The 114,411-nt window shown below is 61.7% G+C and carries 105 protein-coding genes (2 of these 105 cut by a window edge); 49 read left to right on the top strand and 56 right to left on the bottom strand.

Translation table 11 applies throughout. From position 1 onward, the window contains the following. The 5 genes from CAF80_RS25350 to CAF80_RS25330 all read right to left on the bottom strand — a co-directional run. Window positions 1–620: the 5' portion of a lysylphosphatidylglycerol synthase domain-containing protein gene (locus CAF80_RS25350; protein ID WP_074691660.1), read on the bottom strand. The gene continues 367 nt to the left of window position 1, outside the view; only the first 620 of its 987 coding nucleotides appear in the window; its start codon is at window positions 618–620; its stop codon lies beyond the left edge, outside the window. Continuing rightward, window positions 617–1,903 (bottom strand): cardiolipin synthase ClsB, encoded by a 1,287-nt coding sequence (clsB, locus tag CAF80_RS25345; RefSeq protein WP_085668106.1) that lies wholly within the window; start codon window positions 1,901–1,903, stop codon window positions 617–619. Before clsB ends, CAF80_RS25350 begins: the two co-directional genes overlap by 4 nt. Continuing rightward, window positions 1,900–2,697, bottom strand: coding sequence for an endonuclease/exonuclease/phosphatase family protein (locus tag CAF80_RS25340; RefSeq protein ID WP_085668105.1), 798 nt, complete (start codon window positions 2,695–2,697; stop codon window positions 1,900–1,902). The genes clsB and CAF80_RS25340 overlap by 4 nt, the downstream gene beginning before the upstream one ends. Beyond that, entirely contained in the window at window positions 2,694–3,620 is a 927-nt protein-coding gene (locus tag CAF80_RS25335) for a DUF72 domain-containing protein (RefSeq protein ID WP_085668104.1), read from the bottom strand. The genes CAF80_RS25340 and CAF80_RS25335 overlap by 4 nt, the downstream gene beginning before the upstream one ends. A gap of 101 nt (window positions 3,621–3,721) precedes the next feature. After that, window positions 3,722–4,933, bottom strand: a complete 1,212-nt coding sequence (locus CAF80_RS25330; RefSeq protein WP_085668103.1) for an MFS transporter — start codon at window positions 4,931–4,933, stop codon at window positions 3,722–3,724. Between the two features lie 337 nt (window positions 4,934–5,270). Here CAF80_RS25330 and CAF80_RS25325 point away from each other — a divergent pair, with 337 nt between their 5' ends. After that, window positions 5,271–7,376: a mechanosensitive ion channel family protein gene (locus tag CAF80_RS25325; protein ID WP_085668102.1), complete on the top strand. Its 2,106-nt coding sequence runs from the start codon at window positions 5,271–5,273 to the stop codon at window positions 7,374–7,376. Here the strand turns inward: CAF80_RS25325 and CAF80_RS25320 are convergent. Then, the gene (locus CAF80_RS25320; protein WP_085668101.1) at window positions 7,370–11,665 is read right to left on the bottom strand and encodes a DEAD/DEAH box helicase; all 4,296 of its coding nucleotides are present in this window, start codon (window positions 11,663–11,665) and stop codon (window positions 7,370–7,372) included. The two genes, CAF80_RS25325 and CAF80_RS25320, sit on opposite strands and share 7 nt — an antisense overlap. A gap of 178 nt (window positions 11,666–11,843) precedes the next feature. Here CAF80_RS25320 and CAF80_RS25315 point away from each other — a divergent pair, with 178 nt between their 5' ends. After that, window positions 11,844–12,728, top strand: a complete 885-nt coding sequence (locus tag CAF80_RS25315) for a sugar nucleotide-binding protein (protein WP_074691645.1) — start codon at window positions 11,844–11,846, stop codon at window positions 12,726–12,728. After that, on the top strand, window positions 12,721–13,650 hold the full coding sequence (locus CAF80_RS25310; protein WP_074691642.1) for an NAD-dependent epimerase/dehydratase family protein: 930 nt from the start codon (window positions 12,721–12,723) through the stop codon (window positions 13,648–13,650). Before CAF80_RS25315 ends, CAF80_RS25310 begins: the two co-directional genes overlap by 8 nt. Before the next feature lie 177 nt (window positions 13,651–13,827). Here the strand turns inward: CAF80_RS25310 and CAF80_RS25305 are convergent, their stop codons facing one another. From CAF80_RS25305 to CAF80_RS25285, 5 genes are all read right to left on the bottom strand, one after another. After that, entirely contained in the window at window positions 13,828–14,526 is a 699-nt protein-coding gene (locus CAF80_RS25305) for an OmpW family protein (RefSeq protein ID WP_039771940.1), read from the bottom strand. Between the two features lie 155 nt (window positions 14,527–14,681). Then, a complete protein-coding gene (locus tag CAF80_RS25300) occupies window positions 14,682–15,200 on the bottom strand; it encodes a DUF3299 domain-containing protein (RefSeq protein ID WP_039772003.1) in 519 nt (172 codons plus the stop codon). 11 nt (window positions 15,201–15,211) lie between these two features. After that, a complete protein-coding gene (locus tag CAF80_RS25295; RefSeq protein WP_039771938.1) occupies window positions 15,212–16,477 on the bottom strand; it encodes an ABC transporter permease in 1,266 nt (421 codons plus the stop codon). Between the two features lies 1 nt (window position 16,478). After that, entirely contained in the window at window positions 16,479–17,189 is a 711-nt protein-coding gene (locus CAF80_RS25290; RefSeq protein ID WP_085668100.1) for an ABC transporter ATP-binding protein, read from the bottom strand. Window positions 17,190–17,203: 14 nt separating this feature from the next. Further along, window positions 17,204–17,797: a DUF2796 domain-containing protein gene (locus CAF80_RS25285; protein ID WP_039771934.1), complete on the bottom strand. Its 594-nt coding sequence runs from the start codon at window positions 17,795–17,797 to the stop codon at window positions 17,204–17,206. Between the two features lie 134 nt (window positions 17,798–17,931). Between CAF80_RS25285 and CAF80_RS25280 the strand changes: the two genes are divergently transcribed. Continuing rightward, complete coding sequence (locus CAF80_RS25280) at window positions 17,932–18,291, top strand: hypothetical protein (protein WP_085668099.1); 360 nt, start codon at window positions 17,932–17,934, stop codon at window positions 18,289–18,291. Window positions 18,292–18,296: 5 nt separating this feature from the next. Here CAF80_RS25280 and trxA read toward each other — a convergent pair whose 3' ends face one another. Genes trxA through CAF80_RS25265 form a run of 3 tightly spaced genes read right to left on the bottom strand, consistent with a single transcriptional unit; the run spans window position 18,297 to window position 20,326 of the window. Continuing rightward, complete coding sequence (gene trxA / locus CAF80_RS25275) at window positions 18,297–19,169, bottom strand: thioredoxin (protein ID WP_039771930.1); 873 nt, start codon at window positions 19,167–19,169, stop codon at window positions 18,297–18,299. A gap of 39 nt (window positions 19,170–19,208) precedes the next feature. Next, complete coding sequence (locus tag CAF80_RS25270) at window positions 19,209–19,865, bottom strand: methyltransferase (protein ID WP_085668098.1); 657 nt, start codon at window positions 19,863–19,865, stop codon at window positions 19,209–19,211. Beyond that, complete coding sequence (locus tag CAF80_RS25265) at window positions 19,862–20,326, bottom strand: YbaY family lipoprotein (protein ID WP_011336139.1); 465 nt, start codon at window positions 20,324–20,326, stop codon at window positions 19,862–19,864. Before CAF80_RS25265 ends, CAF80_RS25270 begins: the two co-directional genes overlap by 4 nt. Window positions 20,327–20,454: 128 nt before the next feature. Here CAF80_RS25265 and nrdR point away from each other — a divergent pair, with 128 nt between their 5' ends. The 12 genes from nrdR to CAF80_RS25205 all read left to right on the top strand — a co-directional run bounded on the left by nrdR (window position 20,455) and on the right by CAF80_RS25205 (window position 29,142). Next, window positions 20,455–20,919, top strand: coding sequence for a transcriptional regulator NrdR (nrdR, locus tag CAF80_RS25260; RefSeq protein WP_003228656.1), 465 nt, complete (start codon window positions 20,455–20,457; stop codon window positions 20,917–20,919). After that, window positions 20,916–22,046 carry a bifunctional diaminohydroxyphosphoribosylaminopyrimidine deaminase/5-amino-6-(5-phosphoribosylamino)uracil reductase RibD gene (gene ribD, locus CAF80_RS25255; RefSeq protein ID WP_085668097.1) on the top strand — a complete coding sequence of 377 codons (1,131 nt, stop codon included), beginning with the start codon at window positions 20,916–20,918 and terminating at the stop codon, window positions 22,044–22,046. Before nrdR ends, ribD begins: the two co-directional genes overlap by 4 nt. Window positions 22,047–22,093: 47 nt before the next feature. Beyond that, the gene (locus CAF80_RS25250) at window positions 22,094–22,756 is read left to right on the top strand and encodes a riboflavin synthase (protein ID WP_039771924.1); all 663 of its coding nucleotides are present in this window, start codon (window positions 22,094–22,096) and stop codon (window positions 22,754–22,756) included. A gap of 16 nt (window positions 22,757–22,772) precedes the next feature. Next, window positions 22,773–23,864, top strand: a complete 1,092-nt coding sequence (ribBA, locus tag CAF80_RS25245; RefSeq protein WP_039771922.1) for a bifunctional 3,4-dihydroxy-2-butanone-4-phosphate synthase/GTP cyclohydrolase II — start codon at window positions 22,773–22,775, stop codon at window positions 23,862–23,864. Between the two features lie 91 nt (window positions 23,865–23,955). Beyond that, window positions 23,956–24,432, top strand: a complete 477-nt coding sequence (gene ribE / locus CAF80_RS25240) for a 6,7-dimethyl-8-ribityllumazine synthase (protein WP_003228649.1) — start codon at window positions 23,956–23,958, stop codon at window positions 24,430–24,432. Beyond that, entirely contained in the window at window positions 24,429–24,929 is a 501-nt protein-coding gene (nusB, locus tag CAF80_RS25235; protein WP_024014489.1) for a transcription antitermination factor NusB, read from the top strand. The genes ribE and nusB overlap by 4 nt, the downstream gene beginning before the upstream one ends. A gap of 27 nt (window positions 24,930–24,956) precedes the next feature. Next, window positions 24,957–25,922, top strand: a complete 966-nt coding sequence (gene thiL, locus CAF80_RS25230; RefSeq protein WP_039771919.1) for a thiamine-phosphate kinase — start codon at window positions 24,957–24,959, stop codon at window positions 25,920–25,922. Then, the gene (locus CAF80_RS25225) at window positions 25,919–26,422 is read left to right on the top strand and encodes a phosphatidylglycerophosphatase A (RefSeq protein WP_011336134.1); all 504 of its coding nucleotides are present in this window, start codon (window positions 25,919–25,921) and stop codon (window positions 26,420–26,422) included. Before thiL ends, CAF80_RS25225 begins: the two co-directional genes overlap by 4 nt. Before the next feature lie 28 nt (window positions 26,423–26,450). Continuing rightward, window positions 26,451–27,176 (top strand): ABC transporter substrate-binding protein, encoded by a 726-nt coding sequence (locus CAF80_RS25220; protein ID WP_085668096.1) that lies wholly within the window; start codon window positions 26,451–26,453, stop codon window positions 27,174–27,176. 132 nt (window positions 27,177–27,308) lie between these two features. Next, complete coding sequence (gene ribA / locus CAF80_RS25215; RefSeq protein WP_007955551.1) at window positions 27,309–27,926, top strand: GTP cyclohydrolase II; 618 nt, start codon at window positions 27,309–27,311, stop codon at window positions 27,924–27,926. After that, window positions 27,923–28,342: an MFS transporter gene (locus tag CAF80_RS25210; protein ID WP_085668095.1), complete on the top strand. Its 420-nt coding sequence runs from the start codon at window positions 27,923–27,925 to the stop codon at window positions 28,340–28,342. The genes ribA and CAF80_RS25210 overlap by 4 nt, the downstream gene beginning before the upstream one ends. After that, window positions 28,342–29,142 (top strand): cobalamin-binding protein, encoded by an 801-nt coding sequence (locus tag CAF80_RS25205; protein WP_074691627.1) that lies wholly within the window; start codon window positions 28,342–28,344, stop codon window positions 29,140–29,142. Before CAF80_RS25210 ends, CAF80_RS25205 begins: the two co-directional genes overlap by 1 nt. Here the strand turns inward: CAF80_RS25205 and CAF80_RS25200 are convergent. The 5 genes from CAF80_RS25200 to CAF80_RS25180 form a co-directional block, all read right to left on the bottom strand. Beyond that, a complete protein-coding gene (locus tag CAF80_RS25200; protein ID WP_085668094.1) occupies window positions 29,139–31,022 on the bottom strand; it encodes a TonB-dependent receptor domain-containing protein in 1,884 nt (627 codons plus the stop codon). The two genes, CAF80_RS25205 and CAF80_RS25200, sit on opposite strands and share 4 nt — an antisense overlap. A gap of 139 nt (window positions 31,023–31,161) precedes the next feature. Further along, on the bottom strand, window positions 31,162–33,060 hold the full coding sequence (dxs, locus tag CAF80_RS25195) for a 1-deoxy-D-xylulose-5-phosphate synthase (protein ID WP_085668093.1): 1,899 nt from the start codon (window positions 33,058–33,060) through the stop codon (window positions 31,162–31,164). A gap of 91 nt (window positions 33,061–33,151) precedes the next feature. Then, a complete protein-coding gene (gene ispA / locus CAF80_RS25190) occupies window positions 33,152–34,039 on the bottom strand; it encodes a (2E,6E)-farnesyl diphosphate synthase (RefSeq protein WP_007955546.1) in 888 nt (295 codons plus the stop codon). Further along, window positions 34,036–34,278 (bottom strand): exodeoxyribonuclease VII small subunit, encoded by a 243-nt coding sequence (locus CAF80_RS25185; protein ID WP_007894317.1) that lies wholly within the window; start codon window positions 34,276–34,278, stop codon window positions 34,036–34,038. Before CAF80_RS25185 ends, ispA begins: the two co-directional genes overlap by 4 nt. 88 nt (window positions 34,279–34,366) lie before the next feature. Next, entirely contained in the window at window positions 34,367–35,512 is a 1,146-nt protein-coding gene (locus tag CAF80_RS25180) for a Fic family protein (protein ID WP_085668092.1), read from the bottom strand. A 277-nt stretch (window positions 35,513–35,789) separates the two neighbouring features. Here CAF80_RS25180 and CAF80_RS25175 point away from each other — a divergent pair, with 277 nt between their 5' ends. The 6 genes from CAF80_RS25175 to CAF80_RS25150 are packed head-to-tail and all read left to right on the top strand — an operon-like array spanning window position 35,790 to window position 45,963. After that, the gene (locus CAF80_RS25175) at window positions 35,790–36,581 is read left to right on the top strand and encodes a YfaP family protein (protein WP_085668091.1); all 792 of its coding nucleotides are present in this window, start codon (window positions 35,790–35,792) and stop codon (window positions 36,579–36,581) included. A gap of 35 nt (window positions 36,582–36,616) precedes the next feature. Next, on the top strand, window positions 36,617–38,329 hold the full coding sequence (locus CAF80_RS25170) for a DUF2138 domain-containing protein (RefSeq protein ID WP_085668090.1): 1,713 nt from the start codon (window positions 36,617–36,619) through the stop codon (window positions 38,327–38,329). Then, window positions 38,299–38,964, top strand: a complete 666-nt coding sequence (locus tag CAF80_RS25165; protein ID WP_039771902.1) for a DUF1175 domain-containing protein — start codon at window positions 38,299–38,301, stop codon at window positions 38,962–38,964. The genes CAF80_RS25170 and CAF80_RS25165 overlap by 31 nt, the downstream gene beginning before the upstream one ends. Next, a complete protein-coding gene (locus CAF80_RS25160) occupies window positions 38,961–43,526 on the top strand; it encodes an alpha-2-macroglobulin (protein ID WP_085668089.1) in 4,566 nt (1,521 codons plus the stop codon). The genes CAF80_RS25165 and CAF80_RS25160 overlap by 4 nt, the downstream gene beginning before the upstream one ends. Window position 43,527: 1 nt before the next feature. Continuing rightward, window positions 43,528–45,147: a DUF2300 domain-containing protein gene (locus tag CAF80_RS25155; protein ID WP_085668088.1), complete on the top strand. Its 1,620-nt coding sequence runs from the start codon at window positions 43,528–43,530 to the stop codon at window positions 45,145–45,147. Between the two features lie 3 nt (window positions 45,148–45,150). Continuing rightward, on the top strand, window positions 45,151–45,963 hold the full coding sequence (locus CAF80_RS25150; RefSeq protein ID WP_039771899.1) for a YfaP family protein: 813 nt from the start codon (window positions 45,151–45,153) through the stop codon (window positions 45,961–45,963). A 23-nt stretch (window positions 45,964–45,986) separates the two neighbouring features. Here the strand turns inward: CAF80_RS25150 and CAF80_RS25145 are convergent, their stop codons facing one another. From CAF80_RS25145 to CAF80_RS25070, 16 genes are all read right to left on the bottom strand, one after another. Continuing rightward, window positions 45,987–46,421, bottom strand: coding sequence for a hypothetical protein (locus CAF80_RS25145; RefSeq protein WP_039772002.1), 435 nt, complete (start codon window positions 46,419–46,421; stop codon window positions 45,987–45,989). Between the two features lie 15 nt (window positions 46,422–46,436). Further along, window positions 46,437–46,994, bottom strand: coding sequence for a hypothetical protein (locus CAF80_RS25140; protein ID WP_039771897.1), 558 nt, complete (start codon window positions 46,992–46,994; stop codon window positions 46,437–46,439). A 187-nt stretch (window positions 46,995–47,181) separates the two neighbouring features. Then, window positions 47,182–48,267 carry a macro domain-containing protein gene (locus CAF80_RS25135; protein WP_039771896.1) on the bottom strand — a complete coding sequence of 362 codons (1,086 nt, stop codon included), beginning with the start codon at window positions 48,265–48,267 and terminating at the stop codon, window positions 47,182–47,184. Beyond that, entirely contained in the window at window positions 48,264–48,908 is a 645-nt protein-coding gene (locus CAF80_RS25130; RefSeq protein ID WP_074691609.1) for a DUF4433 domain-containing protein, read from the bottom strand. Before CAF80_RS25130 ends, CAF80_RS25135 begins: the two co-directional genes overlap by 4 nt. Next, window positions 48,905–49,486, bottom strand: a complete 582-nt coding sequence (locus tag CAF80_RS25125; RefSeq protein ID WP_074691607.1) for a DarT ssDNA thymidine ADP-ribosyltransferase family protein — start codon at window positions 49,484–49,486, stop codon at window positions 48,905–48,907. Before CAF80_RS25125 ends, CAF80_RS25130 begins: the two co-directional genes overlap by 4 nt. A gap of 185 nt (window positions 49,487–49,671) precedes the next feature. Beyond that, window positions 49,672–50,592, bottom strand: coding sequence for a restriction endonuclease (locus CAF80_RS25120; protein WP_074691605.1), 921 nt, complete (start codon window positions 50,590–50,592; stop codon window positions 49,672–49,674). A gap of 130 nt (window positions 50,593–50,722) precedes the next feature. Then, window positions 50,723–51,154, bottom strand: a complete 432-nt coding sequence (locus CAF80_RS25115) for a hypothetical protein (RefSeq protein WP_080770657.1) — start codon at window positions 51,152–51,154, stop codon at window positions 50,723–50,725. A 453-nt stretch (window positions 51,155–51,607) separates the two neighbouring features. After that, window positions 51,608–52,348, bottom strand: coding sequence for a helix-turn-helix transcriptional regulator (locus tag CAF80_RS25110; RefSeq protein WP_039771890.1), 741 nt, complete (start codon window positions 52,346–52,348; stop codon window positions 51,608–51,610). A gap of 221 nt (window positions 52,349–52,569) precedes the next feature. Beyond that, entirely contained in the window at window positions 52,570–53,097 is a 528-nt protein-coding gene (ppa, locus tag CAF80_RS25105) for an inorganic diphosphatase (RefSeq protein WP_007990564.1), read from the bottom strand. A 114-nt stretch (window positions 53,098–53,211) separates the two neighbouring features. Continuing rightward, a complete protein-coding gene (locus CAF80_RS25100) occupies window positions 53,212–54,024 on the bottom strand; it encodes a zinc-dependent peptidase (protein ID WP_085668087.1) in 813 nt (270 codons plus the stop codon). Between the two features lie 4 nt (window positions 54,025–54,028). Continuing rightward, a complete protein-coding gene (locus CAF80_RS25095) occupies window positions 54,029–54,679 on the bottom strand; it encodes a DedA family protein (protein WP_039771888.1) in 651 nt (216 codons plus the stop codon). Window positions 54,680–54,906: 227 nt separating this feature from the next. After that, window positions 54,907–55,368, bottom strand: coding sequence for an N-acetyltransferase (locus tag CAF80_RS25090; RefSeq protein ID WP_074691599.1), 462 nt, complete (start codon window positions 55,366–55,368; stop codon window positions 54,907–54,909). A 116-nt stretch (window positions 55,369–55,484) separates the two neighbouring features. Continuing rightward, a complete protein-coding gene (gene eutC, locus CAF80_RS25085) occupies window positions 55,485–56,318 on the bottom strand; it encodes an ethanolamine ammonia-lyase subunit EutC (RefSeq protein WP_371916418.1) in 834 nt (277 codons plus the stop codon). Continuing rightward, window positions 56,315–57,709: an ethanolamine ammonia-lyase subunit EutB gene (locus CAF80_RS25080; protein ID WP_085668085.1), complete on the bottom strand. Its 1,395-nt coding sequence runs from the start codon at window positions 57,707–57,709 to the stop codon at window positions 56,315–56,317. The genes eutC and CAF80_RS25080 overlap by 4 nt, the downstream gene beginning before the upstream one ends. An 81-nt stretch (window positions 57,710–57,790) precedes the next feature. Then, window positions 57,791–59,161 (bottom strand): ethanolamine permease, encoded by a 1,371-nt coding sequence (gene eat / locus CAF80_RS25075; RefSeq protein WP_039771884.1) that lies wholly within the window; start codon window positions 59,159–59,161, stop codon window positions 57,791–57,793. Window positions 59,162–59,395: 234 nt separating this feature from the next. Beyond that, window positions 59,396–60,916: an aldehyde dehydrogenase family protein gene (locus tag CAF80_RS25070; RefSeq protein ID WP_039771883.1), complete on the bottom strand. Its 1,521-nt coding sequence runs from the start codon at window positions 60,914–60,916 to the stop codon at window positions 59,396–59,398. A 301-nt stretch (window positions 60,917–61,217) separates the two neighbouring features. Between CAF80_RS25070 and CAF80_RS25065 the strand changes: the two genes are divergently transcribed. From CAF80_RS25065 to CAF80_RS25050, 4 genes are all read left to right on the top strand, one after another. After that, entirely contained in the window at window positions 61,218–63,134 is a 1,917-nt protein-coding gene (locus tag CAF80_RS25065) for a sigma-54-dependent Fis family transcriptional regulator (protein WP_085668084.1), read from the top strand. 194 nt (window positions 63,135–63,328) lie between these two features. Continuing rightward, window positions 63,329–64,678 carry a UDP-N-acetylmuramate:L-alanyl-gamma-D-glutamyl-meso-diaminopimelate ligase gene (mpl, locus tag CAF80_RS25060; protein ID WP_007958628.1) on the top strand — a complete coding sequence of 450 codons (1,350 nt, stop codon included), beginning with the start codon at window positions 63,329–63,331 and terminating at the stop codon, window positions 64,676–64,678. Continuing rightward, window positions 64,675–65,322, top strand: a complete 648-nt coding sequence (gene ubiX / locus CAF80_RS25055) for a flavin prenyltransferase UbiX (protein ID WP_039771880.1) — start codon at window positions 64,675–64,677, stop codon at window positions 65,320–65,322. Before mpl ends, ubiX begins: the two co-directional genes overlap by 4 nt. Further along, window positions 65,315–65,599 (top strand): YceK/YidQ family lipoprotein, encoded by a 285-nt coding sequence (locus tag CAF80_RS25050; protein WP_074691595.1) that lies wholly within the window; start codon window positions 65,315–65,317, stop codon window positions 65,597–65,599. The genes ubiX and CAF80_RS25050 overlap by 8 nt, the downstream gene beginning before the upstream one ends. 34 nt (window positions 65,600–65,633) lie before the next feature. Here the strand turns inward: CAF80_RS25050 and CAF80_RS25045 are convergent, their stop codons facing one another. From CAF80_RS25045 to CAF80_RS25035, 3 genes are all read right to left on the bottom strand, one after another. Beyond that, window positions 65,634–66,275 (bottom strand): oxidoreductase, encoded by a 642-nt coding sequence (locus CAF80_RS25045; RefSeq protein ID WP_007958634.1) that lies wholly within the window; start codon window positions 66,273–66,275, stop codon window positions 65,634–65,636. Between the two features lie 27 nt (window positions 66,276–66,302). Further along, window positions 66,303–68,030 (bottom strand): C13 family peptidase, encoded by a 1,728-nt coding sequence (locus CAF80_RS25040; protein ID WP_039771876.1) that lies wholly within the window; start codon window positions 68,028–68,030, stop codon window positions 66,303–66,305. 110 nt (window positions 68,031–68,140) lie between these two features. Further along, window positions 68,141–68,596: a MaoC family dehydratase gene (locus tag CAF80_RS25035; protein ID WP_085668083.1), complete on the bottom strand. Its 456-nt coding sequence runs from the start codon at window positions 68,594–68,596 to the stop codon at window positions 68,141–68,143. Between the two features lie 193 nt (window positions 68,597–68,789). On the opposite strand from CAF80_RS25035, the gene CAF80_RS25030 reads away from it, so the two are divergent. From CAF80_RS25030 to CAF80_RS25020, 3 genes are read left to right on the top strand one after another with little or no spacing between them, the layout of a single operon-like run. Further along, window positions 68,790–69,152 carry a CidA/LrgA family protein gene (locus tag CAF80_RS25030; protein ID WP_039771873.1) on the top strand — a complete coding sequence of 121 codons (363 nt, stop codon included), beginning with the start codon at window positions 68,790–68,792 and terminating at the stop codon, window positions 69,150–69,152. Continuing rightward, window positions 69,152–69,868 (top strand): LrgB family protein, encoded by a 717-nt coding sequence (locus CAF80_RS25025; RefSeq protein WP_007958637.1) that lies wholly within the window; start codon window positions 69,152–69,154, stop codon window positions 69,866–69,868. The genes CAF80_RS25030 and CAF80_RS25025 overlap by 1 nt, the downstream gene beginning before the upstream one ends. A 10-nt stretch (window positions 69,869–69,878) precedes the next feature. Further along, on the top strand, window positions 69,879–70,469 hold the full coding sequence (locus tag CAF80_RS25020) for an LON peptidase substrate-binding domain-containing protein (RefSeq protein WP_039771871.1): 591 nt from the start codon (window positions 69,879–69,881) through the stop codon (window positions 70,467–70,469). 19 nt (window positions 70,470–70,488) lie between these two features. Here CAF80_RS25020 and CAF80_RS28955 read toward each other — a convergent pair whose 3' ends face one another. From CAF80_RS28955 to CAF80_RS25000, 4 genes are all read right to left on the bottom strand, one after another. Further along, the gene (locus CAF80_RS28955; protein WP_176240931.1) at window positions 70,489–72,252 is read right to left on the bottom strand and encodes a hypothetical protein; all 1,764 of its coding nucleotides are present in this window, start codon (window positions 72,250–72,252) and stop codon (window positions 70,489–70,491) included. Window positions 72,253–72,543: 291 nt separating this feature from the next. Continuing rightward, window positions 72,544–76,017 carry a calcium-binding protein gene (locus CAF80_RS25010; protein ID WP_176240930.1) on the bottom strand — a complete coding sequence of 1,158 codons (3,474 nt, stop codon included), beginning with the start codon at window positions 76,015–76,017 and terminating at the stop codon, window positions 72,544–72,546. A gap of 248 nt (window positions 76,018–76,265) precedes the next feature. After that, window positions 76,266–77,582: a bifunctional DedA family/phosphatase PAP2 family protein gene (locus CAF80_RS25005; protein WP_074691589.1), complete on the bottom strand. Its 1,317-nt coding sequence runs from the start codon at window positions 77,580–77,582 to the stop codon at window positions 76,266–76,268. A 54-nt stretch (window positions 77,583–77,636) separates the two neighbouring features. Beyond that, the gene (locus tag CAF80_RS25000) at window positions 77,637–78,332 is read right to left on the bottom strand and encodes a DNA-3-methyladenine glycosylase (protein ID WP_085668082.1); all 696 of its coding nucleotides are present in this window, start codon (window positions 78,330–78,332) and stop codon (window positions 77,637–77,639) included. Between the two features lie 177 nt (window positions 78,333–78,509). Between CAF80_RS25000 and CAF80_RS24995 the strand changes: the two genes are divergently transcribed. From CAF80_RS24995 to CAF80_RS24935, 13 genes are all read left to right on the top strand, one after another. Further along, window positions 78,510–79,781, top strand: coding sequence for a glutamate-5-semialdehyde dehydrogenase (locus tag CAF80_RS24995; protein WP_085668081.1), 1,272 nt, complete (start codon window positions 78,510–78,512; stop codon window positions 79,779–79,781). Beyond that, window positions 79,750–80,472 (top strand): nicotinate-nucleotide adenylyltransferase, encoded by a 723-nt coding sequence (nadD, locus tag CAF80_RS24990; protein WP_039771865.1) that lies wholly within the window; start codon window positions 79,750–79,752, stop codon window positions 80,470–80,472. Before CAF80_RS24995 ends, nadD begins: the two co-directional genes overlap by 32 nt. Window positions 80,473–80,544: 72 nt before the next feature. Beyond that, the gene (gene rsfS / locus CAF80_RS24985) at window positions 80,545–81,039 is read left to right on the top strand and encodes a ribosome silencing factor (RefSeq protein WP_064382180.1); all 495 of its coding nucleotides are present in this window, start codon (window positions 80,545–80,547) and stop codon (window positions 81,037–81,039) included. A gap of 9 nt (window positions 81,040–81,048) precedes the next feature. Continuing rightward, complete coding sequence (gene rlmH / locus CAF80_RS24980) at window positions 81,049–81,516, top strand: 23S rRNA (pseudouridine(1915)-N(3))-methyltransferase RlmH (RefSeq protein ID WP_009051038.1); 468 nt, start codon at window positions 81,049–81,051, stop codon at window positions 81,514–81,516. A 9-nt stretch (window positions 81,517–81,525) separates the two neighbouring features. Next, window positions 81,526–83,421, top strand: a complete 1,896-nt coding sequence (gene mrdA / locus CAF80_RS24975) for a penicillin-binding protein 2 (protein WP_074691583.1) — start codon at window positions 81,526–81,528, stop codon at window positions 83,419–83,421. 31 nt (window positions 83,422–83,452) lie between these two features. Beyond that, window positions 83,453–84,556 carry a rod shape-determining protein RodA gene (gene rodA, locus CAF80_RS24970; RefSeq protein WP_050761190.1) on the top strand — a complete coding sequence of 368 codons (1,104 nt, stop codon included), beginning with the start codon at window positions 83,453–83,455 and terminating at the stop codon, window positions 84,554–84,556. A 17-nt stretch (window positions 84,557–84,573) separates the two neighbouring features. Continuing rightward, on the top strand, window positions 84,574–85,584 hold the full coding sequence (gene mltB, locus CAF80_RS24965; RefSeq protein ID WP_007958658.1) for a lytic murein transglycosylase B: 1,011 nt from the start codon (window positions 84,574–84,576) through the stop codon (window positions 85,582–85,584). Then, window positions 85,584–86,591: a septal ring lytic transglycosylase RlpA family protein gene (locus CAF80_RS24960; protein ID WP_085668080.1), complete on the top strand. Its 1,008-nt coding sequence runs from the start codon at window positions 85,584–85,586 to the stop codon at window positions 86,589–86,591. The genes mltB and CAF80_RS24960 overlap by 1 nt, the downstream gene beginning before the upstream one ends. Before the next feature lie 325 nt (window positions 86,592–86,916). Further along, window positions 86,917–88,074, top strand: coding sequence for a D-alanyl-D-alanine carboxypeptidase family protein (locus tag CAF80_RS24955; RefSeq protein WP_011336095.1), 1,158 nt, complete (start codon window positions 86,917–86,919; stop codon window positions 88,072–88,074). Between the two features lie 84 nt (window positions 88,075–88,158). Next, window positions 88,159–88,434, top strand: a complete 276-nt coding sequence (locus CAF80_RS24950) for a DUF493 domain-containing protein (RefSeq protein WP_011336094.1) — start codon at window positions 88,159–88,161, stop codon at window positions 88,432–88,434. Further along, the gene (gene lipB / locus CAF80_RS24945) at window positions 88,434–89,081 is read left to right on the top strand and encodes a lipoyl(octanoyl) transferase LipB (RefSeq protein WP_039771855.1); all 648 of its coding nucleotides are present in this window, start codon (window positions 88,434–88,436) and stop codon (window positions 89,079–89,081) included. Before CAF80_RS24950 ends, lipB begins: the two co-directional genes overlap by 1 nt. Window positions 89,082–89,106: 25 nt before the next feature. Continuing rightward, a complete protein-coding gene (gene lipA / locus CAF80_RS24940; RefSeq protein ID WP_162130488.1) occupies window positions 89,107–90,105 on the top strand; it encodes a lipoyl synthase in 999 nt (332 codons plus the stop codon). Window positions 90,106–90,279: 174 nt separating this feature from the next. Then, window positions 90,280–91,227, top strand: a complete 948-nt coding sequence (locus CAF80_RS24935) for an LD-carboxypeptidase (RefSeq protein WP_074691579.1) — start codon at window positions 90,280–90,282, stop codon at window positions 91,225–91,227. Between the two features lie 51 nt (window positions 91,228–91,278). Here the strand turns inward: CAF80_RS24935 and CAF80_RS24930 are convergent, their stop codons facing one another. The 5 genes from CAF80_RS24930 to leuS all read right to left on the bottom strand — a co-directional run bounded on the left by CAF80_RS24930 (window position 91,279) and on the right by leuS (window position 97,346). Continuing rightward, window positions 91,279–92,601 carry a lytic murein transglycosylase gene (locus tag CAF80_RS24930; protein WP_085668079.1) on the bottom strand — a complete coding sequence of 441 codons (1,323 nt, stop codon included), beginning with the start codon at window positions 92,599–92,601 and terminating at the stop codon, window positions 91,279–91,281. A 61-nt stretch (window positions 92,602–92,662) separates the two neighbouring features. Then, window positions 92,663–92,827, bottom strand: a complete 165-nt coding sequence (arfA, locus tag CAF80_RS24925) for an alternative ribosome rescue factor ArfA (RefSeq protein ID WP_007958672.1) — start codon at window positions 92,825–92,827, stop codon at window positions 92,663–92,665. Window positions 92,828–92,969: 142 nt separating this feature from the next. Further along, a complete protein-coding gene (gene holA / locus CAF80_RS24920) occupies window positions 92,970–94,007 on the bottom strand; it encodes a DNA polymerase III subunit delta (protein ID WP_039771848.1) in 1,038 nt (345 codons plus the stop codon). A 39-nt stretch (window positions 94,008–94,046) separates the two neighbouring features. Next, window positions 94,047–94,652 (bottom strand): LPS assembly lipoprotein LptE, encoded by a 606-nt coding sequence (gene lptE, locus CAF80_RS24915; protein WP_039771846.1) that lies wholly within the window; start codon window positions 94,650–94,652, stop codon window positions 94,047–94,049. An 87-nt stretch (window positions 94,653–94,739) separates the two neighbouring features. Continuing rightward, a complete protein-coding gene (leuS, locus tag CAF80_RS24910) occupies window positions 94,740–97,346 on the bottom strand; it encodes a leucine--tRNA ligase (protein WP_085668078.1) in 2,607 nt (868 codons plus the stop codon). A 254-nt stretch (window positions 97,347–97,600) separates the two neighbouring features. On the opposite strand from leuS, the gene CAF80_RS24905 reads away from it, so the two are divergent. Both CAF80_RS24905 and CAF80_RS24900 read left to right on the top strand, forming a co-directional pair. Continuing rightward, window positions 97,601–97,924 carry a hypothetical protein gene (locus tag CAF80_RS24905; RefSeq protein WP_039771843.1) on the top strand — a complete coding sequence of 108 codons (324 nt, stop codon included), beginning with the start codon at window positions 97,601–97,603 and terminating at the stop codon, window positions 97,922–97,924. Between the two features lie 105 nt (window positions 97,925–98,029). Next, a complete protein-coding gene (locus tag CAF80_RS24900; protein WP_085668077.1) occupies window positions 98,030–98,809 on the top strand; it encodes a YdcF family protein in 780 nt (259 codons plus the stop codon). 35 nt (window positions 98,810–98,844) lie between these two features. Here the strand turns inward: CAF80_RS24900 and lnt are convergent, their stop codons facing one another. From lnt to miaB, 5 genes are all read right to left on the bottom strand, one after another. Further along, complete coding sequence (gene lnt, locus CAF80_RS24895) at window positions 98,845–100,368, bottom strand: apolipoprotein N-acyltransferase (protein WP_085668076.1); 1,524 nt, start codon at window positions 100,366–100,368, stop codon at window positions 98,845–98,847. Between the two features lie 17 nt (window positions 100,369–100,385). Next, complete coding sequence (locus CAF80_RS24890) at window positions 100,386–101,225, bottom strand: HlyC/CorC family transporter (RefSeq protein ID WP_007909641.1); 840 nt, start codon at window positions 101,223–101,225, stop codon at window positions 100,386–100,388. 5 nt (window positions 101,226–101,230) lie between these two features. Further along, window positions 101,231–101,725 carry an rRNA maturation RNase YbeY gene (ybeY, locus tag CAF80_RS24885; protein WP_007958682.1) on the bottom strand — a complete coding sequence of 165 codons (495 nt, stop codon included), beginning with the start codon at window positions 101,723–101,725 and terminating at the stop codon, window positions 101,231–101,233. Continuing rightward, complete coding sequence (locus CAF80_RS24880; protein ID WP_011336084.1) at window positions 101,718–102,722, bottom strand: PhoH family protein; 1,005 nt, start codon at window positions 102,720–102,722, stop codon at window positions 101,718–101,720. The genes ybeY and CAF80_RS24880 overlap by 8 nt, the downstream gene beginning before the upstream one ends. 123 nt (window positions 102,723–102,845) lie before the next feature. Beyond that, window positions 102,846–104,174: a tRNA (N6-isopentenyl adenosine(37)-C2)-methylthiotransferase MiaB gene (gene miaB, locus CAF80_RS24875; RefSeq protein WP_064382169.1), complete on the bottom strand. Its 1,329-nt coding sequence runs from the start codon at window positions 104,172–104,174 to the stop codon at window positions 102,846–102,848. Between the two features lie 132 nt (window positions 104,175–104,306). On the opposite strand from miaB, the gene CAF80_RS24870 reads away from it, so the two are divergent. After that, window positions 104,307–104,636, top strand: coding sequence for a DUF1820 family protein (locus CAF80_RS24870; RefSeq protein ID WP_007958692.1), 330 nt, complete (start codon window positions 104,307–104,309; stop codon window positions 104,634–104,636). Between the two features lie 98 nt (window positions 104,637–104,734). Here CAF80_RS24870 and CAF80_RS24865 read toward each other — a convergent pair whose 3' ends face one another. The 4 genes from CAF80_RS24865 to CAF80_RS24850 form a co-directional block, all read right to left on the bottom strand. After that, window positions 104,735–105,289 carry a tetratricopeptide repeat protein gene (locus CAF80_RS24865; protein ID WP_003228518.1) on the bottom strand — a complete coding sequence of 185 codons (555 nt, stop codon included), beginning with the start codon at window positions 105,287–105,289 and terminating at the stop codon, window positions 104,735–104,737. 226 nt (window positions 105,290–105,515) lie between these two features. Further along, entirely contained in the window at window positions 105,516–106,799 is a 1,284-nt protein-coding gene (gene hemL / locus CAF80_RS24860; RefSeq protein ID WP_064599654.1) for a glutamate-1-semialdehyde 2,1-aminomutase, read from the bottom strand. A gap of 10 nt (window positions 106,800–106,809) precedes the next feature. Then, window positions 106,810–107,433, bottom strand: coding sequence for a thiamine phosphate synthase (gene thiE / locus CAF80_RS24855; protein WP_074691565.1), 624 nt, complete (start codon window positions 107,431–107,433; stop codon window positions 106,810–106,812). 24 nt (window positions 107,434–107,457) lie between these two features. Beyond that, a complete protein-coding gene (locus CAF80_RS24850; protein WP_039771996.1) occupies window positions 107,458–108,255 on the bottom strand; it encodes a hydroxymethylpyrimidine/phosphomethylpyrimidine kinase in 798 nt (265 codons plus the stop codon). 304 nt (window positions 108,256–108,559) lie between these two features. Here CAF80_RS24850 and CAF80_RS24845 point away from each other — a divergent pair, with 304 nt between their 5' ends. From CAF80_RS24845 to CAF80_RS24830, 4 genes are all read left to right on the top strand, one after another. Further along, entirely contained in the window at window positions 108,560–110,908 is a 2,349-nt protein-coding gene (locus CAF80_RS24845) for a hybrid sensor histidine kinase/response regulator (protein ID WP_074691563.1), read from the top strand. A gap of 95 nt (window positions 110,909–111,003) precedes the next feature. Next, window positions 111,004–112,653, top strand: a complete 1,650-nt coding sequence (locus CAF80_RS24840) for an acyl-CoA dehydrogenase family protein (RefSeq protein WP_039771830.1) — start codon at window positions 111,004–111,006, stop codon at window positions 112,651–112,653. Between the two features lie 59 nt (window positions 112,654–112,712). Further along, window positions 112,713–114,212, top strand: a complete 1,500-nt coding sequence (gene amn, locus CAF80_RS24835; protein WP_011336076.1) for an AMP nucleosidase — start codon at window positions 112,713–112,715, stop codon at window positions 114,210–114,212. A gap of 72 nt (window positions 114,213–114,284) precedes the next feature. Then, window positions 114,285–114,411: the start of a pseudouridine synthase gene (locus CAF80_RS24830; RefSeq protein WP_039771829.1), read on the top strand. Its footprint extends 509 nt past the window's final position; 127 of the gene's 636 nt are visible here — the first part of the coding sequence; it begins with the start codon at window positions 114,285–114,287; its stop codon lies off the right edge, out of view.

Raw genomic sequence — 114,411 nt, 5'->3', positions numbered from 1 at the left:
ACCCCGCGAATCGACCACTCGCGACGCCGGGAAAACTGGCAGGCGACCAGATAACCGACACTGACCAACAGCAGCAACACGCCAATGCCCTGCAACGCGCCGCTGCTGACTTTCCAGCCCGGTGGCATGCGCACCAGCCCGCTGGCGAACACCACGCCGGCGATGGTCATGTAGCCGAACCAGTTGGTCGCCAGGCTCAGGCCGAGGATCTTGGCGATGTTGCTTTTGCTCACCCCGAGCCGCGAGTACAACCGATAACGCATGGCGATCCCGCCGACCCATGCACTGAGGTTGAGGTTGAATGCATAGCTGATGACGCCCACCGGCAGGATCTGTTTCCACGTCAGGTCCTGACGAATGTAAGTGCGGCCGATCAGGTCGAAACTGGCGTACACCAGAAAGCTCAGCAAGGTCAGGCTGGAGGCGATGATCAGCGTGCGCACCTTGAAGTCGGCGAGGGTTTGCAGCACTTCGGCCCATTCGATGCGACTGGCGAACATCGTCAGCAAAACGATCAGCGCCAGAAAGAACAACAGGGTCAGCGGACGTTTCCAGCGACTCCAGCGGGACTTGCTCGCCGGTGCCGGATGCACGGCTGCGTGGGCTTCGGAATGGCTCATGAAGGATCGCTCCCGGCGGCATGGGAAAAGGGTTTGAGTCGTGGCTTGTGCGCCGGCAGCCAACCGGCCATGGCCGGAAAATGCCGCAGGAAGTGAAACACCAGAAAGCCCACGGTCATGTGCCAGATCCGTCCGCGTGGCGATTTCGTGGCGTCCATCGCCTTGCAGTGGTTGTGGCTGAGGTCTTCGAGGCGTTCGAACAGGTGGCTATTGAAGGCGCGGTCGCGGATCAGCACGTTGGCTTCCAGGTTCAGCGACAGGCTCAGCGGATCGAGATTGCTCGAGCCGACGGTGCTCCATTCCTCGTCCACCAGCGCCACTTTACCGTGCAACGGCCGCTCGCAATATTCGTGAATCTGCACCCCGGCCTTGAGCAGGTAGTCGTAGGTCATGCGCGCGGCGAGTTTGGCCACCAGCATGTCCGGCTGCCCCTGCAGAATCAGCCGCACCTCGACCCCGCGCCGGGCAGCGTTACGGATTTCGCGCAGCAGGCGATAGCCGGGAAAGAAGTAGGCGTTGGCAATCACCACCCGCCGTTGGGCGCGGCGCAGTACCTGCAAATAGACATCTTCGATATCGGTGGGGTGGCGATCGTTGTCGCGGAACACCAGACGTACCTGACCGTCGTGATCGTCAAACGCCATCTCGGCGCGACGCTGCCGGCGCCGTTGCCACCAGAACCTCGCCCGTCCCGGACGGCCGCTTTGCAGCAGGGCGAAATGATGGATGTCGGCCACCGCGGGGCCCTGAATTTCCACCGAGTAATCCTGCTTCGCTTCGGGACCGAAATCGGCCAGATGATCGCCGGAAAAATTGATCCCGCCGATGAACGCAACCAGCCCGTCGACCACCACAATCTTGCGATGCAAACGGCGGAACCAGTTGGTGCGAATACCCAGATGCTTGGGGGCCGGATCGAAGATTTGCAAATGCACGCCGGCTTCACTCAGCGCGGCGAGATAGCCGGTGCTCAATTCGCCGCAACCGAAGCCGTCGAGGCTGACGGTGGTGCGCACGCCACGCCGGGCGGCATCAATCAGAATCTCCTGCAATTCCTTGCCGACCTTGTCTTCGAAGACGATGAAGGTCTCCAGCAGGATTTCGCTTTTCGCCGCGCGCATCGCTTCGAACACCCGGGGGAAATACTCTTCGCCGTTTTCCAGCAGCTCGATCCGGTTGTTGCCCTGCCAGCGATACTCGACATCGACGGTGCCGGGCTCGCGCACGGGTGGGGTGATGCTGACCGGTTCTACGGCGGACTTCTCCAGCGGTGCACTGCTCATAGTTCAATCTCCACCGATAGCGGTGCATGGTCGGAAAGGTGTGACCAGGGACGGTTCGCCAGCACTTTGGGCTGGCTGGCTTTGAGGTTGCGCACGTAGATCCGGTCCAGGCGCAGCAACGGCATGCGGGCCGGAAAACTGCGCGCCGGTTTGCCGTGATGCGCCGCAAACACTTCACGCAGGCCACAGGGTTCAAGCAAGGCATCGGCGCGCTGGCGCCAGTCGTTGAAATCGCCGGCGACGATCACCGGCGCATCCTCGGGCAGTTCGGCCAGGCGCTTTTTCAGCAGAGCCAACTGAGCGTTGCGATGGCTTTCGCGCAGGCCCAGGTGGACGCAGATCGCATGCACTTCACGGTCGTCTCCCGGCAGGCGCAGCACGCAATGCAGCAGCCCGCGGTTTTCGTGGCCGCTGATCGACACGTCGAGGTTGTCATGGCGCACGATCTGGAATTTCGACAGCACCGCATTGCCATGATCGCCCTCCGGGTACACGGCGTTGCGGCCGTAGGCGAACTGCGGCCAGAGACTGTCGGCGAGAAATTCGTACTGCGGCATCGTCGGCCAATTGTTGTAGCGCTTGGGATGATGTTCGTGGGTGCCGTGAACTTCCTGAAGAAACACCACGTCGGCGGACACGCTGCGCACCGCTTCGCGCAATTCCGGCAGGATGAAGCGCCGGTTCAGGGCGGTGAAACCCTTGTGGGTGTTCACCGTCAGCACAGTGAAACGGCGCTCGGTGGTGATGACCGTGGACTGCTCGTCGGTGAAGCCGAGCGGCTCGGGAATGCTCATGCGAGTACCCCTTCGGCGGCCGGTTCGCCGGGCACGGTTTCGAGTGTTTTATCCAGATCGAATCGCTGCAACAGGCTGCGGGCATCGAACGGCGCGCGGACCTTGATGTCGTTGTCGAAGTAGCAGAACACCTCGCGGGATTTACGGGCCCGAGGCTTCAGGCGCGGGGCGATCAAATGGGCGTCGCCCGGTTGCCGGCCATGGTGCCAGTCATCAATCCGTTCGGCCCAGCGTTGCAGCGCAGCTGAGGTGTAGCCGCTGGCGTAAAGTTCTTCGGCACCGTGCAGGCGCAGGTAGACGAAATCGCTGGTGAGGTCTTCGCGGTACGGCCATTTCCCGGCGGTGTCGGCGATCACCAGCGCAGTGTTGTAGCGCTTGAGCAGGCGCACGAAGTCGGGATCGATGAAACTGTCGTTGCGGATTTCCACGGCATGGCGCAGCGTTTTTTTGCCGTAGGCCTTCAGGCTCGCGTGGCCGTGCAGGTGTGAGTCGTGCTGACGGGCGAGGGCGGCAGCGGCCTGGGTGTCGTGGGGCAACTGGTCGAGAAAGGCTTCGAAACGCTCGGGGTCGAAAGTGAAGTTGGGCGGGAATTGCCAAAGGACCGGCCCGAGTTTTTCCTTCAGTTCCAGCACCCCGGAGGCGAAGAAATTGGCCAGGGGTTTTTCGATATCGCGCAGACGGCGGATGTGGGTGATGAAACGGGGTGCCTTGATGCTGAACACGAAATCGTCCGGCGTTTCGGCGTACCACTGGGCGTAGCGTTCCGGCCGTTGCAGGGCATAGAACGATCCGTTGATTTCGATGCTGTTGACCGCCCGTGAGGCGAACTGCAATTCGCGTTTCTGCGCCAGCCCCTTCGGGTAAAAGTCCCCGCGCCACGGGGCGTAACGCCAGCCTGAAATACCGATGTGAATCGTAGCCATGCCGCCTCCCGTCGAAAGTCCCCATACGGCCTCTGTCTGTGGATGACTGCGGGCGGTCGCGGAAAGTTTCGACGGGATTACGGACGGTCGGGCTGGCTTGATCAGTGCCCGGTGACGATCCGGGCCGAGCCTTCGGCGGGTTCGGCGTATACCGGGCCCAGGCGATCGAGGCGACCGCTCCAGGCCGTCAGGGCCAGTGCCACCAGCACCACCAGGCCGCCGATCCACGCGGTGTGAATCAGGCCGATGTGCTCGACGATCAGACCACCACCCCACGCGCCACCGGCAATACCGAGGTTGAATGCGGCAATGTTCAGCCCCGAGGCCACGTCCACGGCGTGCGGTGTGTGATGTTCAGCCTGACGCACCACATACACCTGCAAGCCCGGCACGTTGCCGAAGGCGACCGCGCCCCAGACCAGCACGGTGGCCAGTGCCAGCCACGGGTTGGCGGCGGTGAAAGTGAGTACGAACAGCACGGCGGCGAGCAGGGCGAAGATGATTTTCAGCGCGCTGATCGGCCCGCGTTTGTCGGCCAGTTTGCCGCCCCAGAGGTTGCCGACCGCCACCGACACGCCGTACACCAGCAACACCAGGCTGACGGTGCCGGCGCTGAAACCGGAGATGTCCTGGAGGATCGGCGCCAGGAACGTGAAGGCGATGAACGAGCCGCCGTAGCCAATGGCGGTCATGGCGTACACCAGCAACAGGCGTGGTTGCCTGAGCACCTGCAATTGCTGCAACAGCGACGCCGGTTTGCTGTGGGCAATGTTGTTCGGCACATACAGCAGGCTGCCGATAAACGCGATCACGCCCAGTGCTGACACGGCGAGGAAGGTTTCACGCCAGCCGAAATGCTGACCGATGAACGTGCCCAGCGGCACGCCGGTGACCAGCGCCACGGTCAGGCCGGTGAACATGATCGCAATCGCACTGGCGGCTTTCTCCTTGGGCACCAGGCTGGTGGCGATGGTCGAGCCGATCGAAAAGAACACGCCATGGGCCAGACCCGTGACGATCCGCGCCAATACCAGCGATTCATAACTCGGCGCCAGCCAGGCCAGCAGGTTGCCGAGGGTGAACAGCACCATCAGCGACAGCAGCAACAGTTTGCGCGGGACCTTGCCGGTGAGGGCGGTCAGCACCGGCGCACCGATGGCTACGCCGAGGGCATACAGACTGACCAGCAGACCGGCGGACGGCAGGCTGACGCCGAGATCGGCGCCGATGGTGGGAAGCAGGCCAACGATGACGAACTCGGTCGTCCCGATGGCGAAAGCGCTGAGGGTCAGCGCGAGCAGGGCAATGGGCATGACGGCACTCCGGTTGAGGATTGAATGGAGCGCAGTGTCAGGGTTTGGTGGGGGTGGAAAAATACAGGGATGGGCATTTGATATTTGCGTGCGACGCAAATATCAGCCCCTAAGGTGATCGCAAGGTGATCGTTCCCACGCTCTGCGTGGGAATGCCTCCGTGGACGCTCTGCGTCCGCTCTTCGAGACGCGGAGCGTCTCTGGCTGCATTCCCACGCGGAGCGTGGGAACGATCAACGAGGGGAGTGGAGCTTGGGAACGATCAACCGCAAAAACCGAACTTGCCGGGCCAAAACCGATCAGTTCCTTACAGGTTCAACCAAGGGAGCTCTGCGTTTTGACCAGGTTCAGGATCGCGATTCTATTGGGGGCATTGCTGTTGTTCGGCGGCCATGCAGTGCAAGCCGCCAGCCTGCCGGGCGTTGCGGCGGCCAGTGAAGAGCCGGCCAAACCGGAGCCCATCGTGCAGGGCGGACTGCTCGGCGCCATCAGTTCCGGCATCGACGACGTGCAGGACAAGCTCGACCTCAACGAACATCTGGTCGACGCCTGGCGCCTGCGCGCCGATCGGGCGGCGGATGAAGTCGACAGGCTGGTCAATCAACCTTCGAACCGCTCAGGCTGGAGCGTGGCGGGGGATTTCATGATGCTGTCCGGCGTGTGGCTGGGCACGTTTGCCGTGTTGACGGTGCTCGGCAGCGTGCTGGGCAAGCGTCTGCGGGAAGGGCGCTGGCTGCGCACCCGCCAGCGCAGTCAGGACCTGCTCGGTTACCTGTTGCCCTACACGCTGCCCGCGCTGATCTGCCTGCCGCTGACCCTGTACGTCAGCCATTTTCTGTCGGCCTCGGTGGGGCGAGCGCTGGCGCTGTGTTTTGCCTACGCCACCAGCAGCGGGATATTTTCCACGTCGATGCTGTTGTGCGTGGTGGTGATGTTCAATGTCGGCCACAAGCGCCGCGCCGTGCAGATCATCCGCGACTACTGCCCGAAACCGCTGTTCCTGATCGGCTTTCTCGCCGCGTTGAGTGACGCCCTGACCAGCCCGCAGATCGCCCGGCAACTGGGCGGCAACATCACCAGCAGCATCGCGGTGTTCACCGGTCTGCTGGCGTCGATCATCTTCGGTCTGCTGGTGATTCGCCTGCGTCGGCCGGTGGCGCACCTGATCCGCAATCGCCCGCTGGCACAGCGCCTGAAACAGCCGTCGCTGCAGGAGTCCCTGAGGATTTTTTCCGGGCTCTGGTACTGGCCGATCGTGCTGATGGTGCTGGTCTCGGCGGTTAATCTGATCGGCATTGGCGAGGACAATCAAAAGGCCTTGCGCTGCGCATTGCTCACCACGGTGCTGTTGATCGGTACGGTGTTTCTCAGCACCGTGCTGCAACACCTGTTCAAATCGCGCAGGGCCGAGGCGATCCAGCGCAGCAGTGCCTACAAGGAACGCTTTCTCAGCCTGTTGCACGCCTTGCTGCGGATCGTCATTGCGATTGTGTTCATCGATATTCTCGGGCGGATCTGGGGTGTGTCGCTGCTCGATTTTGCGCAAAGCAGCACGGTCGGTCGGGCGATCAGCAATGCCCTGAGCAGCATCGGTCTGATCTTCCTCGTGACGTGGCTGTTGTGGGTGGTGCTCGACACGGCGATTCAGGAAGCGTTGAAGCCACCGGTCAGCAAACGCTCGGCGCGCCAGCCCAGCACCCGGGTGAAAACCATCCTGCCGCTGCTGCGCAATGCGATCAAAATCATCCTGGTGGTGATCTGCGCGATCACCACCATGGCCAATCTCGGGATCAACGTCGCACCGCTGCTGGCCGGTGCCGGGGTGGTCGGCCTGGCCATCGGTTTCGGCTCGCAGCAACTGGTGCAGGACGTGATCACCGGGCTGTTCATCATCATCGAAGACACCCTGTCGATCGGCGACTGGGTGGTGCTCGATTCCGGGCATGCCGGCACGGTCGAAGGCCTGACCATTCGCACCCTGCGCCTGCGCGACGGCAAGGGCTTCGTGCACTCGGTGCCGTTCGGCCAGATCAAGGCTGTGACCAATCAATCGCGACAGTTTGCGTTCGCGTTTTTCTCGGTGCAGTTCACCTATGACACTGATGTCGACAAGGCCATCGAGCTGATTCGCGAGGCAGGGGATTCGATCCGCGAAGACCCGTTCCTCAAGTACAACCTGCAAGGGCCGCTGGATGTGTTCGGGGTGGACAAGATGGACCTGAACGGCGTGGTGCTGACCGCGCAGTTCCGCACGGTGTCTGGCGGGCAGTACGCGGTGAGTCGCGCGTTCAACCAGCGCCTGAAAAAGCTTGTGGATAACAGCCCGTGGGTGCATTTCGCGCAGACTTATCCACAGCAGGTTCTGTTGCCCAAGCGACAGGACGACGAGGTGGCGCCGGCGCATTCGTCAGTGGTGTTGCCGGAGCAGGCGCGCACTCAGTGACGGGTCAGCTTGTTGCGGATTTCGCTCATGGCGGCGGAGTCCAGTTCCACCCAGAATTGCGGCTTGCCCGCGACCTCGGCAGCGACCGGCAATCCGTCGCGATACACCAACCGATTGCTCGCCAGTGCCGGCACTTTCGCCCCCGGCAACAAGGTGCCGGCGAGGTTCAGCGGATCGACGCCGCACACCGCGATCAGGCTGCCGTCATGGGGGCGACGGCGGACTTCGCGCAGCAACGGAATCGCCTCGGGCAGGGCGAATTGCTCGCCGGCCAGACCGCTGACAAAGCGCCCGCCACGAATCTCGCCCCGCGCTTCCAGTCGATGGAACGTGCGCAGGAGTTCGCGCCAGCTCGGCAGCCAATCGGCCTCGCGTTCCAGCAGGCGCCAGAACACCACGCCATAGCGGCGTAACAGGGTCATGGCGATGTGTTCGAGGGTTTCGGGCGACGCCGTTTGACGGTTTTCCACCACCGGCCCGCGACGCAAAAGCGCCCAGCGCCCGGCATCGTCCATGCCACCGACAAACGCCCCGCGCCCGCGTCGACTGCTGCGCTGCTGGCGCTTGCTCGCCGGGGTGATCAGCGCCCGCAATCCGGCAAAGCTGTCGGCATTCACCAGCCCGGCGCCGACTAGTTCCTGCAAGGCGATTTCCAGCTCGGTGCGCAGCAGGTGTGCTTCATGAATCAGCTCATCGAAAAACAACGCGCCGTGCTGGCTCAGTGCGTCGAACACCTTGCGGGTTTTGGGCGACAGTTCACTGATTAGCGTCTGCTCGGCCAGCGCACTCCACAAGCCGACCTGACTGCGCGGCAGCAACACGATGGGGGTGCTGCGCAATGCCGTGCCACTGCTGTTTTGCCGGGCGCTGAGGCGCGTCCATACCACCTTGCCGCTGCGGCACAGATCATCCAGCCAGCTCGGTGAATAATCCTTGAGCCGCGCCGGAAGAATGTCGCTGTCCCAGGCCGAAGCGGCGGCCGGGTAGCCTTCGAACTGGCCGACAATCACCGGCAATACGGCGTTGCCCTGACCACGGGTGGACGGGGACACATGCTGCCAGTCGAACAGAAACCGCATGAAATCCTGCAACGCCACCGGCTCGATTTCCCGGCGCAGACGCTTGACGGTGTAGCGGTGAATTCGCGCCAGCAGATGCCGTTCGCACCATTCTTCAACGGTCGATCCCGGCGTGAAGCGGCCGCGCAGTACATAACCTTCGCGCTCCAGATGAGCGAGGGCTTGATGAACAGCGGCCGGCATCAGGGCCAGCGGTTCGGCAATCGCCGCCAGCGGTAGCGGACCGAATGCGCCGAGCCGCGCGCGGATCACTTCGATCAGTGCCTCATCGGCGGTCCATGCTTCGTCGAAACCGGGCAACGCGGCCAGTTCAGAATGCGCCTTTGGATAAAGCGCTTGCAGACAGGTCAGGCGTTCTCTCGCCAGCCACAGTGAGTGCTCGGGACCGATCTGCAATCGGCAGGCTCGTCCGGTTTCTGCCAGGGTATTCAGCCAATCGCGCCACTGCGGATTGGCCTCGACTTCGCGGTCGCTGATGCAGGCCAGGCTCATCAATGCTTCGTGCATTTCATCGGCGCTGTTCGGCGTCGGCCAGGCCTCTTCGCGCACGGCGTTGATCGCGTCGGCGTCCAGCGCGCCGAGGTCATCGGTGGATTGGGGATCGCTCCAGCGGCGGTTGAGCACGGCCTGGGTGCGACGCTCCTCCAACGGCGCATCGTCGAGAAAGGTGTAGGGCCGGGCGCTGAGGATTTCCGCCGCCAGCGGCGAGGGCGCCGGCAGGTCGCGGGCGATCAGCCGCACTTCGCCGCGCTCCATGCGCCGCAGGAGTTCGAGCCAGCCTTCGCTGTCCATCGCCTCGTGCAGGCAGTCGTCGAGGGTCTGTTCCACCAGCGGATGCTCGGGAATTTCCCGTTCACCGGCGAGGTTTTCCAGGCAGGCGATCTGATCGGGAAACACGCTGGCGATCAGGTCTTCGCTTTTCATCCGCTGCAATTGCGGTGCGACCTTGCGTCCGCTCGTGTAACGCGGCAGGGCCAGCGCCACCCCGGCATTCCAGCGCCAGCGCACACCGAACAGCGGCGCATCCAGCACCGCTTGAATCAGGATGTGCTCGGCGCTGTTGCTGTGCAGGTAACGCCAGACCTCGTCGAGTTCGAAACTGTGGCTGGTGGACAGCGACAGGACGATCGCGTCTTCGCTGGCGGCGGCCTGCAATTCGAAGTTGAAGGTGCGGCAGAAGCGCTTGCGCAGGGCCAGGCCCCAGGCGCGGTTGATACGACTGCCGAACGGCGAATGAATGATCAGCTGGGTGCCGCCGGACTCGTCGAAAAACCGCTCCATCAGCAGCGTGTCCCGCGACGGCAACGCACCGAGGGCGAGGCGGGCGCGGGCCAGGTAATCCACCAGTTGTTCGGCGCTGGCCAGGTTCAGGCCGAGGGTGTCGGTCAGCCAGTCGAGGGCCGGTTGCAGGTTGCCGGGGCTGGCGCTGAGCAGTTGATCCAGCTGCGCGTGCAGGCGCGCCACGGCCGCCGACAGTTCATCGCTGCGTCCCGGCGCCTCACCGAGCCAGAACGGAATGGTCGGCGGCAGGCCCTGGGCGTCTTCGACCCGCACCTTGCCGGAGTCCACCCGCAGGATCCGATAAGAGGCGTTGCCGAGCTGGAACACGTCGCCGGCAATGCTTTCCACGGCGAAGTCTTCGTTGACGCTGCCGATGTTCAGCCCTTGGGGTTCGAGCAAGACGCTGTAGTCGGCATTGTCGGGGATGGTGCCGCCGCTGGTGACTGCGGTCAGCCGTGCGCCGCGTCGTCCGCGCAGGGTTCGGCTCACGGCGTCGCGGTGCAGGTAGGCGCTGCGGATGCCCTGACGGCCGTTGTAGCCTTCGGCGAGCATGCCCAGCAGCGCCTGATAATGTTTTTCGTCGAGGCGGGCGTAGGGCTCGGCCCGGCGGAACAGCGCGAGCAAATCGTCTTCGGCCCATTCCTGGCAACTGACCTCGGCGATGATCTGCTGCGCCAGCACATCCAGCGGCGCCTTGGGGATGTGCAGCGTATCGAGTTCGCCCCGGCGCACGCAGTCGAGCAGGGCGGCGCACTCGATCAAATCGTCGCGGGTGGTGGCGAACAGGCGGCCCTTGGGCGTGCCGCCGACCTGGTGCCCGGAGCGGCCGACTCTTTGCAGAAAACCGGCAATCGAGCGCGGTGAAGCGATCTGACAGACGAGGTCGACTTCGCCGATATCGATGCCCAGCTCCAGCGAGGCGGTGGCGATCAGCACTTGCAGCTCGCCACGCTTGAGCCGTTGTTCGGCGTCGAGGCGAAACTCCTTGGCCAGACTGCCGTGGTGCGCGGCCACGGCGTCTTTTCCGAGGCGTTCGCTGAGGTGTCGACTCAGGCGCTCGGCCAGACGTCGGGTGTTGACGAAAATCAGCGTGGTGCGGTGTTCACGGGCCAGTGCCGCGAGGCGGTCGTAGACCAGTTGCCAGACGTCATTGGCCATCACCGCCGACAACGGCACCGGCGGTACTTCAATGCCCAGATCCCGTGGGCGCGCGTGGCCGATGTCGATGATTTCGCACGGGCGCCCATGGCCGACCAGAAACCGCGCGACGGCATCGATCGGTTTTTGCGTGGCCGACAGACCGATGCGGGTCAGTGGTTCGGCGCACAGCGCCTGCAAGCGTTCGAGACTCAAGGCCAGGTGACTGCCGCGTTTGCCGGCGGCGATGGCGTGGATTTCATCGACGATCACCGTGCGCGTGGTGCCGAGCATTTTGCGCCCGGACTCGGAGCCGAGCAGCACGTAGAGCGATTCCGGGGTGGTCACCAGAATGTGCGGCGCGCTCTTGCGCATGGCGGCGCGGTCTTTCTGCGGGGTGTCGCCGGTGCGCACGGCGGTGGTGATTTCCAGCGCCGGCAGGTCCATCTGGCGTAACTGCTCGGTAATCCCGGCCAGCGGGTTCTGCAGATTGATGCGTATGTCGTTGGACAGTGCCTTGAGCGGCGAAATGTAGACCACCAGCGTCTCGTCCGGCAGACCGTCCGGGGTTTCCAGGCCACGGTGGACCAGTTCGTCGAGCACGGCAAGGAACGCGGTGAGGGTCTTGCCGGAACCGGTGGGCGCGGCGATCAGCGTCGAACGGCGCTGGCGGATCAACGGCCATGCGCGGGCCTGGGCGGCGGTTACCGTCGGGAAGGTGCTGCTGAACCAGGCGCTGACGGCGGGGTGAAAGCCTGCCAGCGCCGCGTCCGTGGGAAGGGGCAGATTCATGGCTCCAGTTATGCGGGTGGGTGGGCGAAGTTGCAAGTACCGCTCGGGATCTACACTTTACGGGTGACGGTTGCGCACTAAACCCGCAAAATGCAACGATTCCGGCAATTATCGACGACGGTGTCACAAGCATCGTCGCCAAAGCCATCGTTCCAATCAGACTGGGCCTGCTGACTCTATGCGAATGCGCCTTATGTTACTGGGCGGCGGAAATGCCCTTGGGCAGGCGCTGATTCGCCTCGGTGCGGAGGAAGACATCGGTTTCCTCGCCCCCCGCCCGCCCGAAGACGGCTGGGATGCCGCGAGCCTGACCCAATTGCTCGACGACACCCGTCCCGATGCATTGATCAACCTTGCCTACTATTTCGACTGGTTCCAGGCCGAGGTCGTCAGTGAAAGCCGTCTGGCCGGGCAGGAACGCGCCATCGAACGCCTGGCCGAACTGTGCCAGCACCACAACATCGTGCTGGTGCAGCCGTCCAGTTATCGGGTGTTCGACGGTTCCCGCGCCACTGCCTACAGCGAAAAGGACGAACCGGTGCCATTGGGCCTGCGCGGTCAGGCGTTGTGGCGGATCGAACAGAGCGTTCGCGCCACTTGCCCGCAACATGTGCTGCTGCGCTTTGGCTGGTTGCTCGACGACAGCCCGGAGGGGATCCTCGGGCGCTTCCTGGCCCGTGCCGAACAGCCGGAAGAACTGCTGCTGGCCGATGACCGCCGTGGCAATCCGACGCCGGTCGACGATGCGGCACGGGTGATCATTTCGGTGCTCAAACAACTCGATTGCGCCGCGCCGCTGTGGGGCACGTACCACTACGCCGGCCACGAGGCGACCACGCCGCTGGCACTGGGTCAGGCGATTCTCTCCGAAGCGCGCAGCCTGCACCCGTTGGCCATCGAAGCGCCGACCGCCCAGGCCCACGCCGCGCGGCCGGATGCCGCCGAAGAACCGCAACACGCGGTACTCGCCTGCAAGAAAATTCTGCACACCTTCGGGATCAAGCCGCGCGCCTGGCGTGCCGCACTCCCGGGCTTACTGGATAGGTTTTATCGTCATGGCTGAAGGCCCTGTTCTCATCACCGGCGGTGCCGGTTTCATCGGCTCGCACCTGACTGACGCGCTGCTTGCCAAGGGCCATTCGGTGCGGATCCTCGATGACCTGTCGACCGGCAAGCGCAGCAATCTGCCGCTGGATAATCCCAGGGTCGAACTGATCGTCGGCGATGTGGCCGATGCCGCATTGGTCGCACAGGCAATGCAGGGTTGCAGCGCGGTCGCACACCTCGCCGCCGTCGCTTCGGTGCAGGCATCGGTGGACGATCCGGTGAAAACCCACCAGAGCAATTTCATCGGCACGCTGAACGTCTGCGAAGCCATGCGCGAGGCCGGCGTCAAACGCGTGCTTTATGCTTCCAGCGCGGCCGTCTACGGCAACAATGGCGAAGGCGAGTCGATTGACGAAGACACGCCCAAGGCACCGTTGACGCCTTACGCGTCGGACAAACTGGCCGGCGAGCAGTACTTCGATTTCTACCGCCGCCAGCACGGTCTGGAGCCGGCGATCTTCCGTTTCTTCAACATCTTCGGCCCGCGCCAGGATCCGTCCTCGCCGTACTCCGGGGTGATCAGCATCTTCAGCGAACGCGCGCAGAAAGGCCTGCCGATCACCGTGTTCGGCGATGGCGAGCAGACCCGGGATTTCATGTACGTCGAAGACCTGGTCGATGTGCTGGTGCAGGCGATCGAGACGCCGCAAGTGGACGTCGGTGCGGTGAACGTCGGCTGGAATCAGGCGACCAACCTCAAGCAGATGCTGGCCGCGCTCGAAGCGGTGGTCGGCGAGTTGCCGCCCGTCAGCTATGGCCCGGCGCGCTCCGGTGACATCCGCCACTCGCGGGCGAACAACAGCCGGCTGCTGGAACGATTCAAGTGCCCGACGCCAACGCCGATGAGCGTCGGCCTGGCCCGTCTGCTCGGCCGCTGAGCTTCTTGCAGACATGAAAAAGGCGCCTTTTGACAGGCGCCTTTTTCACGGCCGGAATTCGGCTTTCAAACCGGTTTCCTGTAGCGAGGGAGCTTGCTCCCCGGTCGATGGCGTAACATCGCCGTCAGTTCTGAGCTGCCCGCCACCAAGCCTCATTCACCACCACGTGAACGTTCTTTAGAACTTGTAGCCTAGACCAACCATGTAGATGAAGGGATCAACGTCCACATTCACCCGTGCACGGGTGCCCGGGGCCACGGCGTTGTTCTCGACGGTGGCGCGGGTATCGATGTCGATGTAGCGCACCTGGGCGTTGAGCATGATGTTGTCAGTCAGCATGTAGTCGGCGCCGACCTGCCAGGCCAGGCCCCAGGAGTTTTTCGCCTTGAAGTTGCTGAAGCCGTTGGACTGGGCTTCGCTGCCGACGTGCTCGTCGTAGATCCAGGTGTAGTTGATGCCGCCGCCGATGTACGGCTGGAAGGCCGACTTCGCGTCCAGCGGGTAGTAGACGACGCTCAGGGTCGGCGGCAGGTGTTTGAGGGTGCCGAGTTTGCCGTTGGCGGCTGGCAGGGCAGTGCCCTTGAGCTTCACGTCATGTTCGAACGGCGAGGCGGCCAACAGCTCGATACCGATGTTGTTGGTCAGCATGTAGGCGAAGTTCAGGCCCAGTTGGGTGTCGCTGCTCATGGTCGCCTTGCCGCCCAGGTTGGTGCCGCTCAGCGGACCCTGATCGACCTTGACGCTGGAGCTGTCGGCCTTCGGGTTGACGGTGATCGCACCGGCACGAACGATGATGTCGCCGGCTTCGTGGGCGTGGGCGAGCGGGGCTGCGAGCGCGAGGGCAAACAGCGAGGCGCTGAGCAAGGACTTGTTCATGGAAGCTCCCAAAGGACGTTAAAAATGTTTGATGTCCTATGGTACGAATCCGTCTGATACGGTCTTTTGACTCAGCTCAATGAAACAGTGATACCCCGGGTTTTTGTGGAACTTTCATGGCCCCATCGCTGACAAGCAATAAAGAACCAGCAGATTTACTCCGGCAGTTCGTACACATAAATCTTGTCAGCTTCCATCTGATACCCGGCATCGGCCAGTTCGCTGGTGGACTGCTTGACCTGCAACGGCCCTTCCACCCAGTACGGCTGATACAGCTCGTCGAGCTTCACGCCGAGTTCGCTTTTCACGTGCACGATCTGGTTCGACGGCGGGGGCGGCACGTGGATGCAGGCGCCGAAATACGGCACCAGCAGGAAATCCGTGGTGCGACCTTCTTCGCTCACTTCCAGCGGCACGATGTAGCCCGGCAGGCGGATGTTCTGGCCATCGAGGCTTTGCACCACGGGGGCGTTGGGCATGTCCTGTTTGGCCGCTGGCGCGGACTCCGCCGACAGCGCGTCGCCCATCTTCGACAGGTCGTGCAGCGGCGTCATGTTCGGCACTTCGGGCGCGGCGTCCGGCGGGATCATTTCCGACCAGGTCAGGTCTTTTGGCGCCGCCGCCCACACGGGCAGGGCGACCAGCAACAACAGCGCAAGCACGGCGCGGGGCATGGTGAACATCCTCATAAACGGATCGACAGGCCGTCGGCCAGAGATTGGCGATACGCGCGCCAGGCCGGCACGCTGCCCATCAGCAGCGCGGCCGCCAGAATGCCACCGAGCAGCGTCCATTCATACTCGCTTGGCCAGGCCAGCGGCAGATACAGACCGTAATTGGCCTGCACATAACCCTGTGCCGCAGCGATGCCGATATACAGCAACGCCAGCCCGGCGATCACCCCGGTCAGCGCCAGAGCGAACGCTTCCAGCACCAGCAGGCTCGCGATGTGCCACGGCCGCGCGCCCACTGAACGCAGGATCGCCATCTCGCGGCGGCGTTCGTTGAGGCTGGTGAGAATTGCCGTGAGCATGCCGATCAACCCGGTCAGCACCACAAACAGCGAGACCACGAACAGCGCTTTTTCAGCGGTGCTCATCAGGCTCCACAACTCCTGCAAGGCCACGCCCGGCAGGATCGCAAGCATCGGTTCGCCACGGAATTCGTTGATCTCCCGTTGCAGGGCGAAGGTCGAAATCTTGCTGTTGAGGCCGAGCATGAACGCGGTGATCGCTTGCGGCGTCAGGTCCATGTTGCGTGCCTGATCGGCGCTGATTCGCCCGTTGCCACGGGCCGGCACGCCGTTGTGCCAGTCAATGTGGATCGCCTCCATGCCGCCGAGGCTGATGTGCAGCGTGCGGTCCACCGGGGTGCCGGTGCGCTTGAGAATGCCGACCACGGTGAACGGCTTGTCATCATGCTTGACCAGACTGATCGCCGCCACGCCGTGGGCCAGCACCAGTTTGTCGCCGAGCTTGTAATGCAGCGCTTCGGCCACTTCGGCACCGAGCACCACTTCGAACGGATCGGTGGCGAAGGCGCGGCCATCCGCCAGTTGCAGATGTTGCTGACGCCCGTACTGGTAATGCTCGAAATACGCTTCGGTGGTGCCCATCACCCGGTAGCCGCGATGGGAATCGCCGAGGGACATCGGAATCGCCCACTTCACCTTCGGGTTGCTGGCGAAGTGTTCGAAGCTGTCCCAGCGGATGTTGTTGGTGGCGTTGCCGATGCGGAACACCGAATACAGCAACAGGTTCACCGAACCGGAACGGGCGCCGACGATCAGGTCAGTGCCGCTGATGGTGCTGGCGAAACTGGCCTTGGCTTCAGTGCGCACCCGTTCCACGGCCAGCAGCAGGCAGACGGAAAGGGCAATGGCGAAAGCAGTGAGCAGGGCGGTGAAACGCCGGTTGGCGAGGCTGGCCATGGCCAGACGGAACAGATACATCTCAGACCTCGGCAGACGTGGCGGCGCGATTGAGTTCGGCCAGGGACAGGTGACGGTCGAACAGCGGCGCGAGGCTCTGGTCGTGGCTGACGAACAACAGGCTCGAGCCAGCTTCGCGGCATTCGGCGAACAGCAGACGAATGAAGTTTTCCCGGGCGTCGTAATCCAGTGCCGAGGTCGGTTCGTCGGCGATCACCAGTTCCGGTTGCCCGATCAAGGCGCGGGCAGCGGCGACCCGTTGCTGCTGACCGATCGACAGCGAATCGGCGCGGCGACTAAGGAGGCTTTCGTCCTTCAAACCCAGGTGGGCGAGCAGGGTGGCAGCAGCCTGATCGACGCTGCCGTGGCGTTGCTTGGCACGCTCGGCACGCAGCTTCGAAAAGTGGCACGGCAGCTCGACGTTCTCGCGCACCGAGAGAAAGGGCAACAGGTTGAACTGCTGGAAAATGTAGCCGGTGTGGTCGACCCGAAAGCGATCACGGGCGCCGGCACCCAGTTCGGTCAGCTCCTGGCCGAGCAGGCGAATGCTGCCGCGACCGGGTTTCTGCACCCCGCCGAGCAGGCCGAGCAGGGTGGTCTTGCCGCTGCCGCTGGGTCCCTTGAGGAACAGGGTTTCGCCGGCCTCCAGACGAAACGCCGGGATGTCCAGCAGCGGCGGGTGACCGGGCCAGTTGAAGCTCAGGTCGGACAGTTCGATGAGTGCTTGGGTCATGGCGCCGTTTCGTGTCAGAACTTCAGGGCGGCGGCCTTGGCCGTCACTTCCGTGCCTTGCTGGCCGCTCGGGCCGATCAGTTGTACCTGAATTTTCTGGGTGGCCGGGAAGGTATTGAACAGGTTCGCCAGATCCAGGGTTTTCAACGCGCCCGGCGCCGCGCAGCTGAACTGGTAGTGGGCGTGGATTTCGCTGTGGTCGTGATGATGCTCGTGACCGTCCTTGCCGGCCTCCTCTTCGTCGTGGTCGTCGGCATCCGGCTTGTCGCCGAACAGCGGGCTTTCCAGCTCCTGATGGGTGACTTTGCAACCGGCGGCGGCCGGCAGACTGAACAGAGCCTGCGGTTTTTCCAGTTGCGCGCGGGCGGCGGCGACCTTGGCCTTGTCGGCATCGCTGGTGGCGACGTGTTCAAAACCCACAAGGTTCATCGCCGGGCTTTCCAGCTCCAGCTCCAGGGTCTGGCCGTCGAGCGCGGCGTTCAGGCGTCCAACGCCATGTTCGTGGGCAGCGAGGCTGCCGTGCTCATGGTCGTGATCATGCTCATCGGCAGCCTGGGCGATGGCCAGCGGCAACAGGGCAAACGGCAAAGCGAGCAGCAGACGACGCATGATGGTCTCCGGGAAGTAAAGTGAAGAGTTTGTTATGTAATCTTATAACGAAAGTGCGCAGAGTTTGCCCGCCCGCTTGGCGTTACACAAGTGCCATGGGAGCATGCAGGTCAGAAATGTGCGGGAGAAAGCTTATGTTGCGGATACGCGGAACCGTCGGCGACTTGCCGGTGGATTTGACCCTGGAACTGGATGAAAGCGACTGGGCGCGGCTCGGTGCGCAGTTTGGTGTACAGGTGCAAACGGCCCAGCCGCAGACAGCAGCGGCGGCGCCGGTGGCGAAACCGGTGAATCAGGATGACGCGTTGTGGCAGGTCGCCAGGGATCTGTTGCGCAAGGCCGGGCAACTCAGCGGGCCGGAGCTGCTGGGACAGCTCGAAGGGCTGACCGGCAGCGCAGCGGCGGGCAAGCGCTTGCTGGTGCGTCTGCGTCATTCGGCAGATGTGAAGGTGGCGAGCGGCGGGGATACGCCGCTCTACAGCTGGATCGAGTAAGGAGGTTAGTACAGCGCCGCAAACACCTTGCGCCGGTAAGCGGTCACCAGCGGGTGATCGTTGCCCAGCAGTTCGAACACTTGCAGCAAGGTCTTGTGCGGCAGGCCTTCGCCGTAGCTGCGGTTGCGGATGAACAGCTTGAGCAATGCGTCCAGCGCCGCTTCGTATTGCTGACGGGCCAGTTGCTGGATCGCCAGTTGATACACCGCTTCATCGTCCTGCGGGTTTTGCGCCAGACGGCTCTTCAGGTCGGCGGGGTCCGGCAGGTCACGGGCCAGGCCGAGGAACTTGATCTGCGCCTTGGCACCGGCGAGTGCAGCCTTGTGTTCGTCGCTCTTGACCGCGTCGAGCACGGTTTGCGCTTCGCCCAGCTCACCGCGTTCGGTCAGGCAACGAGCGTAAAGAATCAGCGCCTTGGCGTTGGTATTGTCCTCGCCCAACAGCACGACCAGCTTTGCTTCCGCGTCGGCGTAACGGCCCTCGTCAAACAGTGCCTGAGCCTGTTCGAACGGATCGGCGGCGGACGGCGCCGGCATCTGCACATGGGGTTCGAGCAGGGCGCGCACGGCGGATTCCGGTTGCGCGCCGGCAAAGCCGTCCACCGGTTGACCGTCCTTGAACAGCACCACAGTCGGCAGGCTGCGGATGCCGAAACGGGCGACGATGTCCTGCTCGATATCGCAATTGACTTTGGCCAGCAGTAACTCGCCCTGATAGCTCTCGGCGATCCCTTGCAGCATCGGCATCAGCGCCTTGCACGGCGCGCACCATTCGGCCCAGAAATCCACCAGCACCGGTTTTTGAAAGGAAGCCTCGATCACCGACTGGTCGAAGTCGGCCGTCGTGGCGTCGAAGATGTACGGCGTTTGCTGACTCATGGGGTATCTCGTAAAAGCGTGAATGGGGCAACTATACGGTCAGGCGCGGGCCGCGTGGTAGAGGCTGACATGGCGAAACTCTTCCGGTTCGGCCAGATCCGGCAGGGTCATGGCTTCCAGCATTTCGATGCGCCGGTACAACGGATGACGGAAATCCCGAACCCGCGAATCCGCCACCAGCGCTTCGCGGCCACGGCTCAGGAAGGCGTCGAGCAGCGGCAGGTTTTCCCGGTCGTAGAGAACGTCGGCCACCAGGATCAGATCGTAGCGATCGGCCTCGGCGAAGAAATCCGTGGAATAACTCATTTGCACATCATTGAGTTCGGCATTCGCCCGACAGGCGGCAATCGCCAGCGGGTCGAGGTCGCAGGCCACCACCTCCAGCGCTCCGGCTTTCACCGCTGCGATGCCGGCGATTCCGGAACCGGCGCCGAAATCCAGCACCCGTTTGCCCCGCACCCACTCGGGAAACTCTGCCAGATAGCGCGCCACCGCCAGACCGCTGGCCCAGCAGAAACTCCAGTAGGGCGGTTCATGCAGGATGCGTTGGGTTTCTTCCTGGCTGAATTCGCGGGCCATGTTGTCGCCATCGATCAGCCACAGCTGCAAATCGGTGTCCGGCAACGTACAGGCTTTCAGTCGAGCGTCGCCGAGCAACTCGCCCAGCGACTGTTGCAGGTCTGACGGGGCATTCATGGGGCTTTGACAAATTGCAGCTGGCCCAACGCCTGGGTGGTTGGCTGAGTGATGGTCTGCGACGGCAGGTGCAGGATCAACTGGCCGGACTGGCTGGCGCGGCCGCGCAATTCAACCCGCGCGCCAACCGGGAAGGATTCGGGGTTGAAGCGCAGGTGAAACGGCAGAATCTGGTTGTTGCCGATCAGGCTGGAACTGGCGAGCAATTGTTGCGGGCGATCCTTTTCGTCGATCACCAGCAGCGCCAGTTCGACTTCGGCGCCGGCCGGCACGCCTTGCAGGGTGCCGCTCAGTTCGCGCTGATAGGCCGGCAGCGGGCCGAGGTCGGCGGCTTCCCGGGCTTTTTTCTGCGCCTGTTGCGGCGCCGGGCCCGGCGTAGGCGGCTGAGGCTTGGGCGCGTCGCTGCCACAGGCCACCAGCAGGCTGAAAACACTGAGCAAAACGAGCGGTCGTAGGGACATTGGTGGCTCCAGCAAAATGAAATCCATGGATCAATCGATCATGGCAGTCTGTATACCGCAAAGCCTATGGCTTGTCTTGCCACCGGGATGCGCTACCATGGCCCTCCCTTTTTTTGTTGCCAGCCACCATGCACTGTCCCTTCTGCGGTGCCAACGACACCAAGGTCATCGACTCGCGTCTGGTCGCCGAGGGCGAACAGGTGCGCCGCCGGCGTGAATGCCTGGCCTGCGGCGAACGTTTCACGACGTTCGAGACGGCCGAACTGGTGTTACCGCGCCTGATCAAAACCGACGGCAGCCGCCAACCGTTCGACGAAGAAAAACTCCGCGCCGGCATGCAACGCGCCCTGGAGAAACGTCCGGTGAGCGTCGAGCGCCTCGAATCCTCGCTGGTCCATATCAAGCACAAGCTGCGCGCCACCGGCGAGCGCGAGGTCAAATCCCTCGTGGTCGGCGAACTGGTGATGGCCGAGCTGCAAAAGCTCGATGAAGTCGCCTACATCCGTTTCGCTTCCGTGTACCGCCGCTTCCAGGACCTCAACGAATTCCGCGAAGAGATCGACCGCCTCGCCCGCGAACCGGTGAAAGAATGACCGCCGCCGAGCAGGCCATCCTCGACGCTCACTTCATGGCCCGGGCCCTGGAGCTGGCGCGCAAGGGGCATTACACGACTCACCCCAATCCACGGGTCGGCTGCGTGATCGTGCGCGACGGGCAGATTGTCGGCGAAGGCTGGCATGAGCGCGCCGGCGAACCCCACGCCGAAGTCCACGCCCTGCGCGCCGCCGGTGAACGGGCCCGTGGCGCCACGGCTTACGTGACCCTCGAACCTTGCAGCCACCACGGCCGTACGCCGCCGTGCGCCGATGCGCTGGTGAATGCCGGTGTTGGCCGGGTGGTTGCGGCGATGCGTGATCCGAATCCTCAAGTCGCCGGACGCGGCCTGCAGCGCTTGACCGATGCCGGCATCGCCACCGAAAGCGGCGTGCTGGAAGCTGAGGCGCGCAAGCTCAATCAAGGTTTTCTGAAGCGCATGGAACACGGCTTGCCGTTCGTGCGGGTCAAGTTGGCCATGAGCCTCGATGGCCGTACAGCGATGGAAAGCGGTGAGAGCCAATGGATCACCGGCCCTGCCGCGCGTTCGGCGGTGCAGCGTCTGCGCGCCCAAGCCAGCGTGGTGCTGACCGGCGCCGACACGGTGCTGGCCGATGGTGCACGCCTGACCGTTCGCGGTGACGAGCTGGGGCTGGATACCGAACAAACCGCGCTGGCCCTGAGCCGTCCGCCGCTGCGGGTGTTGATCGATGGTCGTCTGCGAGTGCCGCTGGATGCGCCTTTCTTCAAGGCCGGCCCGGCACTGGTCGCCACGTGTGTGGCCATCGAAGAGCAGTACGCCCACGGCCCGGAATGCCTGATCGTGCCGGGCGATGACGGTCAGGTCGATCTGCACCAGTTGCTGATCGAACTGGCCAACCGTGGCGTCAACGAAGTGCTGGTCGAGGCCGGCCCGCGACTGGCCGGCGCGTTTGCCCAGCTCGGACTGGTCGACGAGTTCGTGATCTTCATCGCCGGCAAGTTCCTCGGCTCCACGGCGCGTCCGCTTCTGGACTGGCCGCTGGCCTGTATGAAGGATGCGCCGGAGCTGAAAATCACTGAAATTCGCGCGGTTGGCGATGACTGGCGAGTCACTGCCGTCCCTGTCCCATCGGCGAGCGTATAATTCCCGGCCATCGCGTTAGCGCTGGCTTCGTTCTCAAGGAGAACCCCATGTTTACCGGCATCATCGAATCCATCGGCAGTATCCGCGCACTGACCCCAAAGGGCGGTGATGTGCGGGTGCATGTCGAAACCGGCAAGCTCGACCTGAGCGACGTCAAACTTGGCGACAGCATCGCGGTCAACGGCGTGTGCCTGACCGCGGTTGAACTGCCGGGCAACGGCTTCGCCGCCGACGTCAGTCGCGAAACCCTCGACTGCACCGCCATGAATGACCTGAAGAGCGGCAGCCCGGTCAACCTGGAAAAAGCCCTGACCCCGACCACCCGTCTCGGTGGCCATCTGGTCAGCGGTCACGTCGACGGTGTCGGCGAAGTGGTTTCGCGCAGCGACAATGCCCGCGCAGTGGAATTTCGCATCCGCGCGCCGAAGGAGCTGGCCAAGTACATCGCCCATAAAGGCTCTATCACCGTCGACGGCACCAGCCTGACCGTGAACGCGGTCGATGGCGCCGAATTCCTGCTGACGATCATCCCGCACACCCTGAGCGAAACCATCATGGCGTCCTACAAGCCAGGTCGCCGGGTGAACCTGGAAGTCGACCTGCTGGCGCGTTATCTGGAGCGTCTGCTGTTGGGCGACAAGGCTTCAGAGCCAACGTCCGGCGGCATCACTGAAAGCTTCCTGGCCGCCAACGGCTACCTCAAATCCTGACTGAAGGGGGTGCCTTGTGGCGCTCAATAGCATCGAAGAACTGGTTGAAGACATCCGCCAAGGCAAGATGGTCATTCTCATGGATGACGAAGACCGCGAGAACGAAGGCGACCTGATCATGGCCGCCGAATGCTGCAAGGCCGAGCACATCAACTTCATGGCCAAATACGCCCGTGGCCTGATCTGCATGCCGATGAGCCGCGAGCGCTGCGAAACCCTGAAGCTGCCGCTGATGGCTCCGCGCAACGGTTCCGGTTTCGGCACCAAGTTCACCGTCTCGATCGAAGCGGCCGAAGGCGTGACCACCGGCATTTCCGCCGCTGACCGTGCGCGCACCGTGCAAGCGGCCGCCGCGAAAGACGCCAAGGCCGAAGACATCGTCAGCCCGGGCCACATTTTTCCGCTGATGGCCCAGGCCGGTGGCACCCTGGCGCGCGCTGGCCACACCGAAGCCGCCTGCGACCTGGCGCGCATGGCCGGTTTCGAGCCGAGCGGCGTGATCTGCGAAGTGATGAACGATGACGGCACCATGTCCCGTCGCGCCGAGCTGGAAGCCTTCGCCGCTGAACACAACATCAAGATCGGTACCATCGCCGACCTGATTCACTACCGGATGATCCACGAACGTACCGTTCAGCGGATTGCCGAGCAGCCGCTGGACAGCGAACTGGGCCAATTCAACCTGGTGACCTATCGTGACTCCGTGGAAGGCGACGTGCACATGGCACTCACCCTGGGCACCGTTTGCGCCGAAGAACCGACCCTGGTTCGCGTGCACAACATGGACCCGCTGCGCGACCTGTTGATGGTCAAGCAACCGGGCCGCTGGAGCCTGCGCGCCGCCATGGCTGCGGTTGCCGAGGCCGGCAGCGGTGTGGTGCTGTTGCTCGGTCATCCACTGGATGGCGACGTGTTGCTGGCGCACATCCGCGAAACCGGCGATCAGGCCGCACCGAAAAAACCGACCACCTACAGCATCGTCGGTGCCGGTTCGCAGATCCTGCGTGACCTCGGTGTGCGCAAAATGCGCTTGATGTCGGCACCGATGAAGTTCAATGCGATATCCGGTTTCGATCTGGAAGTTGTAGAATACGTGCCCTCCGAATAATGACCGGTTGTTTCCGGCCCTGTATTCGCGGCAAATAAATCACTGAGGGACGCGAAACAGACGCGTCCCGGCTCTTTAAGAGATCTGACGAATGACCCTGAAGACCATCGAAGGTACCTTCATCGCCCCTAAAGGCCGCTACGCTTTGGTAGTGGGCCGCTTCAACAGCTTCGTGGTTGAAAGCCTGGTCAGCGGTGCAGTTGATGCCCTGGTTCGCCACGGCGTGAGCGAAAGCGACATCACCATCATCCGCGCACCTGGCGCCTTCGAAATCCCGCTGGTTGCGCAGAAAGTCGCCCAGAAAGGCGAGTTCGCAGCAATCATCGCCCTGGGCGCGGTCATTCGTGGCGGTACTCCGCACTTCGAATACGTGGCTGGCGAGTGCACCAAGGGCCTGGCCCAGGTGTCCATGGAGTTTGGCGTACCGGTCGCTTTCGGCGTCCTGACCGTTGATTCCATCGAGCAAGCCATCGAACGTTCCGGCACCAAGGCAGGCAACAAAGGTGCTGAAGCTGCCCTGTCCGCTCTGGAAATGGTCAGCCTGCTGGCGCAGTTGGAGGCCAAGTGATTAGCGACGAAAGCGATCGTTTCAACCCGCGCGATCCGAAACCTGCGGATGCCGGCAAGCCATCGAAGAGCGCCAAGCGCCGCGAAGCCCGTCAGCTCGCGACCCAGGCCCTGTATCAGTGGCACATGGCTCGGCAGTCGTTGAACGAGATCGAAGCGCAGTTCCGGGTCGATAACGATTTCACCGATGTCGACGGGGCTTACTTCCGCGAAATCCTCCACGGGGTTCCGCAGTTCAAGACTGAAATCGACACCGCGCTCACGCCTTGCCTGGACCTGGCGATCGAAGAGCTGGACCCGGTTGAACTGGCGGTTCTGCGCCTGTCCACCTGGGAACTGCTCAAGCGCGTCGACGTGCCGTACCGCGTTGTGATCAACGAAGGTATCGAGCTGGCCAAGGTGTTCGGTTCGACCGACGGCCACAAGTTCGTCAACGGCGTGCTCGACAAGCTGGCTCCGCGCCTGCGTGAAGCTGAAGTGAAGGCGTTCAAGCGCTGATCGGCGCTTGAATACTTTTTCTCAGCCATGGGCGAGTTTGAGCTGATCCGCAATTTCTTCGCCGCCGCGCCTTGTGCGCAGGGCGGCGAAGGCGTTGCACTGGGGATCGGTGACGACTGCGCCTTGCTGGCGGTTCCTTCCGGGGAACAGCTGGCGGTTTCCACCGATACGCTGGTGGCCGGTGTGCATTTCGCCGACCCCTGCGATCCGTTTCTGCTCGGTCAGCGCTCGCTGGCCGTGGCGGTCAGCGACCTCGCTGCCATGGGCGCCACGCCCGTCGCCTTTACCCTTGCCCTGACCTTGCCGACGGTGACTGCCGATTGGTTGCAAGCCTATGCCCGCGGTTTGAACCGCATGGCGCAGGGCTGCGGCGTGGCACTGGTGGGCGGCGACACGACGCGCGGGCCGTTGAGCCTGACCGTCACCGTGTTCGGCCGTGTCCCGGCTGGCAAAGCGCTGACCCGCAGCGGCGCGCAGCCGGGCGATCTGCTGTGTGTCGGCGGTGAGCTGGGCAATGCCGCCGGGGCCTTGCCGCTGGTGCTGGGTCAGCGAGACGCCGAACCACACATCGCCCAGCCGCTGCTTGATCATTACTGGTCGCCGCAACCGCAACTCGCTCTCGGTCAGGCCCTGCGTGGCAAGGCCACTTCGGCGCTGGACATCTCCGATGGGCTGCTCGCCGATTGCGGTCACATCGCATTGGCCTCGAAGGTCCGCCTCGAAGTCGAGCGCGAGCGCGTTCCGTTGTCGGAGGCGCTGGTGGCGTTTCTCGGTCAGCGCGGCGCCGAACGTGCGGCGTTGAGCGGTGGCGATGACTACGTGCTGGCCTTCACCCTGCCGGCCGTCGAGTTGCCGGCGCTGCTCGCCGATGGCTGGCCGATCCATGTGATCGGTCGTGTGACGCAGGGCCAGGGCGTGGTGCTGCTGGATCGCGACGGGCACGACATCACCCCGCAAATCCGGGGTTATCAACATTTTCAGGAGTCACCGTGACAGATCACCCGAAACAGGTTCCGGCCGAATTCGTTCCGCCGTCGGTCTGGCGCAATCCCTGGCATTTCCTCGCGTTCGGTTTCGGCTCGGGCACCTTGCCCAAGGCGCCGGGCACTTGGGGCTCGTTAGTTGCGCTACCCTTTATTCCGTTGTGGCAAATGCTGCCGGACTGGGGTTACTGGCTGATGCTCGGGATCACCATGCTGTTCGGCTTCTGGCTGTGCGGCAAAGTGGCGGACGATCTGCGGGTGCACGACCACGAAGGCATCGTCTGGGACGAAATGGTCGGGATGTGGATCACCCTGTGGCTGGTGCCGGAAGGCTGGTACTGGTTGCTGGCCGGGTTCCTGGTGTTCCGCTTCTTCGACATTCTCAAGCCGTGGCCGATCCGCTGGATCGACCGGCATGTTCACGGCGGCGTCGGCATCATGCTCGACGACGTGCTGGCCGGCGTGTTCGCGTGGCTGGCGATGCAGGGACTGGTGTGGGTTTTCGCCTGATTTCCAGGCGTGGATGAGGGACGCAGGGATGACTCGACGCTGGTTGGCGATAGTGGTTTTGACCTTGCTTGGCACCGTGGCCCAGGCACAGGACGCACCGCCGTCGGTCATTCACCTGGCCAGCGAAGACTGGGAAGACTACACCGCCGCCGATGGTCATGGCCTGGGCTGGGACGTGTTGCGCAAAGTGTTCGAGCCGGCCGGTGTGACCCTGGATATTCGCACCGTGCCCTACACGCGCTCGGTCGGGCTGGTGCAGTTGAAGGAAGCCGACGCACTGGTCGGCTCCTATCGCGGCGAAGCCGAGCAGGTGCTGTACCCGAAATGGAATTTCGATTCCGACCACATCTACGCGCTCGGCCTGGCCAGCAATCCGCCGCCAACCCAGGCAACGCTGGGCAAGTACCGACTGGCCTGGGTGCGCGGCTATCGCTACGAAACCTATCTGCCGAACGTCAAACGCTTCAACCAGATCGAGCGCCGCACCGGGATCCTGTCGATGCTCAAGCAGGGGCGGGCGGATTACTACATCGATGCGCTGACGGAAATCGAAGCGGTGCTGCGAAACGCCGCCGATCCTTCGCCATACCGTTATTCGCATCTGGCCGAGTTGCCGCTGTACCTCGGCTTCGCCGACACCCCGCAAGGCCGGGCGCTGATGTCGATCTACGACCAGCGCATGGAGCAACTGGTGAAAAGCGGCGAGTTGAAGCCGATCTTCGAGCGCTGGAAGCAGCCGTATCCGTTCGAGTAAAGGCGATAGCGACGAGCCTGTCATCAAACTTTTTGATAGTTATCCCCGATAATTCAGCCTAAGCGCCTCTGGGAACCTGCTGTTACAATGCCGCCCAGCGAATCTCGGACTTTTCAGATCAGGAGCACACCGGTGCCTGTCGTTTTTGTCGCCGCTTCCAAGCTGCCAACGCCTTTTGCGCAATTCACCATGCACGGTTTTCTCGACGAAGCCACCGGCCGCGAGCACGTCGTGCTGAGCCTGGGCGAGATTGCCGACGGTGCCCCGGTACTCGGCCGTCTGCACTCCGAATGCCTGACCGGCGATGCCTTGTTCAGCCAGCGTTGCGACTGCGGTTCGCAACTCGAAGGCGCCCTCAAGGCCATCGCTCGCGAAGGCCGTGGCGTGTTGCTGTACCTGCGTCAGGAAGGGCGCGGCATCGGTCTTTTGAACAAGATCCGTGCCTACGAATTGCAGGACGGCGGCGCCGACACCGTTGAAGCCAACGAGCGTCTGGGCTTTGCCGCCGACCAGCGTGACTACGCCATGTGCCTGCCGATGCTTGAGCATCTGGGCGTCAAATCCCTGCGTCTGATGACCAACAACCCGCGCAAGGTCAAAGCCTTGACCGACATGGGCATCGTCGTCGCCGAGCGCGTGCCGCTGCACACCGGCCACAATCCGCACAACAAACTCTATCTGGCGACCAAGGCCAGCAAGCTCGACCACATGATGGGCAACGAGCATCAGGGCGAGGTAGACCGGGCGTGACCCGCGGGCAAGTGCGGCGCCGTCTGTCGATCGCCTGGTGGAAATACCTGGCACTGGCGCTGTTGCCGCTGTTCGTGATCAACGGAGTGTTCGGCCAGGGCGATGCGATCCTGCCGGTCTTGGCGATGCCTTTGTTTATCGCTGGCGTGGCGTCGATGTTTGTCAGCCTGAAGTTTTTCGGGCGCTACAAACATGCGCTGATCGCCACGCAAAAAGCCCTCGATACCCCTGAAGAACCCGCTGCCTGGATCGCCCTGGCGGCCTGCCTTCGCAGTGCATTCGTGGTCGCGGCGCTGCCGGCATGGATCGGCGCGCTGGCGGTGTTCGTCGGCCTTGAAGCGGTGCCGCTGATGTTGCTGGCGCTGTCCACGGCGGTGCTGTTCTACCTCTACCGTATCCCGCGTCAACTCGCCTGATGCGGCGTCTCTGGCTGGCGGTTCTGCTGCTGGCCGTCAGCGGTGAAACGCTGGCCGCCCTGCGGGTGGTCAGCCTCGCGCCATCCCTGTCTGAAATCGTGGTTGAACTGGATTCGGCCGATCTGCTGGTCGGCGTGCTGGATGCCGGTGAGCGTCCTTCCGCGATCAAGGACGTGCCTTCGGTGGGCCGTTACGGCCAGCTCGACATGGAACGGCTGCTCAGCCTCAAACCTGACTTGTTGCTGCTATGGCCCGGCAGTGTTGGCCCGGCCCAGCGCGATCAGCTCAAGCGTCTGAACATTCCGACTTTCGTTGCCGAGCCTCACAGTCTCGAACAGCTGACTGCGCAGATTGAGGGCATCGCGATACAGCTCGGTCGTCCTGAGCGTGGGATCGCGCGGGCCAGCGAGTTGCGGCAAAAACTCGATAAGCTGCGCCAGCGCTACCGCCGCGAAGTACCGCTGCGGGTGTTCTACCAGGTCTGGGACAAGCCGCTGTACACCGTCGGTGGCGGGCAGATCATCAGCGATGCGCTTGAAGTGTGTGGCGCACGCAATGTGTTCGCCGACCTGAGCCTGCCAGCGCCACAGGTGAGCATCGAAGCGGTTTTACAGCGTGATCCCGAAGTGATTCTGGCTGGCGATCAGCCGCAACTGGATGCGTGGAACGCCTGGCCACAGGTGACAGCGGTCAAGCACGGGCAGTTGCTGCTGGTCACCGACAAAGGCCTTGAGCGTCCGAGCGGGCAGATGATCGAGGCGACCGCCAAGCTCTGCCAGCTGATCGCGCCAGATCGTTAGAACTGCGGCGTCCAGGTCACGCCGAACATGAACGCCCGACCTTCCTCGCGATAGCCAAACTGACTGCCGTCATGGCTGTACAGCGCCCGGCTGTAACTCTTGTCCAGCAGGTTGTCGACCTTGAAATCCAGTTTGATCTCGCGGTTCAGCGCCCAGCTGCTGCGCAATCCGAGTAGTGCATAACCGCCCAATGGTTGCTGATTGTTCAGGTCGTCATAACTGCTGCTGACGGCCTGCCAACTGGCGCCGAGGCCAAGGCGATCGAACTGTCGGTCCAGATCCCAGCTCAGGGTGCGACGGGCACGACGTGCCAGGGTGTGGCCGGTGTCGCGGTCGCGGGGATCGATGATCGCCACGCCGAGGTTGCTCTGCCAGCCGAACAGCTCCTGTTTCAGCGCTGCTTCGAAGCCGTTGATCCGCGCCGAGGCGACGTTTTCCGGGCGTGAGTTGCTGCCGAAGATGATCGCGTCTTCCAGATCGGTCCGATACAACGAGGCTTCGAGGCGAGTGCTGTCGCTCAACTGGCTGCGCCATTGCAGCTCGTAGCTTTTCGAGGTTTCCGGTTTCAGGTCGGGGTTGCTGAAGTCCGGGTAATACAGATCGTTGAAGGTCGGCGCGCGGAAGCCTTCGCTGTAGCTGAGCAGCAGATCGTTGTCCGGGTTGACCGGCAATGTCAGCGTGCCGCTCCAGCTGTTCTGGCCGCCGAACTGCTGGTTGTCATCGCGACGCAGGCCCAGTTCGGTGGAGAAGCTGTCTGCCTGGAAGCGATGCTGGACGAAGGCTGCGCGGTTCCAGCGACTATCTTCGTCGAACGCGGTGCTGCTGTTGACCCGGTCTTCGTACCAGTCGCCGCCTAGGATCAGGCTGTTGCGCGCATCGAGGGTCAGGTCGTTCTGCCAGGTCACCGAGTCGCGGTAGGTGTTGAACACCGAGCGTTCGTCGCTGAGCTTGTCGAAGGACTTCTCGCGGTTTTCGCTGTGGCCGAGTTCCAGGCGCGACTTCCAGCGCTCGTTGATCCGCGCGTCGATGTAGCTGCTGAAACTGCTGACGGTGAAATCGCTGTACGGTTGCTGCTGCACAGAGTCGAAGGTCACCGGGTCGAAGCGCCCGAACGGGTTGTCGAACTCGCTTTTGCCACGGTTATCCAGCAGGTTGGCGCCGACTTCGATGTCATCGGTCAGCGCATGGCTGAGGCTCAGGCTGATGGATTTGTTGCGGTAGGCGTCATGATCGCTGTCGCTGGGATACGACTCGTGGGTGCGGTCGAGGCCGGCGGTTTCATCGAGGCTGGCGCCGAGGTTGAAACGGGTTTTCTCGTCACCTCCGGAGAGGCCGGCACTGCGTTCCCAGGTCTGGTTGCTGCCGAATCCCACATGCATCCGGGGCTGCAAGCCTTGTTCGCCGCCGCGCCGGGTGAAGATCTGGATCACCCCGCCAATCGCATCGCTACCGTAAATCACCGAGCGCGAACCGCGCAGCACTTCCACGCGCTCGATCTGCTCGATGTTCAGGTGTTGCAGGTTGCTGTCACCGGAGGTGGAGTTGCCGATGCGCTGGCCGTCGACCAGCACCAGGCTCTGCGCCGATTGCGTGCCGCGAATGTAAATTCCCGGCAGGCTGCCGCGTCCGCCGGTTTGCGCCACTTGCACGCCCGGCACCCGCTGCAGCAGGTCGGTGACGCTACGAGGTTGCAGGCGTTCGATTTCTTCACGGGTGAACACGGTGTTGGCGGCGCTGCTGTCGTTGCGCGCTTCGACCTGGCGGTTGGCGCTGATCAGCACGTCCGGCAGCTTCAGGGCCTGATCGCGTTCGAAGGTGTCGGCGAGGGTGTTGGCGGATGGCAGCAGCAGGAGGGGCAGGGCGAGACGCGAGAGGTTCATCGGAGTCCGTTGGTACTTGAGGTGTTCACAAATCAAATGTGGGAGCGAGCCTGCTCGCGATTGCGGTGTGTCAATCGGCATTTAAGTGACTGACAGTGCGCTATCGCGAGCAGGCTCGCTCCCACATGGGCATTGCGTTTTACTTGTTAAGCAGTTCCAGGCGCTCACGCACCGCCGCTTCGATCCCGGCCTCATCCAGCCCGCACTCGGCCAGCATCTGCGCCGGCTTGGCGTGCTCGACGTAAACGTCCGGCAAGCCCAGGTGCAGCACCGACTTGAGGATGTTCTCGCGGGCGAGGAATTCGCTGACCGCGCCACCAGCGCCGCCCATGATCGCGTTTTCTTCGATGGTTACCAGCAGATCGTGGCTGTTGGCAATCTCGCGCACCAGCGCTTCGTCCATCGGCTTGACGAAACGCATGTCGACCACGGTCGCGTCCAGCGTCTCGGCGACCTTCAGGGCTTCGGCCATTTGCACGCCGAACACCAGCAGGGCGACCTTGCTGCCCTGACGACGCACCACACCCTTGCCGATCTCGATCGGTTCGAGGTCTTTTTCGATGGTCGCGTTCGGGCCGTTGCCGCGTGGATAGCGCACCGCCGCCGGGCCGTTGTACAGGTGGCCGGTGGTGAGCATTTTGCGCAGTTCGTTTTCATCGCTCGGGGTCATGATGACCATGCCCGGGATGCAGCGCAGGAACGACAGGTCGAAGCTGCCGGCGTGGGTCGGGCCGTCTTCGCCCACCAGACCGGCGCGGTCGATGGCGAACAGCACGTCGAGGTTCTGCACCGCGACGTCATGCACCAACTGGTCGTAACCGCGTTGCAGGAACGTCGAGTAGATCGCCACCACCGGTTTCGCGCCTTCGCAGGCCATGCCGGCAGCGAGGGTCACGGCGTGTTGCTCGGCAATCGCCACGTCGAAGTAGCGCAGCGGGAAGCGTTCGCTGAACGCCACCAGATCCGAGCCTTCCTTCATCGCCGGGGTGATGCCCACCAGTCGCGGGTCGGCAGCGGCCATGTCGCACAGCCATTCACCGAACACGCCGGAATACTTCGGCCCGCCGGCCTTTTTCGGCGCAGCGGCCGGGGCGTCCAGCGGTTCGAGCTTGGTGATGGCGTGGTAACCGATCGGGTCGACTTCCGCCGGGGCGAAGCCTTTGCCCTTTTTGGTGACGATGTGCAGGAACTGCGGGCCTTTCAGATCGCGCATGTTGCGCAGGGTGGCGATCAGGGTCGGCAGGTCGTGGCCATCGATCGGGCCGATGTAGTTCCAGCCCAGTTCCTCGAACAGGGTGCCGGGGACCAGCATGCCCTTGGCATATTCTTCGGTGCGGCGTGCGATTTCCCAGGCGCCGGGCAGGCGCGACAGCACTTTCTTGCTGCCCTCACGCATGCTCGCGTAGGTGCGGCTGGAAAGGATTTTCGCCAGATAGTTCGACAGCCCGCCGACGTTGCGCGAGATCGACATGTCGTTGTCGTTGAGGATCACCAGCATGTTGGCGTCGACTTCCGGCGCATGGTTCAGCGCCTCGAACGCCATGCCGGCGGTCAGTGCACCGTCGCCGATCACCGCAATCGCCTTGCGATCACTGTTCTGCAGGCGGGCGGCGATGGCCATGCCCAGCGCTGCGCTGATCGAGGTGCTGGAGTGGCCGACGCCGAATGTGTCGTACTCGCTCTCGGAGCGGCGCGGGAAGGCGGCGATGCCGTCCTTCTGGCGCAAAGACTCCATGCGCTCGCGACGACCGGTGAGGATCTTGTGCGGATAAGCCTGATGACCGACGTCCCACACCAGCCGGTCGTCCGGGGTGTCGAAGACGTAATGCAACGCGATGGTCAGCTCGATGACGCCCAGGCCGGCACCGAAATGCCCACCGGTCTGGCCGACCGTGTAGAGCAATTCCAGGCGCAACTCATCAGCCAGGGTTTCCAGCTCGGCTTCGCCTAACCGGCGCAGGCCGTCCGGCGTATTAGCGCGGTCGAGCAGGGGCGTGGTCGGGCGCTTGCGGGGAATCTCATGAAACGTCGTGGGCATCAGGCGAATCGTTATAGGTATAAAAGATGCGGCAGTTTACCTGATGCATCGCCCCCTGCCCACGCGTTGGTCTTTTTTGGCAGATAAGCCTTCAGTTGCGCCGGTCGACGATATACCGGGCCAGATCGCGCAACGGCTCGGCAGCCGCGTCAAACGGTCGCAGCGCGTGCAGGGCCTGATCGCGCAGTTCCAGTGCGTAAGCCTTGGCCGCGTCGAGGCCCAGCAGGGCCGGGTAAGTTGGCTTGTCACGGGCAATGTCGGCGCCCTGGCGTTTGCCGAGGGTTTCGGTATCGCTTTCGACGTCGAGGATGTCGTCCTGGACCTGGAATGCCAGGCCGATGGCCTGTGCATAAGTCTGCAGGGACTTGAGTTCATCCCTCTCGGCACGGCCGCTGGCCAGGGCGCCGAGCTTGACGCTGACTTCGATCAGCGCGCCGGTCTTGTGCCGGTGCATCTGTTCCAGCGCTTTCTGATCAAGCTTGAGGCCGACCGAACCGAGGTCGATGGCCTGACCGCCTACCATGCCGGCCGGGCCCGCCGCGTGCGCCAGCGCTGTGACCTGTTGCAGGCGGATGTCCGCGCTCAGGTCGCTCAGACGCGGGTCGAGCAGGGCGCTGAACGCCAGGCTCTGCAAGCCGTCGCCGGCCAGAATCGCGCAAGCTTCGTCGAATTTCTTGTGGGTGGTCGGCTGGCCGCGACGCAGATCGTCGTCGTCCATCGCTGGCAAATCGTCGTGCACCAGCGAATACGCGTGAATCAGCTCAACCGCACACGCCGCGCCGTTGGCCTGTTCAGCCTTGCCGCCAAGGGCTTCACACGCCGCGTAAGCCAGAAGCGGACGCACGCGTTTGCCACCGTTCATCACGCTGTAGCGCATGGCTTCATAGAGACGCGCCAGTTCTGGCAGCGGGGCGTTGAACAGGGTTTCCAGTGCCGCATTGACCCGTGCCTGGCTGGTGGCCGAATACGCTGCAATCATTCTGGCTGATCCGCGTCGAAGGGTTCCTCGGCGAGTTCGCCATCGCGCTCCAGCAACACCTGGACCTTCTGCTCGGCCTGGGCCAGCGCCGCCTGGCAGTCACGGGTCAGGCCGATGCCCTGCTCGAAAGCGGTCAGCGAGTCTTCCAGCGACAATTCACCGTTCTCCAGACGCTCCACCAGCGTTTGCAGGTCGGCGAGGGACTGTTCGAAATCCAGTGCAGCTTTTTTGCGGGCCATGGCGGCTAATTCCGGTTGACGTTAAACCGGCGCGACACTAGCAGATAGGGGGGGTATGGGCAAATGAGCGGGCCGACGGACAAGGGTGTCAGTCGGTCGATTCGCCAGGATATTGAATCTGATACCGAGTGCTGCGTCCGCCGCCCGGAAGACGTTGCAGGCAGCCCTTTTCCAGCAGTTCCGCCAGATGTCGGGTCGCCGTGGCCTTGGAGACTTTTGCCACGGCCTGATACTGGGCCGCACTGATACCGTGCTCGAAACCGCGTTCACCACCGTCGAGCAGGCGGTTGAGCACTTTGATCTGCTCCACCGACAGCTCGGATTCCCGGTGCGTTTGCCAGAAACGTGACTTGCCCAGAACGCCTTCAATCCGCGCGATGGCCTGTTGCAGACTGCGCAGCAGGGTTTGCAGGAACCATGCGAGCCAGTCGGTGATGTCCAGCGTGGCTTTCTGGCTGGATTCGAGAATCCGGTAATAGCCCGCACGATCATCGAGAATGCTGGCGGACATCGCATAAAAACGAATGGCCTGCGCTTCGCCTTGAGCCAATGCCAGATCGGTGAGGGTGCGAGTCAGGCGCCCGTTGCCGTCATCGAACGGGTGCAAGGTGACGAACCAGAAATGCGCGATGCCTGCTCGCAGCAAAGGATCGAGGCCTGCCTGATGCTGACTGGCGTCGAACCATTTGAGAAAACTGTCGAGTTGTCGCTCGAGGCCTTGTCGCGGTGGCGCCTCGAAATGCACGGTCGGGCGGTCGATTCGCCCTGAAACCACCTGCATCGACTCATCGCCGCGTAAAGCGCCGACATTGATCGCGCGCGCGAAGAATCCGTTTTCCTGTTCTGGAAACAGCCACGAATGCCATTCCAGCAGACGCTCCAGCGTCAGCGGTTCGGCGAAGCGCCGGGTCGCATCAAGCATGAGCTGCGCCAGCCCCTCGCTGCGTTGACTGACTTTGTCGCCATCGGGTAATTCCAGCCCCAGGCGCCGTGCCAGCGAAGATCGCACGGATCCGACATTCAACTGCTCACCCTCGATGGCCGAGGAGGTCACGATGTTTTGCAGCAAAGCGTCCAGCTCTGTCTGCGCGCTCAGTGAATGGCTCACCGATCCCGCCATGCCCATCAATTGACCTTGTGCCTGAACACACTCGCGCAACAACGGTGCCAGGCATTCCGCCTGCCAGTTGAAGTCGGGCCAATCAGGCTGCTGCCAGATCCAGTGAGTCGCCATTAATTGCTGATCCTGAGTGCGTGAGCCGATTGGAAACGCTATTCGGCTCATTTCGTGAGCCGAATATGACGCCTAATCGGCTCATCGTCCACTGGTCGCCGTGATTCCTACCGCAAATCCAGATGTATCCGATTGTTAAAAAACTGCCGAATCGCTAACCTTCGCGCCTTCTACGACCCGACAGTCACGGGTCTTTCAGACGAAACGCAGTAACGCCCACTGTGAAGCGCCGAGGATCGGGTGCAAGGTTTCGTTCAGGCATGGCAGGAGGCATCACATGCGTTCACTTCTTTTGCTGCTGATCGGGTTGGCCTGCGCGCCCGCGCTGCTGGCGGCGCCGAGCGCGGAGCTGTCGGAGCCGGTGGGCGGCTGGCGCTATCACGGGCTGCTCGATCGCACGGAAAACCCGCAGGTCGCCTATCCCACGCCGCCCATCGATCGAGGCATCCAGCGCAATCGCACAATGATCCAGGGTCAGCTCAAGGCGATCGGGCATCTGCGCCCGCCCCACAGCCTGGCGGTGAATGGCAATCCACTGAATCTGTACACCGACGACCAGGGCCGTTTCGCCCGGCCGTATGCGTTCGGCGCCGGCTCCAACAGCGTCGAAGTGATCAGCGCCGACGGCCAGTCGCTCAAGCGCGTTCAATTCTACGAAGCCAATAACCTGCGCACGCCGGCGCGGATCCGCGTGTTGCTCGGTTGGGACGACCCTAAAGCCGAACTCGACCTGCACGTCATTACGCCTGACGGCCAGCACGCCTTCTGGGCGCGCCCGGCGATGAGCAACGGCGGCGGCCTCGACCCCGACGGCGTCGATGGCCCCGGCCCGGAAATGTTCACCATGACTGCGCCGCTGCACGGCACCTATCTGGTTTACGTCAACTATTGGGGCAACTTCGGTAACGGCGGCTATAACTTCGAGGAGACCAGCAACCAGAACGAGGTCATCACCTCGCAAATCACGCTGGTGCTCAACGAAAACACCGTCGACGAAAAACGCGAAACGTTCATCGTGCCCCTGCGGGCCATCGGTGATCTGCTGCTGGTCAAGACTTTCAACTATTAAGCATCCCGCCACGGATGAACTCGGGTTCTGGAAAGATGAGCGATAACACTGCTGCACCGGCCGCCGTAACACCTGTCGGCAAACCTTCCCGGCGCTGGCCGTTACTGGCGGTCGGGCTGTGCCTTGTCGCCGGCGTGGCGGGCGGGCTCGGCTGGCTGATGCACAAACCCAAGGCGCCGCCGGCGGAACTGGCCAGCGACAAGCTCGGCTTGAGCCGCCCGGACGCGCTGCTGGAAACCCGCTCCCTGAGCCAGTTGCCGAAGGACCTGCTGACGGTGCCGTTCCTCAAGGCCACGCTTACCGAGGATTTCGTCTTCTATTACGAAACCCACGCCGACCGTCTCGGGTTGATCGGCAGTCTGCGGCGGATCATTTACGAGCATGACCTGAAGTTGCAGGACAGCCTGATCGAGCAGCTCTTCGATCAACCGGCAGACGTGGCGTTGTGGCGCGGCGCCGATGGTCGCCTGAAGGATTTCCTGCTGGTGATGGATCGCGGCGGCCTGGCCAAGGTGCTGGAGCCGCTGGCGAAAGTCGCCCTGGATGATTCGCAACTGAGCGTGCTCAGCACCCTGAAAGCTGGCGGCGACGAAGTGCCGCTGTATCAGCTGACCTACAACGCCGGCAAATCCCTGTTGTTCGCCTCCCGTGGCGACAAACTGGTGGTGCTGTCCAATCCGGCCAAATTCTACGACCCGGAAAGTGGTGCTTCGGAGGACTCCGGTCACGTCTCGCCGCAGGCGCTGGCGGCGTTGCTCAATGGCGAAAAACTGTTCCCCGAAGCGTTCGGATTGCCGGCCAAGACGCCGGAAACCAAGCAGCGGCTGTCGGTCAATTCCAGCGTCCTGGCCATGGGTTATCAGCGTTTCATTCCGAACTTCGCCGGCCTGCGTTTCGACATGGATGACAAGGGCTGGCACAGCTATCTCGCCATGGACGAACTGGAGAACCAGCCGGACTTCGATTTCAAACCGGTCTGGCAAGCCATGCCGCTGGGCGCCAGCGCCTGCGTGACCTTGCCGGTGGCCGCCGAACCGCAAAAACCGTTGCTGGTGAAACTCGGCGCCGAAGAAGCCGTGGCGCAAAAGCTCACCGAACACGTGGCCGGCGCGGCGGGTCTGTGCTGGTACGCCGATTCGCGGCTGTACACGCCGTTGCTGGTGGCCAGTCTGAACGACGAAGACAACGGCAAACTCGACGCAGATATCGGCACGCTGTTCGATTCGATGGTCGGCGCCTACGAAGGCAAGGTCGACGAACACGCGTTCCCGGTGGTCGAGAAGCAGGAAGGCCAGAGCCACCTCTGGCAGCGTCAGGTCAGTTCCAACTTCGGCCCTTACGCGGCCAAGGATGCCGAGAATCCGGACGCGATCACCGGCCGTGCGTTCATGAAAGTCAGCCTGGCGCGCCACGGTTCGACGCTGCTGTTTTCCCTCGACGACAAACTGGTCGACAAGGCCCTCGGCACCCTCGACAAACGCTTCCCGCCGATGGCCGACGTACTGCCCAAAGACGTGCTGATGCCGATCTACTTCGGCCCGGATTCGATGGCGCAACTGATCCAGCAGGAAACCCTCGACAGCCTGCCGCAGGACATGGAGCCGGTGTTCTACAACGCCGCGCAAACCTACCTGATCCCGAAACTGCGCACTCTCGGCGGCATGGGCAAATACGCTCTGACCCTGCCTGAAGGCAGCGAGCCTGACGGTCACTGGCAATGGCTGCCGCTGGAGTGGAAAGCGCTGTGACTGCATTGATTCGCAGCCTTGGCCTGCTGGCGTTGTTGCTCAGTGCCGGTGCCCGAGCCGTTGAGGCTCCGGCCCTCGATCCGCAGCAGTCCCAGGTGTTTCGTGCCTGGTTCGTGCGCATCGCCCAGGAACAATTGAGCAAAGGCCCGAGCCCGCGCTGGTATCAGCAGGACTGCGCGGGACTGGTGCGTTTCGCCGCCAACGAAGCGCTGAAAGTCCACGACGACAAATGGCTGCGCAGCAATGGCGTGTCCAACCGCTACCTGCCGCCGGAGCTGGACCTGAGCGCCGATCAGCGCAAGCTCGCCCAGCAATGGCAGCAGGGCGGCGGCAAGGTCGGGCCGTACGTCAACGCGATCAAACTGATTCAGTTCAACAGCCATCTGATCGGCCGCGACGTGTCCCAGGCACGGCCCGGCGATCTGATGTTTTTCGATCAGGGCGACGACCAGCACCTGATGATCTGGATGGGCCGCTACATCGCCTATCACACCGGCACGACCACCCCAACCGACAACGGCATGCGTTCGGCAAGCCTGCAGCAACTCATGACATGGAAGGACACCCGATGGATACCCGACGCAGCCAACCCCAACTTCATCGGCGTCTATCGACTGAACTTTCTCTCCCAATGACCGGTGCCCGCATGCTGCGTTTACTGCCTTTTCTGTTGCTGTTGACCCTGCCGTTTTCGGCCGTCAATGCCGAAGACACCGTGGAGCCAAGCGGCTACACGCCGGTGTCCGGTGAAAGCTTTTTCCTGCTGGCCGACAGCAGTTTCGCCGCCGACGAACAGGCGGTGGTACGCCTCGAAGCACCGGGTCGCGACTATCGCCGTTTCCGCATGGAGCCGTACGGCGGCGCCGATATCCGGGTGTACAAGATCGACAAGCCGCTGGACTTCCTCAAGCGCCAGAAGAACCTGCACCGCGTGGTCAGCGACGGCCAGTTCAAGGGTGAAGGCCTGTCGAACACCCTGGCGTACCTGTGGGACAACTGGTACCGCAAATCCCGTCGGGTGATGCAGCGTGCGTTCTCTTACGAGTCGCGCCAGCAAGTCACCGAGGAAGTGCCGGAGCTGAAGATGGGCAATGCCATCGCCGCGCCGACGCCGTACGACGCGCAACCGCAGTTCGCCCTGATTCCGGGTCTGCCGGTGGTCAGCCAGTTCCGTTATCCGCTGTGGCAAGCGAAGCCGATCCAGCCGCCGACCGGCGTCAATCTGGCCGGGTCTTCCAGCGAGTTTGTCAGCGTTGCGCCGGGTAACGTCTACATCCCGCTGGGCAATCTGAAACCGGGCCTGTATCTGGTCGAAGCGCTGATTGGCAAGTACCGCGCAACCACCATGGTTTTCGTTTCCAACACCGTGGCGGTGAGCAAGATTGCCGGTGATGAATTGCTGGTGTGGGCCGCGCGCAAACACGAAGGCAGCTCGGTGCCGAAGGTCAACGTGCTGTGGACCGACGGCCTCGGCGTGATGAGCAGCGGCGCCACCGATACCGATGGTCTGCTGCGCCTGAAACACGTCAGCCCGGAGCGTTCGTTCGTGATTGGCGAGGACGAAGAGGGCGGTGTATTCGTCTCGGAAAACTTCTATTACGACAGCGAAATCTACGACACCAAACTCTACGCCTTCACCGATCGGCCGCTGTATCGTCCGGGTGATTGGGTGTCGCTGAAAATCGTCGGCCGTGAATTCAAGAACGCGCGGGATTCGGTATTGCCGGGCGCGGCGGACGTCAATGTCAGCGTGCTCGATGCGACCGGCACCGAGTTGCAGCGCCTCGATCTGAAACTTGATTCCAAGGCCGGCACCCAGGGCCGTTTCCAGTTGCCGGACAACGCCGTGGCCGGTGGTTACGAGCTGCGTTTCAACTACAAGGATCAGGCCTACAGCAGCGCGTTCCGGGTGGCGGAGTACATCAAGCCGCACTTCGAAATCTCGCTGAATCTGGCCAAGCAGGATTACCGCACCGGCGAGCCGGTGAAGGGCAGCCTGGTGCTGCTGTACCCGGACGGCAAACCGGTGGCCAATGCCAAACTGACCCTGAGCCTGCGTGCCCAGCAACTGTCGATGGTCGACAACGAGCTGCAATACCTCGGGCAATTCCCGGTGGAACTGACCAGCACCGAACTGACCACCGACAGCAAGGGCAACGCGACCCTCGACCTGCCGCCCGCCGACAAACCGAGCCGCTACATGCTCACCGTGTTTGCCAGCGACGGCGCGGCGTATCGGGTCAAGACCACCAAGGAAATCCTCATCGACCGCGGCGCCGCCAGCTTCCGCCTGAGCGCGCCGCAGCGTTTCAGCACGGTCGGTGACAAAGTTGCGTTCAGCTACGCCAACGAGGGTGGCAGCGAACAGGCGCAGGCCGTTGTGCCGAGCAGCTACAGCTGGGTGCGTCTGGAAGACCAGACCACCGGCGAAGGCAAACTGGCGGCGAAGGACAAAGGCTTCAGCGTCGCTTTCGATCGCCCGGGCACCTACAACCTGTCGCTGAAAGATCAGCACGGCCGGGTGCTGGGTGCGACCGGTCATTCGGTCACCGGCGACGGCGTCAAGGCTGTGCCGGGCACCGTGGAAATCGTCCTCGACAAACCCGAGTACAAGGCCGGCGATGAAGCGCTGGCGCTGATCACCTTCCCCGAGCCGGTCAGCGATGCACTGTTGTCGCTGGAGCGCGACAAGGTCGAAGCCACCGCGCTGCTGGCCAAGGGCGGCGACTGGCTGAAACTGGAAAAGCTCAGCGATACCCAATACCGCGCACGCATTCCGGTGAAGGACAATTTCGCGCCGAACCTGACGTTCTCCGTGCTGTACACCAAGGGCGGTCAGTACAGCTTCCAGAACGCCGGGATCAAGGTTGTTGCGCCGCAGATCGACGTGGCGATCAAGACCGACAAAGACACCTATCAGCCGGGCGATACCGTGACGGTCGATCTGACCACGCAGTTCGCCGGCAAGGCAGTGCCGGCCCACCTGACGGTCAGCGTGGTCGACGAAATGGTCTATGCGCTGCAACCGGAAGTCGCGCCGACCATCGACCAGTTCTTCTATCACCCGCGCCGCAACAACGTGCGCACCAGCGCCAGCCTGTCGTTCATCAGCTACGACGTGGCGCTGCCGGGCAGCCCCGGCGCACCGGGCAAAGCCAACCGCAGCGAGCGTGGGGTGAAAGTGCTGGAGCGGCCGCGTCGCGAAGACGTCGATACCGCTGCGTGGCAGCCGGAATTGCTGACCGACGCTGACGGCAAAACCCGTTTCACCTTCAAGATGCCGGACTCGCTGACCCGCTGGCGCATCACCGCGCGAGCGATTGCCGATGACGGTCAGGTCGGGCAGAGGAAGCAGTTCGTGCGCTCGGAAAAACCGCTGTATCTGAAGTGGAGCGGGCCGAGCAAATTCCGCAAGGGCGATCAGCCGCAACTCGGCGTGTTCGCCTTCAGCCAGGCCGAAAAACCGGTCAAGGCCGAGCTGGTGACGCACTACGCCGGCGCCGAACAGCGCTTGCCCGTGACGCTCAACAACGGCATCAACTACCTGCCGCTGCCGGCCTTCGCATTGGCCACCGGCGAATTGACCGCCGAGCTGGTACAGGACGGCAAGACCGCCGACGCCCTCGCGGTGCGCCTGACCGCCACCGGTGAAGGCTGGCAAGTGACCCAGACCCAGAGCCTCGACGTGGCCAGCGGTGACACGCCGCTGAGCCTGCCGGCGGACGCCACCGACATTCGGCTGCGTCTGGATGACAGCCCGCAAGCGCTGTTCCGTTCCGCCCTCGACGATCTGCTCAGCTATCCGTACGGCGGCGTCGAGCAGACCGCCAGCCGTTTGCTGCCGCTGAGCATCGCTTATCCGTCGCTGGCGTCGAGCCCGCAGATCCGCGACCGCTTGCGCCTGATCATGCAGAACAGCCGTCTGCGCCTGGTGCAAATGGCCGGGCCGTCGGCGAGCTTCACCTGGTGGGGTTTCGATGGCGAGCCGGATGCGTTCCTCACCGCTTACGCCTATTACGCCGACTGGAACGCCAGCCAGGTGCTGGATCTCACCTTGCCACCGGAGCACTGGCAGCGGGTGCTGGAGGTCTACGCCAAGCAGGCGCCGAACACACCGTTGCTGCAACGGGCGCTGATCCTGTCGTTCGCCAAGCAGATGCATTTGCCGGTCAACACACTGCTCAGCGGTTTGCTGGACGATCTGGCCAAGGCCGGGGAAGGCAATGCCGAAACCCTGATGGACGACGGCGAAGACAATCTGGTGATGGGCGATCCGGATTCGGCGCTGGGTCTGGCGGCGGCGCGGGTCTTGGCCGCATCGTTGGCCACCCAGTCGAAAGTCGCTTTGCCGGACGCGTTCAATCGTCAGCTGGGCGCTGCGCAACAGCGCTTGTCCGTCAGTTCGCAGCCGTTTGCCGAAGCGCTGAACCTGTCGCTGCAACCGTTCGATCAGGCTCGTGCGACAGCGTTGTTGCAACGCCTGTTGCCACAGCAATCGACCCTTGAACGTGCGCTGGCGCTGACCTGGCTGCAACGCAGCATCGCCCAGGCCTCGCCGACCATCGCGCTGGCTCCGGGCGAAGGCTGGAAGAAAAACTACGGCGCGACCGGCGAGATGTACTGGACGTGGCAAGGGACTGCGCCGGTGCCGAGCGTGTTGTCGGTGTCGGGCACTCAGGAGCGTCCGTTGCGTGCCGCGCTGAGCTTCCAGACCCAGCAACCGGCGGTCGATCCGATGGCCGTCACTATCACTCGTCGCCTATCGCGTCTGGTGCCGGGTGATGAAGCGTTCACCTTCAAACTGGAGCCGGTCGGCACTAAACCGCTGTCCAGCGACAGCCTGTACCTGGACGAGGTGATCCTCACCAGCAAAGCACCAAAACCGCTGCGCTACGGCATGCTCGAAGTACCGCTGCCGCCGGGCGCGGATGTCGAGCGCACCACGTGGGGCATCAAGTTGCAGGGCAAGGACGGCACCGAGCCGACCGCGCTGGAGAAGGCGCGTTTCGAGCCGGGTCAACTGGCCTATGCGGTGCCAGTGGATGCGCTGAGCGGCGAATTGCGTCTGCGCCATTTGGTGCGGTTCTCGCAGAAGGGCCAGTTCAACCTGCCGCCGGTGCGTTTCACTCAGGTCTACGCGCCGCAGCATCAAGCCCGCGAAGCGAAAGCGGCCCTCGGTCAGGTCACGGTCAACTGACATGACCCGGCCGCTGGTCTGGCTGCTGATGTGTGTGATTCCTGCGCTGGCGACGGCGCAGGATGAGCCGTTGCGCGTGGCCTACAAGGGTGAGTTGCTGTCGCTGAACACCACACAACTGACTGCTCGCGAGCCGTTGCCTTCTTCGCTGGAGACACCGCTGGGCAGTCTGTGGAAGGTGTTCGTTTATGCGTGGCTGGTGGATACCGGTGCGCGGGAACCGGCTTATGAATGTCGTGGGCAGTCGAAGGAAGAGGTTTATTGCTGCACGGCGGGCGGGAAGATCGAGCGTGATCAGGCGCTGGTGAAATCCTGCGGGCTGTATTTCGAGCCGGCGCGGTTGGGGATTTCCTCTGCTGATTGGCGGACTTATTGGCAGGCGCGCGGTGGGCCTTCGTGGTTGCTGGAGTTGCCTTCGCTAAAGCCTGAGACGCGCGTTTCGGTGGCTGAATTGCTGGGCTTTCTGGCTCGGCTGCCGGCTCAGGAGCAGATGCGTCGGGTGCTGCTCGACGTGGTGCTGAACGCGGCGGACGGCAATGTCGTCGGCGAACTCGGCGGGCGCTTGCGGGTGAAAACCTGGAGCTGGCTTGGCGATCAGGACCCGCAATCACGTCAGGGCGGTTTTGCTGGCTGGACGGCGGATGGCTCGCCGATCTGGGCCGGTGGCCGGGGCACCAGTCAGATGGTTTTGCGGCATTACGGTGCTGCGTTGGCGACAGTGTTGCCTGCTTCCTGGCCGGCGGAAGCGGGGCGTTGTGTTGAGGTGGGATTGTTCTCGCGATATCCGGTTTCGCGGGTTCTGTCCGGTGATCGGGGGATGAGTTCCGGCCCGTTGCAGGGCGATTACCGCGTGGAGTTCGCCAATGGCAATGCGCTGGATATCCACAGCGACGGCGAACTGTTTCTGCTCAACGACAAACTGGTCGCCCGGCTGGATCGCGAGGAGTACGTCGCCCGTGTGCTGGAGCGTGAAGCCAAATCTGAACCGGCCGAAGCCGCGAAAGCGTTAGCCGTGGCGATCCGCACGTATCTGCTGCAAAACGCCACGCGCAATGGCGAATGTTTGAGCATCGACGACAGCAGCACTCGCCAGCGTGTTGCACCGCGTCCTGCTTCCGCCGAATCCCGCAACATCGCCGCATGGACGGCGGATCTGGTGTTGGCCGGCAGCACCGTCACCTATCACTCCGATCAACCCGGCCCCGACAAACTGGCCTGGCAACAAGCGGTCGAACAAGCCAAGGCCGGCCAGCGTTACGACGCGATTCTGCTGCACGCCTATCCGCGCGCCAGCCTCAGCCGCTGGGACAACCCGGTGGCGTCCTGCGAAGCGCTGCCTGCCGCGCAAGACTGGCTGCAAAAGCAACGGCGCGGCTGGCGTCCGAGGCTGGAAAGCGAAACCGGCTACAACGAAGTCAGCACGTTCGCCGTTTGCAAACTCGCCTTCGGCCGCCCCTTCGTCGACCGCGAACGCCAGCGCATCTACGTGCGCGGCGTGCTGTCCTTGCAGGATCGCCTGGACCTGACTCACGAATACCTGCACCTGGCCTTTGAAGCTCACCCCAACGGCCAGGATGAAACCTATATCGAAGGGCTCGCCCGTCACCTTTTGCTGGAATAGACCATGACACTCCGTTATCCACAGGTCTTGCTGTTGCTCTGCGCGCTTAATGCATTGCCAATGGCGATGGCTGCCGACAGCGTCAAACTCGACACCCCGGTCGGCGGCTGGCGCAGTGGCGCGCCCGAAGGCGAGGGCGAGAGCTTCCGCCAGACCGTCAACTACCCGGCCTCCTCGGTGAACACACCGATCGGCCAGGCCAACACCGCCCGTATCAGCGGCGAAATCAAAGCCACACCAAAAAACAAAGAGCCCGGCCGCCTGATCGTCAACGGCGTCAGCATGCCGCTGAAAATCGACGACAGCGGCCGCTTCGACCGCCCGTTCTCCTTTCCCAACGGCAGCAACAGCGTCGAAGTCCGCAGCCCGGACGGCCAGCAACGGCACCGCACGCAATTTCTCAACACCAGCGGCGGCGCTACTCCGGCGAAACTGCGGGTGTTGTTGGCGTGGGACAGTGACGGCACCGACCTCGATTTGCACCTGATCACACCCGACGGCGCGCATATCTGGTACGGCGACCGCGTCGCCCCCAATGGCGCTGCTTTGGACGTTGACGTGACCACCGGTTACGGCCCGGAAATCTTCGCCATGCCGGCGCCGATCAAGGGGCAGTATCTGGTGTATGTGAATTATTTTGGTGGTGGGTATCGCGGGGATGATGAGGGTGGGGAAGAGGCGGTGCAGCCGCTGACTACGGCGCAGGTGACGGTGATCACGGAGGAGGGGACGCCTAGCGAGAAGATGGAGACGTTCCTGGTGCCGATGCGGGCGGTGGGGGAATTGACGTTGGTGAAGTCGTTTAGTTATCCCTGAGCAGGAGCCTGCTCAGGGTTGCATTAGAAGCCGGGTGGAATGTAGCCGGGCACGAACGGAACGTTGATGCACTTCCCGTGAATGATCTTCCCGTCTTCAATCCTGAACAGCACGATCTTCTTGGCTTTGTTGACGGTGGCCTCCAGTTTGCAATCCGAACTGTGACCGACTGTCTCGTAGTACTCGGTGTAAACCATGCCGTTGCCGGTATGGTTCATTGAAGTCCCGGCCGCTTCTGTAGTGGTCCAACTGGAGGATTTGAACCAGGTGAGAACCGCCAGATTCTCACCGTTGGCACCGGTCTGTTTTTTCATCGAGTCGGGTTTGCCGAACAGGTCGAGTGCTTCCTGGACATCGCGCCCTTCCCAGCGAGACTGAGCAATCAGGTGGCAGCCATGCAGCAGCAATAGTGTGGGTGTCAGCAGGACCGCCAGTAACGTTTTAGTCCATTGATTCATCATGCGTTCCGCCGCTTACTTGTTACCGAGGATCGAATCCAGGTTGTCCATCATCTGCCCCTTCTCCTGAATCGGTGCCAGCTTGAAGAACATCTGTTGCATGCCCTGAATCATCTGCAAGGGCTCCATCTTGCCCAGCGCGATCATGTCCTTTTTAGCGGGGGAGCAAACAAACTCGGCGGCGCGCTGTACCCAGAACTCCTTCGGCTGCTGCCATTGGTCGTTAACTTTCAGGTGCCGCATCATGTAGGCAATGCGATCTATGGATTGCCCATTAAGAAAGCGGACCTTGTTCGTGGAGCACTGCACTTCGAGGTTGTAGGCATCGATCATCGGTTTGCCGGGTTCTTCATACACCAGCGTCACGGCCACCAATTTCGCACCCTTGGTATGGTTCGACGGCACGACTGAAGTGCTGTCGGCTACATACATGATGTTCTTGTTGGGAATGCCGTTGCCGTAAATGATCCACCAGTCACCGACGGGGTTCGGTTCTTCTGCCTGCGCGCAAGTAGTGGCGGTCAGAAGTGCGGTTACTAGAACAAGGGATTGATTGAGTTTGAAAAACGACATGGTGTTGCTCCATTCCTTGGTGCTTTTGCAATGCACAAAAACAGAATGGAAATTTAGTGGCGAGGTTGGGTGAGCGGCAATTAGGGCGGATGTGCTAATGGCTTATTGCGATGGTTCAATAATCGCCTGAGCCGTCTACTCATTGCACGTGCCAAGCGGACAGGCAAACTCGCATTTATTGTCTGCGTCAGGCCGCTATTTTCGGGCTGAAACTGCTGGAGATCAGGCGATTAATCGCAATTTCAAGAGCTTGATCATCGAATAGTTTATTTTTGCGCACCGCAGCTCCACCCCCGCCGTCCCAGTTTCTCAGTGCTTCACGTACCGCAGAAACGGTCGGAACAACCCCTTCCTTAATCAGCAACCAATCGACGGTCGCGAGTAATTCCATTCCGAAGGGGGATTCAAAGCCATCGATTAATTCAGCTGTGCGCTCTAAAGCTTGGGAATATTCCCTGGCTTCAGTCTTTAGGTAGGTCTGCAAAAAAGCCTTGCGATCTTGATCAAACCAAATCACATCGGTGATTTCCGCATCACTGATACGCTTGTCGCAATGTAGATAGCTACCATCCAGATTGTTGAGCAGATGCTCCAGTCGATTGGCGTATGGCCCGAATTTATGAGCGATAAATTTCAGGTTTAGCGGGTTCTCTGTACTTGGAAGTTTTTCAATTGCCCGCTCAAGAAACCAAGCCAGTTTTTGAATCTCGAGCAGACTGCATTCCATGCCCAACACCCAATAGCGTCGAACCAGTTCAGCGATAAGGGCACGGGCCGGCGTGAGCGTCTCTACACCGTTGCGCTTGGCGACATTCAGATATTGATTGGTCGGCTCGAACACCAGCACGTCGACATCCAGATCCCCCAAAACCTCAACGATCTGTTCGCGGACTTCAGGCCAACTCAATCCACCGTTACCAGCACCCAGTGGCGGGATAGCGACGGATTTCACGTCATTCTCAATTAGAAAACGACGCAGGTCGTGCAGACCTTCTGTTATCCAGGCCATTTGCGAAGGTGAACGCCAGTGACGTTTGGTCGGGAAATTGACGATCCAGCGAGGTCCTTCAAGTTCGTTGGTGGCGGTCACGTGCATCTTGCCGGTTTCAACTTCCTTGGCCTTGCACGCCGCTGCGTACAGGCGATAGTTCTGTGCAAAGCGTTCTTTGAACATCAGCGCGATGCCTTTTCCCATCACGCCCACGGTGTTCACCGTGTTGACGAGGGCTTCGGTCTTGGCTTCCAGCAGGTTGCCTTGGGTAAATCTGATCATTGGAAATACCATTTGGGACGCGCATGGACAGACAACGTCAGGCCTCGAGCGGCGACGTCTTGTTCTATGCGTTCTTTCATTGCATCGGTGTGGCACATGATGCCCAGTAGTCCCGTAATCGGTAAGTGATGGTGGATCAGCGCTTCCGCTTGATAACGCTCTATTTTACGAGGGTCATCAGGATCGCGCTTGAAGTCGCGCCGTTGAAGGATAGTCCAATCGATCTGGTCGAGATTCGCCAGATCGCTGTAATAGTCTGTCCAACTCGGATAGGCATGTGCGTTTGTAAAGACAAACGGTAGGCCGAGCTCTTCAACGCGATGGAGGCTTGAGACCAGAATGACGATCTCGTCATTGCTGCGTTGCTGCACGCTCCACCCGGAGTGGATGTTCTGCATCATCACCGAGAAGGGCGTGAAATAGAAGGGCACGTAGTCGGCCAGGACGCCTTCGGGTGCGATAGGCACCTGACGGGAACGGCGCTTGTCGATCAAGTCGACGTTGCCGATGTTCACGTAATGAGGTGCCTGTACTTCCGAGTTTGCGCAATGCAGGCCGTTGTCCAGAATCCAGGGCAGGTTATCGCGATGGACGATACGCCAAATCAGAGCTTTCTCTGGATTCAGGCTGGTGTAGTTCATTGATAAAACATTCTCTGATTCACGCTGGTCTGCACATTAACATCCGCTGCCTGCAATTTAGCTACGCAAAGTGCATCGACTTCTTCGCTGGGGGTAAAGATTTTGAAGAAGGCCTCAGGTTTAACAACCCCCGGTGCGAGGCACTCGGCCATGCAGATGCTTTTGCAATGAGGGTCCAGGTAATCGCGACTGCTCATGACATCCCACTCGATGGCTTCGAAACCCTGTTCGTAATCAAGTAGCTGTATTGAGTCGCCTGCTAACGGGTGGCGTGGAATGATTTTCCAGCCGTATTGCCTGGCCGTTGATCTGTAGACCGAGATCAGTACAAATTGGGCCTCTGGCCTGTTGCGCTGGACGCTTCCGTCAAATGGATTCTTCGCAAACCAGTGGAAGGACACGTAATTGTCGAGCTGCAGAGCCTGCCGCTTTTTCAGGATTTCAGCATCTGCGACGTCTTTGAAACCCGAGAGGCCAGCGCGAGGTTTCAAACCATCCTTGAAAATTCCATCCAGGTTTTCAACTGAAGTGAGATGGTAGAGAAGCTTCTGATCCTTGATGCTTTTAACGTCCGCCATAGTGGTCTCCTTGACCTGCACATCAACCTAAACTGGATTCAGTTCCGGCCTCGCCCCGTGCTGATGTAACCCTCGATCCGTAGGGGTTGGTAGAACAATCGCTGTGATTCTAGTGTGCCATCACTTTTGGCCACAAGCCCACTAAGGAAATTGGTTAGCAGGGTCAAGCAGCAACACGCCCGAACTCACTCTTCATCAAAATAATCGCGATCCAGCGTCGGCAACCGCAACAAACGCGATGTCACGCCCACCTCATGATCCATCATCAGATGCACCAGTCGCGTCCCGTCTACCAGCACAATACCGTCCACCGATTTGGCGAAGTCGACGGCGCGCGCCGTAAAACCAGAGGTGGTAATGAACACACCGCGCTTGGCCTTTTGTCCTGCGAGCGCGCCATAGAACGCCTGTAACTCAGGTCGGCCAACCGTGTTCTGCCAACGCTTGGCCTGTACGTAAACCTTCTCCAACCCCAATTTATCGAGCGAGATAATGCCGTCGATGCCGGCATCACCGGAACCTCCGACACGTTGCAAGTCGTTGCGACTGGCGCCGTAACCCAAGCGATGAAGAACATCCAGCACGATTACTTCAAAACGGTTAGGGCTTACTTGCAGCAAGTTGTCCAAAAGGTCGGCCGCCGTGGCATCGCGTAATTCCTTAAGCGCTCGCTCCAGTCGGTCGTCGGGGCTCTCGGTGGCGGAGGCTAGATCGGGCTCCACATTTGGTTGGTCATCCAGTGGCTCGGCGTCAGGCGCGACTTTCAGCTTCACATTCATGTAGCCGATTGCTATGTGCTCCACATCCGTGGTCGACAGTGGAAATGCATGCTCCTTGGCGTACTGCACGCCTGCGTCGGTCAACTTCCAATAACCGCGTTTGGCACTGCTGGAAAGACCTGCGCGCTTGAGTCGATCGTGCGCCCAGCCTGATCGGTTCTTGTAGGTAGCCTGACCACTGGCGATCAGTTCTTCGCGCTGAGCTTCACTCAGTTGCAGCATTTTTGCTGCTGATTCATGAGCGTCCCGAGCGATTGCACCCTCGGGTTTTGTGGCGAGAAAGCGAAGGATCGGCTCAATGAACTGATCGTAGGTTGGAACGGACATGGGCGCATCCCTGTGCTGAAATTGTTTTCGTGCCGATCGGATGGCGATTGTAAATCAACGGTGGATATGGAGGGCTTCGCGACTAAAGCGTCTGCAGGTGAAAGCGTAAGTCGCTATGTCAGTTTCACCATCAATCCGCAAAAACACCGCAAAGCGCATTGCCTTGGTAACCATGAACGATCGGTCCCAACATCATGAATGGGCCGCAAGCGTAGAAAGGGGATGGGACTTTTTGCTGCGAGTCGAGCAGAACGGCTTCGTTTCCGAACTCGTCGTTGCCGAAGGACTGCTCGAAATACGATGTGCACACCGGTAGTTTCAATGGCACCGGAATGATCAGTGCCCAAACGGTGATCCCGCACCATTCCCGTGTAGGCGTCGACGTGACCGTTCTGCTGATTTGCGGTGTGATTGATCGATAGCTTTGCGCTTTGTAAGCGTCTGTCTTGACGGTTGTTTTTTCCGGGAGCGATACGATTGCTCCAACACATCCTGAAAGACAAAGGCACGAGGCAGCTGTCAGGCCAACTGATTTCATGTTTGAAGTGATGGTTTTGGGCATCAATGTTGAACGTCCTTGTGGGGTGACTTGAGCAATCTAAGTTGCCGTCGCTTCCAGCAGGTGGGGCTCTGTTATGCGATGAGTTGTGCAAGCACCATTACACAGCGCTCTGCCCGTAAACCGACCCCCGGCCGGTTTTTCAGCAGGCATTAAAAAGCCGGCTTGTGGCCGGCTTCTCGGGGACTGGCTTGGTTTATTTTTGGTAAACCGCGCCAGCCTTCAAAACGTACATCCGGATCTTGCGTCCGGCTGCGGGACTTGGTCAGACAGTGGTCTGCCGCGTCAGGCGTCATCTGGGCCGCTTGGCGGGTCGATGCGCGAATGTGGGGCGCAGGATACTGAGTTTTGTTGGGGATTCCCAGTGCGAAGTGCGGGATAGAGCGTTCTATCCAGGAAAAATCCCGTATTTGTACCGACTATCCGGGCCGGTTGCCCCTCACGACAGAAGCTGGCTCAGAGAAACGGCACCACCGGCCGCCGCTTGCCCAGCGTCGACCACCAGAACACCCACCCCAATACATGAATCCGCTGTTCCTCAATTTGCGCCGCGCGGAAGATCTCGTCCGGGTATTCGGCGCTGTTGTGGCTGCGCAGGCGCAGGGCGTTGCCGGGCATGCGGTGCAGGTATTTGATGCGCAGCATGCCGTCATGTTCGATGGCGTAGATTTCGCCGTCCACCACCTGGGTGAGGCCGCGGTCGATGGCGAGGGTGGAGCCGTCTTCGATTTTTTCGGCCATGCTGTTGCCGATCATTTGGGTACAGATGGCATCGGTGGGGCGGATTTCCAGGGCTTCGAGGTGGCTGCGGGGCAGGCGAATGGTTTGGTCCGGGTCCTTGATGACGTGGGTCTTGTCGGAGCCAGGAGCAGTCGGGGCTTCCTTGTAGAGAGGCAGTTCGATGTCGTTGGTTTCGAGCACCGTGTAGACGCCGCGAATGGCATGGGCATCGAGGATGTCGCCCGAGTCCGTATGCAGGTGCGGGGCCTCTTTCGGGCCTTCGCCGGTCTTCAGCCATTGGCTGTTGACGGACAGCAGGCGTGCGACCTCTTCCAGGCGGTACGCGGGTACGCCCCGGGTGTACCAGTTATGAACGTTTTGGGCTTCCGTGCCCCAGAACTTTGCGAATCCCGTGGTGGTGATGTTCGCAGCTTCCAGGAGTGCCTTGAATCTTGGACCGCTAGTGTTCTTTCTCATAAACACGAGTCTACGGCCGGCCTAGAGCGGTTTGAATAAACCTTGCGTTCAAAATCAGGGCAAATTTTGCGACGGGATGTAAGACGTCCTTGTGGGAAATTACACACACTAAAACTTTTCTGTAGGCCGACATAAACAAGCTGTTTAAGCGCCTTTCGGGCAGGCACAAAAAACCCCGGATCAACCGGGGTCTTCTTCAAGCGTGTCGCAGGTCGTGAGGCTTAGCCTTTGTAGGCAGCAACCGACTTGGTGATCGCTTCGCGGGCGGCGTCTGCGCCCGCCCAGCCTTCGATTTTCACCCACTTGCCTTTTTCGAGATCCTTGTAGTTCGCGAAGAAGTGCTCGATCTGCTGGATCAGCAGGGCTGGCAGGTCGGTGTATTCCTTCACATCCACGTACAGCTGGGACAGCTTGTCGTGTGGGACTGCGATGACTTTGGCATCGCCGCCGCCGTCGTCGGTCATGTTCAGGATGCCGACCGGACGCGCGCGGATCACCGAACCTGGAGCAACCGGGTAAGGGGTCACGACCAGCACGTCCAGGGGATCACCGTCGTCAGCCAGGGTGTTCGGGATGTAACCGTAGTTGGCCGGGTAGAACATCGGGGTGGCCATGAAACGGTCAACGAACAGGCAATCGCTGTCTTTGTCGATTTCGTATTTGATCGGCGCGTGGTTGGCCGGGATCTCGATCGCGACGTAGATGTCGTTCGGCAGGTCTTTGCCAGCCGGAATCTTGCTGTAGCTCATTGGGCGTTGCCCCCGTTAGTTGACCAAAAACACTTGGCCGGATTGACCAAAAAGTGGCGGCGATTATAGGCATATTCTGCCGTGGACGCCATGTACCGGAAGTCGTGCAGACCTTTACTCGTGAGCCTGATAGACCGGGTCGCTGGCCTGAAGTTGCTTCAGGCGGGTCAACGGATCCTGGCGGTAGAAAAGCTGCAGCTGCGCATACACCTGTGGATAAGCGTCGTGCAGCAGATCCGGGGCGCTGAAGAAGTACTCGCTGGTGACGGCGAAGAACTCGGCCGGGTTCTCGGCGGCATACGGGTCGATGGCGGTTTCGGCGTCGGGATGGCGGTCGAGCTGGCGGTTGAGATCGTCGTACGCCGCCTGCATCACTTCGGCCCAGTCGCTGACCCGCATGTCGGCGTGCAGCGGCGGCAGGCCGTTGGCGTCACCGTTGAGCATGTCCAGCTTGTGCGCCAGTTCATGGATCACCAGGTTGTAGCCTTCCCAGCCACCACTGGCCATCACGCCGGGCCAGGCGAGGATGATCGGCCCTTGTTGCCACGCTTCGCCGCTGTGTTCGCCGTCCCACTCATGCTCGACGCCGCTGGCATCGCGATGGCGCTGGGGGCTGAGGAAATCGTCGGGGTAGAGGACGATTTCGTGGAAACCCTGATACCAGTTCAGATCGCCAAGATGCAAAAGCGGCAATTGCGCCTGGGCGGCGAGCAGCAGGCGTTGTTCCTGGTGCAGCTCGACGCCGGGCAGGGCGGTCAGGTGCTTGTCTTCGAGGAACAGCACGCTGGCTTCACGCAGCCACTGGTCTTCAGCGGGCGTGATGCCATCGAGAAAACTCAGGTGATGGCGCACCCGCTGCCACAGTTCGTCGGCAATCGGGCGCCTGGCCAGAATGCGCCGGCGGCGCCAGGCGCTCAGCGACCACATCGGCTTAGTGCGATTGGGCTTTGGTGCCGCCGAAACGGCTGCGAACCACGCCGATGATCATCGGAATCAGCGACAGCAGGATGATGCCGACCACCAGCAGCGACAGGTTCTTCTTGATGAACGGCACGTTGCCGAAGAAATAACCCAGCGTCACCAGACCGCCAACCCACAGAACGGTGCCGAACACGCTGAAGCCGAAGAACCGCGGGTAAGGCATCTTCGCGACACCGGCGACGAACGGTGCGAAGGTGCGGATGATTGGCAGAAAGCGCGCCAGGGTCACGGTTTTGCCGCCGTGCTTGTCGTAGAAATCGTGGGTCTGTTGCAGATAGTCGCGGCGGAAGATTTTCGAGTTCGGATTGCTGAACAGCTTTTCACCCGCCGTTCGCCCGATCACGTAGTTGGTACTGTCGCCGAGAATCGCCGCGAGCATCAGCAAGCCCGCCAGCAATACCGGGTCCATGCCGCCGCCCGCAGCGACCGCGCCGGCGATGAACAGCAGAGAATCACCCGGCAGGAATGGCATCACCACCAGGCCGGTCTCGCAGAAGATCACCAGAAACAGGATGGCGTAGATCCATGGCCCGTAATTATTCACCAGCAGGTCGAGGTAAACGTCGAGATGCAGGACAAGATCGAGCGGGTTGAAATCCATGGAGGCACCTGTGGTGACGGCCTGACTCGGCAGACCTGTGCGGATGACTTCGTGTAAGCCTACAAGCGGGTGTAGTTTTTCTTACAAGCCGGAAAGATCGGGATTATACGGGCAGAGGGGTGAAAAGCGCGTTGGTTTTGTAGCGGGGGATGTCGGTGTGAATAAATGTCGGGTTGGCATTCATTTTGGGGAGGGAGTCTGCTCCCTCCCCGCAGGACACCTCGCGATCAGAGTTCTTCGCTGATCGGCAGCACGTAGTTCTTGAACTCGGTGTCTTCCTTGAACCCGATGGATTCGTAGGTTTTCTGCGCCACTTCGTTGTCGGCGCTGGTGGAGACGCGCATGCGCACGGCCTGGGTTTCCTTGGCCATTTTCTTCGCGGTGCGGATCAGGTTGTCGGCTACCAACTGGCGGCGGGCGTCTTCGGCGACATAGATGTCGTTGAGAATCCACACGCGCTTGAGCGACAGCGAGGAAAAGCTCGGGTAGAGCTGGCAGAAGCCCATGAGCTTCTTGTCGTCGTCATCGGCCAGGGCCAGATAGATCACCGATTCCTTGCGTCGCAGGCGCTTTTCGAGAAAGGCCCGGGACGAGTCCGGATAGGGCAGGGAGCCGTAAAACTCGCGGTACTTAACGAACAACGGGGTCAGCAAATCCAGGTGTTCGAGGGTCGCTTGGATAATCCGCATGGTAGGTCTCGTCCTTCAAGTGGCTGTCTTCACGTGCTCTGACGGCGATGGGAAACCCGGGCGGCCGTGCATCGATCCTGCCTGAAACCGGCGCAGAAAGGCAATGCGGAAACGGTTCAGGCTGGGGGCGGATCGAGTAGGAAATTACTCTTCATGTCTGCACCGGCTTCCGATTCCAGCGTCTGAACCTGCGCCTCGTCCTTCAGATTGACGCCCGACAGCTGGCGCCGACAGGCTTCGCGCATCAGATACAGCAAGCGATGTGCCGCCATGCCGTAGCTGAGCCCTTCCAGCCGCACATTGGAGATGCAGTTGCGGTAAGCATCCGTGAGGCCGACCTTTGGATTGTAGGTGAAATATAAACCCAGGCTGTCCGGCGAACTGAGGCCCGGACGCTCTCCGATCAGCATCACGACCATTTTCGCGCCCAGCAACTGGCCGATTTCATCGCCAATCGCCACTCGGCCCTGTTCCACCAGCACTACTGGCGCTGTCGACCATTCGTCGGCGCTCATCTGCTCTTCCAGACGGGTGAGAAACGGCAGGGTATGCCGATGCACCGCCAGCGCCGACAGACCGTCCGCCACAACAATCACCAGATCCTCACCCCCCGGATGCGCCTTGGCGTATTCGCGCAGGGTTTGCGCCGATTCATCGCTGAGCTTGCGCCCCAGATCCGGACGTTGCAGGTAGCTGTTGCGATCCACCGCCGCGCTGTGCAGCACAAGACTTTCACGTTGGCGTTCAGTCAGCTGGGCGCTGAGCCCGGCGTGATCGAACGGCAAATGCACCGCGTCCCGTGCCTGTGCGTGGGCGTACTGGAAATCCAGCTGTGCGCGGGTCGGCAGGCTGGTGCCGGTGCGGCCGAGGGCAATGCGCGCCGGGGTCAGGCGACGCAGCTCCAGCCACGGGTTTTGCGGATCGACGGGCGGTTTTTCCATCTGACTCATCCCAGTTGCGCCAAGGCCTGGCGAAAGGCCGGCGGCAGGTTGTTGCCGAAGCGGACCTTGCCGTCCGCCTGGGTGAAGATGCCCATGTTCGCCAGCCACTGCTCGAACTCCGGCGCCGGTTTCAGGCCCAGGGTCTGGCGCGCGTAGAGCGCGTCGTGAAACGAGGTGGTCTGGTAGTTGAGCATGATGTCGTCGGAGCCGGGGATGCCCATGATGAAGTTGATCCCGGCCACGCCGAGCAGGGTCAGCAGGGTGTCCATGTCATCCTGGTCGGCTTCGGCGTGGTTGGTGTAGCAGATGTCGCAGCCCATCGGCACGCCGAGCAGCTTGCCGCAGAAATGGTCTTCGAGGCCGGCACGGATGATTTGCTTACCGTTGTAGAGGTATTCCGGGCCGATGAATCCTACGACGGTGTTCACCAGAAACGGCTTGAAATGGCGCGCCACGGCGTAGGCCCGGGTCTCGCAGGTCTGTTGATCGACGCCGTGGTGGGCGTTGGCTGACAGCGCACTGCCCTGACCGGTTTCGAAATACATCAGGTTCTGCCCGAGCGTGCCGCGATTGAGGCTCAGGCCCGCTTCATAACCTTCCTGCAAAATGTTCAGGTTGATGCCGAAACTGGCGTTGGCCGCTTCGGTGCCGGCAATCGACTGGAACACCAGATCCAGCGGCACGCCACGGTTGATCGCTTCTATAGAGGTGGTGACGTGGGTCAGCACGCAGGCCTGGGTCGGAATGTCGTAGCGCTGGATGATCGCGTCGAGCATTTCCAGCATCGCGCAGATCGAGGCGATGCTGTCGGTGGCCGGGTTGATGCCGATCATCGCGTCGCCGTTGCCGTACAACAGACCGTCGAGAATGCTCGCGGCGATGCCGGACGGCTCGTCGGTCGGATGATTGGGTTGCAGCCTTGTGGATAACCGTCCCCGCAGGCCCAAAGTGCCGCGAAATTTGGTGACGACGCGGATCTTCTGCGCCACCAGCACCAGATCCTGCACGCGCATGATCTTCGACACGGCAGCGACCATTTCCGGTGTCAGGCCGGGGGCGAGGGCGCGCAGGCTGGTTTCATCGGCGGCGTCACTGAGCAGCCAGTCGCGAAAACCGCCAACCGTGAGATGGCTGACGACTGCGAAGGCCTGTTTGTCATGGCTGTCGATGATCAGTCGGGTGACTTCATCGGCTTCGTAGGGAATCAGTGCTTCCTGCAAAAAATGCGTGAGCGGGATGTCGGCCAGCGCCATTTGCGCGGCCACCCGCTCGCCGTCGTTGAGCGCGGCGACGCCGGCCAGGAAATCCCCGGAACGCGCGGGGCTGGCCTTGGCCATCACGTCCTTGAGGCTGTCGAAGCGATAGGTCTGGGCGCCGACGGTATGGGCAAATGCGGCCATTGGGCGCGTTCCTCCTGAATGAATGCTTTTAGTGCAGGCACCGAGCCCAAGGCCCGGTGCCGGTGCAACTCAGATAGTTTTTTAGATACCTTCGAGCATAGCGTCTGCCGGTGCTTCGGAGCGTTGCTTGGCGGTCAGCTGGAAGTACAGGTAGCCAGCGGCCATGAAACCGAGGAACACACAACCGATCAGCGTGTTGAACCAGGCCATCGCCACCAGGCACACCAGCGCCAGAAACAGCGCGATGGCCGGCACCACCGGATAGCCCGGCGCGCGGAAGGTGCGCTCCAGGTTCGGCTCGGTTTTGCGCAGTTTGAACAGGCTGAGCATGCTGATGATGTACATCACGATGGCGCCGAACACCGACATGGTGATCATCGCCGCCGTCAGGGTCATGCCTTGCAGATTGACCAGACCGTCGCTGTAGATTGCCGCGATGCCGACCACGCCGCCCGCCAGGATCGCCCGGTGCGGGGTCTGGAAACGCGAGAGTTTGGCCAGGCCTTTCGGCAGATAACCGGCCCGGGCCAGGGCAAAGAACTGTCGTGAGTAGCCGAGGATGATCCCGTGGAAACTCGCCACCAGCCCGAACAGGCCGATCCACACCAGCATGTGCATCCAGGTCGAATTGTTGCCGACTACCGCTTTCATTGCCTGCGGCAGCGGATCGTTGATGTTCGACAGTTGACGCCAGTCGCCGACGCCGCCAGCCATCACCATCACGCCAATGGCCAGGAACACCAGGGTCAGGATGCCGCTGACGTAGGCCCGTGGAATCGTGCGTTTCGGGTCCTTGGCTTCCTCGGCCGCCATGGCCGCGCCTTCGATGGCGAGGAAAAACCAGATCGCGAAGGGAATCGCGGCGAAAATGCCAGGAATCGCGCCCATCGTGAACTCATTGGCGCCTGACCAGCCGTTCAGCACAAAGTTGCTGAAGCTGAAGCCCGGTGCGACCACGCCCATGAACACCAGCAATTCGGCGACGGCGAGCACGGTCACCACCAGCTCGAAGGTCGCGGCGATGCTGACGCCAAGGATGTTCAGGGTCATGAACACGAAATACGCGCCGACCGCCGCAAGTTTGGGATCGAGCCCCGGATATTGCACATTCAGATAGGCGCCGATGGCCATGGCAATGGCCGGCGGGGCGAACACGAATTCGATCAGAGTGGCGATGCCGGCGATCAATCCGCCTTTTTCGCCGAACGCCCGACGGCTGTAGGCAAACGGCCCGCCCGCGTGAGGAATTGCGGTGGTCAGTTCGGTGAAACTGAAGATGAAGCAGGTGTACATGGTCGCGACCATCAGGGCCGTGACCAGGAAACCCAGGGTTCCCGCCGTGCCCCAGCCGTAACTCCAGCCGAAGTATTCGCCGGAAATCACCAGGCCGACGGCAATGCCCCAGAGGTGCAGGGTGCCGAGTGTGGGTTTGAGCTGTGTGGTGGAAGTCATAAGTCCTCTCTGTCTTTTTTATTGTTCGATCTGTTGGACTTTCGGGTGCAGCGGTTGATTGGGTGGATGCTGTTCACGCAGCGGCAGTGTTCCTGCAAATCCTGAATGACGGGTACGCAAGGCCCGTGCCAGAGCGGCCAGGCTTTGTGTTGTGTCATTAAGGACGCTATCGCTGGCTTGCCAGCGATGGCTATTTGAGGGGCAACACAGGACTACCTGTATTGCCCCGAGGTTTTAGAAGAAGCCCAGCGGATTGATGTCGTAGCTCACCAGCAGGTTTTTGGTCTGCTGGTAGTGGTCGAGCATCATCTTGTGGGTTTCACGGCCGACACCGGATTTCTTGTACCCGCCGAACGCGGCGTGCGCCGGGTACAGGTGGTAGCAGTTGGTCCACACGCGACCCGCCTTGATGGCGCGACCCATGCGATAGGCGCGGTTGATGTCGCGGGTCCAGAGGCCGGCGCCGAGGCCGAACTCGGTGTCGTTGGCAATCGCCAGGGCTTCGGCTTCGTCCTTGAAGGTGGTGATGCTCACCACCGGGCCGAAGATTTCTTCCTGGAACACACGCATCTTGTTGGTGCCCTTGAGCAGCGTCGGCTGGATGTAATACCCGGTCGCCAGGCTGCCCTCGAGTTTTTCCACCTTGCCGCCGGTCAGCAGTTCGGCACCTTCGCCCTTGGCGATTTCCAGGTACGACAGGATCTTGTCGAATTGCTGCTCGGACGCCTGGGCGCCGACCATGGTGTCGGTGTCGAGCGGGTCGCCACGTTTGATCTGGCTGACTTTCTTCATCACCGCTTCCATGAACTGCGGATAGATCGACTCCTGAACCAGTGCACGGGACGGGCAGGTGCAGACTTCGCCCTGGTTGAAGAACGCCAGCACGAGGCCTTCGGCGGCTTTTTCAATGAAGCTTGGCTCGGCCTGCATGATGTCTTCGAAGAAGATGTTCGGCGACTTGCCGCCCAGTTCCACGGTGGATGGAATGATGTTTTCGGCGGCGCACTTCATGATGTGCGAGCCGACCGGGGTCGAGCCGGTGAAGGCGATCTTGGCGATGCGCTTGCTGGTGGCCAGGGCTTCGCCGGCTTCTTTGCCGAACCCTTGCACCACGTTGAGCACGCCCGGCGGCAGCAGATCGCCGATCAGTTCCAGCAGCACGCTTATGCCCAGCGGGGTCTGCTCGGCAGGCTTGAGCACCACGCAGTTGCCGGCGGCCAGGGCCGGGGCGAGTTTCCACGCGGCCATCAGGATCGGGAAGTTCCACGGGATGATCTGGCCGACCACGCCCAGCGGTTCATGGATGTGATAGGCCACAGTGTTCCCATCGATCTCGGCGGCGCTGCCTTCCTGGGCGCGCAGGCACCCGGCGAAGTAGCGGAAATGGTCGGCAGCCAGCGGGATGTCGGCGTTGAGGGTTTCGCGGATGGCTTTGCCGTTGTCCCAGGTTTCGGTGATCGCCAGGGTTTCGAGGTTCTGTTCGATGCGGTCGGCGATTTTCAGCAGGATCAGCGAGCGGGCCTGGGCGGAAGTGGAACCCCAGGCATCGGCAGCGGCGTGGGCGGCGTCCAGGGCCTTGTCGATGTCTTCGGCGGTGGAACGCGGGAATTCGGCAATTGGCTGGCCATTCACTGGCGAGGTATTGGTGAAGTACTGACCTTTGACAGGCGCGACGAACTCGCCGCCGATGTAGTTACCGTACTTGCTCTTGAACGAGACTTTGGCGCCTTCAGTACCGGGGTGAGCGTAACGCATGATGATGTTCTCCTTGGCTTTGTACTTATTAGAGAAACGCGCATGAGCGCTTGCTATAAGCGTAGAGCAAAGGTCGGGCCACTGCCGTGCAGGTCAGGCAAATCAAGGCCTTGCGTAATTTGTGTCAGACAAGTGGCAAGCGCCTGTGACGGTATCGGTACAGCTCGGGTGACAGTTTGTACCGCTTGTGGCACAACCCGTGACCGGGCGGTCTTGCCAGCATTGCAAAGACCGGTTGGCTGGAGGATGCTGGGCACCACTTCACGCATGGGCCGATGAGCCTCGGGGAGAATAATAAGAAATGCACGACAACCATTTGAGTCGCCATGCCCGACAGGTTCTCACCGTCACCCAGGGCAAGCCGCACCTGCATGGCCCCGGTGCCGACCCGTCGATTGCCCGTTCGTGGCTGCGTTGTCTTGAGGACTATCACCTCGACCCGGCCCTGAGCATGGCGCCGACCGTGCTCGAACACGGTCGAATCCTCGAAAGCCGCGAACGGCTGCAACAGGTGTTGCAGATTGCAGGCAATGAAATGAGCAGCCTGCATCAACAACTCTCCGGCGCCGGCCACGCGGTACTGCTGACCGACGCGCGCGGGGTGATCCTCAACTGCGTCACCGCCCCCACCGAACGCAAGATCTTCGAACGCGCCGGCCTGTGGCTGGGTTCCGACTGGAGCGAGGCCTGCGAAGGCACCAACGGTATCGGTACCTGCCTTGTCGAGCGTCAGGCCCTGACGATTCATCAGGATGAACATTTTCGCGGCCGTCACACCGGCCTGACCTGCTCGGCGAGCCCGGTGTTCGACCCGCACGGCGAACTGCTGGCGGTGCTCGACGTTTCCTCGGCGCGGCATGACGTCTCGCGGCAGAGCCAGTTCCACACCATGGCGCTGGTCAATCTGTCGGCGAAGATGATCGAGAGCTGCTATTTCCTGCGCTGTTTCGATAACCAATGGCTGTTGCGATTCCATCTTCAGGCGGAGTCCGTCGGGCTGTTCAGCGAAGGGTTGCTGGCGTTTGACGGGGAAGGGCGAATCAGTGCGGCCAATCAGAGTGCCTTGAATCTGCTTGGGCACATTCGCGGTGGTTTGCTCGGCAAACCGGTGGAGGCGTTTTTCGATTGTTCCCTGGATGAGTTGCTCGGGCGTGCCAGTGCCAATGCCAGCGCGAGCTGGCCGCTGCGTACTCGCGACGGGCGGCATCTGTTTGCGGTGCTGCGTGGCGAAACTCGCCGGCCGCTGCCGGTAGCGCCGGTTCCCGCGCCGGTCGAAGCGCCGCGTCTTGCAGGCATTTGTCTCGGTGATGCGGCGTTGCAGGCGGATTTTCGCAAGTCGCTGCGGGTGTTCGAGCGCGACGTGCCGCTGCTGATCAACGGCGAAACGGGCTCCGGCAAGGAAGCATTCGCCAAGGCTGTGCATAACGCCAGTCAACGCGCCGGCAAAGCCTTCGTGGCCCTCAACTGCGCGGCGATTCCCGAAAGCCTGATCGAGAGCGAGCTGTTCGGCTATCGCGGTGGCAGTTTCACCGGCGCGCGCAAGGACGGCATGCGCGGCAAGTTGCAGCAGGCCGATGGCGGCACGCTGTTCCTCGATGAAATCGGCGACATGCCGCTGGCCTTGCAGACCCGTCTGCTGCGGGTGCTGGAGGACCGGCAAGTGGTGCCCATTGGCGGCGAGCCGGAAGCGGTCAACGTGCGGATCATCAGCGCCACTCACCGCAATCTGCTGGAGCGGGTCGGCGATGGCAGTTTCCGTGAAGACCTGTATTACCGGCTCAACGGACTGGAAGTCGCGTTGCCGCCGTTGCGCGAGCGCAGTGACAAATCGCAGCTGCTGGATTTTCTGCTGGCTGAAGAGGCGGGCGGGGAAAAGATCCTGATCGAAGAACCGGCGCGCCAGGCGTTGCTGGGTTTCAACTGGCCGGGCAATGTGCGGCAGATGCGCAATGTGCTGCGCACGCTGGCGGCGTTGTGCGATGAAGGGCGGATCGGATTGGAGGATTTACCGGCGATGTTTCGGCAGGTGCAGCCGCTGTTGGTCAAAGTCGATGAATCGTCGTCCGAACATCCATTGGAAGATGCCGAGCGGCTGGCGTTGCTCAATGCGCTGGAACACACGCGCTGGCATATGACCCACACGGCGCAGCAGCTCGGCGTGAGCCGCAATACGCTTTATAGAAAGCTGCGCAAGCATGGGATTGCCCGAACCGCCTGAATACTCCTGCCGATCGTTCCCACGCTCTGCGTGGGAACGCCTCCCCGGACGCTCCGCGTCCGCTTTTGGACGCAGAGCGTCCTGCGCTGCATTCCCACGTGGAGCGTGGGAACGATCAGGGTCGGGTGATCAGCTAAAGAGTGCGGTTTTCACCTCCCTGCGCTAACCTGCGGCCATGTTTTACGAGGTCGACTATGCACATTCATATTCTGGGTATCTGCGGGACTTTCATGGGCTCGATGGCGGTTCTGGCCAAAGAGCTGGGCCATCACGTGACCGGCTCCGATGCCAACGTCTATCCGCCGATGAGCACCCAGCTCGAAGCCCAGGGCATTCAGCTGACCCAGGGTTACGACCCGGCGCAGCTTGATCCGGCACCGGATCTGGTGGTGATCGGCAACGCCATGTCCCGCGGCAACCCGGCGGTGGAATATGTGCTGAACAAAGGCTTGCCGTACGTTTCCGGCCCGCAGTGGCTGGCCGACCATGTGCTGCAAGGTCGCTGGGTGCTGGCGGTCGCCGGTACGCACGGCAAGACCACCACCAGCAGCATGCTCGCCTGGGTGCTGGAGCACGCCGGCATGAGCCCGGGTTTCCTGATCGGCGGCGTGCCGCAGAATTTCTCGGTGTCGGCGCGTCTGGGCGGCACGCCGTTCTTCGTGATCGAAGCCGACGAGTACGACAGCGCGTTCTTCGACAAGCGCTCGAAATTCGTCCACTACCGTCCGCGCACCGCGATCCTCAATAACCTTGAGTTCGACCACGCCGACATCTTCCCTGATCTACCGGCCATCGAACGTCAATTCCATCACTTGGTGCGGACCATCCCGAGCGAAGGGCTGGTGATTCACCCGACCACCGAACCGGCCTTGCAGCGTGTGATCGAGATGGGCTGCTGGACACCGGTGCAAACCACCGGTGCCGGCGGTCAATGGCAGGTCAAGTTGCTGAAAGACGACGGCTCGGCGTTCGAAGTGATGTTCGAAGGCGTATCCCAAGGCGTGGTCGAGTGGGAATTGACCGGTCAGCACAACGTTGCCAACGCCTTGGCGACGTTGGCAGCCGCGCGTCACGTCGGTGTTGTTCCGTCGATGGGCATTGCCGGGTTGAGCGCGTTCAAGAGCGTCAAGCGCCGTATGGAGAAAGTCGCGGAAGTGCGCGGCATCACTATCTACGATGACTTCGCCCACCACCCGACCGCGATTGCCACGACCCTCGACGGCCTGCGCAAACGCATCGGTGATGCGCCGTTGATCGCGATCATCGAGCCGCGCTCCAATTCGATGAAGCTTGGCGCGCACCGTGATGGTCTGCCGGACAGCGTGGTCGATGCCGATCAGGTGATCTGGTACGCCCCGGCCAACCTCGGCTGGGATCTGGCAGGCACCGCCGCGTTGTGCACCGTGCCGTCGATCGTCAGCGATTCGTTGGAAGGCATCATCGAACGCGTGAAGAGTCAGGCCCAGCCCGGCACCCACGTAGTGATCATGAGCAACGGCGGCTTCGGCGGCCTGCACGGCAAACTCGCCGAGGCGCTGAAATGAACACTCGTTTCGAGAGCAATGGCCCGGAACGCATCACGCTGGCGATGACCGGCGCGTCCGGCGCCCAGTACGGCTTGCGCCTGCTGGATTGCCTGGTGCGCGAGGATCGTGAGGTGCATTTCCTGATCTCCAAGGCCGCGCAACTGGTAATGGCCACCGAGACGGACGTGTCGCTGCCGGCCAAGCCGCAAATGATGCAGGCGTTCCTCACCGAATACACCGGCGCGGCCGCCGGGCAGATCCGTGTGTACGGCAAGGAAGACTGGATGTCGCCGGTGGCCTCGGGCTCCGGCGCCCCGGCCGCGATGGTGGTGGTGCCCTGTTCGACGGGGACTTTGTCGGCCATCGCCACCGGCGCCTGCAACAACCTGATCGAACGGGCGGCGGACGTGACGTTGAAGGAACGTCGCCAGTTGATTCTGGTACCGCGCGAAGCGCCGTATTCGAGCATTCACCTGGAACACATGCTCAAGCTGTCGAACATGGGCGTGACCATCCTGCCGGCCTCGCCGGGTTTCTATCACCAGCCGCAGACCATCGATGACCTGATCGATTTCGTGGTGGCGCGAATTCTCAATCTGCTGGGCATCCCCCAGGACATGCTGCCGCGTTGGGGCGAGCACCATCTGAGCAGCGATGAATAAGCTGCTGGCGATCCTGCTGGTGTTGCAACTTACTGGCTGCGCCACCGCGCGCACGCTGGATGCCGCCAAGCCCGGCGCGCCGGTGGTGTATTCCGGCACCCGGCTGGATCTGTATGCGATGAATGGCGGATGTTGCGCGATGGATCGATTCGGCGCCGAGGCGCCGAGTTACCCCGGTGTGGATCTGCCGGCCAGCGCACTGCTCGACACGCTGCTGTTGCCGTTGTCGTTGCTGACGGTGATCGGCGTGGGGTTCCAGGCGACTGGCGGACTCTAAAAAGATCGCAGCCAATGGCTGCGATCTTTTGTTTTTACTTGCCGAGTTTTCTCAACTCGTCCGATTCGACGATCCGCACACCATCCTGCTCCTCCAGCGCCAGCCGCCACATGGCCCGGGCCAGTTGGCAGGCTTCGATGCCGCGGTATTTGCCGGGAATCAGTTTCGAGAACGGTGCGGCAAGCTGCTCGCCCAGGCGCGGCTCGCTGCGTTCGCCGAGCAACAGCGATGGCCGGCAAATGGTCAGCTGCGGCCAGTCCTGCGCACGCAATGCGTACTCCATCTCGCCTTTGACACGGTTGTAGAACACCGAGGACCGGCGGTCGGCCCCCAGGGCACTGATCACGATCAGGTGCCGTGCGCCCATTTCCCGTGCGCGCTTGGCGAAAGCTACGACCATGTCCAGATCCACGGCGCGGAACGCTTCTTCGGAGCCGGCCTGCTTGATGGTGGTGCCGAGGCAGCAATAGGCGATGTCGACGCGACCCGCCAACTGCGGCAGGAAGGTCTGTGGGTCGCCGACCGGGTTTTCCAGATGCGGATGTTCGGCCAGCGGCCGGCGTGAGGGGGCAAGGACACGGCTGATAGTTGGCTCGTTGAGCAGGCGGTCGAGCAGATGTTCACCGGTCAGACCGGTGGCTCCGGCAAGCAAGACATGCTGAGGCGTCAAGTACATAGTGTCTCTCCCTTGATACTGTTCAGCTTAGTTGCTGTTTGTCGCTCCGTCGTTCAATGCAGCACTTTGCAATGCTTTTCTCGCTTGCTGTTTACGCAGCAGTTGCCAGTGCGCCAGTACGGTTTTCGGCGCCCAGATCTGCGGTTCAGAGGCTTCGAAGCTGTCCGCCAGTTCCCGTTCGGCGACGGTGGCCTTGGCCAGTTTGAAGGCTTGTTCCAGGTCGTCGGTCTGGTTCAGCGCCTGGGCAAACAGGGCGTCGCCGAAGTAGGTGAAGTTGGCCTCCTCGGAGCAACCGAACGAAACGCGATCGGCGCGCGAGGCGGTCATGATCAGCGTGCGCTCGTCCTTCAGCGCCGGAATGAAGCCGCCGGAATAGCACGAAGAGATGACAATGATCTTGTCGCGGTTCTTCAGCGGCGCCAGCACGGCGGCGAGTTCGTCGGCGGGCAGGTCGGCCAGTTCCATGCGCGGCTGGTCGAGTACCAGTTCGTGCTCGGCGGTGCCGTGGCTGGTCAGGTAGATGAAGACCAGATCTTCCGGACCGCTGCGTTCGGCCAGGGTCAGCGCTGCGCGGCGCAGGTTTTCGCGGGTGGCCATCGGTCGGTCGCCGAGGTGGTCGCGGTGGTTGACCAGGCGAATCTGGCCAAACGCGCCGAAACGGCTGGTGAGCATGTTGGCCACGTAATCGGATTCGCGCAGGAACACGCTCTGCTTGCCATCGCCGCCGAGGGTCAGGGTGTACAGCTCCACTGCCGGGGTCGAGGCCGGCACATTGGCCAGTGCTTCATCGAGCAGGCGACCCTGGGCCAGCAGGCCGAGTTCGAGGGTGTCCGGCAGCAACTTGCCGTCGGCATCGCGTACCCGCTGGCCGTTGATCCAGGTGCCGCTGAGCACGCTGCCATCGGTGAGCACCAGGGTGCCGCGTCCTGAATAGCTGTCGCTGTCGAACCCGCCGACGTAGAAGCTGCCATCGGACAGGTTCAGGCGACCCTGACCGCTGAAGCGCCAATCATTGAAGTAACCGATGTAGTGGCTGCCGTCGGCGCCGATCAGTTCGCCCTTGCCGGTCAGCGCGCCTTCCTTGAACTGCCCGAGCCAGACATCGCCATCGGCGTTTTCGTAGCGACCCTTGCCGTGCAGTTGATTGTTCTTGAAGCCGCCGACGTAGATGTCGCCGTCGGCACTGTTGAACGTGCCGTTGCCTTCGAGCTGGCCGTTGACGAAGTGGCCGGTGAACTGATTGCCGCTGGCATCGCCGCGCTGGCCTTCGCCGTTGGGTTTGCCGTGGGCGAACTGGCCCTGATAGGAACTGCCGTCATCCAGCTCGAGGCGACCGAGCCCGGAATACTGGTCGGCCTTGAATTCGCCGCGATAGGTCATCGCGTTTTCTTTAAGGGTGCCTTCGCCGTCACGTCGGCCCAGCTTGAAGCCGCCGGTGTAGCTGCCGGCCGTGGTGGTCAGCGTGCCCTGGCCGTCGAACAGCCCTTGCTGGAAGTTGCCGCGATAGACCTCGCCATTGCTGCCGTGCCATTCGCCCTGGCCATGCCATTGCCCCTTGTCGAACGCCCCGGCGTACCAGCTGCCGTTGGGGTAGTCGACCCGGCCCTGGCCTTGCAGCAAGCCATCGACCAGTTCACCACGATAGCGGCCGCCGTCGGGCAGGCGCGCATCCGGCGGCAACAGCGATTCGCCGTCGCCACACGCGGCCAGCAAAAGGGTCAAGGCAAGGGGAGCAAGAGGGGCGAATGAGCGCATAGCGGGATCCGGGCAATTAGGCGACCGAGTATGCCGCAGCTATGTGACCTTATACAGCCGGCAGGGAGGAGCGGATGCGAAACAGCGTGAGCCGCTTCGCATCCAGGCGCTTAAACGAAGCAGAGCGACAGCGGTTCGGCGATGTAGGCCGGTTTGTCCGAGCCTTCGATCTCCAGGGTGGCGGTGGCCTTGAGCAGCCACTGGCCAGGTTTTTTCTCGGTCACTTCACCCAGATCGACCTTGAGCCGGACTTTGGAGTCGACCTTGACCGGCTGGATGAAACGCACGCTGTCCAGGCCGTAGTTGACCACCATCTTCACGCCTTGCGGCAGGATCAGGATGTCTTCCATCAGTTTGGGGATCAGCGACAACGACAGGAAACCGTGTGCAATGGTGCTGCCAAATGGCGTTTGCGCGGCTTTGACCGGATCGACGTGGATGAACTGATAATCCCCGGTGGCTTCGGCGAACAGGTTGATGCGCTCCTGATCGATGGTGAGCCATTCGGAACGTCCGAGTTCCTTGCCGACATAATCTTTGAGCTCTGCAACGGGAACATAGGGCATTGAGACTCTCCTTGGGTTCATCGGTTTTATAGTTTTTCAGGTGGGGGATTTGACCGCCCTGCGAACCACTGTAGATCATCATGGCGATTTGCTCAGGTCAACCGACCATGCTTTTGGCGAATGCCGGTTCATAGCGCAGGCGTGCTTATAATGCGGGCGACCTGCGGGGTGAAAAGTAAGACGGAGATGTCGGATGTTGCTACGTGGCCTGACCATGCTGGTGCTGTTTCAATTGCTCGGCACGGCCCTCAATCATTTGCTGTTGCCGGTGCTGCCGGGGCCGATCATCGGCCTTTTGCTGTTGCTGGCATTCCTGATCGTGCGCGGTGAAGTCGGCGAGCCGCTGAATCTCGCCGCCGGCAGCCTGTTGCGTTATTTGCCGTTGTTGCTGGTGCCGCCGGCGGTGGGTGTGATGGTCTACGCCACGGCGATTGCCGCCGATTTCTGGGCCATCGTCGGGGCGTTGGTGGTGTCGCTGATTCTGTCGATGGCCTTCGCCGGCGTGCTGATGCAACGGCTGGTCAAGCGTCACGCGCCGCATTCGGAGGAATCCTGATGCTGTTCGACTGGCAAGGTGCCTGGGCTTCGGTGATTCACCATCCCCTGTTTGGCATCGGCATCACCCTCGGTGCCTATCAACTGGTGCTGGCGGCATTCGAGAAAACCCGCTGGATCTTTCTGCAACCGGTACTCGTCTCGATGTTGCTGGTGATCGGCGTGCTGGTCGGCTGCGGCCTGACCTACGCCGAGTACCGCAAAAGTACGGAAATCCTCAGCATTCTGCTGGGGCCGGCAACCGTGGCGCTGGCCGTGCCGCTGTATTTGAATCTGCGGCGCATCCGCCAATTGTTCTGGCCGATTTTTACTACGCTGGTGATAGGCGGCGTGGTCGCCACGGGCATGGGCGTGGCGCTGGGCTGGTGGTTCGGCGCCGATCACATGATTCTGATGACCATGGCGCCCAAGTCGGTGACCTCGCCGATTGCCATGCTGGTGGCCGAGCAGATCGGCGGTGTCGCGGCACTGGCGGCGGTGTTCGTGTTGATCACCGGGGTGATCGGTGCGATCTTCGGCCCGGCGCTGCTGACCCGCCTTGGCGTGCACAGCCCCGAGGCGCGCGGCATGGCGCTGGGCATGACGGCGCATGCGGTCGGCACTTCGGTGGCGTTGCAGGAGAGCGATGAGTGCGGCGCCTTCGCGGCGCTGGCGATGAGTCTGATGGGCGTGGCCACGGCGGTGTTCCTGCCGTTGGCGGTGTCGATGGTGGTGTAAGGAAATGTCTATGAGTCTGCCGCTTTTTCCGCTGAACACGGTGCTGTTTCCCGGCTGCAATCTGGATTTGCAGATCTTCGAGGCGCGCTACCTGGACATGATCGGCCGTTGCATGAAACAGGGCGGCGGATTCGGTGTGGTGTGCATCCTTGAAGGCACTGAGGTCGGCGTGGCGCCGGAAGGTTTCGCCATGGTCGGCTGCGAAGCGCGGATCACCGATTTCCAGCAGCAGGACAACGGACTGCTGGGCATCCGGGTGCAGGGCGGGCGGCGCTTCATCGTGCAACGCACCGACGTGCAACGCGATCAGTTGATCGTGGCCGAGGTCGAGTGGCTGGACGAAGAACCCGAACAACCGTTGCAGGATGAAGACGCCGATCTGGTGGCGCTGCTCAAGGCCCTGGCCGAGCACCCGATGGTCGAAGCGCTGAACATGGGCACTGAAGCGGTTGGCCAGCAATCGCTGGCCAACCAGTTGGCCTACCTGTTGCCCTTTGCCGAAGAGGACAAGATCGACCTGCTGCAACTCGACGATCCGCAGCAGCGACTGGATGCGATCCAGGCGTTGCTCGATGAGTTGCAGGGGGAACTGTTTGCGTAAGGCCGGCTGAGCGGTTCCGTTACTCGGGCCAGACGATGTCGCCGGCGAACCACTCCTTGCCCGGGTCCAGTGTCAGTATCGGCTTGCCGGCCTTGGCGACCTTGTCGATCAGCGCGTCATATTCATGCTGGTTGTAGGCGCCGCGATGGGTACGCTCTTCAATACTCGAAGAGGTGAACCAGGGGTCTATTCCTGCCTCAGCCACATCGTCGACTTTCGCCGCCCGTGTATGGGTTGAGTCGAGCAGCCAGAGTCGGCTGGACTCGATGCCCTTTTTCGAGGCGGAGATAAGCGCTTCAAACTCATCCTGAGGAAACCACGCGCCATTCTTCTCAGCGGATAGATTGAGTAGCTGGTTTTCTTCCCTGAGCACGACTTCCATTTTTCGCGTGTCGATGATGTAGGCGAAGATGAAACTCTGGTTATGTCGAGTCGTTTCGTAGTTGCGCTCGGAATCGAGTTCCACGTCAGAGGCATCAGACCACTCGTTATCGGATTCGCCGGAATCAGGGTCAGGCTTACCGGTTTTTTTGCCGGGGTATTTGTTCTTCTGGTTGTTGTAGAGCAGGTATTCCGGATCCGGCGGATTTCTGCCATTGCCGCCATACTCGTGGAGCAACTTCAGACTGACCGTCGCGCTGATCGGCTTTTGGGTGGTCGCTCCCTGCGGATGTTTCCAGCGCGGCAGCATTCTGCCGTCGTTATAAAACTCGAACGGCGTTCGCTCATCTGCCCGGAACAAACCGGGAATATCAAGGCGATACAGGCAACCGCTGTTGTTGCGCAGGTAACCCAGACTGGCTAGAAACCCGTCGAGAAACGGCCGGCTCAGGCTTTGGTCGAAGTCCAGCAGATCGCCGCGCCAGAGCTTGCCGTTTCTTGTCGGGATGATCAGCGGCTCGATTTCCCGACGCAGTTGATCGAAGCGCCCCGGGTCGTTTTCGTCGAGCGAGCGCAATCGGTGCTGCTCCGCCCACTGCGGCATTTGCTGCGGGTTGTCGAGCAGATCCTTGCGCAGCTGCACATGCTGCACGGGCGAAAGATTGTAGCTGCGCAGATGTTCAGTCACTTCATCAAGCGTCTTCTGAGGATGCAACCAGCGCAAACCATCCATGATCAGATCCTGTCTGGCATTGCCGGTCACCATCGGTTTGACCCAGTGCGGCCGACTGCCACCGGTCTGGCCTTCTTCCCGCAAACGCGTGATGTCCTGGCCGTGAATGCCGTATGCCTCCCATATCTGATGGTCCTTCCAGGCTGTCAGGTGGGTGGGCGAACCATTGAAACCGGCCGGCGGTTCGTCAACCTGAACCCAATAGTTGTCAGGACCCTTGAATCCGTAAAAATAATCGGCGTTCGGTAAGCTGGAAAAAAATTCCTGCCGTCGGTAATAACCTTGGGTATCAACCTGTACCCAGTGAGGCATGGGGGCCAGGTGCATACGTGACAAAGGCCGGAAATGTTGCGGTTGTGAAGTGGTCGTACGCTTGATTTGTGTGTCGCCCTGATCAGAGGCAGGACGTTTGGCCAATGGTGCTTTCGGCGGTTGATCGGCAAGGTGCCATGTTGTTTCGCCCGGATCTCTGCGGATCAGCGGGCCGGGTGCCAGTTTCCTGTACAGATCGGTTACCCGATAGGCGGCGTGGACTGCGTCGAACTCCACATGCACGGTGCCGAGGTCCTGGATATCGACGAAACGGCGTCCGACGACAAAGCGAAAACCATCGGCGTCCGCTGCCTGCATGTTGCGCAACAGCGCCTGGTTCAACAGGTAACCGGTCAACCCGCCGCTTGTTACGGGTTGGGCATCCGGCAGGTCGGATATCTCGACCCTGGGCGGGGTGCCGCTGTCGGCCGAGTGACTGCCGGAACCCTGCCCGGGTGTGACGACAGGTGGGGTGGGAATATCCGGGTGTGGTCGATGCCGTACCGGTATTTCCACCTCCGGACGCGGTCGATTGACGAACGTGTCCGTTGGCGTTTGCGAACTCACTCTCGAAGAGTTAGATGGCGGGGGTGTTTTGGGGCGCATCGTGTCATTCCTTGACGATTGATGTGGTTAGCGGGCCGCGACTCAGTTCGCGGCCGTTATGGCGGCAACCCTGTTTTCGATGATCAGGTGTTCGGGATCGACCAGACGCGTGGGAGCGCCGTTGGCTGTCCACTTGCCTGTTGCCGCGTTGTAGAAAATCTCTGCATGAGGTGCGTCGGACAGATGAATGTTTTCGATGAGAACGTTATCGCTTTCCAGCATCTGTCGGCGTTTATGGTCGTTCACCAGGACGACGATTGCCTGGGTCGATCCGCAGGACGAGGCGTTGACGCTATGCAGACCAATCACCTCGAACAGTGCATTGACCCGGTACCGATCTCCCGATGTAACGATCACGTCGATGGTTTCCAGGGGCAGCGAAACGTCGTTGGTGTCGGGCAGATGAACATGAAGGCTGCCGATCTTCAGCAGGTCATCCTTGATGGAAAGATGGCTGTCGTTGATTTTTTCCTTCATCTGGTGCGCATGAATGTGCCAGGTCGATGAACCCCGCAGGTTCGCGTCCGCTTCGGCGGTGGACAGGCGAATGGACAGGTTGCTGGACGGGTAGAGCGCATAGGTCGAGGATCGTCCTTCCAGCCAGTAGCTCGTGTTGTGATCGATGGCTTTGAAATCGATGCGTTGCGGGGTATTCCTCAGGGTTCGCTTTTCGACAGAGGGTTTGACGAACAGGTAGGTACCGGCACGCTCTCGCAGTGAGGCACGGCTTGCCACCGATCGATAGCCCGGGTTCCTGGCGTCGTCCAGGCAGACATTGGCCGGATAGTCGAGGGCATAGGAAACACCGTCACGCATGACCAGGGTGAAGGCGTGATTCATCTTCCAGCCCGCGGTCAGGATCCCCGCGCCGCTGTCACTTTTTTTTCCCGTATCTTCGATGACGGCCCCGTGCACCGAGAGCAGCCCTGCACCCGCACCGAAAGCAATCCTGAAGTGGACATCGTCGTAGTCGAGCACGGTAAATGCGTTTGTCTGTCGGACTGTAACGGTATAGACGGCCTCGACATCGGCAATGTCCTTGCTGTCGAAGTCGATATAAAGCGTACTGCGCCCGCCATTGCTCTGCGGTGCTGCCTTCAGGACGGTGTGGTAGTTGCGTCTGGAGACGAAGTAGAACGAGTGCGCTTTGGTCGGCGGTATGTTGACCGGGCTGTTGAGCTGCACCGGGGAGGGCTTGGCCAGGCCGGCAGTGAGGACGTTGACACGCAGGGGGCGGTCGCTCTGGTCCGCAATCTCGGCGGGCCATTGAGGTTGCAGGTGGTAACCGTCCTGCGTGATGAATATCCATTTGTCGTTGTTCAATACGCGCTTGCCATCGACGGTCCGGTAAACCGCTTCGAGCACGAGGGCGCGCAGCGGAGATCGGGGATGGTCGTCGCGCAATGATTCGACGACCAGGGCATGAGTCCGAATGGTCCAGCTTTGAACGGCCTCGAGGGTGACACCCAGATAGACCCTGCTCGGCTCCAGACCATCCTCAGTGACGAGGATCTGGCGACTCAGAGGGTCGAGTTGGTAGATATCGTTACCGCTACCGCCGTCAACGCTGACGAAGTGGCCTCGAACTGAAATGTGGTCATCCCCTGCACCGGCATTGACCTGATCCTGCCCGTTGGCGGTAATGACGTCGGCCTGATCCGATCCGTTGACCCGGTTGCGGGCACCGGCCAGGGTTTCGACTTTCTCGATGGAACTGAACGTGGAATGCAATACCGGTTCGATTGCGGGGTTTGCTGAACGCAACCCGAGCCTTCCGGTTTTCATGTCGATGTCGTAACCGAGGTAAAGCGGTGGATTCGGGATGTGATCCAGATGCCTGTGAGTGCCTTGAAGCCAAAGCAGGTCGGTACCGTCTCCCCCTTGCAGATGATTCGCGCGGACCTCTGCGCGAGAGAGTGCGTCGCCGGCGGACTGAAAGAGAAACGAATCGTCCTTGTCGCCGCCGGTGAGGGATTTGTCGCCGGCGCCGTAACTGAAAAAGTTCGGTTTGTCGCGCACGCCTTGCACCGTGTCATTGCCTCCACCCAGATTCCAGAACACCCCTTTGGCAGTGTCAGTCTTCAGGCTGGTCACGATGGCATCCGAGTCAGGCAGACCGGCTCGTGCATCGTAATGGTCATCGGTTTCGACGATGACTGGCAGGTTTTCAGTGACATAGGGTAATTCGCCCTTGGCCTCATCCCATTGATACCGTGAGAGACGAGTGGGCTGAAGCCTGACATCGAATCGGCCATTGACGATCGCGTCGACACTGTCCTTGAGTTCATTGTCCAGCCAGCGCAGGCTTTGGGTTTTCAAGGCCTTGGCATAGTCGCTGGTGGTTTTCGAGATCAGATATCGCTCCATCAGCGCCTTGTCCTGGTCCTGCCCGGTGAAGGCGAACCAGCCGGCACGCCAGCGTTCGTTCACGGACAGTTCGATGTAATCGTCGATGTCGTCGACAGCCCGGACGGCGCCGTAGATTCTGGCACCGACAATCATGATGGCCGCCGCTGCGATACCCACCGGGCCGGCTGCCTGGAAACCTGCCAGTGCCGCGCAACCCAACGCGAGGGAGAGCGCGGCGCTGAATACACTCAATCCCCCGGTCACGTAGAGATCCTGCGCCTCTTTTCCCTGGGCCTTGGCGGCATCGTTGAAGGATTTGATCGCGGTGTAGATGTCAAAGGGCAGTGTCAGCGCACTGGCGATCAGGCCTGCCCCCCGGCACAGCCATTTGCCCATGCCGGTCTTGCCGAAGTGTTCGATGGCCATCGATCCCTGCCGGATCATGTGCTCGCCTGTCCTGCTCAAGGCGTACTCGAATCCCAGCGAGGTTATCTCCGCAATGCCGCCGCCGACATTGATCAGCACTTCCCCCATTTGGCCTTTCTTGAGAGCGTCGATGGCGCCGGTATACGCGCTGTACAGTCCGTAGGCCTGCAACCCCACCCCCATGCTGGTCATGCTGCGACTCTTGGCCTTGTCTACCCAGCTGGGCAAATGATCCGGCAGCGGGTCTCTGCGAATGTCCAGACGTTGTGTAGCTTTCAGCAGACTGTTGATCTTGTTCATCGCTGGCGCGGAATCGCCGGCGGCCATCTCGCGCATCAGCGCTGGGGCATCGGGTGAGCGTTGCGTGACAATCTCATACAGCAGTGGCGCAACTTTCTGGCCTTCTTGCGTATTGACTGATTTGATGCGCTGCTCAACTTCGGCCGGATCGAACTCCAGTGCGTCGATGAATGTTTGATCGGGCTCGGGGAAATAGGAGTTGGCGGCTGTGATGACCTGCCCGTTAAGCCGTCCGCCCAAGGCTCTCAGTTCCTCGCGGGTAACGGTCATCTCACCGATACGCAGGGGGCCGAACAGGCTGTCTGTTTCATGCAGGCTGGGTGTGCGATCGATCGGAGAGGGAGTGTCGGTCTCATTGTTAGTTGATGAATTACTTAGGTCGGAAATAACAATTGCGGCTGTAGGATAAGTTTCCGAAGTTTTTTCGAACGGGATAGACAAGATCAATACTCTTCCATGAGGTAATGAGTATTCAATCTGTCATGCAATAAATTTTTGGCCAGGCTTAATGTTTTGCTAATTATATTTATGGTTGTCGGTTTATCGCGATGACGAATGTTGTCTTTTTTACTTGGAGCAAGCTTGGCGGTGACGTATTTGTCGAAACAGCAGCGTTTCAGTTCAGAAACAGGACTGATCGCCGCTTGCGGATTCGCCCCGAAGGGGAATCCGCAAGCGGCGGATGCGGCTCAATAGGCGTATCGAAGCAGGGTGTGTGGCAGGTGTCGCAATACGAAGAAGCCAAATAGAGCGACCAGAGCTGGCAATACCAGCCACCAGACTTTCTGCGGCATTGCACCAAGAGGTGCATGACGTTGACTGAGCCACAGGCCCGCTGCGCAGACACAGGCGGCGAGCATGGCGCCGGCCAGGACATCCGTTGGCCAGTGCGCGCCCAGATATACCCGTGACAGGGCAATTGCCAGTGCAGGAATGCAGCCGACCAGCAGCCAGGTCAGTCGCAGCCGTGGCGGTTGCCCGCGTCCGGCGAGTACGGCCAGGGTCAGGAACAGCGCGAACGATCCGGATGCATGGCCGCTGGGCATGCTGTAACTGGTGAGTGGGTCAGTCAGCACTTCCGGGCGTACCCGGGCGAAAAACAGTTTGGTCCCGGTGTTGGCCAATGCCGTGACGAGCAGGGTGCCGCCGACGAAGATCGCGTGGCGCCACTGACGACACAGCAACAGTAGCGCTGTCAGCAGGGCGCTGAACAACAGCATGTTGCGGAACTCACCGATCAGGGTGAAAACCACTGCCACTTCATCCAGCGCCGGCCTGCGGTGCTCCTGCACCAGGGTCATGACGCCCTGATCGAGCGCGGTCAGGTATGGAAAACCGATGAACAGGCCGATCAGGATCAACAGGCTCATGCTGCTGATCCAGATGGTCGCCCGGCGATGACGGCGCAGGCTGCTGTTGGCGCTCAGACCGACCATCACGGCGATGCTGCCGGCGACGATCCCGGCCTGCAGCCAGAAGCCTTCCGGCAAGGGCAGGCGAATCGCCGCCCCGGTGGCCCAGCCCGGCAGCAGATAGGCGAGGCTCCAGCCGGCCGCCGCCAGCAGACTCACGGCGGCGAAGCGCGGGAAGGGCATGTCGCACATACCCGCGACCATCGGCAGCATCGGTCGCAGCGGGCCGATGAAACGGCCGACCAGCAGGCTGGCGATGCCGTAGCGTTGGAAGTAGGTTTCCGCGCCGGCCATCCACTCCGGGTGATGGCGCAACCCCGGCAAGCGCCGGATGTTCTGGTGGAAGTGGCGGCCGAGGAAATACGAAATCACGTCACCGAGAATCCCGCCAAGGAAACCCAGCAACAGAGTTTCACTCAACGACAGCGCTCCGCTGCCGGCCAGCACCGCCACGGCAAACAGCAGCACCGTGCCGGGCACAATCAAGCCGGCTATCGCCAGGCATTCCACGCAGGCCACGACAAACACAGCGGCGGCCAGCCACTGCGGATTGGCGGCCAGCCACCCGGTCACGCTATCGAGCCATGGGCCCATACAAACCACTCCATTTCATTGATGTCCCTGATCGGCGAGCCGAAGGGTGTGCATTCACAGCAGAAAATAATCGCGACCTTCGACCTGACCCCGGCGCAGCGGGTTCCGCGTGCACCACTGGGCGTAAGCCGCATCGACGAAGCGATACATCAAGTGTTCGTCGCGGCCATGGGGAATGCCCAGGCGGGTGGTCTGAATCACGTGGGTCGGCGCGGGGCCGGTGTCTTCCACCAGCAGGATTTCGTGGTCGAAGCGCTTGGCATCCCACACCGGCACTTTCAGCCCCAGCGCCTTGCACAGCAGCGTCTGCCCGGCACACAGTTTCTGCGACGGGCGCGGTCGGCCTTGGGCGTCGGGGTTGTTCAACAGCATCTGCGCCAAGCTGGCCGGGCCGCTGATCTCGTCGACCCACGGATAGGCCGATTTGATCAGCACCGCATTGCCCGGACCCTGCGCACTGAAGTTCAGCGAATCGCCGCCACGGGCGTAGTACATATAGATGTGGCCGCCGTCCAGAAACAAAGCCTTACGCTTTTCTGTGTAGCCGAGGGACGCGTGGCTGCCTTTTTCCTCGCGGTAATAGGCCTCGGTTTCGATGATTCGGGCACTGAGCCACAAGTCACCGACCCGATGGCGAATGACTTTGCCGAGCAGATCCTTGGCCAGCGTCTGGGCGTCACGGTCAAAAAAGGCGTCCGCAAGGCCGACAGGCTGGCGCGCGGAGGTGGCGCGAACGGTCAGGTTGGACATGGCAAACAGTGTTTATCCAGGCGGAGGAGGTCGTGATGATAACAATTCAAGGCTTAATCCCGGCTGAACGTCGGCAAATCGCCGTCCATTTCGACCATCCGCCCGTCACCGCTGTTAGTCCCGGGACGCGACAGCTATAATCTGCCGCTTTCCTCTTTGCCAAGACCCCAGCAGACCATGACTGAGTCCGTTCTTGACTACATGACCCGATTGGGTCGCGCCGCCCGCGAAGCTTCCCGCGTCATCGGCCGTGCCAGCACCGCGCAGAAAAACCGCGCCCTGCTGGCTGCCGCCAATGCCCTGGATGCCGCCCGCGCCGAGCTTGCGGCAGCCAATGAACAGGATCTGGCCGCCGGTCGCGCCAACGGTCTGGAACCGGCATTGCTGGAACGTCTGGAGCTGACCCCGGCACGCATCGACGGCATGATCGTCGGTCTGCGTCAGGTCGCAGCACTGCCGGATCCGGTCGGTGCGATCCGTGACATGAGCTTCCGTCCGTCGGGCATTCAGGTCGGCAAGATGCGTGTCCCGCTGGGCGTGATCGGGATCATCTACGAATCCCGTCCCAACGTGACCATTGATGCCGCCAGTCTGTGCCTGAAGTCCGGCAACGCGACGATCCTGCGCGGCGGTTCCGAAGCGATTCATTCCAACCGCGCGATTGCCGCTTGCATCCAGCGCGGTCTGGCCGAAGCCGAACTGCCGGCCGCCGTGGTGCAAGTGGTGGAAACCACCGACCGCGCCGCCGTTGGCGCGCTGATCACCATGCCCGAATACGTCGACGTGATCGTACCGCGCGGTGGCCGTGGCCTGATCGAGCGCATCAGCCGTGACGCCCGGGTGCCGGTCATCAAGCATCTGGACGGCATCTGCCACGTCTATGTCAGCGAACATGCCGACCTGGCGAAAGCCCAGCGCATCGCCTTCAATGCCAAGACCTATCGCTATGGCATCTGCGGTGCGATGGAGACCTTGCTGGTCGATCAACGTGTTGCGAAGGATTTCCTGCCGTCGATGGCCAAACAGTTCCGCGAAAAGGGCGTCGAGCTGCGGGGGTGTGAACGCACCCGGGCGATCATCGAAGCCGTAGCGGCGACCGAAGAAGACTGGAGCACCGAGTACCTGGCGCCGATCCTGTCGATCCGCGTGGTGGATGGTCTGGATCAGGCCATCGAACACATCAACCATTTCGGCTCCCACCACACCGACTCGATCGTCAGCGAAAACCTCGCCGACACCCGCCAGTTCGTGGCTCAGGTCGACTCGGCGTCGGTGATGATCAACACCCCGACCTGCTTCGCCGACGGATTCGAATACGGATTGGGTGCCGAGATCGGCATTTCTACTGATAAGCTGCACGCCCGTGGCCCGGTGGGCCTGGAAGGACTGACCTGCGAGAAGTACATAGTGGTCGGTGATGGCCAGTTGCGCGGCCAGGCGACGGTCTGACTTGTCCGACCTCGACCTGAAAGCGCCGAAACCCGGCAAGAGGTCCCGTCCCCGGCGCATTGGCGTACTGGGCGGGACGTTCGACCCGGTGCACGTCGGCCATTTGCGTGGCGCGCTGGAAGTCGCCGAAGCGCTGGGGCTCGATGAGCTGCGCATGATGCCCAGCGCGCGGCCGCCGCACCGCGATACGCCGCAGGTGTCGGCGCAGGATCGGCTGGCAATGGTTGAATGTGCGGTGGCCGGTGTGCCGCCGCTGGTGGTGGACGCCCGCGAATTGCAGCGGGACAAACCGTCCTGGACCATCGATACCCTGGAGTCGCTGCGTGCCGAAATGGCCGCCGAGACCCAGGTTTTTCTGCTTCTGGGCTGGGACGCGTTTTGCGGCCTGCCCACTTGGCACCGCTGGGAAGAGTTGCTCCAGCATTGCCACATCCTGGTGCTACAGCGCCCGGACGCCGACAGCGAACCGCCGGATGCCTTGCGCAACCTGCTGGCAGCGCGTTCGGTGAGCGACCCGCTGGCCCTGAAGGGGCCGAGCGGACAGATTGCATTCGTCTGGCAGACACCGCTCGCGGTTTCCGCCACCCAGATCCGTCAACTGCTGGCCAGCGGTAAGTCGGTACGTTTCCTGGTGCCCGACGCGGTCCTGGCCTACATCGATGCGCACGGTCTGTACCGTGCGTCGAACTGAACAAGGCGTGCTTCACTGATACGAATCCACGTGTCGCCAAGCCGCCGAAAATATGAGCAAAACGAGTTTTATATGACTGACAAAGACCAAACCAAAGTAAAGCGCAAAGGCACATTCAAGAGCGCCCCGCTGCCAGAACCGGTCAACACCAACGAACCGCTGAAGGGCGACGAGCTGGTCAAGGTGGCCGTTGCAGCCCTGGAAGACGTCAAGGCCCAGGACATCCAGATCATTGATGTGCGCGACAAGCAGAGCATCACCGACTACATGATCATCGCCACCGGTACCTCCAACCGCCAGATCAACGCGATGCTGGACAAGGTTCGCGAAGAAGTGAAAAAGCAGGGCGCCAGGCCGCTGGGCGAAGAAGGCAAGGGCGACAGCGACTGGGTGCTGCTGGACCTGGACCTGGTGATCGTGCACATGATGACTGCCTCGGCACGTCAGTTCTACGACCTGGAACGCCTGTGGGCCGGTGCCGAGCAGAGCCGTGCGGCGGACGCCAAGCACCACAGCCCGGAAAACACCCACGAGCATTTCACCAAGCTCAACAAAGACCAGCTGTAAGGGATTGCTGTGCGACTGCGACTGATCGCCGTCGGTTCACGCATGCCCAAGTGGGTGGAAGAAGGCTGGCATGAGTATGCCAAGCGTCTTCCATCCGAGCTGGCGCTGGAACTGGTGGAAATTCCGCTCAATACCCGTGGCAAGAACGCCGACGTGGCCCGCTTCATCCGTCAGGAAGGCGAAGCCATGCTGGCCAAGGTCGGGCAGAACGAGCGGATCGTCACCCTCGAGGTTCATGGCAAGCCGTGGAGCACCGAGCAACTGGCGGTCGAACTCGATCGCTGGCGCCTGGACTCGCGCACGGTCAATTTCATGGTCGGTGGCCCGGAAGGGTTGGCACCGGAAGTCTGTGCCCGCGCGGATCAGCGCTGGTCGTTGTCGCCGCTGACGCTGCCGCACCCGCTGGTGCGCATCCTCATCGGCGAGCAGTTGTATCGTGCCTGGACCGTGCTGTCCGGCCACCCTTACCACAAGTAATCCGCCCTCATGTCTCAGCCGATCCGCATCAAGGACCACGAAAAAGACGCCCGTCTGGTGCGTGGTCGCGTCGTGTTCGGCGCAATTGCGGTGGTGGCGCTGATCTGCGTGCTGATTGCGCGCCTGTATTACCTGCAGGTGATTCAGTACGAATATCACTCGACCCTGTCGGAAAACAACCGGGTTCACGTTCAGCCGATCCCGCCGACCCGTGGCCTGATTTTCGACCGCAACGGCGTGGTGGTGGCGGACAACCGTCCGAGCTTCAGCCTGAGCATGACCCGCGAGCGCTCCGGCGACTGGCAGCAGGTGCTCGACGTGATCGTCGAGGTCTTGCAGCTGACGCCTGAAGACCGGGTGATCTTCGAGAAACGCATGCGCCAGGGCCGCCGGCCGTTCGAGCCGGTGCCGATCCTGTTCGAACTGACCGAAGAGCAGATCGCCCGGATCGCGGTGAACCAGTTCCGTCTGCCGGGCGTCGAGGTGGTCGCGCAGTTGGTGCGTCACTACCCGCAGGGCGCGCATTTCGCGCACTCGGTGGGTTACATGGGGCGGATCAACGAGAAAGAGCTGAAGACCCTCGATCCGGTCAACTACAGCGGCACCCACCACATCGGCAAGACCGGCATCGAGCGCTTTTACGAAGCCGAGCTGCACGGCCAGGTGGGTTACGAAGAGGTCGAGACCAACGCCCGTGGCCGCGTCCTGCGCGTGCTCAAACGGACCGATCCGGTGCCGGGCAAGGACATTGTCCTGAGCCTCGACATCAAATTGCAGGAAGCTGCCGAGGCTGCGCTGGGCGGTCGGCGTGGTGCGGTGGTGGCGCTCGATCCGAAAACCGGCGAAGTGCTGGCGATGGTCAGCCAGCCGAGCTTCGACCCGAACCTGTTCGTCACCGGCATCAGCTTCAAGGCTTACGCCGAGCTGCGCGATTCGATCGACCGGCCGCTGTTCAACCGTGTATTGCGCGGTCTGTACCCGCCGGGCTCGACGATCAAGCCGGCGGTGGCGATTGCCGGTCTCGATGCGGGCGTGGTGACGGCGTCGAGCCGGGTGTTCGACCCCGGTTACTACATGCTGCCCAACTACGATCACAAGTACCGCAACTGGAACCGCACCGGGGACGGCTTCGTCGACCTCGATACGGCGATCATGCGGTCCAACGACACCTACTTCTATGATCTGGCGCACAAGCTGGGCATCGATCGGTTGTCGGCCTATATGAACAAGTTCGGCATCGGCCAGAAGGTCTCGCTGGACATGTTCGAAGAGTCCCCCGGCCTGATGCCGTCCCGCGAGTGGAAACGCGCGACCCGGCGTCAGGCGTGGTTCCCCGGCGAAACCCTGATTCTCGGGATCGGCCAGGGCTACATGCAATCGACCCCGCTGCAACTGGCCCAGGCCACGGCGCTGGTGGCCAACAAGGGTGTGTGGAACCGCCCGCACCTCGCCAGGACCATCGAAGGCGAGAAGCCCAAGGATGAAAATCCGATGCCGGACATCATCCTTCGCGATCCGTCGGACTGGAACAAGGTCAACCACGGCATGCAGCAGGTGATGCACGGTGCCCGTGGCACCGCGCGCAAGGCCTCGATCGGCGCGCAATACCGGATCGCCGGCAAGTCGGGTACGGCACAGGTCGTGGCGATCAAGCAAGGCGAGAAGTACGACCGCTCCAAGGTTCAGGAGCGCCACCGTGACCATGCCCTGTTCGTGGGTTTCGCGCCGGCGGATGACCCGAAAATCGTGGTGTCAGTGATGGTCGAGAACGGTGAGTCCGGTTCCGGCGTCGCGGCACCGGTGGTGCGCCAGGTCATGGATGCCTGGCTGCTGGATCAGGACGGACGGTTGAAGGCCGAATACGCCAGCCCTATCAGTGCGGAGGCTACGGCCCGTGATGAATAATTTCGATCGCATGCTCTCCAGCGAGGATGTGATGCGTCGCCGGGCGACGCTGCTGCAACGTTTGCATATCGACGGCCCGTTGCTGGTGCTGTTGTTGATCCTGGCCGCCGGCAGCCTGTTCGTACTGTATTCGGCCAGCGGCAAGAGCTGGGACCTGTTGGCCAAACAGGCCACGTCGTTCGGTATCGGCCTGGTGTCGATGATCGTCATCGCCCAGTTCGAGCCAAGGTTCATGGCGCGCTGGGTGCCGCTCGGCTACGTGATCGGGGTGGTACTGCTGATGGTGGTGGACATCATGGGCCACAACGCCATGGGCGCGACCCGCTGGATCAACATCCCCGGGGTGATCCGCTTCCAGCCCTCGGAATTCATGAAGATCCTGATGCCGGCGACCATCGCCTGGTACCTGTCCAAGCGCACGCTGCCGCCGCAGCTCAAGCACGTCGGCATCAGTCTGCTGCTGATCGGCGTGCCGTTCGCCCTGATCGTGCGTCAGCCGGATCTGGGCACTTCGCTGCTGATTCTGGCCGGTGGCGCCTTCGTCTTGTTCATGGGCGGGCTGCGCTGGCGCTGGATTCTCAGCGTACTGGCGGCGGCGATTCCGGTGTCGGTTGCGATGTGGTTCTTCATCATGCACGACTACCAGAAGCAGCGGATCCTGACGTTCCTCGACCCGGAAAGCGATCCGCTGGGTACCGGCTGGAACATCATTCAGTCGAAAGCCGCCATCGGTTCCGGCGGCGTGTTCGGCAAGGGCTGGCTGCTGGGCACCCAGTCGCACCTGGACTTCCTGCCGGAAAGCCACACCGACTTCATCATCGCGGTACTCGGCGAAGAATTCGGCCTGGTGGGCATTTGCGCGCTGTTGCTGATCTATCTGTTGCTGATCGGTCGCGGCCTGGTGATTACCGCCCAGGCGCAGACGCTGTTCGGCAAATTGCTGGCCGGCGCTCTGACCATGACGTTTTTTGTTTACGTTTTCGTCAACATCGGTATGGTCAGTGGCCTGTTGCCGGTGGTGGGGGTGCCGTTGCCGTTCATTAGCTACGGCGGAACTTCGCTGGTGACGCTGCTGTCAGCGTTTGGGGTTTTGATGTCGATCCATACCCATCGCAAGTGGATCGCACAGGTTTGAATAAGGTGAAGAGTTCAATGCAAGTAATGCGTGACTGGGCGACACGATACGCACCGTGGCTCGGCCTGGTAGGCATCCTTGGCAGCGCGCAGGAAGCGTTGGCCGGCGATTACGAAGGCTCGCCCCAGGTGGCCGAATTCGTCGGTGAAATGACCCGCGACTACGGTTTTGCCGGCGAACAGCTGATGGCTGTGTTCCGCGAGGCCCAGCGCAAACAGGCGATTCTCGACGCCATTTCCAAACCGGCCGAACGGGTCAAGCAGTGGAAAGAATACCGGCCGATGTTCATCACCGACGCGCGCATCGCCCGCGGTGTGGACTTCTGGCGCCAGCACGAGGCCACCCTGGCCCGCGCCGAGCAGGAATACGGCGTTCCGGCCCAGGTGATCGTGTCGATCATCGGCGTTGAGACCTTTTTCGGACGTAATACCGGCAATTACCGGGTGATCGATGCTTTGTCCACGCTGGGTTTCGACTATCCTCCCCGTGCCGAATTTTTCCGCAAGGAGCTGCGTGAGTTCCTGCTGCTGGCCCGGGAAGAGCAGGTCGACCCGCTGACCCTCAAGGGTTCCTATGCCGGGGCGATGGGTTTGCCGCAGTTCATGCCGAGCAGCTTTCGCGCCTACGCGGTGGATTTCGACGGCGACGGCCACATCAATATCTGGAACAACCCGGATGATGCGATCGGCAGCGTCGCCAGCTATTTCAAGCGTCACGGCTGGGTCGCCGGTGAGCCGGTAGTCAGCCGCGCGGATGTCCGTGGCGAGCAGGTGGATGAAGGCCTGACCACTGGCATCGAACCGACGAAAACCGTCGGGGAGTTGCGAGCGCTGGGCTGGTCGAGTCATGATGCGCTGCGCGATGACATGCCGGTCACCGCATTCCGCCTGGAAGGCGACAACGGCCCGGAATACTGGATGGGCTTGAAGAATTTCTACGCGATCACGCGTTATAACCGCAGCGTGATGTACGCCATGGCCGTACATCAACTGTCTGAACAGCTGGTACAAGCACGGGGCGTCAAGTAATGCGGGCATTGCCTATCAATAAACCCCTGAAGCTGGTGGCTTTCGCTGCGTTGGTGGTGCTGGTCGCCAGTTGCTCGACCAGCCGTTCGCCGAGCCAGAAGCCGACCACCGCCGTACGTTCGCAGCCGGGCCTGGACATCAACCGGGCCCACAAGGATGGCGCGCCGTGGTGGGATGTCGATGTGTCGCGTATCCCGGACGCCACGCCGACCCTGCACACCGGCCCGTACAAGGCCAACCCGTACACCGTGCTGGGCAAGACCTACTTCCCGTTGCAGGAATCCAAGACTTACGTGGCCTCCGGCACTGCGTCCTGGTACGGCACCAAGTTCCACGGTCAGAACACCGCCAACGGCGAGGTCTACGACCTGTACGGCATGAGTGCCGCCCACAAGACATTACCGCTGCCGAGTTATGTTCGGGTGACCAACCTGGACAACAACAAGAGCGTGATCCTGCGGGTCAATGACCGCGGGCCGTTCTACTCGGACCGGATCATTGACCTGTCCTACGCCGCCGCCAAGAAACTCGGTTATGCCGAAATCGGCACCGCGCGGGTCAAGGTCGAAGGCATCGACCCCCAGCAATGGTGGGCCGCGAAGGGCCGTCCGGCGCCTTTGATGCTCAACGAGCCGCAAGTCGCGCAGAATAGCGCCCCGGTGATCACGGCCTCGGCCGGCACCGTCGAGCAATGGACTCCGCCGCCGCAGCAGCACGCCGCGGCCGTCGTGCCAGTCCAGCTCGATGCAAAAAAAAACGCTTCTGCACCAGCGTCTGGCCAGTATCTGCAGGTGGGCGCGTTCGCCAACCCGGACGCTGCAGAACTCCTGAGGTCGAAGCTCAGCGGGATGGTGAGCGCTCCGGTGTTCATCAGCTCGATCGTGCGCAATCAGCAGACCCTGCACCGGGTTCGCCTGGGACCGATCGGTTCGCCGGGTGAAATTGCCCAGGTACAGAACAGCGTGCGCCTGGCCAACCTCGGTTCGCCAAGTGTGGTCACTGAGTAAACGTAGGACTTGATTGACGGTTCACCAGCGATTGGGGGGTGAACCAGGTTGTTGGCTCGTCGAAGAACAAAAGCCCGGCAAGGGTGACTGGAGTGAGCAACTGAACACGCGATGCTCGTAGGGTTTGCTCGAAAGCTCGCCGAGCGGCGATCAGGCAAGGCAAAAACAGGTGAGGAAGCGGAGTGTAGGGGACCTACATGAGCATTCCGAATCTGTTTTTAACGCAGCATGATCGTCGCGCAGGCAGGTTTCGGGCAAAGCCTGAAAGACATCTGATTAAATTTTGTCCGCTAGGACAGTTTCCATTAGCGATTTCGAGAGACGGATGAACATCACCACCTTTGCCAAACGCCTGTGTCTGCTAGTCCCGCTGCTCCTCTCGCCAGCCGCCTTCGCGGCCGAGATGATGCCGTCGCCACCACAACTGGCCGCCAAATCCTACGTGCTCATGGATGCCAACAGCGGCAACGTGCTGGTGGAGAACAACGGTGACCAGCGTCTGCCGCCGGCCAGCCTGACCAAACTGATGACCGCGTACATCGCCACGCTGGAAATCCGTCGCGGCCAGATCGGTGAAAACGACCCGGTGACCGTCAGCGAAAACGCCTGGCGCACCGGCGGTTCGCGGATGTTCATCAAGGTCGGCTCGCAGGTCACTGTCAGCGACCTGCTGCACGGCATCATCATCCAGTCCGGCAACGACGCCAGCGTCGCGGTGGCTGAACACATCGCCGGCAGCGAAGACGCCTTCGCCGACCTGATGAACAAGACCGTCGCCGATCTGGGCATGACCAATACCCACTTCATGAACCCGACCGGTCTGCCGAACCCCGAGCACTACTCGTCGGCTCACGACATGGCGATCCTGGCGCGCGCGATCATCCACGAAGACCCGGCTCACTACGCGATCTACTCGCAGAAAGAATTCTTCTGGAACGGCATCAAACAGCCTAACCGCAACCTGCTGCTGTGGCGCGACAAGACCGTCGACGGTCTGAAAACAGGTCACACCGACGAAGCCGGCTACTGCATGGTGTCCTCGGCCGTACGTGACGGCATGCGCCTGATCGCCGTGGTGTTCGGCACCAACAGTGAAGTGGCTCGTGCCGCCGAGACCCAGAAGCTGCTGACCTACGGTTTCCGCTTCTTCGAAACCCAGACCTTCTACCAGAAGGGCACCGAACTGGCTCAGGCCCCGGTGTGGAAAGGCACTACCAGCCAGGTCAAGGCCGGTCTGGCTCAGGACCTGACCATGACCCTGCCGAAAGGCCAGCTGAAGAAGCTCGCTGCCAGCATGACCATGAACCCGCAACTGACCGCGCCAATCGCCAAGGGCGACGTGATCGGTAAAGTCGAAGTGAAACTGGACGACAAGGTGGTGCACAGCGCCGACCTGATCGCCCTGGACGCTGTCGAGGAGGGTGGTATCTTCCGCCGCATGTGGGATAGCATCCGTCTATTCTTCTACGGCTTGTTCAACTGATTTGAGTTGACCTGCATGGCCCCGTTCCGATCCGGAGCGGGGCCTTGTTCGTTACCGGGCTTACGCTTACGAGGCCGTTACGCCATGACCGATACCGAAGTAAAGGCGCCAAAGATCGAATTTCCCCAGGTTGATTATCCGGTTAAGGTGATCAGCGATACGGGCGTCGGCAACAAAGACAAGATCATCGACATCGTCAAGAAACACGCCAGGATCAACGATGAGCGTGTCGACGAGCGTCAAAGCAGCAACGGCAAGTACACCACCATCCAGTTGCACATCGTCGCGACCGATCAGGATCAGCTGTACAACATCAACAGCGAACTGCGGGCTACCGGTTTCGTGCACATGGTGCTGTGATGCCCGGCACGCTGGGCTTTCGCGAGCTTGGCCAGATGGCTTACGAGCCGGTCTGGCAGGCCATGCAGCGTTTTACCAACGAGCGTGGCACCACGGCCCCGGACGAAATCTGGCTGGTGGAACACCCGCCGGTGTTCACCCAGGGTCAGGCCGGCAAGGCCGAGCACCTGTTGCTGCCGGGAGACATTCCGGTGGTGCAGGTCGACCGCGGCGGTCAGGTGACCTACCATGGACCAGGCCAGTTGGTAGCCTATCTGCTGCTGGATGTGCGCCGACTCGGTTTCGGCGTGCGCGATCTGGTCAGCCGCATGGAGCGCTGCCTGATCGAACTGCTGGCCAGCTACGGCGTGACCGCCGTGGCCAAGCCGGATGCTCCCGGCGTCTACGTCGACGGAGCGAAGATCGCTTCTCTGGGTTTGCGGATTCGCCACGGTTGTTCCTTTCATGGCCTGGCCCTGAACGTGGACATGAACCTGGAACCGTTTCGACGGATTAATCCCTGCGGCTATGCCGGGCTGGCGATGACCCAGCTGAGCGAGCACGCAGGATCGATTGAATTTGCCGAGGTAAGTGCCCGGCTGCGCGCGCAGCTCGTCAAACACCTCGACTATGCTGAGCAGACGACCCTGACGGGCGGAATCGACTGATATGACTACTGATGCAGTGCAAACCATGATCCCGACGCTCGACGTGACCGAGCGCCCGGCCCCGCGTCCCAAGGTTGAAGCCGGCGTCAAGCTGCGCGGCGCCGAGAAGGTTGCACGCATCCCGGTGAAGATCATTCCGACCACCGAACTGCCGAAGAAACCCGACTGGATCCGCGTGCGCATCCCGGTTTCGCCGGAAGTCGACCGCATCAAGAGCCTGCTGCGCAAACACAAGCTGCACAGCGTCTGCGAAGAGGCCTCCTGCCCGAACCTGGGCGAGTGCTTCTCCGGCGGCACCGCGACCTTCATGATCATGGGTGACATCTGCACCCGTCGCTGCCCGTTCTGTGACGTTGGCCACGGCCGTCCGAAGCCACTGGACGTCAACGAGCCGGAAAGCCTGGCCATCGCCATCGCCGACCTGAAACTCAAGTACGTGGTGATCACCTCGGTTGACCGTGATGACCTGCGTGACGGCGGTGCCCAGCACTTTGCCGACTGCATCCGCGAAATCCGCAAACTGTCACCGAACGTACAGCTTGAGACCCTGGTTCCGGACTACCGTGGCCGCATGGACATCGCCCTGGAAATCACCGCCGCCGAGCCGCCGGATGTGTTCAACCACAACCTGGAAACCGTACCGCGCCTGTACAAGGCTGCGCGTCCGGGTTCGGACTACCAGTGGTCGCTGACCCTGCTGCAACGCTTCAAGCAGATGATGCCGCACATCCCGACCAAATCCGGCCTGATGCTCGGCTTGGGCGAGACCGACGACGAAGTCATCGAAGTCATGAAGCGCATGCGCGAACACGACATCGACATGCTGACCCTGGGCCAGTATCTGCAACCGTCCCGCAGCCACTTGCCGGTGCAGCGTTTCGTGCACCCGGACACCTTCGCCTGGTTCGCCGAGGAAGGTTACAAGATGGGCTTCAAGAACGTCGCGTCCGGCCCGTTGGTGCGTTCTTCGTACCACGCTGACGAGCAAGCGAAACTGGTCAAGGCCGAGCTGCTCGGTTCCTGATTAAGCGCTGAATGAAAGAATGCCCGCCGGGGTTTATCGCCCGGCGGGCATTTTTTTGCCCGGCCTACACGCGTTACTGACTTTTCCTGCAATCTGCGGCGCAGCCGAGCCTCTTCTGTTTGTCGCCGTTCCTGACTACTGTGTGAGCATGACTTCACACAGGGAGATCCATGGATGACCGTTCGACCGACCCACACCCTTTTTCCGCACAAGTCTGTGCCCGCACTGCCGTCGGAAGGGCTGATCGGCGTCATTGCGCCCGCCGGCCCCGGCACGCTGGATACCGAAAAGGCCGTTCAGTGGATGCGCGCCCGGGGTTACGGCTTACGGGTGTTCCCGGGCGTCTATGAAAAGGACGGTTATCTGGCCGGCAGCGACGAGGTGCGGCTCAACGATCTGCACGCGGCGTTCGCTGACGAAGAGGTCGATGCGATCATTTGCCTGCGCGGTGGTTACGGCACGCCAAGGTTGCTGGATCGGATCGATTACGACCTGCTGAGCCGTCATGCCAAGCCCTTCGTCGGTTACAGCGACATCACCGCACTGCACCTGGCCATCAGTCGCTACGCCGGGTTCGTGACCTTTCATGGGCCGTTGTTGAATGCCGATCTGCTGGGGGACAAGGAACCGCCGACGGTGACCTCGTTCTTCGCCATGCTGCGCGGTCAGTTGAAGGCCGGCAGTGTACTGAGTCATCCAGCGGCTTATCCGTTGACCACCGTGGAGCCCGGCATTGCCCACGGGCGTTTGCAGGGCGGTAATCTGGCAATGATCGCCTCGACTCTTGGCACGCCTTACGAAATCGATGTCGAAGGGGTGATTCTGCTCATCGAGGACATCAACGAGCCGCTGTACCGGATCGACCGCTTGCTGACCCAGATGCGTCTGGCGGGCAAGTTGGCCAGATTGCGCGGCGTGTTGGTCGGGGATATTGCGGGGGTGGATGTCGATGCGCTGAATCGCTTGCTCAAGCAGACCTTCGAACCGCTGCGGATTCCGGTGCTGTCAGGATGGCGTAGCGGGCACTGTAATCCGAACCTGACGCTGCCGTTGGGGGCGCTGGTTCGACTGGACGCAGGGAAGAAGGAGTTGATGCTGGAACAGGATGTGGTGATTCGCTGATCGAGCCGCAAAAAAAGACCGCCGCCTGAAGAGGCGGCGGTCTTTTTGTTTTTACTGGTTGCGCAGGCTTTCCAGCAGCTTGTGCGTCGGATAACCATCCGCCGGCCAGCCAAATGACTGCTGCGCAGCGCGAATCGCCTTGCGCGTATTGGCACCGATGATCCCGTCGGCGGTGCCTGCGTCGTAGTTGCGCGCGGTCAACAGGTTTTGCAGTTCGATCCGCTCGGTGCGGCTCAACGGCAGGTCGTCTTTTGGCCAGGTGCCATTGATGAGGCCGGCGCCGTTGAAGCGCTCGGACAACAGGCTGACGGCCAGTGCGTAGGACGACGAGTTGTTGTACTTGAGGATCGCCCGGAAGTTATCGAGGATCAGGAACGCCGGGCCACGGTAGCCAGCCGGCAGCAGCAGGGCGGCGGACAGTTGCTCGGAGCCGGCCGGCACCTGGCCGCCGTTCGGCAGGATCACGCCCAGTTGCCGCCATTCAGCGACGCTCTTGCGAATCGCGCCATCGGCCAGGGTGTAGTTGAAACTGCTCGGCAGTTGCACTTCGAAGCCCCACGGCTGGCCACGCTGCCAGCCGGAGCTTTGCAGGTAATGCGCGGTGGAGGCCAATGCGTCAGCCGGGCTGCCCCAGATGTCGCGGCGACCGTCACCGTCGAAATCCACGGCGTGGGTGTTGTAGGTGGTCGGGATGAACTGGGTCTGGCCCATGGCGCCGGCCCAGGAACCGAGCATTTTCTCCGGGGTGATGTCGCCCTGTTGCAGGATCTGCAGCGCCGCAATCAGCTGCGCATGGGCAAAGCCCGGACGGCGACCTTCATAAGCCAGGGTCGCCAGCGAGTTGATCACCGACTTGCTGCCCTGGAACTGGCCGAAGTTGCTTTCCATCCCCCACACCGACACCAGCGCCTGGCGACCGACGCCATAACGCTGCTCGATGCTTTGCAGAATGTCGGCGTACTGGCTGATCAGTGCCTGGCCTTTGCGCACGCGCAACGGCGACAGTGCGCCATCCAGGTATTCCCAGACCGGCCGGGCGAATTCCGGCTGGCTGCGGTCGGCGCGAATTACGCTGGCATCGAAGCTGACATTGGCGAATGCGCGGTCGAACAGGTCGGCACGAATGCCGGCGGCCAGAGCGTCCTTGCGGAAACCAGCCTGCCATTCGGCAAAGGTCTGGGTCGGTTGCAGGTCGAGATCGTCACCGGACGGCACTACCGGCGGGATGACCGCTGGGGCTGTGGCAACGGGGACGGTCTGAAGCGGTTGAGCGTCAGCGGCGGTGGGTTTTTCCGCGCAAGCGACGAGCAATACGAAGCTGGAGGCAGCGATCAGTTGGCGAAAGGGCCAACGACGGGAAAGACTGAGGGGCATGCACGGGTCCAGGGAATACGAATCAGGTGCAGACCTTAACATGAGGAAGGGGTGCTGCGCTTTAAGCGGCCAGAAAGTAAGAAGCCTCCCAGCTGTCAGACTGGAAGGCTTCGCGGCGGTAGCTGCCTTTACCCTTGGTTGGTCGTTCCTGGCGGCTGCGGAACAGGGGTTGGGCGACGATGGATTTGGCCTTGTTGTGGCCATGTTTCGATGGCTTTTTACTCATGATGATTCTCTCGATTGAGTGAGGTTTTGCGCGGCAGATAATCTGCCGATCCAGAGCGTCTGTCTATAGGACCGACGGCGGGATGTTCTGTAGGAAATGGACTCGGTAAAAAAAACGGGATCACAGCGCGCGATCCCGGATTTCATTCGGCAGGCAAGGTCAGACGCTGACCGGCCATCAGCAACGCCAGTCGGCTCAGGCTCATCCACGGTGAGCCGGCTGCCTGGCCCTTGATCTGCGCATCGATGCGCTGGGCTTCGAGCAGCAACTGCGCCCAGCGTTGCGCCGAGTAGCGTTGCAAGGCCTTGCTCATCAGCGGTTTGCGCTTGTCCCAGACCGGCGGCTTGGCCTGACTGAAGCATTTGTCCAGCGGTGTGCCCTGGCTGTATTGCAACGAGATATTGGCCAGCAGCCGTAACTCCCGAGCCAAGGCCCAGAGGATCACCGGCGGCTCGACCCCTTCACCGCGCAGCCCTTCGAGCATGCGCAGGGCGTGGGCCGGTTCGCCGTTGAGCACTGCATCGGTCAGGCCGAACACGTCGAAGCGCGCACTGTCGGCCACGGCCGCCTGTACGGTTTCGATGGTGATCTGCCCGCCCTCGGCCATCAGCTTGAGCTTTTCGATCTCTTGCGCAGCGGCGAGCAGGTTGCCTTCGACCCGCGCGGCAATCAGTTCGACCGCGTCCTGACTGGCCGACAAGCCGGCCTGGGACAGGCGCTGACGAATCCAGCTCGGCAGCTGGTTGGCGTCCACCGGCCAGATCTGCACGAACTGGGTCTGCTGACCTTCGACCAGCGCCTTGCCCCACTTGGTTTTCTGCGCGCTACCGTCCAGCTTCGGCAGGCTGATCAACAGCACCGTGTCTTCAGCCGGGCGCGAGCAGTATTCGATGAGTGCGGCAGCGCCCTTGTCACCGGGCTTGCCCGAAGGCAGGCGCAGTTCCAGCAGGCGTTTTTCGGCGAACAGCGACATGCTGGCGCCGGCCTGCAGCAACGTCCCCCAATCGAAATTGGCGTCGGCGGCAAAGACCTGGCGTTCATCGAATCCTTGCTGGCGGGCAGCGGAGCGAATGGCGTCGGCGGCTTCCTGACACAGCAGCGGGTCATCGCCGCTGATGATGTAGACCGGCGCAAGAGCGCCTTGCAGGTGTTTGCCGAGTTGGGCGGGAGCGAGCTTCATAAGAGAGGGCGAACGGGGCGCCTGAGCGCCCCGAACGTCTTACTGCTGCGGCAGTTCGAGCGGCGACTGACGCGGGGTTTCCGCTTCAGCCTTCTGTGCCGCTTCGAGGGCGTCGGCCTCTGCCTTGGCACGGGCATTGGCGGTTTGCTGCAGAGCGTCCAGCTGTGCCGGCGTCAGCTGTTGCAGACGCAGCATCATGCGCTGTACCAGCTCGCGGCGGGTTTCACGGCGTGCATCGTTGGCTTCCTGGTCGGAACCCACCAGGTTGTTGCCGTCGTGGATGAACACTTTCTGCACTTCAAGCTTGTCGCTTTTGAGCAACAGGTCCTTTTCGCCGCGGATATCGTAGGTCAGCACGGTGCTCACCTGATATTCGCCAGTACGACCGGCGCCCGCGTAGCTGAGGATGCGCTGGCTTTCCTGCTCATCGGACAGGTAAAGCTTGTACGGCGCACCGGAAACGACCTTGACGCCGCTGGCCTCCAGCACCTGACGCAGTTGCGTCACGGTTTCGCCGTAGGCGTTGCGGGCGCTCAGATCGAGCTCCTTGATCGACAGTTCGTTGGTGCCGGTACCACGCAGCTGGAAACCGCAGGCGCTCAACAGGACGGCGAGGCCCATCACCAGCAGATTGCGTTTGATCATTGTGTTGCTCCCCTTGAAACCATGTGGGCCGACTCTGTGGCCCGAAAGGTTTTACTGGGCGTCAGGCACACCTGACGCCCGATCCAATTAGCTGGCGACGATATTGACCAGTTTCCCGGGCACTACGATCACTTTGCGAATCGTCAGGCCGTCAACGAAACGCAGTACGTTCTCGTTGGCACGGGCTGCCGCTTCGACTTCTTCACGGGTGGCGGCGGCCGGCATTTCGATCTGGCCACGCAGCTTGCCGTTGACCTGGATCACCAGGGTCAGGCTGTCCTGAACGAGTGCGCTTTCATCCACCACTGGCCAGCCGGCGTCGATCACAGGATCGGCGTGGCCCAGTTGATTCCACAGTTCGTGGCAAATGTGCGGGGTGATCGGAGCCAGCAACAGCGTAACGGCTTCCAGACCTTCCTGAACCAGCGCGCGATCCTGTTCGGTGGATTGTGCTGCTTTTTCCAGCACGTTCATCAGCGTCATCACCTGGGCGATGGCGGTGTTGAATTTGTGGTTCTGGCCAACATCGTGGCTGGCCTGCTTGATGGCCTGGTGAATCGCGCGACGAACGGCTTTCTGCTCGTCGTTCAGGCCGGCGATGTCCAGTTTGCCCGGCAGGCCCTGAGTGACGTGGGCCTGAGCCAGACGCCAGACGCGCTTGAGGAAGCGGTGCGAACCTTCAACGCCGGAGTCGGACCACGCGGCGCTCATGTCGGGCGGCGAGGCGAACATCATGAACAGGCGGCAGGTGTCCGCGCCGAACTGGTCGATCATCGATTGAGGGTCGACGCCGTTGTTCTTCGACTTGGCCATTTTCTCGGTGCCGCCGATTTCCACCGGCAGACCGTCGGTTTTCAGTCTGGCACTGGTGACGTTGCCCTTGCCGTCGCGTTCGAGATCGACGTCCGCCGGGTTGAACCAGGTGTAGGCGCCGTTGGCTTCGCGGCGATAGTAAGTCTCGGCAATCACCATGCCTTGAGTCAGCAGGTTCTTGAACGGCTCGTTGGAGCTCACCAGGCCTTCGTCGCGCATCAGCTTGTGGAAGAAGCGCGCGTAGAGCAGGTGAAGAATGGCGTGTTCGATACCGCCGATGTACTGATCCACCGGCAACCAGTGGTCGGCCGCGGATCTTTCCACCAGACCGCCTTCGAAGTGCGGCGAGGCGTAACGGGCGTAGTACCAGGACGACTCGACGAAAGTGTCCATGGTGTCGGTTTCACGCTTGGCAGGCTGACCGCATTTCGGGCAGCTGCACTCGTAGAACTCGGGCATGCGCGCCAGCGGCGAACCGGCGCCGTCCGGCACCACGTCTTCCGGCAGGACGACAGGCAATTGATCTTCCGGCACCGGCACGTCACCGCAGGCATCGCAGTGGATGATCGGGATCGGGCAGCCCCAGTAGCGCTGGCGGCTGATGCCCCAGTCGCGCAGGCGGAACTGGGTGCGCGAGGCGCCCAACTCTTTCTTGATCAGGGCGACTTCCATGGCGTCGAACGCGCCAGCGAAGTCCAGGCCGTCGAACTCGCCGGAGTTGATCAGCGTGCCGTGCTCGCCGTAGGCGTCTTGCCATGGCGCCGGGTTGGTTTCACCGGAGCTGGTGCGAACCACCGATTTGACCGGCAGGTTGTACTTGTGGGCGAACTCGAAGTCGCGCTCGTCGTGCGCCGGCACAGCCATGACCGCGCCGTCGCCGTAGTGCATCAGTACATAGTTGGCGACCCACACCGGCAGTTTTTCGCCGGTCAGCGGGTGCTCGACGAACAGCCCGGTCGGCAGGCCTTTCTTCTCTTGAGTGGCGACGTCGGCTTCGGCGACGCTGCCGCCCTTGCATTCGGCGATGAACGCTTGCAGCTCAGGGTTGTTCTTCGCGGCGAGAGCGGCCAGGTGGTGCTCGGCAGCCACGGCGACATAAGTCGCGCCCATCAAGGTGTCCGGACGGGTGGTGAAGACTTTCAGGGTGCCGGTTTCGCCGATCGAGTCAACGTTGTACGGGAACTGCACTTCCATCCCGCGCGACTTGCCGATCCAGTTGCGCTGCATGGTCTTGACCTGCTCGGGCCAGCCGGTCAGTTCGTCGAGGCTCTCCAGCAGCTCATCCGCGTAGGCGGTGATCTTGAAGTAGTACATCGGAATTTCGCGCTTTTCGATCAGCGCGCCGGAACGCCAGCCGCGACCGTCGATCACCTGTTCGTTGGCCAGAACGGTCTGGTCGATCGGGTCCCAGTTCACGGTGCCGTTCTTGCGGTAGATCACGCCTTTTTCGAACAGGCGGGTGAACAGCCATTGTTCCCAGCGGTAGTAATCCGGCTTGCAGGTGGTGACTTCCCGCGACCAGTCGACCGCCAGGCCCAGGCTGCGCAGCTGGGATTTCATGTAGGCGATGTTTTCGTAGGTCCACTTGGCCGGGGCCACGTTGTTCTTCATCGCGGCGTTTTCCGCCGGCATGCCGAAGGCGTCCCAACCCATCGGTTGCAGAACGTTCTTGCCGAGCATGCGCTGGTAGCGGGAGATCACGTCGCCGATGGTGTAGTTGCGCACGTGCCCCATGTGTAGCTTGCCGCTGGGGTAAGGGAACATCGACAGGCAGTAGTAGGTTTCCTTGCCTGGCTGTTCACTGACTTCAAAGGACTTTTGCTCGTCCCAGAACGATTGGGCGGCGGCTTCGATTTCACGGGGCTGATATTGTTCGTGCATGGCTACTTTTGTACTGGATAGGGGTGGCCTAATCCTCTTCAATGCGACGTCCCGGGCATGTCGGACGAGCTGGAAGTGGAGTTACAGGAAGCGCCGTAGCATACATGACCGCGCTTGGCCTAGGGAAACCCTGATTGCAGCCGTTTGACCGGCCGAAATTGCGGCGAGGGCCGTTGGTCGCGGCACGCAGCCGGTTTGTGCAGCGAAGCTAAGCTCTAACTGGGGAGTGAGTCTTATCTTCAATGAGGTGAGGGATGGTGGAGTCACAGCAAAAAAACGTTACCAAACCCGAGTTGTACGAGCGGTTGATCGATCGTCTTGGGATGGCCCTGGACGCGGCAAAAACCGCTGGAAGGCTGCGCGACGAGCGCCCCCTGGAGCTGGAATTGCGTGGCTTGAGTCCCGCCGAGTTCAAACTGGTCAAGGCCTATCTGGATCGCAGTGAGCGTGAAACCCACGGATACCTGTCACAAGCAGTGAAACAGCTCGATGCTGCCCATTCGGCCAAGGTCATCTGGCTCAAGGACAAGGCACCCGGCAGAGACGCCGTCAAAGTGCGGACTCTGCAGGCCAAGTAAACGCATGGCAGGTCAAAAAGCGGATCTTTTTCAACGGGATCCGACCCTACTGGTTGTCGCGCTGTATCAACCCACTTAGGCTTCGGGCATCTCTGGAGATGCTCGATGCCTTTTCGTTATTTCATTAAACAACTTCTATTGCCGCCAGGCCTTCTTTTGCTGCTGTTGCTGGCGGCCTGGTGGCTGCGTCGCTCGCGGCCGCGACTGGCCGGGCTGTGTTTTGCCCTGGGTTTTGGCGGCTTTTTGCTAATGAGTCTGCCGGTGGTCGTGCAGTGGGGCGCCAAAGCTCTGGAACGTGAGCCGCCGCTGGCCCGGGAAGCATGGGCAAACCTGGCGCAGCGCGCCGATGCGATTGTGGTGCTGGGCTCCGGCCGCGAGCGCGGCGATCTGGCCTGGGGCGAAGATCAGCCGACCGGTGTTGGACTGGAGCGCCAACGTTACGCGGCGCGACTGGCCAAGGCGTCGGGGTTGCCGATTCTGACCAGCGGTGGCCTGCATTACGGTACGCCGCCGACTGAAGCCAAATTGATGGCCGACTCGTTGCGCGATGATTTCGGTGTGACGGTGCGCTGGCAGGAAGGGGAGAGCCGCACCACGTGGGAGAACGCCGAATTCAGCGCCAAAGTGCTGTTGCCGGAAGGCGTCAAACGCATCGTGCTGGTGACCCAGGCCTGGCACATGCCGCGAGCGGTGTGGAGTTATCAACAGGCCGGATTCGAAGTGGTGCCGGCACCGGTCGGTTTCCTCGGCACGGACAATGCGCGACCGTTTGGCGGCTGGCTGCCGGAGTTCAAGTCGATCTGGCAGAGCGGGCAGTTGATGAACGAGGCGGTGGGGCAGATCGGTTATTCGCTGTTCTACCGAGGGAATGACAGAGCCGAGTGATCACTCCCGCGCAGGACGCGGGAGTGAGCGGGTTTTCAGAGTGTCTTGGACATCCGGTTGGTCATCAGCGCCCAGCCGAACAGCACCACGCACAGGATGATCAGCGGCCACGAGCGCCATTGCAGATACGGCGTCAGGTTGTGCATCGGCACCACTTCGCCGTACAGCACGCCCTGTTCGAACTGCGGAATTCGCTCGGTGATCTGGCCGAACGGATTGATCAACCCGGTCACGCCGTTGTTGGTCGCGCGAATCATCCAGCGTCCGGCTTCAAGCGCACGCATCTGCGCCATTTGCAGATGCTGCAACGGGCCGATGGACGTACCGAACCAGGTGTCATTGCTGATCGTCAGCAGCAGATCACTGCGTGCCGCCAGGCCCGCGGCGAATTCCGGGTAGACCACTTCGTAGCAGATGAACGGCGCGATCTGATATCCCTTGGCCTGCAACAGGGCCTGATCGGCAGGGCCGCGGGCGAAGTCGGACATTGGCAGGTCGAAGAACGCGATCAGCCCGCGCAGGATGTCCTGCAACGGTACGTATTCGCCGAACGGCACCAGCTTCTGTTTCAGATAAGTACCGTCGCCTTCGCCGACCACGGTGATGCCGTTGAAGAAGCGTTTTTCGTGACGGACCACTTCGCGGATCGGCACGCCAGTGATCAGCGCTGATTTACGCTCGGCGGCGAAGTTGCCCATCATGGTCAGGTAGCCCTCGGCGGACTCCTTGAGCACCGGCACTGCGGTTTCCGGCCAGATCAACAGGTCGACCGGTTTGGAGCGGAAACTCAGGTCGCGGTACAGCGCCAGCTGCGCATTGAGCTCGGCCGGGTCCCATTTCATGCTTTGCGCGACGTTGCCCTGAATCGCAGCAACGGTCAGCGGCGCGCCGGCCGGGCTGGTCCAGGCATGACCCTTGAGTGCAATGCCCGCTGCCCATGGCCCGATCAGCAATACCAGGCCGGCGGCGATGAAGCCTTTGCGGCGGGTTTGCAGCAGGCGCGGTGCGTTGTAGATCAGTGCAGCGGTCAGTGCCAGGACGAACGACACCAGCCACATGCCGCCCACGGGCGCGAGCCCGGCCAGCGGGCCGTCGAGCTGGCTGTAACCGGAATACAGCCACGGGAAACCGGTGAGGAACCAGCCACGGAAAGCTTCCTGGCCGACCCACAATGCCGCAAACGCCAGGGCGTCGGCCACCGGCGCTTCGTTACGCCGCAACCAGCGCGCCCACAGCCAGGCGGGAAGGGCGAAGAACCAGGCAATGGCCGCCGTGAAGATCAGCATCAGGAAACCGGCCAGCAGCACCGAAGCGCCGCCGAAGTGGTGGATGCTGTAATAGATCCAGCTGGTGCCGGCGCCAAACAGGCCGAAACCGAAGCACCAGCCACGGCCCAGGGCCTGTCGCGGGCTCAGCTCGCGCAGGCCGGCATAGAACAGGCCGACCGCCAGCAACGCCAGCGGCCAGAGATCGAACGGTGCCAGAGCGAAGGTGGTGATTGCACCGGCCGCCACGGCCAGCAGGTTACCGGGCCAGCCGGGGCGGGTTGTCCAGCGCATTTCAATCCTTAGATTTTTTACCGGGCGATTGGGGTCAGTCGCAGCAAATGAATCCGACGGCTGTCGGCGTTCAGGATGCGGAAACGATAGGCGCCGATTTCAGTGATTTCGTTGCGTTTTGGCAAGTGCCCGAACGCGCTCATCACCAGCCCGCCGACGGTGTCGAACTCGTCGTCGGAGAATTCGCTGTCGAAGAACTCGTTGAAGTTCTCGATCGGCGTCAGGGCCTTGATCAGGAAGTCACCGCTGGGCAGCGGCTTGATGTAGCTGTCTTCTTCGACGTCGTGCTCGTCTTCGATGTCGCCGACGATCTGCTCGAGCACGTCTTCGATGGTCACCAGACCGGCCACACCGCCGTATTCGTCGATGACGATGGCCATGTGGTTGTGGTTGGCGCGGAATTCACGCAGCAACACGTTCAGGCGCTTGGACTCCGGCACGAAGGTGGCCGGGCGCAGCAGGTCCTTGATGTTGAAGCTGTCGCCGTTCTCCTTGAGGATCAGTGGCAGCAGATCCTTGGCCAGCAGCACGCCCATCACGTCGTCATGGCTTTCGCCGATGACCGGGTAGCGCGAGTGGGCCGAGTCGACCACGGCGGGGAGGAATTCGCGGGGTGTCTGGGTCGCCTTGATGCTGATCATCTGCGAGCGCGGCACCATGATGTCGCGAACCTGCAGGTCAGCCACCTGGATGGCGCCTTCGACGATGGCCAGCGCTTCGCTGTCCAGCAGTTTGTTCTGATGTGCATCGCGCAGCAGCTCAAGCAGCTCCTGGCGGTTCTTCGGCTCGTGGGCAAAAGCCTGGGTCAGTTTACCCAGCCATGACTTTTGCCCGTTGCTCGATCGATCTTCGCTCATAGCGATTACTCTGAATCCTTTGTCGTAACAGTAGGGGATGTTTCGGTTTCGTCGTCCGCGTACGGATCGGGATAACCCAGTTCGGCAAGCAACTCGCGTTCCAGTGCTTCCATTTCCTCGGCTTCCTCGTCATCTATATGGTCGTAACCCAGCAGATGCAAGCAGCCGTGAATGACCAGATGTGCCCAGTGGGCCTTTAGTTCCTTGCCCTGTTCGGCAGCTTCGCGCTCGACCACGGCCACGCAGATCACCAGATCGCCCAGCAATGGAATGTCGAGAAACTCGTCAGGCACTTCGGCGGGAAAGGACAGGACGTTGGTCGCGTAATCCTTGTGCCGCCAGGTGTGATTCAGTTCGCGGCCTTCTTCCTCGTCGACCAGACGAATGGTCATTTCCGAGTCGGCTGTGCGCTGGCGCAGGGCCAGTTCGCACCATTGGCGGAACTCGGCTTCGGTCGGCGCAGACGCTTCGGTCGCGATTTGCAGGTCAAGCTCAAGCATCGTGGCGAGTGTCCTTTGGCGCTTCGTCGGCCAAGCGCGTCTCGAAGCGCTCGTAGGCTTCGACGATGCGTTGCACCAATGGATGGCGCACCACGTCTTTGGGCTGGAAGTGGGTGAAGCTGATGCCCGGCACATCTTTCAGGACTTCGATGACGTGATGAAGTCCGGATTTGGTGCCGCGCGGCAGGTCGACCTGGGTGATGTCGCCGGTAATCACGGCAGTGGAGCCGAAACCGATCCGGGTCAGGAACATCTTCATCTGTTCGACGGTGGTGTTCTGGCTCTCATCGAGAATGATGAAGCTGTTGTTCAGCGTGCGACCGCGCATGTAGGCCAGCGGCGCGACTTCGATCACCTGACGTTCGATCAGCTTGGCCACGTATTCGAAACCGAGCATTTCATAGAGCGCGTCGTAGAGCGGGCGCAGGTAAGGGTCGATCTTCTGCGACAGGTCGCCGGGCAGGAAGCCGAGTTTTTCACCCGCTTCGACCGCCGGACGCACCAGCAGAATGCGGCGGATCTGCTCGCGCTCCAGGGCATCGACGGCGCAGGCCACGGCCAGATAGGTCTTGCCGGTACCGGCCGGGCCGATGCCGAAGTTGATGTCGTTGCCAAGGATTTCTTTCACATAGCGCAGCTGATTCAGGCCGCGTGGGCGAATCATGCCCTTCTTGGTGCGCAGGGCGACGGAGGCTTCGGCGGGGGCGTGGTTGTCCAGTTGCTCGACGGCCGATTCCTGGAGGAACAGGTGCACCGTATCCGGCGACAGCTCTGAACCCTTGGTTTCCCGGTACAGGCGGCGAATCAGGTTTTCCGCGGAAGTGGTGTGCTTGGGTTCGCCGATCAGCTCGAACTGATTGCCGCGGTTGCGGATCTCGATGGCCAGGCGCTGTTCGATCAGCCGCAGGTGCTCGTCGAACTGCCCGCACAGATTGGCGAAGCGGCGAGCCTCAAAGGGCTCGAGGATAAAACGATGTGGTTCGATGGGTGCGTTCAAGGTCGTATTTAGCCGCCCTGGGGCAATTAGGATGAAATCAAGGATAACGCCAGCGGCGTGGGTGCGAAAGCTCTTAAAAAGCCTTGCATCGATTCAGCCGTCTGGCGGGGTCTCCTTGCGGTGTTACTGGATCAGCGAGCCGCGCAGCGAGTGCGGTTGCGCCGCGTCGATGTGGACGTCGGCGAACTGGCCGATCAGGGTCGGATTATCGCAGCGGAAGTTGACGATACGGTTATTCTCGGTGCGCCCTTGCAGCTCGCCCGGGTCTTTCTTCGAATAATCGGTCACCAGAATCCGCTGGATCGAGCCGACCATTTGTCGGCTGATCTCGAACCCTTGCTGGTTCAAGCGATGCTGCAAGGCGTTCAGACGTTCTTTCTTCAGTTCTTCCGGGGTGTCGTCGGCCAGATCGGCGGCCGGGGTGCCCGGGCGCTGGCTATAGACAAACGAGTAGGAAAAGTCGAAACCGACGTCGGCAATCAGCTTCATGGTCTGTTCGAAATCTTTCTCGGTTTCCCCCGGGAAGCCGACGATGAAGTCCGAACTGATGCAGATCCCCGGTACGGCGGCGCGCAATTTGCGCAGCTTGGATTTGTATTCCAGCGCCGTGTGGTTGCGCTTCATCGCGGCCAGGATCCGGTCCGAACCCGACTGCACCGGCAAGTGCAGATGCTTGACCAGTTCCGGCACTTCGGCGTGGGCCTGGATCAGGCTGTCGGAGAATTCCAGCGGGTGCGAGGTGGTGTAGCGGATGCGGTCGATGCCGTCGACCGCCGCGACCACGCGGATCAGTTCCGCCAGATCCGCCAGGCGACCGTCGTGGGTCAGCCCGCGATAACCGTTGACGTTCTGCCCCAGCAGGGTCACTTCACGCACACCGTTCTCGGCCAGGTGAATGATTTCGGCGATCACGTCGTCGAACGGCCGGCTGACTTCTTCGCCGCGGGTGTAAGGCACCACGCAGAAGGTGCAGTACTTGCTGCAGCCTTCCATCACTGACACATAGGCGCTCGGGCCGTCGATGCGCGGCTCGGGCAGATGGTCGAATTTTTCGATTTCCGGGAACGAGACGTCGACTTGCGGCAGCTTGCTGATGCGCGCGGCGTCGATCATTTCCGGCAGACGGTGCAGGGTCTGCGGGCCGAACACCACGTCGACGTACGGCGCGCGATCACGGATCGCCGCGCCTTCCTGGCTGGCCACGCAACCGCCGACGGCGATCACCATGTCCGGGTTGGCCAGTTTCAGTTCGCGCCAGCGGCCGAGCTGGGAATACACCCGGTCCTGGGCGCGTTCGCGGATCGAGCAGGTGTTGAGCAGGATCACGTCGGCATCTTCGGCGCGCGCCGTGACTTCCAGGGCCTGGTGTTCGCCCAGCAGATCGACCATGCGCGAGCTGTCGTACTCGTTCATCTGGCAACCGTGGGTTTCGATGTAAAGCTTCTTGGCCATGGAATAGGGTCGTCACGTGGTTCAAAGAACCGCGCATTATAGGGAACATGTCCCCAGGTTCCTACCGCTGCGCGTCCGGTGGCTATGCTATAGTTCGCGCCCTCATTTTTACCCCGATGTCGTCCGCCCGCCATGACCAAACGCGAAGCTCCAATCTACAAGGTGATTTTCCTCAACCAGGGCCAGGTGTTCGAAATGTACGCCAAGCAGATCTATCAAAGTGATCTGTGGGGTTTCCTGGAAGTGGAAGAGTTCGTCTTTGGCGAGCGCACGCAAGTGGTCGTCGACCCGAGCGAAGAAAAGCTCAAGGCGCAGTTCGAAGGCGTGGTGCGCAGCTTTGTGCCGATGCACTCGATCGTGCGCATCGATGAAGTCGAGCGACTGGGGACGCCAAAGATCAGCGAAGCCCGTGGCGGTGTTGGCAATGTGATGCCGTTTCCGGTGCCGATGCCCGAGAAGTAAAACCGGGTTTTATGGAAGTGATCGTTCCCATGCTCTGCGTGGGAATGCCGCCTTCGACGTTCCGCGTCGGTGACGAAAAGCGCGGGAACTATCGTTAGTCAGGGCAGGGGCGAGAACGGCGTACGCCCGTCGGCGCTCTGCAGTTCCATCAGGTATTTACGGAAAATTTGCCCGAGCACCTGGGTCGCGGTTTCCAGGTCTTCGCGGGACATCTTTTCAGACACTTCGTCGGCGGTGTCTAGCGCGTCTTCGGCGCCGTTGACCGCGGCCATCTTCAGCACGATATAAGCCTGAATGTTGTTGGCCTGCACGCCTTCACCGTGGAAGAACATGGTGCCGAGCTTGAATTGCGCCTGGGCGTGACCTTGCAGCGAGGCCTTTTCGAAATAGCTCAGGGCTTGATTGAGGTCGCGCGGCGCATTCTTGCCGTCGTAGTAGAACTCACCCAACTCGTATTGCGCTTGCGCATCCCCCTCATCCGCTGCCTTTTGGCAGGCGGCGAGTGCCTGCGTGACATCTTGCGGCTGAGTATTGAGGGTGCAGCGACCCATCGCCGGGATCAACAACGAGTTGCCGCCTGCTTGTGCATGTGCGAGCAGCGGCTGAAGGAGCAACAGGCAGCCCAAGGCAAGGGTGCGGCCGGTGCGGTTCATGGGAATCGACTTACCTCTGAAGGGCGCGCGGACCCGTCGAGGGATCCAATAAGCGCGCATTATGAAATAAGCAGGGCCATCCTTACAAAGTCTTTACTCGATTTTCTGCTGCGCGGGAAATATATCGCCCACTTTATGGGAGATTTTTGGCAGGCGTGTCGGAAAAGGCGTGCGGATGTAGGAGAACGCTGACGCTGGCAATGGCCAACGTCAGCGGCGGGGCGTTTTACTTCAACTTGGCGAAGGCGCGTTCGGCGGCGTCGAGGGTCAGTTTCAGCTCGGCTTCGCCATGGGCGATCGAGGTGAAACCGGCTTCGAAGGCGCTCGGTGCCAGGTACACGCCACCTTCCAGCATCAGGTGGAAGAAGCGGCCGAACAGCGCTGCATCGCTGGCCATCACGTCTTCAAAAGTAACAATGTCGTCGGCACCGCTGAAGTACAGACCGAACATGCCGCCCGCCTGGGTGGTCACGAACGGAATGCCGGCGGCATCGGCGCGCTGTTGCAGGCCGTCGAGCAGGCGCGTGGTGTAATCGGTCAGTTCGGCGTGGAAACCCGGACGGCTGATCAGGCGCAGGGTGGTCAGGCCGGCGGCCATCGCCAGTGGGTTACCCGACAAGGTGCCTGCCTGATAGACCGGGCCCAGCGGTGCGATGCGTTCCATGATCGAGCGTTTGCCGCCGAAACAGCCGACCGGCATGCCGCCACCGATGATCTTGCCGAAGGTGGTCAGGTCGGGGGTTACGCCGTAGTAAGCCTGGGCGCCGCCGAGGGCGACGCGGAAACCGGTCATCACTTCGTCGAAAATCAGCACCACGCCGTGCTTGTCGCACAGGCTGCGCAGGCCTTCGAGGAAACCCGGCGCCGGCGGTACGCAGTTCATGTTGCCGGCCACTGGCTCGACGATGATGCACGCCACGTCCTGACCGACTTCGGCGAGCATTTTTTCAACCGCGTCGATGTCGTTGAACGGCAGGGTCAGGGTGTGTTTGGCGAACGCTGCCGGCACACCGGCCGAACTCGGTACGCCCTGGGTCAGTGCGCCGGAACCGGCCTTGACCAGCAGACTGTCGGAGTGGCCGTGGTAGCAGCCTTCGAACTTGATGATGCTGTCACGGCCGGTGAAACCACGGGCCAGACGGATCGCACTCATGGTCGCTTCGGTGCCGGAGCTGACCATGCGCACCATCTCCATCGATGGCACCAGCGAGCAGACCAGATCGGCCATCTCGGTTTCCATCGCGGTCGGCGCGCCGTAGGACAGGCCGTGTTGCAACTGGTTGCGCACCGCATCCAGCACGTCCGGGTGGCTGTGGCCGAGGATCATCGGACCCCAGGAGCCGACGTAATCCACATAACGCTTGTCGTCTTCGTCAGTGACGTAGGCGCCTTCGGCGTGCTTGAAGAACAGCGGCGTGCCGCCAACGCTCTTGAACGCGCGAACCGGCGAGTTCACGCCACCGGGAATGTGTTTCTGGGCGTTGGCAAACAGGGTTTCGGAACGAGACATGATCGGGCTCTCAGACTTTTAGTAATTCATTGAAGGCGCGGGCGCGGCGGGTCACTTCGGCGCTGCTGTCGGCGCCGAACAGGCCATGGACCACGGCCAGCAGATCGACACCGTGGGCCACCAGTGGCGCAGCGTTGTCGAGGGTGATGCCGCCGATCGCGCAGATCGGCAGGTGCAGGGTGCGTTTGGCCTCGTCGAGCAGATCGAGGCTGCAACTCGGTGCACCGGGTTTGGTACTGGAATTGAAGAAGCGACCGAAGGCGACGTAACTCGCACCTTCCTTGGCGGCCTGTTCGGCCAGTTCAAGCTGCGCGTGGCAGGTCGAACCGATGATCGCCTTGGAACCGAGCAGGGCGCGGGTCGGCGACAGCGGGCCGTCGGTCTGGCCAAGGTGCACGCCGACGTTCAGGCGCGCGGCCAGTTCGGCATCATCGTTGATGATCAGTTGCGTCTTGTAGCGCTCGCACAGATCGCGCAGGGCTTCGGCCTCACGCAGACGGCGGGCCTCGTCGCTGGTCTTGTCGCGGTATTGCAGCAGGGTGACGCCGCCTTCCAGCGCCGCCTCCACGTAGGACAGAAACTTGCCGGCCAGCAACTGGCTGTCGGTGATGGCATACAGGCCACGTAGTTTCATCGCGCAGACCTCAGGCTCGAAACATCAGGAACAGAAATCCAGCGGCAGACGACGCGGCACGAACTGGCCTTTGCCCAGCTGTTCGGCATCGCGCAGGGTGCGCCAGGTGTAATCCAGCGCAGTACGCACCGCGCTGGCGAGGTTTTCGCCCAGTGCCAGGCGGCCGGCGAGGGTGCTGGCCAGGGTGCAGCCGGAACCGTGATAGCTGCCGGGCAGGCGCTGGCACTTGAAGGTTTCGCGCAGGCCGTCGCGGCTGTACAGGCGGTTGTGGATTTCGGTTTCGTCGCCGTGACCGCCGGTGATCAGCAGGTTCTTGATGAACGGCAGGAGTTTTTCAGCGCACTCGTCCGCGGTGCCTTCCGGCAGTTCGGCAAGGATCCGGGCTTCGGGAAGGTTGGGGGTGGCGATGATCGACAGCGGCAGCAGGCGTTCGCGCATGGCGTAGCCGACTTCGTCCTTGCCCAGGCGTCCGCCGCCGCCGGCACGCAGCACCGGGTCGCAGACCACTGGCAAGTGCGGGTGCGCCTGAAGCAGTTCGACGACGGTGTCGACCATTTCCAGGGAACCGAGCATGCCCAGTTTCACCGCCGCGACTTCGGAGTCGTTGAGCACGGCATTGGCCTGGGCCAGTACCCACTCACGGTCGAGGACGCGAAAGTCAGTGACGTTGACGGTGTCTTGCACGGTCAGGGCGGTGACGGCCGGAGCCGCATGGCAACCCTGAGCGAGCAGGGCTTCGATATCTGCCTGCAGGCCGGCGCCACCACTGGGGTCGTGGCCGGAGAGACAGAGGACAACGGGGCGTGAGCTGTAGATATTCATGGTGCGCGAGCTTACCACCAAACCTGTTTTCCGGGTGTTGTGGCGCAGTGCGCGGCCGATAACACGGGTAGCGAGATCCACAGCGCTTGTCACAATCTGACCGAGCCAACAGCTCTAGTCCGGTGTTTTGCTCTGGAACGCCCGTTCTAGAGCCTTTGTAGGAAAAATTTCCATGGTGCTCAATGGCCATCAACGGCTATGCTAGAGTGGATCCAAACCAATAACAGGTAATACCGGTTTTACGTCATCTCAAAGGGAATGGGGGGCTTCCTGACACAACCGGCCAAGCCACGCTGGGGCTTCAATGCGCTATTTGTTGATGTTGCTGTTCTGCTTGCCCCTCCTGGCAAGCGCCGTCGAGTTCGACGAGTTCACCCAGAGCCTCCCGCTGGGTCGATCCCTGCAAGTGTTCGAAGACCCGAGCGGTCAGGCGAGCATTGCCGACGTCCGCGCGCAAGTCGCCGCCGGAAACTTCAAACCCCATGACAAAGCCACGCTCAATGCCGGTTATTCGCGCTCGGCGTTCTGGCTGAAGATCGACCTGCATTACCGCCCGACCAACCCGTCGGCGCAACGCAGCTGGCTGCTGGAACTGGCGTATCCGCCGCTCGATCATCTCGATCTGTATCTGCCCGATGCGGCCGGTGACTACCGTCTGGTGCGGCAGACCGGGGACGCCTTGCCGTTCGCCAGTCGCGAGATCCGTCAGAACAATTACCTGTTCGACCTGGCGTTCAAGCCGGATCAGCAACGAACCGTTTATCTGCGGTTGTCCAGCGAAGGTTCGATCCAGGCGCCGGTGACGTTGTGGTCGAGCACCGCGTACCTTGAAGACCAGCCGGTGCGCCTGTACGTGCTGGGGATCATTTATGGCGTGCTGCTGGGGATGCTGGTTTACAACCTGTTCATCTACCTCAGCGTGCGCGACACCAGTTACCTCTATTACATCTTCTATATCGCCTCGTTCGGCCTCTATCAGCTGTCGGTCAACGGCGCGGCGGTCGAGTATTTCTGGCCGGACAATCCATGGTGGGCCAACGCCGCCACGCCGTTCTTCATCGGATGTGCGGGGTTGTTCGGCAGCCAGTTCGCCCGCAGTTTCCTGCAGACGAAGAACCACAGCCGTTGGCTCGATCGTCTGTTGATCGCCCTGATTGTTTTTGGCGCCGTGGTGATCGGTCTGTCGTTGATGACCAGTTATGGCCTGGCCCTGCGTCTGGCGACGACCCTGGCCCTGACCTTCACCGTGGTGATCTTCGCCGCCGGGATCCTGGCCTGGTGGCGTGGCCTGCGGGTGGCGCGTTATTTCATCATTGCCTGGTCGGCATTCCTGATCGGCGGCATCGTCAACACCATGATGGTGCTGGGCCTGCTGCCAAATGTGTTCCTGACCATGTACGCCAGCCAGATCGGTTCAGCCATCGAAGTGGCGCTGCTGTCGCTGGCGCTGGCCGACCGCATCAACGCCATGCGCGAACAACAGGCGCAGACCCTGTTCGACGCCGGCCAGAAACTTGAAGTGCTGAACCAGCAACTGGCCCACAGCAACAAGCTCAAGGATGAATTCCTCGCGACTCTGACCCACGAACTGCGCACGCCGATGAACGGGGTGATCGGTTCGCTGGAGCTGATGCAGACCGTCGAACTCGATCCGGAACTGGAGCAATACCAGCAGACCGCCGCCGGTTCGGCGCGGGACATGATGCGCATGGTCAACGGCATCCTGACCCTGACCGAATTGCAGGCCGGCAAGCTCAAGGCCACGCCTGGCAGTTTCAGCCTGCGCGGGGTGGTCGAGGCGTTGCGGATGCAGTTCGATAGCAACGCTTCGAGCAAGTCGCTGGACTTCAAGGTCGACGTGCTGCCGACCCTGCCGGATCGCCTGCATGGCGACAGCGCCAAACTCGCGCAATGCCTGGAGTGCCTGCTGGATAACGCGATCAAATTCACCCGGGTCGGCGGTCTGGCGTTGCGGGTCACCGGCAAGCCATCGACGGACAATCGCCTGGCGTTGTCCTTTGCGGTGATCGACACCGGCATCGGTTTTACCGATCTGGGCGAGGCGACGATGTATCAGCGGTTCTTCCAGCTCGACGGTTCGATGACCCGCGAATACGGCGGGCTGGGCGTCGGTCTGGCGATCTGCCGTCAATTGGTGGAATTGCTCGGTGGCAAGCTCACACACCGCTCCGAGCCGGGGCGCGGCAGCCGTTTTCAACTGGATGTCGAGTTTGAGTTGCCGGAAGTGGAAGCCGTGCCCGCGTTCAGCCGTGACACTGTGCGCGCGCCGCAGGATTGCACCGTGCTGCTGGTGGACGACAACAGCGTCAACCAACTGGTGATGCGCGGCATGTTGCTCAAGCTCGGATTTCGGGTGCGCACTGCCGACCACGGCGCGACGGCGCTCGACTGTTTGCAGCGCGAGCGCTTCGATGCGGTGCTGATCGACTGCCAGTTACCGCCGCTCGACGGGGCATCGCTGTGTTGCCAGATCCGTGACCTGCCGGGATGCGCCCATTTGCCGGTGTTCATGATCGCGCTGGGGGCGGATCGCGAGCATTGCGCGTCGGGCGGCTCGATCGACTACCTGAGCAAACCGGTGAAATTCGAGGATCTGCAGGTGGCGATGCAGCGGCGGGTGTTGAGTTGCTGACAGGGTGAAAGCGCCGGTATTTAGGCCGATATGACACTTTGATCGGTTCCGGGGCGGTGCTTAACTGAAGCTCTGGCCGATCAAGGAGCCCCGTCATGAACCTGCATCAGTTCGCCGAAACCCACGAAGTCACCAACCAGCCACCGTCGCTGGACGGCACCAACCTCTACCGCATCGACCTGCCGTTGCAGGAGTGGTCGCGGCGGTTCGGCGCCGGCTGGGCCGAGTCGCGGATCGACGCTTACGGCGCCTTGGCCGGCGGCCCGTTGATGGAGGCCGGGTTCCTCGCCAACCAGAACAAACCGGTGTTCGCCAGCCATGACCGCTACGGTCATCGCATCGACCTGGTGGAGTTTCATCCGGCGTATCACGAGCTGATGCGCACGGCCATCGAACATGGCTTGACGTCGTTGCCCTGGGCTCATCCACAGGACGGCGCCCATGTTGCCCGCGCCTCCATGACCTATTTGCACAGCCAGGCCGAGGCCGGCAGCGGTTGCCCGCTGACCATGACTTTCGCCAGTGTGCCGGCGATGCGTTTGCAGCCGAATCTGGCTGAGCAATGGCTGCCGAAAATCCTCGCCACCGAATACGACCCGCGCAATGTGGGCATGGCCCACAAGGCTGGCGTGACCATCGGCATGGCGATGACCGAGAAACAGGGCGGCACCGACGTGCGCGCCAACACCACCAAGGCTTATCCGGTCGGCGCCAGTGGCCCGGGCCAGGCTTATGAACTGGTGGGGCACAAGTGGTTCTGTTCGGCGCCGATGTGTGATGCGTTTCTGACGCTGGCGCAGACCGACAAGGGTCTGAGCTGTTTCCTGCTGCCGCGCCATCGCCCGGACGACACGCGCAATCAGTTCTATATCCAGCGTCTGAAGAACAAGCTCGGCAACCAGTCCAACGCCTCCAGCGAAGTTGAGTTCCGTGGTGCGCTGGCGTGGATGGTCGGCGAGGAAGGACGCGGGGTGCCGACCATCATCGAGATGGTGGCCATGACCCGTTTCGACTGCATGGTCGGCTCCAGTTCGCTGATGCGTCAGGCGCTGACCCAGGCCAGCCATCACTGCGCCCATCGCAAGGTCGGCGGCAAACTGCTCAACGAACAACCGCTGATGCAGAACGTGCTGGCCGATCTGGCGCTGGAAAGCGAAGCCGCGCTGGCTCTGAGCCTGCGCATGGGCAAGGCGCTGGATCATCTGGACGACCGCCATGAAGCGCAGTTCGCCCGGCTGGTGACAGCGGTGGGCAAATACTGGATCTGCAAACGTGCGCCGGGGATGATCAACGAAGCCGCCGAGTGTATGGGCGGCGCCGGGTATGTCGAAGACAGCATCCTGCCGCGGCTGTACCGCGAAGCGCCGGTGAACTCGACGTGGGAAGGCTCTGGCAACGTGCAATGCCTCGATGTGTTGCGCGCCTTGTCGAAAGAGCCGGGTGTGCTTGACGTGTTGTTCAGCGAGTTGGGCGACGGCCATGGCGACAAGCGACTGGCCACGCACATCCAGCAATTGCAGGCGCAGTTCAAGGACACAAGCGACATTCAGTACCGCGCTCGGCAATTGACCGAAGACATCGCTTTGGGACTGCAAGCCAAGCTGCTGCTGGAGGCCGGGAATGCGGCGGTCAGCGATGCTTTTATCGCCAGTCGCCTGAGCGGTGGCGGTCGGGCCTACGGCGCGTTACCGCGTGGGCTGGATGTCGAGGCAATCGTCGCTCGCTCGACACCGCAAGGTTTCTGAAGGGGGATCGCGACAAAGCCACAACGCCACTGTTTCCGTGACGCCACGATGCAGGCAAGATGAAGCTCTGCAAGTCAGAACACAGGAAGCTGATCGTGACCGAAGCGTTTATTGTCGTTCAAACCGCCGAACAGGCCGTGGATCGTCTCGCCGAGCTGCATGAGCGGGCCACCACGGCGCTGAACTCGGCGCTCAAGCGTTATCTCAAGGATCGCGTCGAGCCCGACGCCGAGCAACGTGCCCTGTTCCGTTATCCCGAACTGCGTCTGACCTACCACTGCCAGGGTGAAGTCCCGCAGACCACCCGCGCCTACGCCAAGGTGCAGTTGCCGGGCACCTACAGCGTGACCGTTACCCATCCGAAGGCGTTTCGCAAATACCTGCTCGAGCAGCTCACGCCGCTGATGCACGACTTCACCGTGACTGTCGAAGTCGGAGTCAGCGGGCAGAACATTCCGTACCCGTACGTGGTCGAGCAGGGCGATGAACTGGCCGGCTCCGGTGTCACTGCCGCCGTGCTGGCGCGAGTGTTCCCGAGTACTGACCTGTCCGCCGCCACCGATGGCATCGCCGACGGCCTCTACGACTGGGAAAACACCGATCCACTGCCATTGGCGCTGTTCGATGCGGCCCGCGTCGACTTCTCGCTGCGTCGTCTGGTGCATTACACCGGCAGCGACTGGCGCCATGTGCAGCCGTGGATTCTGCTGACCAACTACCACCGTTATGTCGACCAGTTCATCGTCCATGGTCTGGAGCAACTGCGCCGCGACCCGCGCTTCGTGCGCATGGTGCTGCCGGGCAACGTGATCATCGAAAAAGGCATGGATCACGGCGAAGCCTCGGCGATTGCCGCCGGCGTGGTCTGGCACCGCTACCAGATGCCGGCCTATCACCTGATCGCCAGCGATGGCCATGGCGTGACTCTGGTGAACATCGGCGTCGGCCCGTCCAACGCCAAGAACATCACTGACCACCTGGCCGTGTTGCGTCCGCATTGCTGGTTGATGATCGGTCACTGCGGCGGCCTGCGTCAGTCGCAGACCATCGGCGACTACGTGCTGGCTCACGCTTACATGCGTCGCGACGGGATTCTCGACCGGGTGGTGCCACCGAATATTCCGATTCCGGCGCTGGCCGAAGTGCAACTGGCGCTGCAACAAGCGGCAGCCAATATCACCGGCGAGAAGGGCGAAGAGCTGAAGAAGCGCCTGCGCACCGGCACCGTGCTGACCTACGACGACCGTAACTGGGAACTGCGTTGGGCCCAGGAGCGACCGCTGATCAACCTGTCCCGCGCCGTGGCGGTGGACATGGAAAGCGGCACCATCGCCGCCCAGGGTTATCGCCTGCGAGTGCCGTACGGCACGTTGCTGTGCGTTTCGGACAAACCGCTGCACAGTGAAATCAAGCTGCCGGGTTCGGCCAACGCGTTTTACGAACGTGCGGTCAGTCAGCACTTGAAGATCGGCATCGAAGCGGTGGATCTGCTGCGCACCGAACTCAATTCGCTGCACTCGCGCAAACTGCGCAGCTTCGACGAGCCGCCGTTCCGCTAAAGGTTTGTCGTGGTCATTTGGCGGTCGGGGCACTAGCATTGTCAGCCCAGATCGCCAGATGTTGTTTTGCCCATGTCCCGTCCCCAACGTCCACCTTCTCGCCGCCCCGGCGTGAAGCCATCCTCTTCAGCCCCGCGCCGTGTCGCCAAGGCACCACCGGCCGAGCCGAAGCTGATCCTGTTCAACAAACCGTTCGATG

The sequence above is a fragment of the Pseudomonas sp. B34(2017) genome (assembly GCF_002112915.1).
GTDB lineage: Bacteria > Pseudomonadota > Gammaproteobacteria > Pseudomonadales > Pseudomonadaceae > Aquipseudomonas > Aquipseudomonas pharyngis.
This window is presented reverse-complemented; position numbering and strand designations above follow the sequence as displayed.

Bases quoted from the DNA above. Each gene is read 5' to 3' on its own strand.
- CAF80_RS25145 (WP_039772002.1), bottom strand. From the start codon at position 46,421: ATGAATCAATGGACTAAAACGTTACTGGCGGTCCTGCTGACACCCACA.
- CAF80_RS25170 (WP_085668090.1), top strand. From the start codon at position 36,617: ATGAGCGATAACACTGCTGCACCGGCCGCCGTAACACCTGTCGGCAAA.
- mltB (WP_007958658.1), top strand. From the start codon at position 84,574: ATGCAAGTAATGCGTGACTGGGCGACACGATACGCACCGTGGCTCGGC.
- CAF80_RS24840 (WP_039771830.1), top strand. From the start codon at position 111,004: ATGAACCTGCATCAGTTCGCCGAAACCCACGAAGTCACCAACCAGCCA.
- CAF80_RS25100 (WP_085668087.1), bottom strand. From the start codon at position 54,024: ATGTGGTCGCTGAGCGCCTGGCGCCGCCGGCGCATTCTGGCCAGGCGC.
- CAF80_RS25090 (WP_074691599.1), bottom strand. From the start codon at position 55,368: ATGCGGATTATCCAAGCGACCCTCGAACACCTGGATTTGCTGACCCCG.
- lipA (WP_162130488.1), top strand. From the start codon at position 89,107: ATGATCCCGACGCTCGACGTGACCGAGCGCCCGGCCCCGCGTCCCAAG.
- CAF80_RS25150 (WP_039771899.1), top strand. From the start codon at position 45,151: ATGACACTCCGTTATCCACAGGTCTTGCTGTTGCTCTGCGCGCTTAAT.
- ubiX (WP_039771880.1), top strand. From the start codon at position 64,675: ATGAACACTCGTTTCGAGAGCAATGGCCCGGAACGCATCACGCTGGCG.
- CAF80_RS25160 (WP_085668089.1), top strand. From the start codon at position 38,961: ATGACCGGTGCCCGCATGCTGCGTTTACTGCCTTTTCTGTTGCTGTTG.
- hemL (WP_064599654.1), bottom strand. From the start codon at position 106,799: ATGTCTCGTTCCGAAACCCTGTTTGCCAACGCCCAGAAACACATTCCC.
- dxs (WP_085668093.1), bottom strand. From the start codon at position 33,060: ATGCCCACGACGTTTCATGAGATTCCCCGCAAGCGCCCGACCACGCCC.
- lnt (WP_085668076.1), bottom strand. From the start codon at position 100,368: ATGCGCTGGACAACCCGCCCCGGCTGGCCCGGTAACCTGCTGGCCGTG.
- CAF80_RS25205 (WP_074691627.1), top strand. From the start codon at position 28,342: ATGCGGCGTCTCTGGCTGGCGGTTCTGCTGCTGGCCGTCAGCGGTGAA.
- CAF80_RS25180 (WP_085668092.1), bottom strand. From the start codon at position 35,512: ATGGCGACTCACTGGATCTGGCAGCAGCCTGATTGGCCCGACTTCAAC.
- CAF80_RS24950 (WP_011336094.1), top strand. From the start codon at position 88,159: ATGACCGATACCGAAGTAAAGGCGCCAAAGATCGAATTTCCCCAGGTT.
- CAF80_RS25300 (WP_039772003.1), bottom strand. From the start codon at position 15,200: ATGCCCCGCGCCGTGCTTGCGCTGTTGTTGCTGGTCGCCCTGCCCGTG.
- CAF80_RS25220 (WP_085668096.1), top strand. From the start codon at position 26,451: ATGACTCGACGCTGGTTGGCGATAGTGGTTTTGACCTTGCTTGGCACC.
- CAF80_RS25125 (WP_074691607.1), bottom strand. From the start codon at position 49,486: ATGGCGGACGTTAAAAGCATCAAGGATCAGAAGCTTCTCTACCATCTC.
- CAF80_RS25330 (WP_085668103.1), bottom strand. From the start codon at position 4,933: ATGCCCATTGCCCTGCTCGCGCTGACCCTCAGCGCTTTCGCCATCGGG.
- ybeY (WP_007958682.1), bottom strand. From the start codon at position 101,725: ATGCTTGAGCTTGACCTGCAAATCGCGACCGAAGCGTCTGCGCCGACC.
- CAF80_RS25305 (WP_039771940.1), bottom strand. From the start codon at position 14,526: ATGAACAAGTCCTTGCTCAGCGCCTCGCTGTTTGCCCTCGCGCTCGCA.
- CAF80_RS25315 (WP_074691645.1), top strand. From the start codon at position 11,844: ATGCGAATGCGCCTTATGTTACTGGGCGGCGGAAATGCCCTTGGGCAG.
- CAF80_RS25000 (WP_085668082.1), bottom strand. From the start codon at position 78,332: ATGTCCAACCTGACCGTTCGCGCCACCTCCGCGCGCCAGCCTGTCGGC.
- CAF80_RS25200 (WP_085668094.1), bottom strand. From the start codon at position 31,022: ATGAACCTCTCGCGTCTCGCCCTGCCCCTCCTGCTGCTGCCATCCGCC.
- amn (WP_011336076.1), top strand. From the start codon at position 112,713: ATGAAGCTCTGCAAGTCAGAACACAGGAAGCTGATCGTGACCGAAGCG.
- CAF80_RS25340 (WP_085668105.1), bottom strand. From the start codon at position 2,697: ATGAGCATTCCCGAGCCGCTCGGCTTCACCGACGAGCAGTCCACGGTC.
- CAF80_RS25115 (WP_080770657.1), bottom strand. From the start codon at position 51,154: ATGCCCAAAACCATCACTTCAAACATGAAATCAGTTGGCCTGACAGCT.
- rodA (WP_050761190.1), top strand. From the start codon at position 83,453: ATGCGTCGCCGGGCGACGCTGCTGCAACGTTTGCATATCGACGGCCCG.
- nadD (WP_039771865.1), top strand. From the start codon at position 79,750: ATGGCCAGTTGCGCGGCCAGGCGACGGTCTGACTTGTCCGACCTCGAC.
- eat (WP_039771884.1), bottom strand. From the start codon at position 59,161: ATGACTTCCACCACACAGCTCAAACCCACACTCGGCACCCTGCACCTC.
- CAF80_RS25310 (WP_074691642.1), top strand. From the start codon at position 12,721: ATGGCTGAAGGCCCTGTTCTCATCACCGGCGGTGCCGGTTTCATCGGC.
- CAF80_RS24960 (WP_085668080.1), top strand. From the start codon at position 85,584: ATGCGGGCATTGCCTATCAATAAACCCCTGAAGCTGGTGGCTTTCGCT.
- clsB (WP_085668106.1), bottom strand. From the start codon at position 1,903: ATGAGCAGTGCACCGCTGGAGAAGTCCGCCGTAGAACCGGTCAGCATC.
- ribD (WP_085668097.1), top strand. From the start codon at position 20,916: ATGACCGCCGCCGAGCAGGCCATCCTCGACGCTCACTTCATGGCCCGG.
- CAF80_RS25020 (WP_039771871.1), top strand. From the start codon at position 69,879: ATGAGTCTGCCGCTTTTTCCGCTGAACACGGTGCTGTTTCCCGGCTGC.
- CAF80_RS25185 (WP_007894317.1), bottom strand. From the start codon at position 34,278: ATGGCCCGCAAAAAAGCTGCACTGGATTTCGAACAGTCCCTCGCCGAC.
- ispA (WP_007955546.1), bottom strand. From the start codon at position 34,039: ATGATTGCAGCGTATTCGGCCACCAGCCAGGCACGGGTCAATGCGGCA.
- trxA (WP_039771930.1), bottom strand. From the start codon at position 19,169: ATGAGTCAGCAAACGCCGTACATCTTCGACGCCACGACGGCCGACTTC.
- CAF80_RS25250 (WP_039771924.1), top strand. From the start codon at position 22,094: ATGTTTACCGGCATCATCGAATCCATCGGCAGTATCCGCGCACTGACC.
- lptE (WP_039771846.1), bottom strand. From the start codon at position 94,652: ATGATCAAACGCAATCTGCTGGTGATGGGCCTCGCCGTCCTGTTGAGC.
- CAF80_RS24870 (WP_007958692.1), top strand. From the start codon at position 104,307: ATGACCAAACGCGAAGCTCCAATCTACAAGGTGATTTTCCTCAACCAG.
- CAF80_RS25285 (WP_039771934.1), bottom strand. From the start codon at position 17,797: ATGCGTCGTCTGCTGCTCGCTTTGCCGTTTGCCCTGTTGCCGCTGGCC.
- CAF80_RS25110 (WP_039771890.1), bottom strand. From the start codon at position 52,348: ATGAGAAAGAACACTAGCGGTCCAAGATTCAAGGCACTCCTGGAAGCT.
- thiL (WP_039771919.1), top strand. From the start codon at position 24,957: ATGGGCGAGTTTGAGCTGATCCGCAATTTCTTCGCCGCCGCGCCTTGT.
- lipB (WP_039771855.1), top strand. From the start codon at position 88,434: ATGCCCGGCACGCTGGGCTTTCGCGAGCTTGGCCAGATGGCTTACGAG.
- CAF80_RS25050 (WP_074691595.1), top strand. From the start codon at position 65,315: ATGAATAAGCTGCTGGCGATCCTGCTGGTGTTGCAACTTACTGGCTGC.
- CAF80_RS25065 (WP_085668084.1), top strand. From the start codon at position 61,218: ATGCACGACAACCATTTGAGTCGCCATGCCCGACAGGTTCTCACCGTC.
- CAF80_RS24900 (WP_085668077.1), top strand. From the start codon at position 98,030: ATGCCTTTTCGTTATTTCATTAAACAACTTCTATTGCCGCCAGGCCTT.
- CAF80_RS25005 (WP_074691589.1), bottom strand. From the start codon at position 77,582: ATGGGCCCATGGCTCGATAGCGTGACCGGGTGGCTGGCCGCCAATCCG.
- ppa (WP_007990564.1), bottom strand. From the start codon at position 53,097: ATGAGCTACAGCAAGATTCCGGCTGGCAAAGACCTGCCGAACGACATC.
- CAF80_RS25095 (WP_039771888.1), bottom strand. From the start codon at position 54,679: ATGGATTTCAACCCGCTCGATCTTGTCCTGCATCTCGACGTTTACCTC.
- CAF80_RS25035 (WP_085668083.1), bottom strand. From the start codon at position 68,596: ATGCCCTATGTTCCCGTTGCAGAGCTCAAAGATTATGTCGGCAAGGAA.
- CAF80_RS25045 (WP_007958634.1), bottom strand. From the start codon at position 66,275: ATGTACTTGACGCCTCAGCATGTCTTGCTTGCCGGAGCCACCGGTCTG.
- CAF80_RS25120 (WP_074691605.1), bottom strand. From the start codon at position 50,592: ATGTCCGTTCCAACCTACGATCAGTTCATTGAGCCGATCCTTCGCTTT.
- arfA (WP_007958672.1), bottom strand. From the start codon at position 92,827: ATGAGTAAAAAGCCATCGAAACATGGCCACAACAAGGCCAAATCCATC.
- CAF80_RS25295 (WP_039771938.1), bottom strand. From the start codon at position 16,477: ATGTATCTGTTCCGTCTGGCCATGGCCAGCCTCGCCAACCGGCGTTTC.
- CAF80_RS25040 (WP_039771876.1), bottom strand. From the start codon at position 68,030: ATGCGCTCATTCGCCCCTCTTGCTCCCCTTGCCTTGACCCTTTTGCTG.
- CAF80_RS24845 (WP_074691563.1), top strand. From the start codon at position 108,560: ATGCGCTATTTGTTGATGTTGCTGTTCTGCTTGCCCCTCCTGGCAAGC.
- CAF80_RS25290 (WP_085668100.1), bottom strand. From the start codon at position 17,189: ATGACCCAAGCACTCATCGAACTGTCCGACCTGAGCTTCAACTGGCCC.
- CAF80_RS24955 (WP_011336095.1), top strand. From the start codon at position 86,917: ATGAACATCACCACCTTTGCCAAACGCCTGTGTCTGCTAGTCCCGCTG.
- CAF80_RS25130 (WP_074691609.1), bottom strand. From the start codon at position 48,908: ATGAACTACACCAGCCTGAATCCAGAGAAAGCTCTGATTTGGCGTATC.
- CAF80_RS24905 (WP_039771843.1), top strand. From the start codon at position 97,601: ATGGTGGAGTCACAGCAAAAAAACGTTACCAAACCCGAGTTGTACGAG.
- CAF80_RS25135 (WP_039771896.1), bottom strand. From the start codon at position 48,267: ATGATCAGATTTACCCAAGGCAACCTGCTGGAAGCCAAGACCGAAGCC.
- thiE (WP_074691565.1), bottom strand. From the start codon at position 107,433: ATGAAACTACGTGGCCTGTATGCCATCACCGACAGCCAGTTGCTGGCC.
- rsfS (WP_064382180.1), top strand. From the start codon at position 80,545: ATGACTGACAAAGACCAAACCAAAGTAAAGCGCAAAGGCACATTCAAG.
- CAF80_RS25320 (WP_085668101.1), bottom strand. From the start codon at position 11,665: ATGAATCTGCCCCTTCCCACGGACGCGGCGCTGGCAGGCTTTCACCCC.
- nrdR (WP_003228656.1), top strand. From the start codon at position 20,455: ATGCACTGTCCCTTCTGCGGTGCCAACGACACCAAGGTCATCGACTCG.
- CAF80_RS24850 (WP_039771996.1), bottom strand. From the start codon at position 108,255: ATGAATATCTACAGCTCACGCCCCGTTGTCCTCTGTCTCTCCGGCCAC.
- CAF80_RS25265 (WP_011336139.1), bottom strand. From the start codon at position 20,326: ATGTCCCTACGACCGCTCGTTTTGCTCAGTGTTTTCAGCCTGCTGGTG.
- mpl (WP_007958628.1), top strand. From the start codon at position 63,329: ATGCACATTCATATTCTGGGTATCTGCGGGACTTTCATGGGCTCGATG.
- CAF80_RS25080 (WP_085668085.1), bottom strand. From the start codon at position 57,709: ATGGCCGCATTTGCCCATACCGTCGGCGCCCAGACCTATCGCTTCGAC.
- eutC (WP_371916418.1), bottom strand. From the start codon at position 56,318: ATGAGTCAGATGGAAAAACCGCCCGTCGATCCGCAAAACCCGTGGCTG.
- CAF80_RS25165 (WP_039771902.1), top strand. From the start codon at position 38,299: ATGGCTGCCGCTGGAGTGGAAAGCGCTGTGACTGCATTGATTCGCAGC.
- mrdA (WP_074691583.1), top strand. From the start codon at position 81,526: ATGTCTCAGCCGATCCGCATCAAGGACCACGAAAAAGACGCCCGTCTG.
- CAF80_RS24890 (WP_007909641.1), bottom strand. From the start codon at position 101,225: ATGAGCGAAGATCGATCGAGCAACGGGCAAAAGTCATGGCTGGGTAAA.
- CAF80_RS25280 (WP_085668099.1), top strand. From the start codon at position 17,932: ATGTTGCGGATACGCGGAACCGTCGGCGACTTGCCGGTGGATTTGACC.
- leuS (WP_085668078.1), bottom strand. From the start codon at position 97,346: ATGCACGAACAATATCAGCCCCGTGAAATCGAAGCCGCCGCCCAATCG.
- holA (WP_039771848.1), bottom strand. From the start codon at position 94,007: ATGAAGCTCGCTCCCGCCCAACTCGGCAAACACCTGCAAGGCGCTCTT.
- CAF80_RS25025 (WP_007958637.1), top strand. From the start codon at position 69,152: ATGCTGTTCGACTGGCAAGGTGCCTGGGCTTCGGTGATTCACCATCCC.
- miaB (WP_064382169.1), bottom strand. From the start codon at position 104,174: ATGGCCAAGAAGCTTTACATCGAAACCCACGGTTGCCAGATGAACGAG.
- CAF80_RS25270 (WP_085668098.1), bottom strand. From the start codon at position 19,865: ATGAATGCCCCGTCAGACCTGCAACAGTCGCTGGGCGAGTTGCTCGGC.
- CAF80_RS25140 (WP_039771897.1), bottom strand. From the start codon at position 46,994: ATGTCGTTTTTCAAACTCAATCAATCCCTTGTTCTAGTAACCGCACTT.
- CAF80_RS25155 (WP_085668088.1), top strand. From the start codon at position 43,528: ATGACCCGGCCGCTGGTCTGGCTGCTGATGTGTGTGATTCCTGCGCTG.
- ribE (WP_003228649.1), top strand. From the start codon at position 23,956: ATGACCCTGAAGACCATCGAAGGTACCTTCATCGCCCCTAAAGGCCGC.
- CAF80_RS24935 (WP_074691579.1), top strand. From the start codon at position 90,280: ATGACCGTTCGACCGACCCACACCCTTTTTCCGCACAAGTCTGTGCCC.
- CAF80_RS25335 (WP_085668104.1), bottom strand. From the start codon at position 3,620: ATGGCTACGATTCACATCGGTATTTCAGGCTGGCGTTACGCCCCGTGG.
- CAF80_RS25030 (WP_039771873.1), top strand. From the start codon at position 68,790: ATGTTGCTACGTGGCCTGACCATGCTGGTGCTGTTTCAATTGCTCGGC.
- CAF80_RS24865 (WP_003228518.1), bottom strand. From the start codon at position 105,289: ATGAACCGCACCGGCCGCACCCTTGCCTTGGGCTGCCTGTTGCTCCTT.
- CAF80_RS25175 (WP_085668091.1), top strand. From the start codon at position 35,790: ATGCGTTCACTTCTTTTGCTGCTGATCGGGTTGGCCTGCGCGCCCGCG.
- CAF80_RS25070 (WP_039771883.1), bottom strand. From the start codon at position 60,916: ATGCGTTACGCTCACCCCGGTACTGAAGGCGCCAAAGTCTCGTTCAAG.
- CAF80_RS24995 (WP_085668081.1), top strand. From the start codon at position 78,510: ATGACTGAGTCCGTTCTTGACTACATGACCCGATTGGGTCGCGCCGCC.
- CAF80_RS24930 (WP_085668079.1), bottom strand. From the start codon at position 92,601: ATGCCCCTCAGTCTTTCCCGTCGTTGGCCCTTTCGCCAACTGATCGCT.